The sequence below is a fragment of the Salmonella sp. NW1250 genome, assembly GCF_051812965.1.
Lineage (GTDB): Bacteria > Pseudomonadota > Gammaproteobacteria > Enterobacterales > Enterobacteriaceae > Salmonella > Salmonella enterica.
In genome coordinates this window covers 57,672-171,995 of the sequence record NZ_JAMNDD010000007.1, presented here as the reverse complement: position 1 = coordinate 171,995, position 114,324 = coordinate 57,672, and the positions used below count along the sequence as shown (strand labels likewise).

General features: G+C 53.1%; 115 protein-coding genes and 5 pseudogenes (1 of these 120 cut by a window edge). 83 read left to right on the top strand and 37 right to left on the bottom strand.

Annotated features, from left to right (window positions below):
* Positions 1–155: 155 nt before the first annotated feature.
* The 4 genes from lpxO to NBA72_RS14235 all read right to left on the bottom strand — a co-directional run bounded on the left by lpxO (position 156) and on the right by NBA72_RS14235 (position 2,806).
* Positions 156–1,064, bottom strand: a complete 909-nt coding sequence (gene lpxO / locus NBA72_RS14250) for a lipid A hydroxylase LpxO (RefSeq protein ID WP_000457035.1) — start codon at positions 1,062–1,064, stop codon at positions 156–158.
* A 257-nt stretch (positions 1,065–1,321) separates the two neighbouring features.
* Positions 1,322–1,756 (bottom strand): aminoalkylphosphonate N-acetyltransferase, encoded by a 435-nt coding sequence (gene phnO / locus NBA72_RS14245; protein ID WP_001549776.1) that lies wholly within the window; start codon positions 1,754–1,756, stop codon positions 1,322–1,324.
* 151 nt (positions 1,757–1,907) lie between these two features.
* Positions 1,908–2,351 (bottom strand): VOC family metalloprotein YjdN, encoded by a 444-nt coding sequence (gene yjdN, locus NBA72_RS14240; RefSeq protein WP_001131301.1) that lies wholly within the window; start codon positions 2,349–2,351, stop codon positions 1,908–1,910.
* A gap of 119 nt (positions 2,352–2,470) precedes the next feature.
* Positions 2,471–2,806, bottom strand: coding sequence for a zinc ribbon domain-containing protein YjdM (locus tag NBA72_RS14235; RefSeq protein WP_000056482.1), 336 nt, complete (start codon positions 2,804–2,806; stop codon positions 2,471–2,473).
* Between the two features lie 467 nt (positions 2,807–3,273).
* On the opposite strand from NBA72_RS14235, the gene proP reads away from it, so the two are divergent.
* Together proP and pmrR are read left to right on the top strand one after the other, a co-directional pair.
* On the top strand, positions 3,274–4,776 hold the full coding sequence (gene proP / locus NBA72_RS14230; protein ID WP_000919710.1) for a glycine betaine/L-proline transporter ProP: 1,503 nt from the start codon (positions 3,274–3,276) through the stop codon (positions 4,774–4,776).
* Positions 4,777–4,845: 69 nt separating this feature from the next.
* Positions 4,846–4,935 (top strand): LpxT activity modulator PmrR, encoded by a 90-nt coding sequence (pmrR, locus tag NBA72_RS14225; RefSeq protein ID WP_000844399.1) that lies wholly within the window; start codon positions 4,846–4,848, stop codon positions 4,933–4,935.
* A 7-nt stretch (positions 4,936–4,942) separates the two neighbouring features.
* Here the strand turns inward: pmrR and pmrB are convergent, their stop codons facing one another.
* From pmrB to melR, 7 genes are all read right to left on the bottom strand, one after another.
* Positions 4,943–6,013: a two-component system sensor histidine kinase PmrB gene (gene pmrB / locus NBA72_RS14220; protein ID WP_001212189.1), complete on the bottom strand. Its 1,071-nt coding sequence runs from the start codon at positions 6,011–6,013 to the stop codon at positions 4,943–4,945.
* A 9-nt stretch (positions 6,014–6,022) separates the two neighbouring features.
* Complete coding sequence (pmrA, locus tag NBA72_RS14215) at positions 6,023–6,691, bottom strand: two-component system response regulator PmrA (protein ID WP_000697899.1); 669 nt, start codon at positions 6,689–6,691, stop codon at positions 6,023–6,025.
* Positions 6,688–8,331 (bottom strand): phosphoethanolamine transferase EptA, encoded by a 1,644-nt coding sequence (eptA, locus tag NBA72_RS14210; protein ID WP_000919294.1) that lies wholly within the window; start codon positions 8,329–8,331, stop codon positions 6,688–6,690. Before eptA ends, pmrA begins: the two co-directional genes overlap by 4 nt.
* Positions 8,332–8,464: 133 nt before the next feature.
* A complete protein-coding gene (gene adiC, locus NBA72_RS14205) occupies positions 8,465–9,802 on the bottom strand; it encodes an arginine/agmatine antiporter (protein ID WP_000093130.1) in 1,338 nt (445 codons plus the stop codon).
* Positions 9,803–9,941: 139 nt separating this feature from the next.
* A complete protein-coding gene (locus tag NBA72_RS14200; protein WP_001217083.1) occupies positions 9,942–10,703 on the bottom strand; it encodes an AraC family transcriptional regulator in 762 nt (253 codons plus the stop codon).
* 297 nt (positions 10,704–11,000) lie between these two features.
* A complete protein-coding gene (adiA, locus tag NBA72_RS14195; protein WP_001538051.1) occupies positions 11,001–13,268 on the bottom strand; it encodes an arginine decarboxylase in 2,268 nt (755 codons plus the stop codon).
* A gap of 232 nt (positions 13,269–13,500) precedes the next feature.
* Positions 13,501–14,433: a transcriptional regulator MelR gene (melR, locus tag NBA72_RS14190; RefSeq protein WP_000106992.1), complete on the bottom strand. Its 933-nt coding sequence runs from the start codon at positions 14,431–14,433 to the stop codon at positions 13,501–13,503.
* Between the two features lie 268 nt (positions 14,434–14,701).
* Between melR and melA the strand changes: the two genes are divergently transcribed.
* Together melA and melB are read left to right on the top strand one after the other, a co-directional pair.
* Positions 14,702–16,057 (top strand): alpha-galactosidase, encoded by a 1,356-nt coding sequence (gene melA, locus NBA72_RS14185; protein WP_001728428.1) that lies wholly within the window; start codon positions 14,702–14,704, stop codon positions 16,055–16,057.
* Positions 16,058–16,140: 83 nt separating this feature from the next.
* Complete coding sequence (melB, locus tag NBA72_RS14180; protein WP_000028070.1) at positions 16,141–17,571, top strand: melibiose:sodium transporter MelB; 1,431 nt, start codon at positions 16,141–16,143, stop codon at positions 17,569–17,571.
* Between the two features lie 97 nt (positions 17,572–17,668).
* Here melB and fumA read toward each other — a convergent pair whose 3' ends face one another.
* From fumA to NBA72_RS14155, 5 genes are all read right to left on the bottom strand, one after another.
* Entirely contained in the window at positions 17,669–19,315 is a 1,647-nt protein-coding gene (gene fumA, locus NBA72_RS14175) for a class I fumarate hydratase FumA (RefSeq protein ID WP_000037190.1), read from the bottom strand.
* Positions 19,316–19,410: 95 nt separating this feature from the next.
* Positions 19,411–20,751 carry an anaerobic C4-dicarboxylate transporter DcuB gene (dcuB, locus tag NBA72_RS14170; RefSeq protein ID WP_000899149.1) on the bottom strand — a complete coding sequence of 447 codons (1,341 nt, stop codon included), beginning with the start codon at positions 20,749–20,751 and terminating at the stop codon, positions 19,411–19,413.
* 146 nt (positions 20,752–20,897) lie between these two features.
* Positions 20,898–21,164, bottom strand: coding sequence for a hypothetical protein (locus NBA72_RS14165; RefSeq protein ID WP_012512896.1), 267 nt, complete (start codon positions 21,162–21,164; stop codon positions 20,898–20,900).
* 316 nt (positions 21,165–21,480) lie between these two features.
* Positions 21,481–22,200 (bottom strand): two-component system response regulator DcuR, encoded by a 720-nt coding sequence (gene dcuR, locus NBA72_RS14160; RefSeq protein ID WP_000611307.1) that lies wholly within the window; start codon positions 22,198–22,200, stop codon positions 21,481–21,483.
* Entirely contained in the window at positions 22,197–23,828 is a 1,632-nt protein-coding gene (locus tag NBA72_RS14155; protein ID WP_023165893.1) for a sensor histidine kinase, read from the bottom strand. The genes dcuR and NBA72_RS14155 overlap by 4 nt, the downstream gene beginning before the upstream one ends.
* Positions 23,829–24,202: 374 nt before the next feature.
* Between NBA72_RS14155 and NBA72_RS14150 the strand changes: the two genes are divergently transcribed.
* The 4 genes from NBA72_RS14150 to NBA72_RS14135 all read left to right on the top strand — a co-directional run bounded on the left by NBA72_RS14150 (position 24,203) and on the right by NBA72_RS14135 (position 28,706).
* Complete coding sequence (locus NBA72_RS14150; RefSeq protein ID WP_042949300.1) at positions 24,203–26,632, top strand: DMSO/selenate family reductase complex A subunit; 2,430 nt, start codon at positions 24,203–24,205, stop codon at positions 26,630–26,632.
* A 13-nt stretch (positions 26,633–26,645) separates the two neighbouring features.
* Complete coding sequence (locus NBA72_RS14145; RefSeq protein WP_042949299.1) at positions 26,646–27,272, top strand: DMSO/selenate family reductase complex B subunit; 627 nt, start codon at positions 26,646–26,648, stop codon at positions 27,270–27,272.
* Positions 27,265–28,038, top strand: coding sequence for a dimethyl sulfoxide reductase anchor subunit family protein (locus NBA72_RS14140; protein ID WP_042949297.1), 774 nt, complete (start codon positions 27,265–27,267; stop codon positions 28,036–28,038). Before NBA72_RS14145 ends, NBA72_RS14140 begins: the two co-directional genes overlap by 8 nt.
* Before the next feature lie 74 nt (positions 28,039–28,112).
* Positions 28,113–28,706, top strand: coding sequence for a TorD/DmsD family molecular chaperone (locus NBA72_RS14135; protein ID WP_042949295.1), 594 nt, complete (start codon positions 28,113–28,115; stop codon positions 28,704–28,706).
* 84 nt (positions 28,707–28,790) lie between these two features.
* On the opposite strand, the gene NBA72_RS14130 is transcribed toward NBA72_RS14135, so the two are convergent.
* Entirely contained in the window at positions 28,791–30,191 is a 1,401-nt protein-coding gene (locus NBA72_RS14130; RefSeq protein ID WP_042949293.1) for a CBM96 family carbohydrate-binding protein, read from the bottom strand.
* Positions 30,192–30,494: 303 nt separating this feature from the next.
* On the opposite strand from NBA72_RS14130, the gene NBA72_RS14125 reads away from it, so the two are divergent.
* Entirely contained in the window at positions 30,495–31,400 is a 906-nt protein-coding gene (locus NBA72_RS14125; protein WP_042949292.1) for an SdiA-regulated domain-containing protein, read from the top strand.
* A gap of 294 nt (positions 31,401–31,694) precedes the next feature.
* On the opposite strand, the gene NBA72_RS14120 is transcribed toward NBA72_RS14125, so the two are convergent.
* The 5 genes and pseudogenes from NBA72_RS14120 to NBA72_RS14100 all read right to left on the bottom strand — a co-directional run bounded on the left by NBA72_RS14120 (position 31,695) and on the right by NBA72_RS14100 (position 33,848).
* Positions 31,695–31,964 (bottom strand): hypothetical protein, encoded by a 270-nt coding sequence (locus NBA72_RS14120; RefSeq protein WP_071785883.1) that lies wholly within the window; start codon positions 31,962–31,964, stop codon positions 31,695–31,697.
* Positions 31,965–31,971: 7 nt separating this feature from the next.
* On the bottom strand, positions 31,972–32,178 hold the full coding sequence (locus NBA72_RS14115; protein ID WP_077917569.1) for a hypothetical protein: 207 nt from the start codon (positions 32,176–32,178) through the stop codon (positions 31,972–31,974).
* Between the two features lie 22 nt (positions 32,179–32,200).
* A complete protein-coding gene (gene rtsB, locus NBA72_RS14110; RefSeq protein ID WP_001269916.1) occupies positions 32,201–32,488 on the bottom strand; it encodes a transcriptional regulator RtsB in 288 nt (95 codons plus the stop codon).
* The gene (locus NBA72_RS14105) at positions 32,485–33,360 is read right to left on the bottom strand and encodes an AraC family transcriptional regulator (protein ID WP_042949289.1); all 876 of its coding nucleotides are present in this window, start codon (positions 33,358–33,360) and stop codon (positions 32,485–32,487) included. The genes rtsB and NBA72_RS14105 overlap by 4 nt, the downstream gene beginning before the upstream one ends.
* Positions 33,361–33,625: 265 nt before the next feature.
* Positions 33,626–33,848 (bottom strand): annotated as a pseudogene (locus NBA72_RS14100) (hypothetical protein).
* A 316-nt stretch (positions 33,849–34,164) separates the two neighbouring features.
* Between NBA72_RS14100 and NBA72_RS14095 the strand changes: the two are divergent.
* From NBA72_RS14095 to NBA72_RS14085, 3 genes and pseudogenes are all read left to right on the top strand, one after another.
* A complete protein-coding gene (locus NBA72_RS14095; protein WP_001110453.1) occupies positions 34,165–34,458 on the top strand; it encodes a DUF1778 domain-containing protein in 294 nt (97 codons plus the stop codon).
* Positions 34,455–34,946, top strand: a complete 492-nt coding sequence (locus tag NBA72_RS14090) for a GNAT family N-acetyltransferase (protein ID WP_023255089.1) — start codon at positions 34,455–34,457, stop codon at positions 34,944–34,946. The genes NBA72_RS14095 and NBA72_RS14090 overlap by 4 nt, the downstream gene beginning before the upstream one ends.
* Before the next feature lie 214 nt (positions 34,947–35,160).
* A pseudogene (locus NBA72_RS14085) lies at positions 35,161–35,409 on the top strand (IS481 family transposase); the annotation flags it as partial.
* Between the two features lie 244 nt (positions 35,410–35,653).
* Here NBA72_RS14085 and NBA72_RS14080 read toward each other — a convergent pair.
* Positions 35,654–35,911 carry a hypothetical protein gene (locus NBA72_RS14080; protein WP_001112996.1) on the bottom strand — a complete coding sequence of 86 codons (258 nt, stop codon included), beginning with the start codon at positions 35,909–35,911 and terminating at the stop codon, positions 35,654–35,656.
* A gap of 586 nt (positions 35,912–36,497) precedes the next feature.
* Between NBA72_RS14080 and NBA72_RS14075 the strand changes: the two genes are divergently transcribed.
* The 11 genes from NBA72_RS14075 (at position 36,498) to NBA72_RS14025 (ending at position 46,397) form a co-directional block, all read left to right on the top strand.
* Complete coding sequence (locus tag NBA72_RS14075; RefSeq protein WP_042949285.1) at positions 36,498–36,788, top strand: PapB/FocB family fimbrial expression transcriptional regulator; 291 nt, start codon at positions 36,498–36,500, stop codon at positions 36,786–36,788.
* 34 nt (positions 36,789–36,822) lie between these two features.
* Entirely contained in the window at positions 36,823–37,362 is a 540-nt protein-coding gene (locus NBA72_RS14070; RefSeq protein WP_000721295.1) for a fimbrial protein, read from the top strand.
* Positions 37,363–37,407: 45 nt separating this feature from the next.
* Positions 37,408–39,810, top strand: coding sequence for a F4 (K88) fimbrial usher FaeD (gene faeD / locus NBA72_RS14065; RefSeq protein ID WP_371062389.1), 2,403 nt, complete (start codon positions 37,408–37,410; stop codon positions 39,808–39,810).
* Between the two features lie 22 nt (positions 39,811–39,832).
* The gene (locus NBA72_RS14060; protein ID WP_042949406.1) at positions 39,833–40,618 is read left to right on the top strand and encodes a fimbria/pilus periplasmic chaperone; all 786 of its coding nucleotides are present in this window, start codon (positions 39,833–39,835) and stop codon (positions 40,616–40,618) included.
* A gap of 35 nt (positions 40,619–40,653) precedes the next feature.
* A complete protein-coding gene (locus tag NBA72_RS14055) occupies positions 40,654–41,145 on the top strand; it encodes a DUF5462 family protein (RefSeq protein ID WP_023253738.1) in 492 nt (163 codons plus the stop codon).
* Between the two features lie 222 nt (positions 41,146–41,367).
* On the top strand, positions 41,368–42,150 hold the full coding sequence (locus tag NBA72_RS14050; protein WP_042949280.1) for a hypothetical protein: 783 nt from the start codon (positions 41,368–41,370) through the stop codon (positions 42,148–42,150).
* A 233-nt stretch (positions 42,151–42,383) separates the two neighbouring features.
* A complete protein-coding gene (locus NBA72_RS14045) occupies positions 42,384–43,181 on the top strand; it encodes a fimbrial protein (RefSeq protein WP_042949278.1) in 798 nt (265 codons plus the stop codon).
* Positions 43,182–43,208: 27 nt separating this feature from the next.
* Positions 43,209–43,973 carry a fimbrial protein gene (locus NBA72_RS14040; RefSeq protein WP_042949276.1) on the top strand — a complete coding sequence of 255 codons (765 nt, stop codon included), beginning with the start codon at positions 43,209–43,211 and terminating at the stop codon, positions 43,971–43,973.
* A 421-nt stretch (positions 43,974–44,394) separates the two neighbouring features.
* Complete coding sequence (locus tag NBA72_RS14035) at positions 44,395–44,979, top strand: hypothetical protein (RefSeq protein WP_042949273.1); 585 nt, start codon at positions 44,395–44,397, stop codon at positions 44,977–44,979.
* A 72-nt stretch (positions 44,980–45,051) separates the two neighbouring features.
* Positions 45,052–45,264, top strand: coding sequence for a FaeA/PapI family transcriptional regulator (locus NBA72_RS14030; RefSeq protein WP_000063793.1), 213 nt, complete (start codon positions 45,052–45,054; stop codon positions 45,262–45,264).
* A gap of 284 nt (positions 45,265–45,548) precedes the next feature.
* The gene (locus NBA72_RS14025; RefSeq protein WP_042949271.1) at positions 45,549–46,397 is read left to right on the top strand and encodes an SdiA-regulated domain-containing protein; all 849 of its coding nucleotides are present in this window, start codon (positions 45,549–45,551) and stop codon (positions 46,395–46,397) included.
* Positions 46,398–46,528: 131 nt separating this feature from the next.
* On the opposite strand, the gene NBA72_RS14020 is transcribed toward NBA72_RS14025, so the two are convergent.
* A complete protein-coding gene (locus tag NBA72_RS14020) occupies positions 46,529–47,281 on the bottom strand; it encodes a non-specific acid phosphatase (RefSeq protein ID WP_042949268.1) in 753 nt (250 codons plus the stop codon).
* A gap of 556 nt (positions 47,282–47,837) precedes the next feature.
* Here NBA72_RS14020 and NBA72_RS14015 point away from each other — a divergent pair.
* From NBA72_RS14015 to NBA72_RS13905, 23 genes and pseudogenes are all read left to right on the top strand, one after another.
* Positions 47,838–47,912, top strand: a pseudogene (locus NBA72_RS14015) (helix-turn-helix domain-containing protein); the annotation flags it as partial.
* A gap of 220 nt (positions 47,913–48,132) precedes the next feature.
* A complete protein-coding gene (locus tag NBA72_RS14010) occupies positions 48,133–49,008 on the top strand; it encodes a ParA family protein (RefSeq protein ID WP_006777717.1) in 876 nt (291 codons plus the stop codon).
* Positions 49,001–50,371 carry an SPI-7-type island replicative DNA helicase gene (gene dnaB-PI, locus NBA72_RS14005; protein ID WP_006777718.1) on the top strand — a complete coding sequence of 457 codons (1,371 nt, stop codon included), beginning with the start codon at positions 49,001–49,003 and terminating at the stop codon, positions 50,369–50,371. Before NBA72_RS14010 ends, dnaB-PI begins: the two co-directional genes overlap by 8 nt.
* Positions 50,368–52,062, top strand: a complete 1,695-nt coding sequence (locus NBA72_RS14000; RefSeq protein ID WP_042949265.1) for a ParB family protein — start codon at positions 50,368–50,370, stop codon at positions 52,060–52,062. Before dnaB-PI ends, NBA72_RS14000 begins: the two co-directional genes overlap by 4 nt.
* Positions 52,055–52,765: a DUF2786 domain-containing protein gene (locus tag NBA72_RS13995; protein ID WP_006777721.1), complete on the top strand. Its 711-nt coding sequence runs from the start codon at positions 52,055–52,057 to the stop codon at positions 52,763–52,765. The genes NBA72_RS14000 and NBA72_RS13995 overlap by 8 nt, the downstream gene beginning before the upstream one ends.
* A 6-nt stretch (positions 52,766–52,771) precedes the next feature.
* Positions 52,772–53,362 carry a DUF2857 domain-containing protein gene (locus NBA72_RS13990; protein WP_006777722.1) on the top strand — a complete coding sequence of 197 codons (591 nt, stop codon included), beginning with the start codon at positions 52,772–52,774 and terminating at the stop codon, positions 53,360–53,362.
* A complete protein-coding gene (locus tag NBA72_RS13985) occupies positions 53,359–53,607 on the top strand; it encodes a ParE family toxin-like protein (RefSeq protein WP_004115572.1) in 249 nt (82 codons plus the stop codon). The genes NBA72_RS13990 and NBA72_RS13985 overlap by 4 nt, the downstream gene beginning before the upstream one ends.
* Positions 53,608–53,706: 99 nt before the next feature.
* On the top strand, positions 53,707–54,945 hold the full coding sequence (locus NBA72_RS13980; RefSeq protein ID WP_006777723.1) for an STY4528 family pathogenicity island replication protein: 1,239 nt from the start codon (positions 53,707–53,709) through the stop codon (positions 54,943–54,945).
* 416 nt (positions 54,946–55,361) lie between these two features.
* Positions 55,362–56,075 (top strand): PFL_4669 family integrating conjugative element protein, encoded by a 714-nt coding sequence (locus tag NBA72_RS13975; RefSeq protein WP_010615557.1) that lies wholly within the window; start codon positions 55,362–55,364, stop codon positions 56,073–56,075.
* Between the two features lies 1 nt (position 56,076).
* Positions 56,077–56,631, top strand: coding sequence for a hypothetical protein (locus NBA72_RS13970; protein ID WP_006777724.1), 555 nt, complete (start codon positions 56,077–56,079; stop codon positions 56,629–56,631).
* 15 nt (positions 56,632–56,646) lie between these two features.
* Positions 56,647–58,668, top strand: coding sequence for a DNA topoisomerase III (locus NBA72_RS13965; protein WP_006777725.1), 2,022 nt, complete (start codon positions 56,647–56,649; stop codon positions 58,666–58,668).
* Between the two features lie 637 nt (positions 58,669–59,305).
* Positions 59,306–59,776: an STY4534 family ICE replication protein gene (locus NBA72_RS13960; RefSeq protein ID WP_006785950.1), complete on the top strand. Its 471-nt coding sequence runs from the start codon at positions 59,306–59,308 to the stop codon at positions 59,774–59,776.
* A gap of 60 nt (positions 59,777–59,836) precedes the next feature.
* A complete protein-coding gene (locus NBA72_RS13955) occupies positions 59,837–60,373 on the top strand; it encodes a single-stranded DNA-binding protein (protein WP_006785953.1) in 537 nt (178 codons plus the stop codon).
* Between the two features lie 133 nt (positions 60,374–60,506).
* The gene (locus tag NBA72_RS13950; protein ID WP_006785955.1) at positions 60,507–60,944 is read left to right on the top strand and encodes a DUF29 domain-containing protein; all 438 of its coding nucleotides are present in this window, start codon (positions 60,507–60,509) and stop codon (positions 60,942–60,944) included.
* A 138-nt stretch (positions 60,945–61,082) separates the two neighbouring features.
* A complete protein-coding gene (locus NBA72_RS13945) occupies positions 61,083–61,748 on the top strand; it encodes a PilL N-terminal domain-containing protein (RefSeq protein ID WP_006785957.1) in 666 nt (221 codons plus the stop codon).
* Positions 61,745–62,503 carry a hypothetical protein gene (locus NBA72_RS13940; protein WP_020899224.1) on the top strand — a complete coding sequence of 253 codons (759 nt, stop codon included), beginning with the start codon at positions 61,745–61,747 and terminating at the stop codon, positions 62,501–62,503. The genes NBA72_RS13945 and NBA72_RS13940 overlap by 4 nt, the downstream gene beginning before the upstream one ends.
* An 11-nt stretch (positions 62,504–62,514) precedes the next feature.
* Positions 62,515–63,237: a TIGR03759 family integrating conjugative element protein gene (locus NBA72_RS13935; RefSeq protein ID WP_006785960.1), complete on the top strand. Its 723-nt coding sequence runs from the start codon at positions 62,515–62,517 to the stop codon at positions 63,235–63,237.
* Positions 63,216–63,851 (top strand): transglycosylase SLT domain-containing protein, encoded by a 636-nt coding sequence (locus tag NBA72_RS13930; protein ID WP_006785961.1) that lies wholly within the window; start codon positions 63,216–63,218, stop codon positions 63,849–63,851. The genes NBA72_RS13935 and NBA72_RS13930 overlap by 22 nt, the downstream gene beginning before the upstream one ends.
* Positions 63,852–63,856: 5 nt before the next feature.
* A complete protein-coding gene (locus NBA72_RS13925) occupies positions 63,857–64,390 on the top strand; it encodes an integrating conjugative element protein (protein ID WP_006785962.1) in 534 nt (177 codons plus the stop codon).
* Positions 64,390–64,962 (top strand): restriction endonuclease, encoded by a 573-nt coding sequence (locus NBA72_RS13920; protein ID WP_006785963.1) that lies wholly within the window; start codon positions 64,390–64,392, stop codon positions 64,960–64,962. Before NBA72_RS13925 ends, NBA72_RS13920 begins: the two co-directional genes overlap by 1 nt.
* 10 nt (positions 64,963–64,972) lie before the next feature.
* Positions 64,973–65,461 (top strand): hypothetical protein, encoded by a 489-nt coding sequence (locus NBA72_RS13915; protein WP_006785964.1) that lies wholly within the window; start codon positions 64,973–64,975, stop codon positions 65,459–65,461.
* Entirely contained in the window at positions 65,454–67,553 is a 2,100-nt protein-coding gene (traD, locus tag NBA72_RS13910; protein WP_439004999.1) for a type IV conjugative transfer system coupling protein TraD, read from the top strand. The genes NBA72_RS13915 and traD overlap by 8 nt, the downstream gene beginning before the upstream one ends.
* Positions 67,546–68,304, top strand: coding sequence for a TIGR03747 family integrating conjugative element membrane protein (locus tag NBA72_RS13905; protein ID WP_006785966.1), 759 nt, complete (start codon positions 67,546–67,548; stop codon positions 68,302–68,304). The genes traD and NBA72_RS13905 overlap by 8 nt, the downstream gene beginning before the upstream one ends.
* A gap of 90 nt (positions 68,305–68,394) precedes the next feature.
* On the opposite strand, the gene NBA72_RS13900 is transcribed toward NBA72_RS13905, so the two are convergent.
* On the bottom strand, positions 68,395–68,742 hold the full coding sequence (locus NBA72_RS13900; protein WP_016808262.1) for an FxLYD domain-containing protein: 348 nt from the start codon (positions 68,740–68,742) through the stop codon (positions 68,395–68,397).
* A 184-nt stretch (positions 68,743–68,926) separates the two neighbouring features.
* Between NBA72_RS13900 and NBA72_RS13895 the strand changes: the two genes are divergently transcribed.
* The 11 genes from NBA72_RS13895 to NBA72_RS13845 are packed head-to-tail and all read left to right on the top strand — an operon-like array spanning position 68,927 to position 77,423.
* Positions 68,927–69,274, top strand: a complete 348-nt coding sequence (locus tag NBA72_RS13895) for an RAQPRD family integrative conjugative element protein (protein WP_006785967.1) — start codon at positions 68,927–68,929, stop codon at positions 69,272–69,274.
* Positions 69,274–69,516, top strand: coding sequence for a TIGR03758 family integrating conjugative element protein (locus NBA72_RS13890; protein ID WP_003029734.1), 243 nt, complete (start codon positions 69,274–69,276; stop codon positions 69,514–69,516). The genes NBA72_RS13895 and NBA72_RS13890 overlap by 1 nt, the downstream gene beginning before the upstream one ends.
* 35 nt (positions 69,517–69,551) lie before the next feature.
* Complete coding sequence (locus NBA72_RS13885) at positions 69,552–69,938, top strand: TIGR03745 family integrating conjugative element membrane protein (protein WP_006785968.1); 387 nt, start codon at positions 69,552–69,554, stop codon at positions 69,936–69,938.
* Between the two features lie 12 nt (positions 69,939–69,950).
* Complete coding sequence (locus NBA72_RS13880; protein ID WP_004115534.1) at positions 69,951–70,307, top strand: TIGR03750 family conjugal transfer protein; 357 nt, start codon at positions 69,951–69,953, stop codon at positions 70,305–70,307.
* The gene (locus tag NBA72_RS13875; RefSeq protein ID WP_004115533.1) at positions 70,304–70,963 is read left to right on the top strand and encodes a PFL_4703 family integrating conjugative element protein; all 660 of its coding nucleotides are present in this window, start codon (positions 70,304–70,306) and stop codon (positions 70,961–70,963) included. The genes NBA72_RS13880 and NBA72_RS13875 overlap by 4 nt, the downstream gene beginning before the upstream one ends.
* On the top strand, positions 70,963–71,913 hold the full coding sequence (locus NBA72_RS13870; RefSeq protein ID WP_006785972.1) for a TIGR03749 family integrating conjugative element protein: 951 nt from the start codon (positions 70,963–70,965) through the stop codon (positions 71,911–71,913). The genes NBA72_RS13875 and NBA72_RS13870 overlap by 1 nt, the downstream gene beginning before the upstream one ends.
* Complete coding sequence (locus NBA72_RS13865) at positions 71,903–73,402, top strand: TIGR03752 family integrating conjugative element protein (RefSeq protein ID WP_006785974.1); 1,500 nt, start codon at positions 71,903–71,905, stop codon at positions 73,400–73,402. Before NBA72_RS13870 ends, NBA72_RS13865 begins: the two co-directional genes overlap by 11 nt.
* Positions 73,386–73,781 (top strand): hypothetical protein, encoded by a 396-nt coding sequence (locus NBA72_RS13860; RefSeq protein ID WP_020899223.1) that lies wholly within the window; start codon positions 73,386–73,388, stop codon positions 73,779–73,781. Before NBA72_RS13865 ends, NBA72_RS13860 begins: the two co-directional genes overlap by 17 nt.
* Positions 73,781–74,191, top strand: a complete 411-nt coding sequence (locus NBA72_RS13855) for a TIGR03751 family conjugal transfer lipoprotein (RefSeq protein ID WP_006785978.1) — start codon at positions 73,781–73,783, stop codon at positions 74,189–74,191. The genes NBA72_RS13860 and NBA72_RS13855 overlap by 1 nt, the downstream gene beginning before the upstream one ends.
* A complete protein-coding gene (locus NBA72_RS13850) occupies positions 74,191–77,049 on the top strand; it encodes a conjugative transfer ATPase (protein WP_023202704.1) in 2,859 nt (952 codons plus the stop codon). Before NBA72_RS13855 ends, NBA72_RS13850 begins: the two co-directional genes overlap by 1 nt.
* Positions 77,046–77,423, top strand: a complete 378-nt coding sequence (locus NBA72_RS13845; RefSeq protein WP_004115528.1) for a hypothetical protein — start codon at positions 77,046–77,048, stop codon at positions 77,421–77,423. The genes NBA72_RS13850 and NBA72_RS13845 overlap by 4 nt, the downstream gene beginning before the upstream one ends.
* Positions 77,424–77,535: 112 nt before the next feature.
* On the opposite strand, the gene NBA72_RS13840 is transcribed toward NBA72_RS13845, so the two are convergent.
* A complete protein-coding gene (locus tag NBA72_RS13840) occupies positions 77,536–78,087 on the bottom strand; it encodes a hypothetical protein (RefSeq protein WP_223201571.1) in 552 nt (183 codons plus the stop codon).
* Between the two features lie 336 nt (positions 78,088–78,423).
* Here NBA72_RS13840 and NBA72_RS13835 point away from each other — a divergent pair, with 336 nt between their 5' ends.
* The 9 genes and pseudogenes from NBA72_RS13835 to NBA72_RS13795 all read left to right on the top strand — a co-directional run bounded on the left by NBA72_RS13835 (position 78,424) and on the right by NBA72_RS13795 (position 87,701).
* On the top strand, positions 78,424–78,822 hold the full coding sequence (locus tag NBA72_RS13835; RefSeq protein WP_006785980.1) for a TIGR03757 family integrating conjugative element protein: 399 nt from the start codon (positions 78,424–78,426) through the stop codon (positions 78,820–78,822).
* Complete coding sequence (locus NBA72_RS13830) at positions 78,819–79,811, top strand: TIGR03756 family integrating conjugative element protein (protein WP_020899220.1); 993 nt, start codon at positions 78,819–78,821, stop codon at positions 79,809–79,811. The genes NBA72_RS13835 and NBA72_RS13830 overlap by 4 nt, the downstream gene beginning before the upstream one ends.
* Complete coding sequence (locus tag NBA72_RS13825; protein WP_020899219.1) at positions 79,811–81,286, top strand: integrating conjugative element protein; 1,476 nt, start codon at positions 79,811–79,813, stop codon at positions 81,284–81,286. The genes NBA72_RS13830 and NBA72_RS13825 overlap by 1 nt, the downstream gene beginning before the upstream one ends.
* Before the next feature lie 10 nt (positions 81,287–81,296).
* Entirely contained in the window at positions 81,297–81,635 is a 339-nt protein-coding gene (locus tag NBA72_RS13820; RefSeq protein WP_020899218.1) for a hypothetical protein, read from the top strand.
* Between the two features lie 2 nt (positions 81,636–81,637).
* Positions 81,638–83,158 carry a conjugal transfer protein TraG N-terminal domain-containing protein gene (locus NBA72_RS13815; RefSeq protein ID WP_006785984.1) on the top strand — a complete coding sequence of 507 codons (1,521 nt, stop codon included), beginning with the start codon at positions 81,638–81,640 and terminating at the stop codon, positions 83,156–83,158.
* Between the two features lie 686 nt (positions 83,159–83,844).
* Positions 83,845–84,282 (top strand): translesion error-prone DNA polymerase V autoproteolytic subunit, encoded by a 438-nt coding sequence (gene umuD / locus NBA72_RS13810; RefSeq protein ID WP_029376740.1) that lies wholly within the window; start codon positions 83,845–83,847, stop codon positions 84,280–84,282.
* A gap of 2 nt (positions 84,283–84,284) precedes the next feature.
* A pseudogene (locus NBA72_RS13805) lies at positions 84,285–84,512 on the top strand (DNA polymerase V subunit UmuC); the annotation flags it as partial.
* Between the two features lie 85 nt (positions 84,513–84,597).
* Entirely contained in the window at positions 84,598–85,575 is a 978-nt protein-coding gene (locus tag NBA72_RS13800; protein ID WP_023202702.1) for a tyrosine-type recombinase/integrase, read from the top strand.
* Positions 85,575–87,701: a tyrosine-type recombinase/integrase gene (locus NBA72_RS13795; protein WP_006785987.1), complete on the top strand. Its 2,127-nt coding sequence runs from the start codon at positions 85,575–85,577 to the stop codon at positions 87,699–87,701. Before NBA72_RS13800 ends, NBA72_RS13795 begins: the two co-directional genes overlap by 1 nt.
* A 129-nt stretch (positions 87,702–87,830) precedes the next feature.
* Here NBA72_RS13795 and NBA72_RS13790 read toward each other — a convergent pair whose 3' ends face one another.
* Both NBA72_RS13790 and NBA72_RS13785 read right to left on the bottom strand, forming a co-directional pair.
* Complete coding sequence (locus tag NBA72_RS13790; RefSeq protein ID WP_006785988.1) at positions 87,831–88,130, bottom strand: DUF305 domain-containing protein; 300 nt, start codon at positions 88,128–88,130, stop codon at positions 87,831–87,833.
* Positions 88,131–88,207: 77 nt separating this feature from the next.
* Positions 88,208–90,658, bottom strand: coding sequence for a heavy metal translocating P-type ATPase (locus NBA72_RS13785; RefSeq protein WP_006785989.1), 2,451 nt, complete (start codon positions 90,656–90,658; stop codon positions 88,208–88,210).
* Between the two features lie 259 nt (positions 90,659–90,917).
* On the opposite strand from NBA72_RS13785, the gene cadR reads away from it, so the two are divergent.
* From cadR to arsC, 4 genes are all read left to right on the top strand, one after another.
* Positions 90,918–91,376: a Cd(II)/Pb(II)-responsive transcriptional regulator gene (cadR, locus tag NBA72_RS13780; protein ID WP_006785990.1), complete on the top strand. Its 459-nt coding sequence runs from the start codon at positions 90,918–90,920 to the stop codon at positions 91,374–91,376.
* A 262-nt stretch (positions 91,377–91,638) separates the two neighbouring features.
* A complete protein-coding gene (locus tag NBA72_RS13775) occupies positions 91,639–91,992 on the top strand; it encodes a metalloregulator ArsR/SmtB family transcription factor (RefSeq protein WP_006785991.1) in 354 nt (117 codons plus the stop codon).
* Between the two features lie 96 nt (positions 91,993–92,088).
* Positions 92,089–93,372: an arsenic transporter gene (locus tag NBA72_RS13770; RefSeq protein ID WP_006785992.1), complete on the top strand. Its 1,284-nt coding sequence runs from the start codon at positions 92,089–92,091 to the stop codon at positions 93,370–93,372.
* Between the two features lie 49 nt (positions 93,373–93,421).
* Positions 93,422–93,850 carry a glutaredoxin-dependent arsenate reductase gene (gene arsC / locus NBA72_RS13765; RefSeq protein ID WP_006785993.1) on the top strand — a complete coding sequence of 143 codons (429 nt, stop codon included), beginning with the start codon at positions 93,422–93,424 and terminating at the stop codon, positions 93,848–93,850.
* Between the two features lie 56 nt (positions 93,851–93,906).
* On the opposite strand, the gene arsH is transcribed toward arsC, so the two are convergent.
* From arsH to NBA72_RS13745, 4 genes are read right to left on the bottom strand one after another with little or no spacing between them, the layout of a single operon-like run.
* Positions 93,907–94,629 (bottom strand): arsenical resistance protein ArsH, encoded by a 723-nt coding sequence (gene arsH / locus NBA72_RS13760; protein WP_042949249.1) that lies wholly within the window; start codon positions 94,627–94,629, stop codon positions 93,907–93,909.
* The gene (locus tag NBA72_RS13755) at positions 94,626–94,961 is read right to left on the bottom strand and encodes an ArsR/SmtB family transcription factor (protein ID WP_006785996.1); all 336 of its coding nucleotides are present in this window, start codon (positions 94,959–94,961) and stop codon (positions 94,626–94,628) included. The genes arsH and NBA72_RS13755 overlap by 4 nt, the downstream gene beginning before the upstream one ends.
* A 48-nt stretch (positions 94,962–95,009) precedes the next feature.
* Complete coding sequence (locus NBA72_RS13750) at positions 95,010–96,242, bottom strand: MFS transporter (protein WP_023202698.1); 1,233 nt, start codon at positions 96,240–96,242, stop codon at positions 95,010–95,012.
* Positions 96,239–96,766 carry a GNAT family N-acetyltransferase gene (locus NBA72_RS13745; RefSeq protein ID WP_020899215.1) on the bottom strand — a complete coding sequence of 176 codons (528 nt, stop codon included), beginning with the start codon at positions 96,764–96,766 and terminating at the stop codon, positions 96,239–96,241. The genes NBA72_RS13750 and NBA72_RS13745 overlap by 4 nt, the downstream gene beginning before the upstream one ends.
* 98 nt (positions 96,767–96,864) lie before the next feature.
* On the opposite strand from NBA72_RS13745, the gene NBA72_RS13740 reads away from it, so the two are divergent.
* The 7 genes from NBA72_RS13740 (at position 96,865) to NBA72_RS13710 (ending at position 104,086) form a co-directional block, all read left to right on the top strand.
* Positions 96,865–97,764, top strand: coding sequence for a LysR family transcriptional regulator (locus NBA72_RS13740; protein WP_006786000.1), 900 nt, complete (start codon positions 96,865–96,867; stop codon positions 97,762–97,764).
* A gap of 193 nt (positions 97,765–97,957) precedes the next feature.
* A complete protein-coding gene (gene umuD, locus NBA72_RS13735; RefSeq protein ID WP_006786002.1) occupies positions 97,958–98,398 on the top strand; it encodes a translesion error-prone DNA polymerase V autoproteolytic subunit in 441 nt (146 codons plus the stop codon).
* Between the two features lie 41 nt (positions 98,399–98,439).
* Positions 98,440–99,714, top strand: coding sequence for a translesion error-prone DNA polymerase V subunit UmuC (gene umuC / locus NBA72_RS13730; protein WP_023202697.1), 1,275 nt, complete (start codon positions 98,440–98,442; stop codon positions 99,712–99,714).
* 25 nt (positions 99,715–99,739) lie between these two features.
* On the top strand, positions 99,740–100,798 hold the full coding sequence (gene umuC / locus NBA72_RS13725) for a translesion error-prone DNA polymerase V subunit UmuC (RefSeq protein ID WP_308302662.1): 1,059 nt from the start codon (positions 99,740–99,742) through the stop codon (positions 100,796–100,798).
* Positions 100,799–100,950: 152 nt separating this feature from the next.
* Entirely contained in the window at positions 100,951–101,496 is a 546-nt protein-coding gene (locus NBA72_RS13720) for a hypothetical protein (RefSeq protein ID WP_020899213.1), read from the top strand.
* 60 nt (positions 101,497–101,556) lie between these two features.
* Entirely contained in the window at positions 101,557–102,255 is a 699-nt protein-coding gene (locus NBA72_RS13715) for a hypothetical protein (protein WP_020899212.1), read from the top strand.
* A 931-nt stretch (positions 102,256–103,186) separates the two neighbouring features.
* Complete coding sequence (locus NBA72_RS13710) at positions 103,187–104,086, top strand: integrase domain-containing protein (RefSeq protein WP_006786007.1); 900 nt, start codon at positions 103,187–103,189, stop codon at positions 104,084–104,086.
* Positions 104,087–104,154: 68 nt separating this feature from the next.
* On the opposite strand, the gene NBA72_RS13705 is transcribed toward NBA72_RS13710, so the two are convergent.
* A complete protein-coding gene (locus NBA72_RS13705) occupies positions 104,155–104,772 on the bottom strand; it encodes a recombinase family protein (RefSeq protein ID WP_020899211.1) in 618 nt (205 codons plus the stop codon).
* 404 nt (positions 104,773–105,176) lie between these two features.
* On the opposite strand from NBA72_RS13705, the gene NBA72_RS13700 reads away from it, so the two are divergent.
* Positions 105,177–106,324, top strand: a protein-coding gene (locus tag NBA72_RS13700; RefSeq protein ID WP_087464944.1) for an IS3 family transposase whose coding sequence is annotated in 2 segments (ribosomal slippage) — positions 105,177–105,426 and positions 105,426–106,324 — 1,149 coding nt in all. Because the reading frame shifts where the segments join, the coding sequence is not laid out codon by codon here.
* A gap of 12 nt (positions 106,325–106,336) precedes the next feature.
* Positions 106,337–107,020, top strand: a pseudogene (locus tag NBA72_RS13695) (TOPRIM nucleotidyl transferase/hydrolase domain-containing protein); the annotation flags it as partial.
* Positions 107,021–107,186: 166 nt separating this feature from the next.
* Here NBA72_RS13695 and copM read toward each other — a convergent pair.
* From copM to silR, 4 genes are all read right to left on the bottom strand, one after another.
* Positions 107,187–107,537, bottom strand: coding sequence for a CopM family metallochaperone (copM, locus tag NBA72_RS13690; protein ID WP_006785879.1), 351 nt, complete (start codon positions 107,535–107,537; stop codon positions 107,187–107,189).
* Positions 107,538–107,685: 148 nt separating this feature from the next.
* On the bottom strand, positions 107,686–108,117 hold the full coding sequence (gene silE, locus NBA72_RS13685; RefSeq protein ID WP_042949243.1) for a silver-binding protein SilE: 432 nt from the start codon (positions 108,115–108,117) through the stop codon (positions 107,686–107,688).
* Positions 108,118–108,366: 249 nt separating this feature from the next.
* The gene (silS, locus tag NBA72_RS13680) at positions 108,367–109,842 is read right to left on the bottom strand and encodes a copper/silver sensor histidine kinase SilS (RefSeq protein ID WP_042949241.1); all 1,476 of its coding nucleotides are present in this window, start codon (positions 109,840–109,842) and stop codon (positions 108,367–108,369) included.
* Positions 109,835–110,515 carry a copper/silver response regulator transcription factor SilR gene (gene silR / locus NBA72_RS13675; protein WP_000697968.1) on the bottom strand — a complete coding sequence of 227 codons (681 nt, stop codon included), beginning with the start codon at positions 110,513–110,515 and terminating at the stop codon, positions 109,835–109,837. The genes silS and silR overlap by 8 nt, the downstream gene beginning before the upstream one ends.
* 189 nt (positions 110,516–110,704) lie before the next feature.
* Between silR and silC the strand changes: the two genes are divergently transcribed.
* The 4 genes from silC to silA form a co-directional block, all read left to right on the top strand.
* Complete coding sequence (silC, locus tag NBA72_RS13670) at positions 110,705–112,090, top strand: Cu(+)/Ag(+) efflux RND transporter outer membrane channel SilC (RefSeq protein ID WP_042949238.1); 1,386 nt, start codon at positions 110,705–110,707, stop codon at positions 112,088–112,090.
* A gap of 28 nt (positions 112,091–112,118) precedes the next feature.
* The gene (gene cusF, locus NBA72_RS13665; protein ID WP_001246153.1) at positions 112,119–112,472 is read left to right on the top strand and encodes a cation efflux system protein CusF; all 354 of its coding nucleotides are present in this window, start codon (positions 112,119–112,121) and stop codon (positions 112,470–112,472) included.
* Positions 112,473–112,585: 113 nt separating this feature from the next.
* Positions 112,586–113,878, top strand: a complete 1,293-nt coding sequence (gene silB, locus NBA72_RS13660; protein WP_001485328.1) for a Cu(+)/Ag(+) efflux RND transporter periplasmic adaptor subunit SilB — start codon at positions 112,586–112,588, stop codon at positions 113,876–113,878.
* A 10-nt stretch (positions 113,879–113,888) separates the two neighbouring features.
* A protein-coding gene (silA, locus tag NBA72_RS13655; RefSeq protein ID WP_000574021.1) for a Cu(+)/Ag(+) efflux RND transporter permease subunit SilA crosses the window boundary here: on the top strand, positions 113,889–114,324 show its start. 2,711 nt of this gene lie beyond the right edge of the window; the window shows 436 of its 3,147 coding nt (coding positions 1–436); its start codon is at positions 113,889–113,891; the stop codon falls past the right edge of the window.

Sequence of the window (114,324 nt, the reverse complement as noted above, 5' to 3'; positions counted from 1 at the left end):
AGCGCAGGCCAGATAGGGCGGAGCCGCCATCCGGCAATCTGCTCTGCCTGAAGTGGAAATTATCCGGATGGATGGACTCAAGGCCAGGGAACGCTTTGAGACTAACGCCAGGATAGAACAGGCCGCGGCAGGCAGTTTCATACCGCGGCCCGGCTTCAGAGGAGGCTGAAAAGGATTATCGCGGCAAAAATAGCGGCAATAACGAGATATTTCAGCGCGTAATAGAGAGTGCGGTTTTTCTTTTTCAGCCGTTGCCCGGCATCGCGTGCTGCATGAACGTATTTAAAGATGCGATTAATCGCACCGGTGCGATCGTTCTCGTCGTTTGGCGAACTGGCGGCGGACATCAACGATGCGCCGACCCAGTGGTTTACGCTCTGCGCCCAGCGCCATTTCATTGGGCGCTCAATATCGCAAAAGAGGATAATACGCGTCTGCTCAGTTTTATTTTCCGCCCAATGAACGTAGGTTTCGTCGAAGATGACGGCTTCGCCGTCGCGCCAGCTATGGCGCTGTCGATCAACTTCAATAAAACAGCGGTCGTCATTCGGTGTGCTTAATCCAAGATGGTAACGTACTGAACCGGCATAGGGGTCGCGATGTTTTCCCAGATAGGCCCCGGGAGGCAACTCGGCGAACATCGCCGCTTTAATAGAGGGGATGCTGTTGACCAGCTTTGTCGTTATCGGGCATAACGTTTCCGCCGACGGGTGGGCATCGGAATACCATTTAAGGTAAAACCGTTTCCAGCCGCGCTTGAAAAAGGTGTTGAATCCGGCGTCGTTATTGGACTGCGCGGCTTTTATGTGATGCTGAAGCCGTAGCGCCTCTTCACGAATCACCTGCCAGTTTTCCGTCAGCTTCTGCAGCTCTGGAAATGCCGTGGTATCAAAGTACGGCTGCTTTGCCGGTAACGTTGAGAAGCGAGTCATGAACATATTGATCGGCGCCATAAACGTCGAGTGGTCAAAGAGCTGACGGGAAAGCTTTTGTTTTTCCACACCGCGTGAATGCGCATAAATGACGCTGATAATAAAAATACCGATAATGATTGCTGCGAACATAACGTCACTGTCCTTCTAAGAAAACCTCATCCCGGGATTTTCAGGCAACCCTCCCGGTGATGCCAAAGAGAAAAGTGTAGTTCGTTGACAATAAATTTACATTTCCACAACTTAAAAGGGCCGTTTTTGCTAAAGAAGCGAGTCAGCCCGTTTAACCTTTATCCAGGCTTGCCGACAGTAGAATTGAGATGGCTCCGCTACTTCACCCGGTGACGGCTGATTACGTTATGCCTTATCTCCTGATGACGGCTGCCCGATCACAATGCTTTCGTAAACCGAAAATGACTTTGCTTGTAACCTTCGCGAAGATAAAAACGGTGTGCATCGCGGCGTTTAATATTTGTGGAAAGCTCCGTTAGCTCGGCGCCCGCCTGACGTGCTTCTTCTTCTGCCCAGGCCAGAAGCTGACTGCCAACTTTTTGTCCCCGCATCTGCGGTAATACCACCAGCTCCTGAATTTCGCCAATCCAGTTGGCATGATGGAGATGAAACTGCATATGCAGGCTGATCATGCCGACTACCTCTCCGTTGCGCAGCGCTAAACGATAATGAACGTTGGGGTCCAGTAAATTAGCGGCGAATCCATCCCTGAAAGCCTGATAATCAAGCTCATTTTTAAGTAACTCACAGATAAGCGCGTAAACAGAATCGGTATCCTCTGTTGTCGCGTGGCGTAATTCACAGACTGGCATAATGTCCTCCCGACGCTTCATCAGGATCAACCATCTTTCGCCAGACTGTAGCAAACTACCGTCATTATTTATTCTATGGCAGTTAAACGGCGGATAACGTGCAGCCAAAGATCACTCTGATGGCAAGGGGGAGGGCGAGCCTCCCGGGGAGTTAGGTGGCAGGCTGATGTTTAACCACGTTAATCATCCACGGCACACCGAAACGATCGCTGACCTTGCCGAAACCCTGCGCCCAGAAGGTCTCCTGCCAGTCCATTTCGATTTGCCCTTGTGCGGCAAGGTTATCAAACCAGCGCTTCCCTTCTGCTACATCCTGGGTATCAAGCACCAGCGTAAAGCCGGAATAATGCGCCGTTCCCGACGCGCTGGCATCACTCATCATGATATCGCTGCCCGCAATACGCATGTTGGCGTGGGCGATAGCAGTATCGGGAAAGCGCATTCCTGACGGGCAGCCCTCTTCGTTATCCGCCGCCGAGGGGGGCATTTCACCGAAGCTGAGTTTATAAAGCAGTTCTGCGCCTAACGTTTGTTGATAATACGCGATGGCGTCGGCACAGTTGCCGGCAAAAGAGAGATAGGGACTTAACGGCATGATGGTTACCTCAGATAAGAGATGCTCGTTAAGTGTAGTTCGAAATTGGCACAATATTGTCGGTGGCAGGGCCGCTCAGGCCCGGTAAGCGAGGCGCTACCGGGCAATGACACGGTAAATCAGTTCTTTTTCACGAACTCGGATTTCAGTTTCATCGGGCCAAAACCATCGATTTTGCAGTCGATGTTATGGTCGCCTTCAACCAGACGAATGTTCTTCACTTTGGTGCCGATTTTCAGCATGGAAGAGCTGCCTTTTACTTTCAGATCTTTCACGATGGTGACGCTATCGCCGTCCGCCAGCAGGTTGCCGTTGGCGTCTTTGACAATCAGCTCATCGCTCTCCTGAGCGGGTTCCGCATCGTTCCATTCGTGAGCGCATTCCGGGCAGATGAACATGCCGTTATCTTCGTAGGTATATTCGGAGTTACATTGCGGGCAGTGGGGTAATGACATGTTGGTATCCTCAAAAAGTCAGCGGGGGCAAACGCGCCCAAAAATGGCAGATCGCCGAAAAAGGCCGCAATTATACACAAAATCCTTAGCGTTGTCGGGACTATTGCCGCTTTTATAAAAGGGGCTGCGCCACGCCAGTCAGCAATGGTTTACACTCGAATAACCGCTTTTTTACTGTCACCACAGCGCATTAGGGCGTCCTTGTTTACACCTTTTGACCGAATTGACATATATGTGTGAAGTTGATCACATATTTAAACCCTGTTAGGGTAAAAAGGTCATTAACTGCCCATTCAGGCGTCAACAGGTTCGGTTGTACAGTCCGTAACCGGACAGTGTAAGTAAACCTGCTACGCTTGTATGAGGGATAGCGTTCGCGCCCCTCCCTCCGCTCGACGGCGACGCTGGCGCGGTATGCCAGTGCCCGCCGTATATAGCGCTACAGGGCTTAGCCTATGAGGACAGCTATGCTGAAAAGGAAAAAAATAAAACCGATTACACTGGGCGATGTGACCATCATTGATGACGGTAAACTTCGCAAAGCGATTACCGCCGCCTCGCTGGGCAACGCGATGGAGTGGTTTGATTTTGGTGTTTATGGATTTGTTGCCTACGCGTTGGGTAAAGTCTTTTTCCCCGGCGCCGATCCCAGCGTTCAAATGATTGCCGCGCTGGCCACGTTTTCCGTTCCCTTCCTGATTCGTCCGCTCGGCGGGTTATTCTTTGGTATGCTCGGCGATAAATACGGGCGCCAGAAGATCCTGGCGATCACGATTGTGATTATGTCGATCAGTACCTTCTGTATCGGGTTAATCCCCTCTTACGCGACGATCGGTATCTGGGCGCCAATACTGTTGTTGCTGTGTAAAATGGCGCAGGGCTTCTCGGTTGGCGGGGAATATACCGGCGCGTCGATCTTTGTCGCGGAATATTCGCCGGATCGTAAACGCGGATTTATGGGAAGCTGGCTGGATTTTGGTTCCATCGCCGGGTTCGTGCTGGGCGCGGGCGTGGTGGTCTTAATCTCGACGATTGTCGGCGAGGAGAATTTCCTGGAGTGGGGCTGGCGTATTCCGTTCTTTATCGCCTTGCCATTGGGAATTATTGGTCTCTACTTACGCCATGCGCTGGAAGAGACGCCAGCGTTTCAGCAGCACGTGGATAAACTGGAGCAGGGCGACCGCGAAGGGTTGCAGGATGGGCCGAAAGTCTCCTTTAAAGAGATTGCCACTAAACACTGGCGTAGCCTGTTGTCATGTATCGGTCTGGTGATTGCCACCAACGTGACCTACTACATGCTACTCACCTACATGCCGAGCTACCTGTCGCATAACCTGCACTATTCTGAAGATCACGGCGTGTTGATTATCATCGCCATTATGATCGGGATGCTGTTTGTGCAGCCGGTGATGGGGCTGCTGAGCGACCGTTTCGGTCGACGTCCATTTGTGATTATGGGCAGCATTGCGCTGTTTGCGCTGGCGATCCCGGCCTTCATCCTGATTAACAGTAACGTTATTGGCCTGATTTTTGCCGGTTTGTTGATGCTGGCGGTGATTCTGAACTGCTTTACCGGGGTGATGGCCTCGACATTGCCGGCGATGTTTCCGACGCATATTCGTTACAGCGCGCTGGCGGCGGCTTTTAATATCTCTGTATTGATTGCCGGTCTGACGCCAACGCTGGCGGCCTGGCTGGTGGAAAGCTCGCAGGATCTGATGATGCCGGCGTATTATTTGATGGTCATCGCGGTGATCGGCTTGATTACCGGTATTTCCATGAAAGAGACGGCCAATCGTCCGCTAAAAGGCGCAACGCCAGCGGCGTCGGACATCCAGGAAGCGAAGGAAATTCTGGGTGAGCATTACGATAATATTGAGCAGAAAATCGACGACATCGATCAGGAAATTGCGGAGCTGCAGGTCAAACGTTCGCGTCTGGTACAGCAACATCCGCGTATCGATGAATAAATTTCGCGCTTAAGGTTCGCTTAATCTCTCGCGGGCATACTCTCCTCCATACCTTTGGAGGAGAGCGTCATGAAAAGCTATATTTATAAAAGTTTGACGACCCTGTGTAGTGTGCTGATTGTCAGCAGTTTTATCTATGTGTGGGTCACGACGTATTAAACGCCTGTTATGCCTTTTTCAACAGCACCCAGGCACGGGTGCCTGTTCTTTCCGTACGGTTTTGCAGGAAAAACTGTCCCTGATGTAGCTGGGTGATGCGGCTGACGATACTCAGCCCCAGGCCAATTCCGCCATAACGGCTGTCCATCCGCACGAACGCTTCGCTTAGCTTCCCGCATTTGCTTTCATCAATACCCGGCCCCTCGTCTTCGACCGCCATAATAGCGTCGGGGTCGGCGCTAATGTGGATAGTGATATGGGTTCCTTCAGGGCTATAGCGATGCGCGTTTTCCACCAGATTTCGCAGCAGCATACGCAGTAACGTCGCGTCACCGCGCACCACCACGTCCGCCGCGCTTTCCGGCAGCAACAGAGTTTGCTGGCGCGTTTCCAGCATGGTGTTCAGCTCATCGTAGGAGGGGAGGATCACATCTTCCAGCAGTTTTACTTCCTGATAATTCCCGGAAGAGAATGACTGGCCCACGCGCGCCAGTTGCAGAAGCTGGGAGACGCTATCCATCATCTGGTCAAGACGGGCGATAAGCGGCGCGACATCAACATTGTGGGTTTTTGACAATAATTCCAGGTGCAAACGCACCCCCGACAGCGGCGTGCGTAGCTCATGGGCCACATCGGCGGTAAAAAGGCGTTCATTGTCGAGCGTGGTGGTCAAACGCGTAACCAGTTGATTGATCGCCGAGACGACGGACTCAATCTCAAGCGTGGAGCTGTGAATGGCGATCGGCGCCAGATTATCCGCCGTCCGCGCTTCCAGCTCTTTTTGCAGTTCGGCGAGCGGACGGGTAATACGCCGTACCGCCTGGTAACAAATTAGCAGCGTCAGGCTAACCATAAATACGCCGGGGACGATCAGGCTGGCGACCGCCTCGCGAATTTCGTGCATGATATGGCGATCGTTGTTGCGATTATCCCGCAGCGCCTGCTCGAACAATTGGATTTGCTCAGTGCTTTCATGCCATAACCAGAAGGTACTGATTAACTGGAACACCAGCAGAATAAGACCAATTGTCAGCATTAAACGCTGGCGAAGGGTCATCGCTCTTCGCTGAAAACGCATCAGGCTCACTTAGCTTTCCTCAGTGGCAACCAGCATGTAGCCAAACCCGCGAACCGTGCGAATGCGCGACTTGCCGACTTTGTCGCGCAAATTATGTATATGCACTTCCAGAGTGTTGGTCGAGGGTTCGTTATCCCAGTTGTAGATATCGTTATAAAGAATTTCCCGGTGCACCGGACTGCCTGCCTTGAGCATCAACCGTGAGAGCAACGCGTACTCCTTAGGCGTCAGGGTCAGTTCCTGTCCATCCCTCCATGCCTGATGGCGGCCTATATTGAGCGTCAGATTGCCAACCGTCAGTTCACTTTCACCCTGATTATTATGGCGGCGCAGCAGCGCGCGGATGCGGGCGTGCAACTCCTCCAGGGCGAAGGGTTTAACCAGATAATCATCTGCGCCGACATCCAGCCCGGTAATGCGGTCATTGAGCGTATCGCGGGCGGTCAGAATGAGTACCGGCAGGGTGTATTTTTTCTGTCGGATTCGCGTCAGGAAATGCAGGCCATCCTCATCGGGCAGCCCTAAATCCAGCACCATCAGACTGTAATGACCAGACTCCAGACTATGCTCGGCGGCACGCGCTGTCGAAACGCCATCACACGCATAGCCTTCGGTTTGCGCGGCGAGTATTAACCCCTGTAATAATAGCGTGTCGTCTTCAACAATCAGTATCTTCATTCGCTTAGTCTCCTGCACGGTTGCAGAATATCATCTGCGGCCTGGTAATACGTCGTTTGTACGCCGGTTAATCCCAGCATGGTTGAGAAAAGATTGTCCTGTGAATAATCCAGCGTGCTCGCCCGTTTTTGCAGGCAGGCCTGATCCACCTGATAACGCTGTTGATAATCTTTAGAAAGCCAAATGAGCATCGGGACATGTTTTTGCGTATCCGGCGCAATGGAATACGGCAGACCGTGTAAATAAACGCCATTTTCACCCAATGATTCGCCGTGATCGGAAAGATAGACCAGGCTGGTGGTGAATTTATCCTGATGAGATTTCAGCAGGTTAATGGCTTTATCTACAATATAGTCCACGTACAGCACGGTATTATCATAGGTGTTGATCAACTGCTGTTGGGAACAGTTCTGAATTTCGTTAGTGTCACAGGTTGGGGTAAATTTTTTAAACTGCGGTGGATAACGGTTGTAATAGGTTGGGCCGTGGCTGCCGATGGTATGTAATACAATAACGCCATCGCCTTTCAAATGGTCGATATAGTCTTCCAGACCGTGAAATAACACTTCATCGTAGCACTCGCCGTCGATACATTGTCCGGGCAGGTTTAGCTCGGTGACATTTTGATGCGGAACGCGATCGCATGCGCCTTTACAGCCGCCGTCATTATCATTCCACAGTACGTTAATCCCCGCGCGCTGGATAATATCCAGCAGCCCTTCCTGGTGATGCGCCAGCTCTTCGTCATAATGTTTGCGCGGCATATCAGAAAACATGCAGGGAACGGAGATCGCGGTCGCCGTACCGCAAGAGGTGGTATGCGGGAAATAGATCACATCGTCTTTCGCCAGCCGCGGATTGGTGTCGCGCGGATAGCCGCCAAGAGAGAAATCATCGCCGCGCGAGGTTTCGCCAACGATGAGAATCGTCAGGTTTTTGCGATCGCCTTTCAGCATTAATGGATTGCGATGGGCATCCTCGCCAATGCGTACCAGCGGCAAATTCGCCAGCCGTTGATGCGAATACCATGACCAACTGGCGACAATACTGTTCGATGGGCTTAACGCTTTGATCAACTGTTTATTATTTCGAAATAGCGAGGCGTAATCTTTATAGAAAAAGGCGGCGACCAGAATAACTAATAAAATAGAGATCAGGACGCTGACCAGGCGGTAAAGCCCGCTACGTAAGCGCGGCGTCGCCGGACGGATTTTGACCCAGAAGGCAATCACGGCTGCCAGAACGCCGCTTAATCCCAGAGTCAGCACCATTTGCGGCGTCATCAGCGCAAAGGTTTCCGCGGGCGTGGTATCCATCATATTGGCGATCATGGAGCGATCGATGATGATGCCGTAAGTCAAAATAAAATACTGCGCGGCAGCGCCGACCAGAATAAAAACGCAGGCCAGCAGTCGGTTTAGCCAAATAAATGAGGCCAGCGTCAGCACACTATTGACCACGCTAAACGCGACGACCGGCATGGAAATAAACACCAGCACATTGCGTAGCGAGTTTAACGGTAGGTCTTGTAGTACCTGCTTGTAGAACGCAATGTTCAGGCAGACGGCAATATAAAAGGAAAAAAGCAGAAGCCAGGCGATTTGCCCAAGAACAGGTCTTTTAAGAAAGCGCTTTAACATGTTGATGCGTCCATCGATTCGGTGACGCTAATCGTGACAAAGTAAAATTAAGTGAACCTTAAGAACTTAATGTTGGAGGTGGCCGGATAACCTGCGCTATCCGGCCTGTTGCGATAACATTAACTACACGTGGTCAATCCTGTTTAACCGGCGCATCCAGCGGATACGGGTTTTTGTGAATGCGGTTGTAGTTCAACGCATACAGCGCGGTGATCACCATCAACGTGACAAACGACCACATCACTTCTTTGGCGCCGGAACCGATGACCGCCCAGATGCAATACACAAACGCGACGAAGGTAATCAGCAGATACAGCGGGCGCGCTTTACCAAAGTGGCCGTGGCCCAACAGCAACAGCGCGGCACAGGTGTAAAGATAAGGCACCAGGGTGAAGATAACCGACACGGAGGAGACCAGACCAAACTCTTTCGCGGCGTTCGGCGACATACTGCTGAACTGGAAGATAGTCATCAGCACGCCGACGATAAGCAACCCAGCCACTGGCGTACCGGCTTTATTAACCCGCGCGAAGATCGGCGGGAAGAGACCATCGTCCGCCGCCGCTTTTGCGGTTTGACCGGCAAGCAGCGTCCAGCCGCCGAGAGAGCCCAGGCAACCTGCTGCCGCACAGAAGGAAACAATAGCCCCTGCGGTATCGCCCAGCGCCATACGCGCCGCGTCACCGAAAGGCGATGCCGACACACGCAGCGCCGCGTTGGGGATCATCCCCATAATCGCCGTTGTGGAGAGCACATAGCAGACGGCGGCGATCAGTACCCCGCCGATGGTGGCGATAGGCACGTTGCGTTTCGGGTTTTTGACCACCCCGGCCGCAACGGAGGCGCTTTCTACCCCGATGAATGACCACAGCGTAACGTTCAACGTGCTTTGAATCGCCCCGAAAGTATTCATGCCGCTCACGTTCCAGGCCGCCATATAGGTTTCGCCTTTAAACCAGAACCAGCCGAAGACCGCAATCCCTACGATAGGCACCAGCGCCAGTACGGTGGCGACGGCCTGTACGCGGGTAATCATTTTCGGCCCGACGATGTTCAGCAGAACAAAAATCCACAGCACCGCGACGCAGGTAAGCGTTAATACCAGCGGATCTTTCAGAATCGGGAAGAAATAGCTCAGATAGCCGACGCCGATAACGACCATCGCGATATTACCGATCCAGCATGCCAGCCAGTACAGCACGTTAGTTTGATAGCCCAAAAACGGCCCGAAGCAGCGGCGTGCGTAGGCATAAGAACCGCCGGGACTGGGATCTAAGGACGACATTTTGGCATAAACCATCGACAGCGCCAGGGCGCCGATGATAGTGACCAGCCATCCGTAGATTGCAATCCCGCCAGTGGCCGCCAGGTTGGCAGGGAGTAAGAATACCCCTGAACCCATAATATTCCCCGATACCATTAAGGTGACGGGGATTAGGCCCACTTTGTGAGCATCAGCATCCGAAGACATAATTTGGACTCCTGAAAAGGTGACTTCGTTACGATAAATTACGTCGTATCATACCCCCTCAGAATGCCGCTGAATTATGTCGGAGACGGGTTATCGCCAATGCTGCTATTATCGTGTCTTATCGTTGAGTGTAGAAAAATTAGGCAGCCGATCGTTCCCGATGTTGGCTAACATAATGCAGGGGGGTCATACCATAAAACTCTTTAAACACGGAAATAAAGTACGATGTGCTGTTATACCCACACAGCTGTGAGACTTGAGAGATATTCTTTCCGTCCATTAATAATTGGTTTACGGCATAACGCATTCGGCAGGTCGTGATTATTTGGCTATAACTGGTATTCTCGTTTTTGAGCTTTTTCTTTAACAAGCTTGGACTCAGGCACAGGCAACTGGCAACGGCGCTCAGATTCCAGTCTTTATGAATATCGCTCTGAATGATGTGGTAAACGCTGTCACTGATGCGGCTGCGCAGCATGTGCATTAACAAAGAAATAAATTTTTTGTGGTCAAGAAAGCGGGATAAAACGGTGAAAAGGAGCGCACGGGTACGTTCACTAACAATTTCATCCGGTGTTTCCATCGCGCTGTAGCGGGCGGCGACCCTGAAGATATCCGGCGTCAGACAGTTGGCGGTCAATAAGGGATCGGCGTTGCGTTGCCAGACGGGAAGGTGTGAGAGATCTTTATTCAGGAATTGTAAATAGTCTTTAATATTATTGCGACTAACTTGTATTACTAGCACGCTATTTAATGATGAAATGTCAATAACGTTATTTTCACAAGCCAGAATGGCCATATAATTCGCTTTTAAACTGATTGGCTCCTTACCATTTACTCGTAACCATGTATCTTTTTCGGTTAATAACACTATGCAAGGCTCGTTGCTGCAAATCCTCATACCCGAACTCCTGGAATATGAACATAAAAGACCGGATCTCGCCAAACGGGAGAGATAACGGGGACTGAGTCAATTGTGTGATGAATTGAAACTGCACTAAAATAACTTTCCTGAATAATATTACAATATTTGTACGATGAATTAGGGTGTACAAAAAGTTGTACGCGAGTGGCAACTTGTCATTTTTGTATAAAAAAAGCGCGGGATGGGGCCCGCGCAAAAAGGTATGACAGTATTATTGTTTTGCAGCAATACTCAGGGAATACATGCCATCCTCAAAAAAAAGACTCTTTGTGATTAGGCTTTCACGCACATAACGTGATATACGCCATCAATAATTTCCGTGCCTTCGGTTTCATGCTCAAAGCCAGGGAAGTGATGATCCCAGGATTGCAGTGAGCGTAAGTAACCCACCTGCGGACTGTTTTCATCGCCAAAGTTTTCGCCGGAGAGCAGCATCGGGATGCCTGGCGGGTAAGGAATAACGGAGTTCGCCGCAATGCGACCCGGTAGATTTTCAATCGCCACCATTTCAATATTGTCGTTCACGATCGCGTTGTAGGCGTCGCGCGGGGTAATCTCCGCAACCGGCAGGGTGGAATAGGCGGCGTTGAGACGGGCGCCCGGGTTATTTTCACGTAGCCAGGCAAACATTTTATCGCCCAGGTCATGAATACCCATGTTCGCGTAAGTGTCAGGATAATCCTGCACCAGTTCCGGCATCACCTGCGCCAGCGGCGTATTCGCGTCGTAATGATGTTTGAAGGAGCACAGCGTGTTGATCAGCGTTCCCCATTTCCCGCGAGTTACCCCCATAGAGAACAGGAACATAATCTGAAAGTCGGTGGTGCGGGTCGGCACGATACCGTGGCGGCCAAGCCATGCTGTGACCAGCGCAGCAGGTACGCCGGATGCTTCCAGTTCGCCATCGTCGCCCATACCCGGCGCCAGGATACTGACTTTAATCGGGTCCAGCATACTCCAGTTATCCGGCAGGTCTTTAAAGCCGTGCCAGGTTTCTCCGGGGCGCATGACCCAGCAGTTCTGGTCGGTGGCCAGCAGTTTTGCCGGCGCGTCGGCGAAGTCATATGTTTTACCGGTTTGTGGATCGGTGACGACGTCTTTATTCCACGGCTTAAAGAACCAGTCGCCTTCATCGGTAAACTCTTTATAAAGACGCGCCATCGCCTGACGGAAATCAACCGCTTCGTCAATCACCTCTTGAGTCAGGGACAGACCGCTGTTACCGTCCATCATCGATACCGCCACATCGTTGGATGCGCAGATGGCATATAACGGAGAGGTGGTGGCATGCATCATATATGCCTGGTTGAAGCGGGAGAAATTCACCGCGCCACGGCCTTCACGGACGTGAATGTAGGAAGCTTGTGAAAGCGCATTCAGTAGTTTGTGCGTGGAGTGGGTGGCAAACACGGTCGGACCGTTATGGTCGCCTGGCTCGCCGCGCATCGCGTAGTGATCGCAATAAATCGGGTTGAAGCGCGCATAGCCGTACCATGCTTCGTCGAAGTGAATGCGATCGCTGGTTTTTGCCAGCAGATCCTGCGCCTCTTTGGCGTTATAGCATACGCCGTCATAGGTACAGTTGGTCACTACGCTGTAAGACGGTTTCTGTCCGGCTTTAGTTTTGGTCAGTGGGCTGGCGCTGATTTTTTTCTGCAAGGTTTCAGGCTGCATTTCCTGCGGGTAGATTGGCCCGATAATGCCGTAACGGTTACGGCTTGGCACCATATATACCGGTTTGGCCCCAGTGAGGATCAGCCCCTGCTCGATGGATTTATGGCAGTTACGATCCAGTACAACGACATCATTATCCGTCATACAGGCCTGCATAATAGTACGGTTAGAACCGGAGGTCCCGACAACCACGGACCAGGAGCGGTCAGCACCGAATACGCGGGCGGCGTTTTTCTCGCTTTCGCCAAACGCGCCGGTATGGTCGAGGAGTGAACCGAGCGTGGTACGCTCAATCCCCATATCGCTGCGGAACAGGTTTTCGCCATAATAATCGTGATAAAAGCGACCGGCAGGCGTTTTAGTGAAACCGACGCCGCCCTGGTGTCCCGGCGCCGCCCATGAATATTCATGAATGTCGCTGTATTTCATCAACGCGTTAAACAGCGGCGGTAACAGTTGCTGACGATACCGGGTCATGGCGGCAACGGCGCGTCCGGCGATAAAGTCAGCGGTGTCTTCCAGAATCCAGGCGAATTCATCGACAAGCTCCAGCAGGTCGCGGTCCAGCGATGCCGTCGCTTTTTCCCTGTCGCCTAACAGGAAAACGGGCACGTTTTGCTGACGCTCGTGAAGCTTACCGATCAATTGCCTGACGCTCAGGTGCTCATCCGGTTGTTCCATTTGGTAGCTAAACATCAGACAGTCAATGGCTTCGTTCGCGGACAAGATGGCATAGCCGTCATCGAAGGATGTCGATTTAATGACGGTAACATTTTGTTGGCTCAAGGCATCCGCCAGACGCTCAACCGCGTTGCCAACCCAGGTGTCCTGATGCAGAAACTCACTTTCAACAATTAATACTTTCATCATCTTTTACCCGGTTGTGGAGGCCGTGCAATTTACGCCTTGCCGACCCGCCGTATGAATGTGACGTGGGCAAGTATTACCCCGTCAAATAGGGGGTGTAAAGTGATGGAATAATGGTCAGTTATTGTTATTATTGTTTAATAAACAATGGGTTAATTATGGATAGCGAGCGATTTCACCCGCCGTTTATCGACAGGTGAATTATTTTTTTGGCTGATAGTGGTATCCGGCTTTAGCCGGGCATCGTCTGGCGTCGTTGCTGGCTAAGCTTGCGGTATTGTTGCGGCGACATACCGACAAATTTGCTAAAAGTACTGTAAAAACGGCTGCTGGATCGGAACCCGGCAGTCAGAGCGACATCGAGGATCGTTTTGTCAGTATCGCTCAATAAGGCACGTACGTGATTGATGCGCATCGCCGTGATGTACTGCTTCATCGTCAATTGCATAACCCGCTGGAATATTCCCATCGCGTAATTAGCATTGAGTTTGACATGCTCCGCGACGTCGTTAATGGTGAGCGCCTGATCGTAGTTATCGGCAATAAATCCCAGCATCTGGCTTACGTAAAACTGCGCATGGCGTGAGACGCTATTCTTGTGGGTGCGTGATGTTTTATTGAGCAAAATGGGTTGCCAGCCGGAAAGGCTAAAGCGTTTAAGCATCAGGCCGATTTCATCGATCGCCAACTGGCGAATTTGCTCATTCGGGCTGCTTGTTTCCTGCTGCCAGCGCAACACTTCAAAGGTGCTAAGCTGCTGGGTCGCCAGTGATTTAACCACCATCCCGTGCGTGACATGGTTGATAAGATCGCGATCCAGCGGCCAGGAGAGAAACAGGTGCATCGGCAAACTGAAAATCGCCATCTGGCGGCAGTTGCCGGGGCGGGTAAGCTGGTGTGGCGTACAGGCCCAAAACAGGGTGATATGCCCCTGCTTTATCTGCACGACTTCATTGTTGATTAAATACTCCACATCGCCGTCAAACGGAACATTCACTTCTACTTGCCCATGCCAGTGACTGCTGGCCATTCTGTGCGGCGGCCTCAGTTCAACGTCCAGTCGTTGATATTCGGAATAGAGCGACAGCGGGCTACGGGTTTGCTTTTCATCGCCGTTGCACATGTGCGGGTCGGGCGGGAGGAGGGATATTGCTTGCGTACTCATCGTCACTCCATTTCCTGAATTATCAGAATTATGCCCCTTTAGCCGGGAGGAAACCGGGAATCCGGACACAGAATCCGTCGATATTGTAGAGCGTAGCCTGACTATCAGGCCGAATACTCTGCTTTTTACGCCATTTTGTCCCAAAAACTCAGATCTTCCGCGCGCCAGCATACGATCTGAGTTTTCGGGAATGCTCATCGGGGAAGACGGAGGTTTTCACCGGGAACGCGTGCCACCATGAAGGTGTTCACTACTGTTCTGGAGAGTCATAATGACGGCACCCAAAATTACCTTTATCGGCGCAGGTTCTACGATTTTCGTCAAAAATATCCTCGGCGATGTGTTTCACCGCGAGGCGCTAAAATCAGCGCATGTCGCCCTGATGGATATTGACGAAACCCGGCTGGAAGAGTCGCACATTGTGGTACGGAAACTGATGGACTCAGCGGGCGCTTCTGGCCGGATTACCTGCCATACCCACCAGAAAGCGGCGCTACAGGATGCGGATTTCGTGGTGGTCGCCTTTCAGATTGGCGGCTATGAACCCTGCACTGTGACCGATTTTGAGGTTTGTAAGCGTCATGGCCTGGAACAGACGATCGCCGATACGCTGGGGCCGGGCGGCATTATGCGCGCGCTGCGGACTATCCCGCATCTGTGGCGGATTTGCGAAGACATGACGGAAGTCTGCCCGAAAGCCACCATGCTCAATTACGTCAACCCGATGGCGATGAACACCTGGGCGATGTATGCCCGTTATCCGCATATCAAACAGGTCGGCCTGTGCCATTCGGTACAGGGAACGGCGGAAGAACTGGCGCGTGACCTGAATATCGATCCCGCCTCGCTGCGCTACCGCTGCGCCGGCATTAACCACATGGCGTTTTACCTGGAACTGGAGCGCAAAACGGCTGACGGGACTTATGTCGATCTCTATCCTGAATTGCTGGCGGCCTATGACGCCGGACAGGCACCGAAGCCCAATATTCACGGCAATGAACGCTGCCAGAACATTGTGCGCTATGAGATGTTCAAAAAGTTGGGCTACTTCGTCACCGAGTCATCAGAGCATTTTGCCGAGTACACGCCGTGGTTTATTAAACCGGGACGCGAGGATCTGATTGCGCGCTACAAGGTGCCGCTGGATGAATATCCGAAACGCTGCGTAGAACAACTGGCAAACTGGCATAAAGAGCTGGAGGAGTATAAAACCGCCGAGCGTATCGACATCAAACCGTCCCGCGAGTACGCCAGCACCATTATGAACGCTCTGTGGACCGGCGAGCCGAGCGTGATTTACGGCAATGTGCGTAATGAGGGGCTGATTGATAACCTGCCGCAGGGAAGCTGCGTGGAAGTGGCTTGTCTGGTGGATGCCAACGGCATTCAACCGACGAAGGTGGGGACGATCCCTTCTCATCTGGCGGCGATGATGCAGACCAACATCAACGTGCAAACGCTGTTGACCGAAGCCATCCTCACGGAAAACCGCGATCGCGTGTATCACGCGGCGATGATGGACCCTCATACCGCAGCGGTGCTGGGTATCGAAGAAATCTATGCGTTGGTTGACGATCTGATCGCCGCGCATGGCGACTGGCTTCCGGCCTGGTTACGCCGTTAATCTCCAGCCACGCTGGACGGCAGATCCGGCGTTTAACCTCTACTAACAGAAGGCGGGCGCTGGTAACAGCGACCCGGTACCCTATGAGCATCTCTCTGACAACAAAGCTGAGTTACGGGTTCGGTGCGTTTGGTAAGGATTTCGCCATCGGCATTGTGTATATGTACCTGATGTATTACTACACCGATGTGGTGGGACTCTCGGTCGGCCTCGTCGGCACCCTCTTTCTGGTCGCGCGAATCTGGGATGCGATAAACGATCCCATCATGGGCTGGATTGTCAACGCCACGCGTTCGCGGTGGGGGAAATTTAAGCCGTGGATATTGATCGGCACCTTAACCAATTCGCTGGTGCTTTTCCTGCTGTTCAGCGCCCATCTTTTTGAGGGAACCGCGCAGGTTGTATTTGTCTGCGTAACTTACATCCTGTGGGGCATGACGTATACCATTATGGATATCCCATTTTGGTCGCTGGTGCCGACCATTACGCTTGATAAGCGAGAACGCGAACAACTGGTGCCGTTCCCGCGTTTCTTCGCCAGTCTGGCTGGCTTCGTCACTGCCGGTATAACGCTGCCGTTTGTGAACTACGTTGGCGGGGCGGATCGTGGGTTCGGCTTTCAGATGTTTACGCTGGTGCTGATTGCGTTCTTTATCGCCTCGACTATCGTGACATTACGCAACGTCCATGAGGTGTACTCCTCCGACAACGGTGTAACGGCGGGCCGCCCACATCTGACGTTAAAAACGATCGTTGGATTGATATACAAAAACGATCAGCTCTCTTGCCTGTTGGGAATGGCGCTGGCGTATAACATTGCCTCCAATATTATCAATGGCTTTGCGATCTACTACTTCACCTATGTGATTGGCGATGCCGATCTTTTTCCCTATTACCTTTCTTACGCCGGCGCGGCGAATCTGCTGACGCTGATTGTCTTCCCCCGGCTGGTGAAAATGTTATCGCGGCGGATATTGTGGGCGGGCGCCTCCGTGATGCCCGTTCTGAGTTGCGCAGGGCTCTTCGCGATGGCGTTGGCGGATGTCCATAATGCCGCTTTAATCGTGGCGGCGGGTATTTTCCTGAATATCGGGACCGCGCTCTTTTGGGTGCTTCAGGTAATCATGGTGGCGGATACGGTCGATTATGGGGAATTTAAGCTCAATATTCGCTGCGAGAGTATCGCTTATTCCGTACAGACGATGGTCGTGAAGGGCGGCTCGGCGTTTGCGGCGTTCTTTATCGCTCTGGTGCTGGGGCTGATTGGCTACACGCCGAACGTGGCGCAGTCTGCGCAAACCCTGCAGGGGATGCAGTTTATTATGATTGTCCTGCCGGTACTGTTTTTCATGATGACGTTGGTTCTCTACTTCCGCTACTACCGTTTGAATGGCGACATGCTGCGCAAGATTCAGATCCACCTGCTGGATAAATACCGGAAAACGCCGCCATTCGTCGAACAGCCGGATAGCCCGGCGATTTCTGTGGTAGCGACCAGCGATGTAAAAGCGTGAGCATGTTCTCTCGTGCAGGCCGGATAAGCCGGATAAGCGTAGCGCCATCCGGCAATTAACCGATAACGCGGCCCGGGAGAACGCCGGGCCTGCCAGGTTATTTCGCGCAGTTAGCGCACTGTTTGCTGACAATCTGCTGGAAGAAATCGTTGCCTTTGTCATCCACCAGGATAAAGGCCGGGAAATCTTCTACTTCAATTTTCCAGATAGCTTCCATGCCGAGTTCCGGATACTCGACGCACTCCAGATGCTTAATGCTCTGCTGTGCCAGTACCGCCGCCGGGCCGCCGATACTGCCCAAATAAAAGCCGCCATGTTTTTTACAGGCATCCGTGACCTGCTGACTACGGTTGCCTTTCGCCAGCATGATCATACTGCCGCCGTGGGATTGCAGTAGATCGACATAAGAGTCCATTCGGCCTGCGGTGGTGGGGCCTAATGAGCCAGATGGATAACCTGCCGGGGTTTTTGCCGGACCTGCGTAATAGATGGGATGGTCTTTAATATACTGCGGCAGGTCTTCGCCGGATTCAATACGCTCTTTTAGCTTCGCGTGGGCGATATCGCGACCTACGATAATGGTGCCCGTCAGCGACAGGCGAGTCGAGACCGGGTACTGCGATAGCTGGGCGAGGATCTCTTTCATCGGACGGTTAAGATCGACTTTCACCGCGTCGCCTTCGCCCGCCTGACGCAGCGCTGGCGGAATATACTGGCCCGGATTGTGTTCCAGTTTTTCGATCCAGATGCCTTCGCGGTTGATTTTCGCTTTGATGTTACGGTCGGCCGAGCAGGAGACGCCCATCCCCACCGGACAGGAAGCGCCGTGACGCGGCAGGCGAATTACGCGAATATCGTGGGCGAAATATTTCCCGCCGAACTGGGCGCCGAGGCCAAGTTTTTGCGCTTCTTCCAGCAGTTCCTGTTCCAGGTGGAGATCGCGGAATGCCTGGCCGTGCTCGTTACCTTCCGTCGGCAGCGCGTCGTAATAGTGGGTGCTGGCGAGCTTAACGGTTTTCAGCGTGCTTTCCGCCGAGGTGCCGCCAATGACAAAGGCGATATGGTATGGCGGACAGGCCGCGGTGCCCAGCGTGCGCATTTTCTCAACGAGGAAGTTTTTCAGCTTGCCTGGGGTGAGCAGCGCTTTGGTCTCCTGATAGAGATACGTTTTGTTTGCTGAACCGCCGCCTTTCGCCACGCAAAGGAACTTGTACTCGTCGCCATCGACGGCATAGAGATCGATTTGCGCTGGCAGGTTGCTGCCGGTATTGACCTCTTTGTACATATCCAGCGGCGCGTTCTGCGAGTAGCGCAGGTTATCTTCGATATAGGTATTAAACACGCCTTTGGAGAGCGCGGCTTCATCGCCGCCGCCCGTCCAGACGCGTTGGCCTTTTTTACCCATGATAATCGCCGTGCCGGTATCCTGGCAGGTCGGCAGAATGCCTTTGGCGGCGATCTCGGAGTTTCTCAGGAATTGCAACGCCACATATTTGTCGTTTTCGCTGGCTTCGGGGTCATGGAGAATGGCGGCGACTTGCTGCTGGTGTTCAGGACGGAGCATAAAAGACGCATCATGGAAGGCCTGCTGAGCCAGCAACGTTAACGCCTGCGGCTCAACGTTGAGGATAGATTCTCCGTTGAATTCACTGACGCTGACATAATCGGAGGTGAGCAGATAATACTCTGTTTTGTCCTCTCCCATCGGGAAAGGCGCCTGATAGATAAACTCTTTTTTCGACATGTGCTTCCAGCCTAATAGTAAGAAAATGTATTAAGAGCCTCATGGGCCAGACTCTAAGTCGCGCGCCGCGCATAACCGGGCGGCGCGCGCGGCCATTACAGGAATCCGTACATTGCGGCAAAGATCCAGCCAAAGACGCAGGAGACGCTCACGCCAATCAAACCCGGCAGAATGAAGCTGTGGTTAATGACGAAGCGGCCAATACGGGTTGTGCCGGAACGGTCAAACTGAATCGCCGCCAGATCGCTTGGGTAGGTCGGCAGGATATAGTAGCCATAACATGCCGGCGCAGAGGCCACGATATACGCCGGATCGACACCGATAGCCAGCGCGACGGGAACAATCGCCGCCAGCGCCGCGGCCTGGGAGTTAACAAACTTGGAGACCAGCAGCAGAACGATGGCATAGGCCCACGGATACTCTTTGACCATTTCGCCCAGCACGCCCTGAATTTCCGACATATGCGCGCCGAACATGGTTTCCGCCATCCAGGCGATCCCGTATACCGCGACAATCGCAATCATACCGGAACGAAAAACTTCGTTTTTTGAGATAGACGCAGGATTGGTTTTGGTCAGAATGATAATGAGCGCCCCGGTCAGCAGCATGAACATCTGAATGACCAGCACCATCGACAACGGTTTGCCGCCGAAGGTTGGACGTAAGTCGGAGTCCGCGCCCAGGAGAGCGACCACGGCAATCGCCGCCAGGAAGATCCACATCGCCAGCCAGTTGCTTTTCGGCAGTTTTTTATCCAGCAGCGTCGCGGTATCGCCGTACACGTACTGACGGTTTTCCGGTACGGAAATAAATTTCTGAAACGCTTCGTCTTTATCCAGATCTTTACCGCGGAACCAACTAAAAATACCGATTGCCAGGATACCGAGCAGGGTAGACGGGATGGTGATCGACAGCAGATCGAGGAACTCCAGATGTTTTCCGTCAAATGTCACGTTGCCCAGCATCGCTACCAGAGAAACCACGGCGACGGAAACCGGACTGGCGATGATGCCCATTTGCGCGCCGATAGAACTGGCCGCCATTGGACGTTCCGGACGGATATTATTCTTGATCGCCACGTCATAGATAATCGGCAAAATGGTGTAGACCACGTGGCCTGTCCCACACAGAATCGTCAGGGTACAGGTGACGAACGGCGCCACAATAGAGACGTATTTGGGGTTGCGGCGCAGCAGCTTTTCGGCAATCTGCAACATCACATCCAGCCCGCCTGACGCCTGCAACGTTGCCGACGCGGCGACTACCGCGATAATGACCAGCATTACGTCAACGGGCGGTTTACCTGGCTGGAGATGGAAAACAAACACCAGAATGACCAGACCAATACCGCCCAACAACCCGAGCGCGATCCCGCCCTTTCGGGCGCCATAAAACAGACATATTAATATTATGAGAAGCTGTATACTAAATAACATTTTTATTTATCCTCGCGATAAACCCAGTCAATTTTGATAAATGGATCACAGCCATCTTCTGATTTGTATGAATGAGCATCAGGAAATGGCGAATATTCAATGCGCCAGTGGCGACGATTAACGATTAAGCTTTTTACAGAGTTGCTTTAAGTAATTATTTTCTTGCGATAGTGATGTTCAGAGGGAAGCACCCTCTGGCGATGGGCAGGTGGAGTCAGCGAGAGCAGTAAATTATGATTTGTCTGTTTTAAAAACAGGCGTTTATTCTTTAATTTTTGTGTCTCGCCATCAGGTAAATCACGAGATAAAGCGAACAGAATGTGACTTATGTGATCATTGTCACGCCATTTTTTTAAATTATTAGTATGGCGTGTGGAGACGCGTATCTGCTCACCAATATACGTATTGTCCATAGGCGTAGCACAAGCTCCATTGCTACAAACATAATTTTATTTAAGTGTCAGGAAAATTCCGGACAAATCCCTTTTTTAATAAAAATACACACTCTCGGCATGGGATAATACTTAATTAACTTTTGTTAGCGTTTTGAAATTAAAAACAGCGCAGAGCGCTGTAATAATAGAAAATAACGTTAACAGGCCTGGAGTGAGTATATTTGATCTGACACAATTTCCCGGGTTTGTTATTAATGTGATAGCGTTTTTATTGGCATTGTTATAATAAATGTTACCAGGATATAACGTTTCGCGTCGGCTTTATGCGGTATCCTTACTGACAATATTGTTTCAGTAAAGAGTAATGTTCCGGCTGAACACGGTAGCGGTAAACCGGCCTGCCGGTCACGCCGTAATGAATACTGGTAAACAAGATATGGCAATTCACCAGCCAGATGAGATATTTACGGCAGGAGACGCGCGAGATATTCACTTCGTTGGCCAACTCGTCGGTAGAAAATTCCTGCTCCTGATGCGCATCAATCCACTGGCATAAGGTGCGTAGCGTTTGCTGCGTCAGCCCTTTTGGCAGCCGACGAGGCTCCTGCTCGCTGGATGAATTACCGTGAATGAGCAGGTCAAGCTCAGACTGTTCGTAATACTGGCGTTTTTCCATCGCCGTTTTCTTACGTAGCCAGCCGGTCAACGCTTCTTCAAAGCGCGTGGCCTGAAAAGGCTTGATCAGATAATCCACCACGCCGTAGTGAAGCGAATCTTTAATGGTGGCGGCGTCAGCGGCAGAAGAAATGACAATAACGTCGCTTTTGCAGCCTGCGCTGTGCAGGACAGGCAGCAGATCCAATCCGTTTTCCTGCTGCATGTAGATATCCAGCAGGATTAGGTCAATGTGATTTTCACTGTTGAAGATAAACTCTTTCGCTTTTTCCAGCGTCGAAGCGGTTCCACAACAATGAAAACCGGAGATTTGCGCGACATAGCGGCGATTTAACTCCGCGACCATCGCATCGTCATCGACAATTAATACATTGATCATAGGCTGGTCCTTTTTCCATCCCAGGGTAACTGTACAAAAAATTGTGTGAAGATCCCAGGCTCGGACTCCACGGAAATTACGCCGCCAAGCGCTTCAACCTGCTGTTTAACCAGCGCTAAACCGACGCCGCGTTCGGCGCCTTTCGACGAGACGCCTTTTTCAAAAATCGCCTCGATGCGCTCAGGTTCGATACCCGGACCGTCATCGCTCACTTCGCAATGCAGCCAGCCATGACGGTAGTGTAACGAGACGCTGATTTCGCCGCCGGATTCCTGGCTCAACGCTTCCAGCGCGTTTTCAATCAAATTACCCAGCGCCGTAATCAGCACCGTAACCTGATCTTCATTGTTATTATCCGGTAACTGGCTGTCGCTGCTTATCACCAGGCTGTGCCCGAAATCAGAGGCGCGAGTAATCTTACTGAGCAAAAAGCCAGCGATAATCGGCGACTTTATTTTACCCAGCAGCAAACCGATCTCTTCCTGATAGTTATTGGCCGTCTTGATAATATACGCTTCAAGCTGCTTATAACTCTTCAGGTGCAATAATCCCAGAATCACATGTAATTTGTTCATGAATTCGTGGGATCGTTCACGGAGCGCATCCGCGTAGTTCACCATCCCGTCCAACCGCTGCATCAGTTGGCGAACTTCTGTTTTATCCCTGAAGGTGGATATCGCGCCGATAATTTCGCCGTTGCTGCGCACCGGAACGGTATTCACCAGCAGCAGGCGGCCTTTGACAATGATCTCTTCATCGCGGCGCGGCGTACCGTCACGCAACACTTCGCTAATGTCCACCACCTGCGACCAGGCATGACTCAGGGTGGATAATCTGGCGTCATCCTGCGTTTTTCGGTAATCGAGCAGCGCCTGCGCCGCATGGTTAATCAACGTGACTTCGCCGCTACCATCCACGGCGATAACGCCCTCTTTGATTGACTGCAGCATCGCCTGGCGTTGTTCAAACAGGGTTGAGATCTCATAGGGTTCGAGGCCAAACAGGATACGTTTTAGCACCTTGACCAGCGCATACGTGCCTAATAACCCCACCAGAGCGCCGAACAGAATGGACCAGATAATACTGCCGCGGCTATTGTTGATCTGCTGCGTAACGTGACTGAGTTCCAGGCCAATCGCTACCACGCCGATCTGCCGGTGGCGTTCATCATAAACCGGTGTGAAAACGCGCAGCGCTTTGGCAAGAAAGCCGCGATTAATGGCAACGTTTTCCTTTCCCTGCAGCGCGAGCAGAATGTCATCGCCTTTGAACGGTTGACCGATTCGCTGCGTTTCTGGGTGCGAATAACGGATGCCCTGCATGTTGGTCACCACAATAAACAAAAAGCCATTATGCTGGCTCACCGCTTCGGCGAGCGTCTGAATGCCGCTTTCCGCAGGCGGTTTTTTCAGCCCCTCGCGAACTGCCGGAGAGTCCGCCAGCGAGCGAGCCACCGCCAGCGCTTTATCTGCCAGCGCGTCGCGCGTCATGCTGCTGATTTGCGAAAAATAGATCAGATGGACCACAACGAGCACCGAAAACAAAACGGCGCTGACCATCAGAATGACGGTAGTGCCGAGTTTCATGGGGCGTTTGCGTAACGCCCGGCATGGCAGGGAGTGTTTCATAGTGGACCTGAGCGGACGAATCGTAAGGTTATTATCCCTGATGAGGCGTCTAATTCAAAGGCATAGGCGATGTTGCTCCAGTGTTGAAAAGCCCGTCTGGTCTTGCAGGGGGCGCTACCTGCTCATGTCGACTGGCAAACGTCATGTCGTTAATTAATATCGCCGGATACCGTGATGGGTAATTTATTTTCATCAGAATTGCATAAAATAATTTTTCATTAATTTTTATAATAACGTATGCGGTATCACATTTTATTTTTACTGACGTTCAGAATGCGTTTGATCACAATCAATCAGCACAAATATTTAATCTATTATGATTAGTTTTCATTACATATTATTAATAATTATGGAAGCAATGTGAGAAATAAAAAATGGAAATAAAAAAATGGCTGAACACAACCATAACCCGACGTGATGCTATTGTCGCTACTGCAAAAGTAGGGGCGGCGGTGACGCTAAGCCAGGCGATTACGCTGCCTTTTGCTACCACTGCCCAGGCGCAGGATACCCCGATACCGAAGGATGCCAACGGCGAAACCGTCAGGCACAGCGCCTGTCTGGTCAACTGTGGCAGTCGATGCCCGCTTAAGGTTATCGTGAAAAATGATCGCATTGTGCGTATTGAGCCGGAAGACGCGAAAGATGACGCGGTATTCGGCGAGCATCAGATTCGTCCCTGCCTGCGTGGGCGTTCCAGTCGCTGGCGGGTCTATAGCCCGGATCGCATTAAGTATCCGATGAAAAGAGTGGGAAAACGCGGTGAAGGAAAATTTAAACGTATTTCATGGGATGAGGCCACGGCCTTTATTGCGGCGGAATTAACGCGTGTTAGCGAACAATATGGCCGGGAAGCTATTTATTATAATTATCAATCCGGGGCATATTATCATACGCAGGGATCGCCCGCATGGAAGCGATTGTTAAATCTCACCGGCGGCTATTTAAATTACCATAATACCTACTCGACCGCGCAAATCGCGACGGCAACGCCCTATATGCATGGTACCTATGTCGGTAGCCATTTTACGCAGATCGCGCATTCCGATCTGGTGGTGCTATTTGGCCTGAATCTCTCAGAAACGCGGATGTCCGGCGGCGGTCAGGTTGAAGAGCTGCGCCGGGCGCTGGAGACCTCGAAAGCCCGAGTCATTATTATCGATCCGCGCTATACCGATTCGGTGATTACCGAACACGCCGAATGGCTACCGATTCGCCCAACCACGGACGCCGCGCTAGTCGCCGGCATAGCGCATACGCTGATTACCGAACAGCTTCTCGACGAGGCGCTGGTAAACCGCTATTGCGTCGGTTATGACCGTAGCACCTTGCCGGACACGGCTGCGCCTAACGCCAGCTATAAAGACTATGTTCTTGGCACGGGCGATGACGGTATCGCGAAAACCCCGGAATGGGCGGCGGATATCACCGGAATTCCGGCAACGCGTATTCGCCAACTGGCGCGCGAAATCGCCTCGGCGCGCGCCTGCTATATTTGCCAGGGCTGGGGGCCGCAGCGTCATGCCAACGGCGAACAAACCGTGCGTGCTATTCAGACGCTGCCAGCGTTAACAGGCCACTTCGGGCGGCCCGGCACCAACAATGGCAACTGGCCTTACGGTACGCCGTATGGCGTGCCATTGTTGCCTGTCGGTAAGAATCCGATCACAACCTCTATTCCTTGCTATCTGTGGACGGACGCCATTCAGCATCCGGAGAAAATGACCGCGACGACAATGGGGGTGAAAGGCGCGGACAGGCTAAAAACCGGGATTAAGCTGTTTTTCAACCAGGCCGGTAATACCTTGCTGAATCAGCACGGCGAAACGAACCGCACCCGACAAATTCTCGCGGATGAATCGCTGTGTGAAACCATTATCGTGATTGAAAACCATATGACGCCCAGCGCGATGTATGCGGATCTGCTGTTGCCGGAGACCAGCTATCTTGAGGCGGAAGACCTGGTGGACAGCTCCTATGCGGCGGGATCGCATAACTATATGATTGCGATTCAGAAAACCGTTAAACCGATGTGGGAAGTGCGCAGCACGTATGACATCTGCGCGGATATCGCCGGGCATCTTGGACTGCGCGAGCAATATACCGAGGGCCGAACTCAGGCGCAGTGGGCGGAGATGCACTATCAGCAGATCCGTGAAAAACGTCCATACCTGCCGGAGTGGAGCGTGGCGAAAGAGATGGGTGTGATTGACCAGCGTATCGCTACCGAGCAGCAGAGCCTTGCGTTTGCCGATTTCCGCGCCGACGCCGAGGCTAATCCACTCTCCACGCCGTCGGGCAAAATTGAAATTTACTCCCAGGCGCTGGCGGATCTGGCGCAAGCGTGGACGTTGCCAGAAGGCGAGCGAATTCCCGCATTGCCGGAATTTTGTCCGGCGAAAGAGTCGCATCTTAACAAAGCGCTGACGGCGAAGTATCCGTTGCAGTTAAGCGGCTTCCATACCAAAGGGCATACCCACTCGACCTACAGCAATGTGCTGATGCTGCATGAGGCGGTGCCGGATGAAGTCTGGATTAACCCGATTGACGCCAGCGCCCGCCAACTGAAGTCCGGCGAACGGGTTCATGTATTCAATGACCGCGGCGTGGTGGAGCTTCCCTGTAAAGTGACCCAGCGCATTTTACCCGGCGTGGCGGCGATGCCGCAGGGCGCGTGGACGCGGCTTGACGGCAACGGCGTTGATGTCGGCGGCTGTATCAATACGCTGACCAGCCACCATCCTTCGCCGCTGGCGAAAGGCAATCCGCAGCATACCAATCTGGTTGAAATTAAACGCGCTTAAGGAGTGATGTACGATGAAACAGTATGGCTTTTATGTTGACTCCTCGCGCTGTTCAGGCTGTAAAACCTGCCAGGTAAGCTGCAAGGATAATAAAGATCTGGATGTCGGTCCGAAACTGCGCCGCGTCTATGAATATGGCGGCGGAAGCTGGGTGAAAGAGGGGGAAAGCTGGCATCACGACACCTTTACCTACTACCTCTCTATTGCTTGTAACCATTGCGATGAGCCGGTATGTGTCTCCGGCTGTCCGACCGGGGCGATGCATAAACGCAAAGAAGATGGTCTGGTCGTGGTGGATGACAGCGTATGCGTCGGCTGTCGCTATTGTGAAATGCGTTGCCCCTACGGCGCGCCGCAGTTTGATACGCAGGCGAACGTGATGCGTAAATGCGACGGTTGTCTTGACCGACTGGAGAACAATCTGCGCCCTATCTGTGTGGATTCTTGCCCGCAGCGAGCGCTGGATTTCGGCCCTGTCGATGAATTACGGGCAAAATATGGCACGGAGAATCAAATCGCGCCGCTGCCTTCAACGTCGTTCACCCATCCTAACCTCATTATTAAACCGCATCCGAAAGCGAGACCCACGGGCGATACGGAAGGCGCAATCATGAACATTCGGGAGGTGCGCCATGCATGAGTTACCGCTGGTCTTTTTTACGGTCTTTACCCAGAGCGCGGTCGGCGCATTTATTCTGCTGCTGATTGGCGGCGCAATGGGGCTGGTCGCGCCGCGGCGCAAGGCTATTGGTCTGTTCTCGGTGATGTGCCTGTTTGGGCTGGGCGTCATTGTCGGCACCTTCCACGTCGGGCAACCGCTGCGTGCGCTGAATATGCTGCTGCGCGTCGGACATTCGCCGATGAGTAACGAGATTGTCCTGTCGGCGGCTTTTTCGGCGCTCGGCGGGCTGGGGGCGCTCGGTTTGTTGCTGAACCGGGCGACGCCGCTGTGTAACGCGTTGGTCTGGTTGGCGGCGATAGTCGGAGTTGTCTTCTTATACGCCGTTCCGCAGATTTACCAACTGCCGACGGTGGCGACCTGGCGTTCATCTTACACCACGGCAATGATGATATTGACGCCGTTGATTGGCGGCGGCGCGTTGGCGGCATTGTTTGGCGTGCGCCGTCTGGGGCTACTGGTCAGCGTATTGGCGATTTTGGTGAGCTTTTGTCTGCGCCCGGGCTATATGGCGACGCTGATGAGCGCCGATAGCGCTCTGACCGCTGCGCAACATAGCTGGTTTACCGCCCAGGCGATATTGCTGGCGGCGGGTGTGGTCGGGGTGGTGGTCTGCGCGCGCCTGAAATCGAGTGCTACGGTGCTGGCCATGACGGCAATGGTGGTTATCGCGGCGGAGTTGGCGGGTAGGATTGCGTTTTACAATCTGTGGACGCTGCCAATGTAGTTTTTGCCTGGCTTATGCCATGTAAGCCTGATCAGCGTAGCGTCATCAGGCGAGATATTTCAGGAGCTATTGCTATGCTTTCCCGTGCTGTTTTGCCGCGTATCCTCGGCGCACTGTTTTACTACTCCCCTGAGAGGCCGGAGGTGAGAGCGTTGTTCGATTGTTTGCCAACGTTGCCTGAGCTTTACCCCTGGCGCGATCGCGGACCTATTGAATCACTGTGTGCGTCATGGTCGCTACCGGATGATGATGCGCTTACATGGCAATTTTCTGTGTTGTTTGAAGGCCAGGGAAAGATGCCCGTCCCGCCCTGGGGATCGGTCTATCTGGAAAAAGATAATTTGCTGATGGGGGAAACCACCGCCGATTATCGAGCTTTTTTACAGTCGCAGGGAATGGTATTCACTGACCGTGAACGCGAGCCGGAAGATCAGTTTGGCCTGATGCTATTGGCCTGTAGCGATCTGCTGGCACGAGGCGACAACGTGGCGGCCAACCGGTTACTGGAGGCGCATCTGCTGCCCTGGGGGTTCCGCTATCTGGAATTGCTGCAACGCAATACCGTTAGCGCCTTCTATGCCCGGCTTGCCATCGTAGCGACCTGTTATCTGCAGGATGTTCAGCAGCAACAGGGACTACAGCCTGAGAATAAACGGTTGTTTTTCTGAGGTATTGGTCAGGTTTTGATGGCGTGCACATAATGCTTGTGTCGCCATCGTGCCCGCTGTTGTGTCAGCGGGCACAGTTTACTATTACAGCTCCGGCGTCTTTTTGAAACCGGTCAGCATCAGCACCAGGCTCTGTTTTGAGTCCGCTGGCGTGAAGTCGTAGTGATTTCCCTGACGGTCGCCGCCGATATACCAGGATATTTCCGTTTTCCCTTCCGCCAGCGCTTTGCGCACCGCTTTATCGACATCAACCATGCGATACTCATGTGAATGGTCCAGATATAACACGGCATCGGAACGGTAGTTGATCGCCGGTTTATTGTTCCAGGACACGGTACTGACGTGCCAGTCACTGCTGGTCGGGTAAAAGAAAATTTGATCGGCGCCGTTCGCTTCCGTTTTGCCGCCAAAAAGGCGAATACGGTATTTGAATAGCGAAGCGTCCATATTGGCAGGCAGGGGCGGGATCTTAAATTTCACCAGCGTGAGCGTTTCCGGGTGCTGCGTGCGTCCGCCATTTGTCCAGTCATCCTGTACGTACAAGGTATCGACGCTGGCATGAGGCTTGTCGTCTTCGCTGCTTACCCAGGTATTTTCTTCCGCTTTACTGTAGGCGTAAGGAACCGTAGTGCCGCAATCCAGTCCCTGATTCATACACAGATCCGTCATAAACTGCGCGCCATCTTCCGTCCAGCCATTCATAAAATCGGCATGGGCGGTATAAAGACTTCCCCAGCGCTCTTCCCGGGTTTCGCCATGCATTACCGGGTCCATCGACAATTCCACTTTGGACGTATCCAGCGAGGAGATCTGCGGGAGTACCCAGGCGATGTTCATATTAACCGTCGGGATTTTGACCGGATAGTCTGCGGAACATTTCCCGTGGTCGGCATAGATAGCGTTATTGTGGCTATGGGTCGGTTTCAGGTTGACGCCATCCCAACAGTTGGGGAAAGCGATCCCGATATTAAACTGGACGGCATCGCCCGCTTTACGCAGGCCGCATATTTCGCCTACCTTGTTGGTGTAACCTTTGCCGTTGGCACATAAAAAGGTGATTGCGGAACTGGGGCCAGTACCGTGATGATCGCCTGCCAGTAACTCCAGCCCGGCCGGGAATGGATGGAGCGGATATTGCGCTACATTTGTGGATTGATAATAGGTCTTTTGGTAGGCCGGATGTACGATTTCACCATCAGGTAATTTCATGGACGGCGCCCAGTAAGCGGAGCTGTCGGCTTTATTATCACAGGTGGTATCGGGTTGCGCGCGCAACGTCTGGTAGGTAGAGACCGCGTCGGTGTGGGTGTTGCCAAAAAAGTCATGCCACATCGCCTGATTCGCTTTACCAAACATCATAATCGCGTCATCGCCCAGCGTGTGGTGATAGCCGCACACGACATGTGCCTGAGGACCGGCATGGGCCGGGAATGCGCCAGCGGCAACGAGCGTAGCCAGGCTGACGGTAATAAGGTTGAGTTTCATTTTTTTGCTGCCCGGTTGAATAGAAGTGGGAGCAGCAATAGCAGATCAGATTGCGGTGTTACATCTCATTAATTATCACTTTTTGTCATTTGCTCTGCATACAGGGGCGAATTTGCAGACGTACTATTTAAATAATTAGCCGAAACTACCCTCCTCTTGATTATGTCAATTTACAAAAAGGGTACGTTAGTGATTAAAATCGGGCTTTTTGTGATAACCCTCACTATTTCATTTTGCCTATGCTAATGGCGCTCGCCATAACCGAATAACGATTCTATCGGACATCGGCTTTATTTTTAAGAAATGCGTTACGACATCTGTCGTGACGCGATCTGCTATGGATTTTTTATGAGATTACTAAAACGCGTTATTGTGGTTGTACTCTTGGGCGTGATTTTATTTATGGTCAGGGACGATATACGCTATGTTTATCAACTGATCCTCAAATATGGTGATAAACCCTCGGCGCTGGCACTGAGTAGCTATAAAGCGGTTATTCAGCAAAAACCAGTCGCAGGAGTTAAGAGTAACCTTTCAGGTTTGACCTACTCCGCCGAAGACAGGATGCTTTTCGCCGTTATTAATAATCCCCCTGAACTGGTCTGGTTAACGACAGAAGGGCAGCTGGTAGGGCGGATGCCGCTGCAGGGCATCCACGACCCGGAGTCTATTGCATGGAGTGGGGGTAACCAGTTCCAGATAGGCAGTGAGAAAGATGGCGCGGTCTATAAAACACAGGTGGATATTCAGCGCGGCACCATGCAGATAATCTCCATGGTGAAGCTTGAGGGCTATGACAAAGCAAAAAATAAAGGGCTGGAAGGTACGGCATGGGATGCGAAAAATGAGAGATTATATGCCGCCAAAGAAAGAAAACCCATAATGATCAAAGAAGTAGAGATGAGCAAAAATGGTATCACCAGAGCGTTGCCTTCTGCCATCACTGCAAGTGTGAGCGATGTCTCCGGACTTGAATACCATGCCCCAACGGATTCGCTGCTGGTGTTGTCGGACGAGTCAAAAATGATTCTGGAGGTCAGTTCCGAGTGGCGGGTGCGCGATCGATTGTTCCTGACGGCGGAGTGGTCAGGGCTCAGAGACGATATCCCCCAACCAGAAGGGATTGCCATGGATAATGAAAATAATTTGTATATTGTGAGTGAACCAAATCTGTTTTATAAATTTTCGTGTGATATACAGAATGACTAAAATCTATTTTTACTGTCACAGTATGCTAAAACAGAACAAGGTTATTAATACCATGATTTGACGATTGCTTGATTCGTTGATTCATTGTTGGGGATATTTATGTTTTACTTACCTCAGTAACGGATTACTTTGTGGTGTAGCGTAACGGTAATTGTCCTCCTCATATTTGCGGCAGCGTAGTCTGCCGCTTTTTTTTATAAATTAACTCTCCCTGTAATAATTAACAGACAATAAATATTACTCTGTTTTTTTCAGGAGGCCTTCGAAGAGACCTCGCAGGGTGATGTTTAGTTATCAGGCATAATATTCTTCATCAACACTTACCGAATGCCATGTCGCCTCGCTAAGCGAAATCATTTCATCTACGCCGGAACTCTTGTTAACCGGGTTTTCCGTCGGCGATGTGCCTGTAAATGTTTCACTGGCGGTATAGTCCGTATCGTTGACCGTGACCTTCACCTGAATATCCTGATGCGCCTCCACGACTCCCTTAAGGGTGACGGTGTTATCCAGACTGTTAACAGTCGATCCCAACGTTGGTTCGGCGGACGGTTGTGTATCAATAGTCAGCTTAATTGTTGCGTGAGTTTCTGAGGAGCCGATAAAGATTGATGTTAGTGATATTATCGCCTCCAGCGCCGATATCACTATTATCCTCCATGGAACGTACTGGCGGTGTAGAGTCTATCGTCAGCCAGCCGATAGACAGCGAAGAATTACCCATAGCGTTTGCGGAACGATCTCTGAAGATGATATCCAGAGTTGCCTTGCCTACCACTCTACCAACATTTTAGGAAAAATTACGTAATATCGACTGATATGTAAAACTCATTCAGCATCAAATGGATTAATTCAACATCAGTAGTAATATCCATTTTTTTATAGGCTGATCTCTTTTGTGTTGAAATCGTTTTTATATTTCGATCTAATAAATTTGAGCAACTTTTAACAGATAATCCTGCTGCCACGTAATAAATAACTTTTTTCTCGCTCAATGTTAGGTCGAATTTTTTAGCGAGCAACAGAATCCCATCTCTTATATTAATATGTTTTGCTTTGTTCTTATACTGCATTGTCAGATATCTCAATTAACATATTGATGACGAGAGGAAGATAAAAACGCTAAAAATTCCGATGGTGTAGTTTTGAAATGTTTTTTAAAAACGCATGTAAAATAAGAAGCACTATCATAACCACACATATAAGCCACTCGAGTAATATTATATTCACTATTGCGTAGAAGTTTTGTCGCTTTATTCATTCGCGCATTAAGGTAAACTTTGCTGAATGAGGTGTGCTCTTGTTTCAATTTCCTTTTTAATGTGGAGCAACTCATATAGAGTGAGTCAGAAATATCCTTGAGCGCCCATTTTCGACTTATGTCGCTTATAATAATATTATAGATGTTTTCGGCTAATGTATTTTGCGATAGTTCTCTGAAGAGAGCAAATGCTTCAGGTTCATAGATGAACTCTGAAAGGAGAAATCTTATTAAATATTCCTTTTTATCTTGGGATAATTTCTGGCTTTTATTTGAAGAGTGTAAGAGGTTGAATACTCTTGCTACGCCTGTTTCTATTGGCGCTAACAGATGTTTTGTCGCCGGCTTTGTTAATGGGGCCGAAAAGTCTGCATGTTCATACAGAAAAAAATTATAAGCATTTTTTATTGACGCTGAATCTAATTCAATTAAATTATAATTTAACTGTTCATGAGTCTCTTCCATAGTGATATGAATAGTTTGATCTTTAGCTAAAAATATTAACATTGGCCCTGATGCCGTAATATACTCCCCGGACGATGTCGTAATTGAAATTTTACCCGTGGTGAGCTTGATGAGTACGGACTGCAGTAAATTTAATCCCTGAAGTGATAAGGATTTCCTCTGCCAGTTTTGCGCTGATTGTAAACATTCAATGCTCCCCACCTGGACAGGTGAGGGATTAAATACTTTTAGCATGATAATTTCCTTTTATTAAATGTGCGTGTAAATCAAAAATTATTCTGAAAAATATTTCAAAAGAAAACTAATATATAGCTATATAATTATTTGAAAACTTAAGGTATCAGGTAGCGATCTTTTCATTTTCTATGGAAAATGCTATTTTATATTGCATTTCTACATATTATAGTATCGTTAAAAAACTATGTCGCGTATAAAAAAAAGATGGAAATTTACAAGAATTGGCTCATGTTATTATCAAATTATCTCTTTAAAATTTGAATTAAGTAATAATTGCCTTTAATCTTTTAGAGAATAGCTCTTTAATTTCATGGAGGTAGTTAGCATGAGGTATAAGATCTGATGTTAATTTGTGATAAGGTTTATCCTGGATGTAAATATTAACGCTCTCGGCCAGGAAAGGCATACAACGCGGTAAATATATACTGCGGCGGGTAGATGGCGTAGCGATATCCGGAAGTTTGAGGGGGAGGGGACGCATTCAATCGTATGGTTGGCTTTATGAAAAACGATGTAACACGTTAGTGAGGTTCTTACTGTGCGTATCCGTTAGGTTTATGCTTTCTGGATTGTATAATGTTGCGTGTTTTGGCGCGGCAGTATTGAATCTTTTGCTGCGTCGGCCCCGAGGAGGAATCCTCACAGCGAATGCCAGCGCACAGCCTGGTCCTGAATCTCTAAATGAGTAGAAAACCTTTCGGTTTGATACTCTGGTTCTATTCCTTCTAAATTTATCGTAATGACATCTGCGTTACGCGTGTTGTATACTTAATATCCACAGAAGTACAAGAGGACAACACTATGCCAGCCGCAAACAGTATGGCGATGAAACGCGAAACCCTGAACCTGCGCATCAAGCCCGCCGAGCGCGATCTTATCGATCGGGCGGCGAAAGCCAGAGGGAAAAACCGCACAGACTTTGTGCTGGAAGCTGCCCGCGCTGCCGCAGAGGAAGCGCTGATCGAACAACGCATCATTATGGCCGATCCACAGGCTTATCAGGAATTTCTGGCTCGTTTGGATCAAACACCTTCACCTAATGCCGCACTGCGTAAAACCATGCAGACCCCTGCGCCGTGGGAGCAGGAAAAATGATCTCCTCCCCTGAGCCGCTTCATGCCGGACATATTCTTACTCCGTTTTGCTGCGGTGTGGATTCTATGGATAACTGGCTGAAACAGCGGGCGATGAAAAATCAGACCACTGGTGCGTCCCGTACCTTTGTGTGTTGTGGCAGCGATTCGAACGTACTGGCCTATTACTCGCTGGCGTCCAGCGCGGTCACGACGAATACCGCCCCCGGTCGCTTTCGTCGCAATATGCCTGACCCGATTCCGATTGTGGTATTGGGGCGTCTGGCGGTGGATAAATCACTTCATGGGCAGGGCGTTGGTCGGGCGCTGGTACGCGACGCAGGGCTGCGGGTTATTCAAGTGGCGGAGACTATCGGCATTCGCGGGATGCTGGTTCACGCCCTGTCGGATGAAGCGCGGGAATTTTACCAGCGGGTGGGGTTTGTACCGTCGCCGATGGATCCGATGATGTTGATGGTGACGTTGGGGGATTTGGTGGAGAGTGTTTAAACTCCAGAACGTATCCATTAACCTCACAGACACTTCAAGTTACGGATGAACATTGCCCCTGAAATAAAAAATGAATTCAGTTTTGAACATTTTCCATCAAATTAAGTGGGTTTTCGTCGATATGCAGCGTCAAGTTGTACAAAAAATAGTTACGAAACACACCCTGGTCCTACGTTACTTATAAGAGTTATCGCTTGTTATTATGCAGCAGCGAGGTCAGCACAGAACCAGTAATGAGTTACGTAAACAGAGAGTCTTTATCTCCGGAAGCGGTGTCCGTTCTGTTTGGTTTCGCCATAACCTTGAGAACTTCAAAAAGCGCCTGAAAGCGCTGGAGCGTAGAGCCAGTGACGACGAGGCGTGTGGAGAAATCGAAACGGCGCATCCCGGTTATCTGGGGTCACAGGACATATTCTATGTTGGCAACCTGAAAGGCGTTGGGCGTATTTACCAGCAGACATTCTCGGCCAGACTGTGTGTTCTGTTCTTTTTGACGATCGGATGTCAGAAGATGATGGCTGCCGCCAGACTGACGATGTCTGTCCTGCTGCTCAATATCCCGTCCGGGGGCGTGATGATGCTGTCAGGTCTGCTGCCCGGTGGCCGCTGGTTTGCGCAACTTTGTGTCCTGCACCTGACCGTTATCGGAGCCGTGTTATATCTCCCCTGATCATTCCTTTCCTGTCGAAAATTACACTGTCTGTTGTTTAATTATGTATTAACCCGGAGAGACTCTTTAAGCTCCAGCAGTCAGGCATTGCGGGTTGTTTATCTGCTGACTGAACGTTTTCTCTGTGTGTAAACACCTTCCCTTCTTCCACCTGTTCCATGTTTAAGAATGGAACGGAGGTTATTTTATTACGGCAACCATGTCCGTTTTTTTTATTTATTTCCCTTTTTTTAATATCTGAACATAATTTAATGCTCTCCCAGCCTGTTTTCTGAACGTTGTTTTTATCCGGCATTAATGATTCTGTATTTTATATACCCTGTTCACCGGCCCCTTTAATTCCCGGTTACTGTTTTACGTTTTGTTGAAAAACAGGAAGATACTTGCGTGGTGAATAATATCCTGCGGTACTTGTTCGGGGCTGGGAAGCCTCTGTGTTTGCGGTCGATTCCGGCTTAACTATAAATCAACGTCTTTTTTAAATGCTGCGGGGTTGTTGTATATCCATTTGATTTAAATGTATTTTATATCGTGATGTTCAGTTTTATTACATAAAGTTCTGTCTTTTTCGTTATTATTTTCTGTTTTTGATTCTGGTTAATTAATTCTTTATTTTTTAATGGAGTGGAATGCATGGTGGACTGGTTATTTGGCGATCTTTTGTATTGGCTTAATGCTATTTTATGGTGTATTAATCTATTATTTGTTTGTTTTTTGGTTTTTAGTGTTACATATTGGCTTTGCTATGGATTAAAAGATCGTTAAAAATGGCCTTTTCAGCATTAATCTCTTAAATATAATAAGCGAAAAGATTAGTTATCTTCCCTTTACATGTTTTCCTTGCCGGGAAGGTTAAGGAAAAGTTAAGGAAGGAAGTTCCGTTGAAACTGAATAAAAAATCATTTTCCGGCGTCAGGATAGTGAGGGCCGGGGAACTCGAACCGGGGGCAGTGTCCGAAGAGCAGTTCTGGCTACTTGTTGATATATCCCCGATACACAGTGAAAAGATTATTCTGGCCCTGAAAGATTATTTCGTTTCCGGGTATTCCAAAAAGGTTGTGTGCGAACGCCACGGTATGAGTGGCGGATATCTCAGCACCAGTGTTAACCGGCTGAATTTTATCAGCAGGAATGTGCATAAACTGGCGGGTTATTACAGCCATCATGAATGATAAAGCAGACTGAACCGTCTGCTCCGGATTTGCGATGAAAAAAATAAAGATACTTTTCCTTCTGCTGCTGGCAGGGGGCGGGCTTTCTCACGCTTCCGTTCAGAAAACCCTGTTCAGTGCTGATGTGGTGGCCTCTGCCTGTCATGTGGTGGTGGATGCTGACGGTACCGGCAGCAGCCGTCTGACGTTCGGGACATACCGTAAGTCGTCCGCTGCACCCGTGCCGCCGCGTGATTTCACCGTGCGTCTGTATGAGACCGGCGCCACCGTTCAGGGCTGTTCGGCCTTTCTGGCCGGGCAGATCGCCACCCTGAATTTCGGCAACCCGGGCCAGCTGGACGGACAGGGTGTGGTCACCCGTGGCGCCGGCGACGGTATCCGTATCGATGTGCGGGCCGCGGATACGCAGGCGGACTTCCGGGGGCGCATCACGCAGGCAAATCATGAGGTGAAGTACCCGGTGGATTTTGCCGCGAAGGGGCAGTTCCGGTTTCGTGCGCAGCCGGTGTTTCCGGCGGACGTGAAGGCGGGTGAGTACAACGGCGCCCTGACCTTTGTGGTCACCTACCAGTAAGGAATGCTGATGAACGGGAATAACGTAAGACAGCCAGCCTGCCAGATGTCTTTTCACCATGCCGTGCTGGCATTTGCGATAGCGGTTGCCCTGGGCAGCGGTACCGCAAGTGCCGGAGAGAAACTGGACATGTCCTTTATTCAGGGCGGGGCGGGGATTAACCCTGAGGTCTGGGCGGCGCTGAACGGAGATTATGCGCCGGGGCGCTACCTGGTGGACCTGTCCCTGAACGGGAAGGATATCGGGAAGCGGATCCTGGACGTAACACCACAGGACAGCGAAGCGCTGTGTCTGTCAGAAGCGTGGCTGGCAAAGGCCGGGATTTATGTCAGCGCGGAGTACTTCCGTAAGGGATATGACGCCACGCGGCAGTGCTGGGTGCTGGCGAAAGCGCCGGCGGTGAAGGTGGACTTTGATGTCGCCACCCAGAGCCTGTCGCTGGCCATTCCGCAGAAAGGACTGGTGAAAATGCCGGAGAACGTGGAGTGGGACTACGGCACGGAGGCGTTCCGGATGAACTACAACGCGAACGCCAACAGCGGGCGGTACAACACGTCGGCGTTCGGCTCAGCAGACCTGAAGGCCAACATCGGTCGCTGGGTGGTGAGCTCGTCAGCCACGGCCAGCACCGGGGATGGCGGGAGTAACGAGGCCACGATAAACATGTTCACGGCCACCCGGGCCATCCGCTCCCTGAGTGCGGACCTGGCGGTCGGGAAGACCTCAACCGGTGACAGCCTGCTGGGCAGTACCGGCACGTACGGGGTGTCCCTGTCGCGGAACAACAGCATGAAGCCGGGCAGCTTGGGGTATACCCCGGTGTTCAGCGGCATTGCGAACGGTCCCTCAAGGGTGACCCTGACCCAGAACGGCAGGATGCTGTACTCGGGGATGATGCCGTCCGGGCCGTTCTCCGTCACGGATGTGCCGCTGTACAGCAGCGGGGACGTGACGATGACCGTCACCGGGGATGACGGGCGGGTGCAGACGCAGGTCTTCCCGCTGTCGGTAATGGCCGGGCAGCTGAGTCCGGGGCAGCACGAGTTCAGCGTGGCGGCCGGGATACCGGACGACGACAGCGACCTGGAGGGCGGGGTGTTTGCCGCGTCATACGGGTATGGTCTGGACGGGCTGACTCTGCGCACGGGAGGCGTGTTCAACCAGGACTGGCAGGGCGCCAGTGCCGGTGCGGTACTGGGACTCGGTTATCTGGGGGCGGTGTCTGCTGACGGCGCTTATGCCACGGCGAAGTACCGGGACGGCAGTCGCAGCGGGAACAAGGTGAAACTGGCCTGGAGCAAACAGCTGGCGCTGACGAACACCGGCCTGCGGGTGAGCTGGTCACATCAGAGTGAGGAATATGAGGACATGTCCTCCTTTGACCCGGCTGAAACATGGCTGCAGCAGAACCAGGGGCGCCGGACCCGGGATGAGTGGAATGCGGGCATCAGCCAGCCGGTGGGAGGGCTGTTCAGCCTGTCGGCGTCGGGATGGCAGCGGAGCTATTACCCGGCCTCCACGACCGGCAGTTACCGGTACGCTGATGACAACGGTAAGGAGACAGGAATTACCGGTACCCTGAGCACACAGATAAAAAGCGTCAGCCTGAATCTGGGCTGGTCCGGGTCCCGGAACATGAACGGGGAGAACACCTGGTCGGCCTCCGCGTCGGTGTCGGTGCCGTTCACCCTGTTTGAGCGGAAGTACAGCAGCAGTACCACGGTGAGCACCGGTAAAGATGGTGGCACCGGCGTCAGTACCGGTATCTCCGGGGCCCTGAACGACCGGTTCAGCTACGGTTTGGGCGGCGGCCGTGACAGTGACGGCGGTATCAGCAGTTACCTGAACGCCGCCTACAGCGGCGACCGGGCGAACCTGAACGGCACGGTGAACCACTCGTCCGGTTCGGGCACCAGTGGTTCGGTGTCAGCCAGCGGTTCGGTACTGGCGGTGCCGGCGGCGCGGGACATCATGTTCAGCCGGACCACCGGCGACACGGTGGCGGTGGTGAGCGTGAAGGACACGCCGGGGGTGAAGGTGATGTCCGGCAATGAAACGTCGGACAGTGACGGAAACCTGGTAGTACCGCTGAACAGCTATGACTGGAATACGGTGACCATAGATGCGGGCACGCTGCCGCTGGACACGGAGCTGTCCACGACCAGCCGGAAGGTGGTGCCGACGGACAGGGCGGTGGTGTGGATGCCGTTTGATGCTCTGAAGGTGCACCGTTACCTGCTGCAGGTGAGGATGCCGGACGGGGCCTTTGTGCCGGGCGGCACATGGGCACGGGACAGCAATAACACGCCGCTGGGCTTTGTGGCGAACAACGGCGTGCTGATGATTAACGCGGTGGACCGCCCCGGCGATATCACGCTGGGACAGTGCCGGATACCTGCGGCGAAACTGCAGGAGACGGCGAAACTACAGGAAATTACGTGCGAATAAGCATAACCGGACAATGATGACGATGAAACAGACCCAGAAAATGCGTTCTTTTTTCCGTAACAGAGTGACGAAGGCGCTGGGAATGACCCTGGCCCTGATGATGGCGAGCCAGAGTGCGCTGGCTTCCCTGGCGGCGGACCAGACCCGCTATATTTTTCGCGGCGACAAGGACGCGCTGACCATCACGGTGACCAACAATGACAAGGAGCGTACTTTCGGCGGCCAGGCGTGGGTGGACAATATTGTGGAGAAGGACACCCGCCCGACGTTTGTGGTGACGCCCTCTTTCTTTAAGGTGAAACCGCAGGGGCAGCAGACGCTGCGTATCATCATGGCCTCTGACCACCTGCCGAAGGATAAAGAGTCAGTGTACTGGCTGAACCTGCAGGATATTCCGCCGGCGCTGAAGGGCAGCGGGATTGCCATTGCCCTGCGCACGAAGCTGAAGCTGTTCTACCGGCCGGAGGCGCTGCTGAAGGACCGTAAGGGTGCCGAGGAAGGCATCAGCCTGCAGACCCGTCCGGACGGGCGGACGATGCTGGTCAACACCACGCCGTATATCTACGCCATCGGCAGCCTGCTGGATGCGAACGGTAAAAAGGTTGCGGTGGACAACGACACCGCCCAGAAACTGCTGATGTTTATGCCGGGGGATGAGGTGCAGGTGAAGGGGAATGTGGTGAAGGTGGATTCCCTGAACGATTACGGCGAGCTGCAGACCTGGACCATCAACCAGAAAAAAGCGGCGGCACCGGAGGCAAAGACGGTCCCGGAGACGAAAACAGCGGCCGGGGCAGGTAAAAAATAACCCTTTCCGGTCCTGCGGAATAAAGAGAAACCATGATGAAAAAAGCACTGATGGCGGTAGCCCTCTTCAGCGCCCTGCCGGTCCTGGCGGCGGATTACAGCGAGAAGACGCAGTACCTGGGCGTGGTGAACGGTCAGGTGGTGGGCAACAGCGTGGTGAAGGTGACGCGCACCCCGGCGGACCCGGTGCTATACCGGACGGAGAGCAACGGTCCGCTTCCGGAGACGCTGGTCATCCGCAATGCCGAAAGTCGTCCGGCATCCGGAAACATGGCGTATATCACGGTGAAACGGACCCTGGGAGACGGCCGGGACGCACGGCTCACGCTGAAGACCACCCTGATGGTGGACGGGCAGCGGGCGGCCCTCTCGGTCAGCCAGCGGGGAGAGGATGTGGTTATCACGGTGCCGGCGGCAACCCGGCAGGTGGAGCTGAGAAGTGACGCGCCGGCGGAGCTGGAGGTGCCGGCGAACTACCGGGGGAATGTGCAGGTGCCGGTGGAAGTGGAAGGAGTAAGCGTCAGTTAAAAAGAACGGCAGGGCACCACGAATTACCTGAGTGAATGACGCACAGTTATTTACGGCAATAACGTAAAGCCATTCTGTATTACAGGGATAAATATCTCAGTGATGCCACATAAATAAGGTGGCAGGGGATGGCTTTGCGGTAAGACCGGGTAACAGACGGAATTACTATTTAATAACAAAATAGTTCTTTAATTGTTTTATAAAACTGAAAGGAATAAATTCATGAAAAAAACACTGATTGCACTGGCAGTGGCTGCATCTGCAGTGGTATCCGGCTCGGCTATGGCATGGACCGCAGGTGGTAACGGTGGTGATCTGGTACTGGGCGGTACGTTGAGCCCAGTTCCAGATAAAAATAATCCATGGGAAGTAGAGCTTGGCTCAGCTAGCATGAACCAAACACTAAATGCTTCGTTTGAGAAGGGGGCATCTGTAGTAGATATCTTGGTTAAGGATTCTGTTCCTGTTCTTGGTATCCGGACTTCGGTGAAGGCTCCTTTCACGGGCGCTGCCAATATTACTCCACGAATTGAGTATGGGGCGGCAGTTGATCTTTCTGCTTTCGCAGATGATACAACAACCTTAACATTAGAAGTAAAAAATAACGCGGGTCAAAAGATCGGGAAAATGGTTGCTCCATTTAGTGTAGGGGCAGAGGCCTCATCTAAATCAGATACACAAGCAACTAAAAATTCTCTGATTGCCGTGAAGGAAGGAGATGCTTTCTTTGGCGGTTTGCCTTCAAACGCAGATATGGTAACAAATGGATGGGCTATAGCTGCTGCGATCTCAGATGAATATGTTGCAAACTATGACTCCCAGGGCGGCACAGTAGTACCTACTGGTGCACAATCTTTTGGTGATAATGCTTTATCATATTCTGGTTTCTATGGTGCAGGTATTCTGGGTGGTAAAACCGTTAAACTGACTTTCGATCAACCTCTTCAGAGTAGTGCGCCAATTGAATGGCGCGCATCCTTGCCGATTACGGTTTCTTATAACTAACCCGGCAGTTATCAGACATAAACAGAATATAGCTGTTGTCTGACTATTAACCCGGTGTTCTGCTTTACGGCCGCTCACCGGTAATAAACCCGGTATTCCGGTATATTTATTTCCTGCTTCTCTGTCAGCCAGGAAATGTCCGCGTACGCCGGTGCCGGGTTTATTCTTTTCAGCTTGTCTGAATGCTCGTTGTTTATTAATTATGACCAACGGATAAAACAGAGTGAATAACGATGAAAATAACGCATCATTATAAATCTATTATTTCCGCCCTGGCCGCGCTGGCCCTGTTTTATTCCGCAGCACCCCGGGCCGGAATTCTTGACGGCGGGGAAATACAGTTTCACGGTCTGGTCACTGACGAGGCCCCGAAATGGACCTGGCAGGTGGGCTCTCCTGACCAGACATGGGCGGTGGATACCGCTGATGCCCGTATAGAGAACGGACAACTGGTTTTTGATTTACGCGGCAAGGGCTCCCTGCCGTTTCTGGATGGCCATCTGTATGAGGTGGCAGAGCGCGGTGGTCCCGGCTTCACCCCTTTTATCTCCTTCAGCAGTAACGGGCAGCCGTTTTCCGTGACGGATGGCGGTAGCACGACGGCGCAGCACTTCCGCGCCTCTGTCCCGGTACGTAACCCGGAGAACGGTCACGTGGCGGGGCAGCTTTCTTTCACCCTTGACCAGGGAATGGCCGTCAGCGCCGGACACCAGGAAGACGGGGTGGTTCTGCCGGCAGGCATGTCGCTCGTAAACGGGCAGAGCGTGAGCGGTGTGCAGGCCGGCACCCTGCCGCAGTGGCTCAAAAGCCGTCTGCCTTCCCTGCTGATGCTGAACCGGGGCTTCGGTAACGGAATGAGCACGGCAGATAACGGTCAGGTTATCAGTCAGGGCGTGCTGGCTGACGGCCGGGTGAGCCGGCTGGCGGCGGCCTATGCGTCCGCCGTCTCGGATTTTGAGCTGCGCCTGTCGGCAGAAAACACGCCGGCGCAGTGGCAGGCCGGGCTGAGTGTGACGGTGACGGTCCAGTAAAGAACGGGCAGGGAGAGGAAGAACACAATGAAACGATTGACGCTTTTACTGCTGGCCGCCAGTCTGCTGCCGTCCTGTGTGCTGGCGTGGAACACGCCGGGGGAAGACTTCAGCGGAGAGCTGAAGCTGGGCGGGCCGGTGACCAGCACCCGTAATCCCTGGGTCTGGAAGGTCGGGGAAGGGAACACACAGATAAACACGAAAGCTGTCTCTGTCCTGCGCAGTGGGGAGCAGGTAATACCGGTTCCCCTGCCGGCCATGACGGTCCTGCTGGGAAAAACTATCCTGACCACCCCGGCCGGCCGGGAGGGGCTTGCGCCGCAGGTGATATACGGTAAGGGAACCGAGGGGGTTGCACTGGCGTGGACGGCGCCGGGTACGGCATCGGTGACACTGCCGGTGACGGGGGAGGGAAATGTCCGTACCGGGACATTAACCTTCCGGATGCAGGCGGCGGGTGTGCTGCGCCATGTCCTGGGGGACCGGGCGGAGTATGCCGGGCTGTATGGCGACCTGCAGGGCAACGGCTTGCCGCCACAGACGCAGGTGATGCCGGCAGGGCAGACGCCGGGTGTGCTGCAGACCCTGTTTGACAGTGAAGGCCCGGCCTGGCTCCGGGAGATGACGGTCAGCAGCGTGTCCGGGCTGAGCCGGTTCAGTGACGCCGCCCTGCGCCAGGTTGACGGGGTATACGGCGCACAGACGGTGGCGGACAGCGGTGAGCTGCGTTTTAAGGGGGCGGTACCGTCCCGCTGGCACACCTCCCTGGCGGTGAGTATTGAATACCGGTAAGGCTGCAGGCTCCCGATCACCCGTTCAGGGCCCCGCCGTTTTTGTGGGGCTGGAGCGGGCTGACGGCGTGTTTTTCTTTGTGAGTGTCCGGGATATCCGGCAGGTGCAGGAACATAACGGCCGGGTCAGGCTGGTATTCGGGGAAGGCACGACATTCATGACCAGAATGACGCTGTCTGAGTTTACCGCTGCCTTACATGAAGCCGGTGGCTGTTATGTGTCGGTTGTTGATGCAGGTACTGTGTTATGTCAACCATTCGCAGAGAAACCTGATGCCGGTAGTGAACTATTTCTGAGCAGGGATCGTAATGAAAATATCTGTACGTGTACTGGTCACGGTTTATCTGCTGGTTCTTGTGGGACTGGCAGCCATGCTGGCAGGGCTGATAAGCCCGGCGTTAAGTTAGCGGGGGCAGGATAAATGGAAAATGCCATGTCCCGCCGGAAACGCGTACTGTTGACGGGGAACTGTGAATATGAACTGCTGGGGCTGTCACATCTGCTTACCGGTATGGGGTATGCCGTGGTGCGACCGGAGATGTCACCTCCCGGGGCATATGACCTGGCCCTGGTGGCACTGAGTGCGGAGCCGCTGGCCGGCTGGGGGCGGCATCTGCAGGACATCAGAATGCTGCACGCGGCCAGTCCGGTTCCCATGGTTGTTCTGGTACCTTCGCGGCTGCAGGAAATGCGGCTCCTGAGAGGAACTGCGCAGGTTATCAGTGGCCGGGACAGCCTCCTCCGGCTGCGTGACATGCTGCGTCAGGCGCTTGAGGGAAGAGCCGGGCCGGAAAGCTCAGGTGAACTGACTGACTTGCGAAAGCGGACTTTGATATCCCTGTGTACGGCCATAAACAGGAATGCCTCACTGAAGGCGGCATCACGCAAGGATTATTACCTCCGGGCCTGCCTGGTGGAGTATGCAGGGGTGGAGAACCTGCATGTACTGTGCACGAGCGGCCTGTTACCCGGGGTGATTACAGATGAAACCGGACAACGGTTCTGATATGTGAAGACCCGGGGCAGGTATTTCAGCTTCCGGGACAGCATTGCTTCCCCGTAGTCACAGGAGAACAAAATGAGTAATGACGCTTGCGACAAAATTCTGTCTTTTATGCAGTCACAGGCAAACGGCAGGATAAATATACCGGTCAGGACCCGGAGTATTGCGGATGCGGCCGGGCTGACAATATACCAGGCCAGGGCTTATCTGGTTACGCTTGAGGACGCCGGCGTGGTGGAGAAAATGAATGCAGGTAAAGGCGTGTCCGGCCGATGGCGGCTGGTCTGACGGATATCCGGTAAAACAGGGGCAGGGAGAGAACAAGTGGCCGGAACAGATATTGCGGTAACTGACTGATGAACTTTCTGAAGGTGATTTATTACATCTGTATTTCTTTTGTCGTCATGATGTCACTGGTGTTTTTTGTATCGGTATTTCTGTTACTGAATATTGAATGAATATAATCCGGGGCTGCATGACAGGCCTTACGGGAATATGATTTTACTGCTGCCGGTCAGTACTCTGGTTTGTCATTGACTGCATGTAATGCGATGAACTGAATATCCGGAACCATGACTCTGAGACGTTTACTTAAACAAAAACCGGCACTGCTGGCTGGCGCTCTTCTGATGGTGGCCGGTGCGGCCACACTGTATTTTCCGGAAACCTGGTACCCGGAGGAAACGCAGTGGCAGCTTGCGACAGAAAAAGACATTCCCGGTATACAGGGCGGTCTCTCCGGCCTGACGTGGAACCCGGACAGCGGAACGCTGTTTGCCGTGACCGACCATCCGTCGTCGGTGGTGGAGCTGGACACGGACGGGAACGTGCTGCGGGTGATACCATCGGATGGCGACCATGATTTTGAGGCCATTGAGTACCTCGGCCGGAACCGCTATGTCCTGTCCCGGGAGCGGGAACGGATGCTCACCACCCACTACATTGGCAGGAACACGTCTATCCTGCCGCCGGCGTCATACATCCTGACCCTGGATGTGGACAGAAAAAGCGACAATGCCGGTTTTGAAGGCCTTGCCCGTGGACGGGGAGAGAATGCACTGATAGTGGCGCAGGAAAAGAAACCGCTTCGTTTTTTGGAAACGGACCACAGCCATGACTCTCTGTCGGTCAGTGATTCACTGACACACCGGTTGTCCCTGCCGTGGTTCCTGAAGGATATCGCCGGCCTGCATTACGACAGGAAAAACAGGCGGCTGTATGTGCTTTCCCATGAATCAGCCCTGGTAATGGTGTCAGACCCCGAGGGCGGCTGGAGGGTGATGCCGCTGCGCCGGGGACACAGTGGTCTGGAGCGGGACATTCCACAGGCGGAGGGGATAGCTTCTGATGGCCGGAATTCGCTGTGGATAGTCAGTGAGCCAGACCGGTTTTACCGCTTCAGCCGGACAACGATGTCATGACGGTCTGGACGGACTGCAAACGGGTGGTTTGCGAATCGGGGAAACCAAAGGCGTTCTCCACGCCCGGTCGCCCCTACGCAGTTGCACTTCCTTTCATTTGCTGTGGCCAGTTTGCGGGAAGACTTTCACCTTCAGTAATTAAGTTTGGGGTGATCTTCTTTACTCAATAAATTATTTTTGTCGTTCAGCTCCTCACGGACTTTTGCCAGTGACTTCTGAAAAGCCGGGATTGTTTGCAGTCTTGCAAACTCTACTGCTCCCACATAACGGCCAGCATCAACATCACTTTGCCAGTGAGCACCACATATCACTCTGCTTTGCCCGAACTCCCATCCTCGTCTGGCGAGCTCCTGCGCGCGTTCCGGTCTGGCTTGGGATAATACTAATGCCAGAAGTGTACCATAAGCAGTATGCCCGGAAGGGTAAGAGCCATCTTTTCGTAAAGTATTCTCATCTTCAGGACGGCAGGTGGAATGATTAAATAAGACAAAGGGGCGAGTACGCATATAATATTTTTTTGCCGAAGCAGTAGCGTAGTAGCCGCCCATTTTCAGAAGATTCTGTAACATATTCCAGGTTTCAGGCGTATCTTTGGGATTAATTTTAGCACCCACTACTGGCGAGAATATTCTGGCTATATTTTTCACGCTTACATCTGCATCCTCAGCAGCTTGTTTCCATCGCGGGGAACCCTTTATCGCATAGCCCTTAAAATAAGCCTCCTTATCATAGCGGAAAGCCGGATCATCATTACCTGGCGGTGGTGGTAAGTAGAACTGACTGTTCACTGATTCTTCAGGAGAATGAAAGGGTTGCACTGTTTCTGCTGATGTATATTTAGCTACGATCAGTGGTAGAAAAAATAGTAAATAACGACTTTTCATAAAGACTCACTCCGGATCAGACAATAATAAACAGATGTGATTCTATAATGATTTATTGAAATGGTTATTCAACATACAGGTAAAAAAGCAGGACGCTGTACTGGCATTATCCTCTACCCATACCGAACTGACTGCAGCGGACAACAGAACAATACTGGTACTTCCGGCTAACAGCATTTTGTTTAACTTTTCTCCCCGGTTGTTTTTTATCTGCGTGCCTGACTGACACGCATTAGGTTAAAATGTTTACGTAATAACAAACTATGAATAAGTATTTTAAACTATGTGCCCTGTTACCCCGACAACTACCACCAGTCATGATGTGCTGAGTATTAATTTATGATTATGAACAAGAGTCGTAAACAATATTTAAGAATAAAGAAACCGAAAAAGAAAAAATGCCAAAATTGGCGAAGGGATTATTGTTTTCAGTGATGAAAAAGTTCATGGCGGAGATATTGGATTCACTTGTCGGGGCTAGCGAACCGTCAGATGGAGTGATACGCGTTATTACTGGTAATAATCTCCCTGTAGCTAAGTAAGCTTTTGACCCAGGCCCAAAGATGAGCGGCTGATCGCCGAAGCGCTGGGCGTTGCGCCAGAGAAAATCTGGCCTTCTCGTTATAGCTAGTCAGACCAGAGATGGGGGCTACGGATTTCCATTCCCAGAAAAGCAAAAACCCAGCCATAGGCTGGGTTTTCTGAATAAGTGGTGCCCGGACTCGGAATCGAACCAAGGACACGGGGATTTTCAATCCCATTGCCGGAAAGTTAAATTTTTTGCCTTTGTGTTACAGAGATGTGAATAATCGCTAACGCATACATCCAAACCATTGTTTTGGATGTGCAAAATGACAATACTTCCCGTTATCTCTCCCAAAGGTGGAGAAGGCAAATCCACGTTTGCTGCTTACCTTGCCGGTTTTCTTGCCGATGCTGGCCTGAATACCCTTCTTGTGGATGCAGACTATTCCCAGCCCACAGCCAGCAGTATCTTCGCGCTGGAGCATGAATCCCCATTCGGTCTCTATGAATTGTTGATGCAGATGGTCAGTGACCATACGCAATGCATTTCGCAGACCGCCATAAAAAATCTCGATGTCATCTACTCAAACGACCCGGACGAACTGTTGCCGACCGCGATGCTCCACGCTGCAGATGGCCGTCTTCGCCTGCGTAACATACTTCAGCATCCTTTCTTTAACCGTTATGACGCCATTATTGTGGATTCTAAAGGCGCAACAGGCGTTATGACTGAGCTTTCCCTCCTGTCCTCTACCGGTAATGTGATGGGCGTTGTTAAACCCATCCTTCCGGATGTCCGTGAATTTATCCGCGGCTCCCTTCACATGCTTACCCGCCTGAAAACCTATGAAAATTACGGTATCCGCCTTCCTGATATTTCCATTCTCGTCAACTGTATCGAAAACACTCTGCTTGACCGTGAAGCAATGGACGGTCTTGCCGCCATCATTAACGAAAAACATTACGACGCCTCTGCGCTGGGCAACCGTGACGTTTATCGTTTACTCAATACCCGTATCGAGGCGCTGGATATTTTCAAACTGGGGCACGTCAAGCAGCAGCCCGTGCATCGTCTGGAATACAAAACACGCCGCAAAGGTCCGGCCGCAGCCGTCACCATGCACGACCTCGCGTGTGAACTGTTCCCTGAGTGGCAGAGCCATTTCAGTGACGTTCTGACCCGGGAGGTGCGTCATGTCTGAGATGATGATGCCCTGCTCTTATGAGGCTGAGCAGGCCGTACTGGGCGGACTGATGCTTGATAACGACCGGTGGGATGAGGTGATACTGCAAATCTCCCCGGAAGATTTGTTTTCCCGGCCGCACCGTATGGTCTTCCGCGTCATGGCCGAGCTGGCCGGAGAAGGGCTACCGCTCGATCTCATCACTATTACGGAACGGCTGGAGAACAAAGGCGACCTTGAACAGTGTGGCGGCTTTGCTTATCTGGCTGAAATGAGTAAAAACACGCCGTCTGCAGCCAATATCCTTGCTTACGCCGGCGTGGTGGCGGAGAAAAGCCGCCTGCGGCAGCTGATGACAGTGGGTAACAGTCTTCTTTCCGATGTGCAGGCCCCGAAAGCCAGCTCGGCCGGCATCCTTGAGTCGGCCGAAGGTAAGCTGTTTAACATTGCCGAACAGGGAGCCATGCAGCTCAACAGTGAGACCGGCGTTAACGAGGCGCTGGATAAACTGCTGACGCATCTGGAAAGTATGTCCGCCAGTGACGGCCTCACCGGCACACCGACCGGTTTCAGTGAACTGGACGCGATGACCTGTGGTCTCCAGCCCGGCGATCTGGCCCTGCTGGCCGCCCGTCCTTCCATGGGAAAAACGTCGCTGGCCATGGCCGCCTGCACCGCGGCCGTGGGCGCAAAACCTGACGATCACGTCTTTGTGTTCAGTCTTGAAATGCCCTCAGAGCAGCTGATGATGCGCCTGCTGGCGATGGAAGGCCGGGTGGAACTGTCCCGGCTTCGCAGCGGCAACATGGATGATGAAGACTGGGCTCGCGTGTCAGCGGCTACCGGTCGCATTATTGAATGGAAAAACCGTCTGATCATTGATGATACCAGCTACCAGACCCCGGCTACACTGCGCGCCCGCGCCCGTCGCTATGTCCGCAAATACGGCAGACCCTCTCTCATCATGCTGGACTATCTGCAGCTTGTCCGCTCCCCCGAGCAGGAAAACCGCACGCAGGAAATAGCGGAAATTTCCCGCTCGCTTAAGGCGCTCGGTAAAGAGCTGGGCTGTCCGGTACTGGCGCTTTCCCAGCTCAACCGCCTGGTGGAGCAGCGGGCCGATAAACGCCCTAATAATGGTGACCTGCGTGACTCTGGTGCGCTTGAGCAGGATGCAGACCTCATCATGTTTATTTACCGGGATGAGGTTTATAACCCCGGCACTCCTGATGCCGGGGTGGCTGAGATCATTGTCGGCAAGCAGCGGCAGGGGCCAACCGGCACGGTGAAAGTCAAATTTGACGGGCGTTATACCCTCTTTTCGGAGTTTCAGGAAGGCAGCTATGACTTCGGTTACCGCAGCGGGAGGAAACAGGCATGAGCCGTAAAAGTTCTAATGTGGGGGCTGCCATGCTGCAGCCCGGACGCCAGTCGCAGGCGGCCGGCAATATCAGCGTCATGCCGGCGGCTGAAATGCCCATGGTCCTGACGCTCGACCAGTTAAGCCCGAATCCTGATAATCCGCGAACATCACGCAATCCGCGTTATGACGATATCAAGGCTTCCATCCGTTCGCGCGGGCTGGACACCGTACCCAAAGTCACCCGTGACCCGGATGGTGAGCCCGATATGTACATCTTCAGCGACGGTGGTAATACACGTTATCAGATCCTGTCAGAACTGTGGCAGGAGACCGGAGAAGACCGTTTTTTCCGTGTCCATGTGTTGTTCAAGCCGTGGCCGGGACGGCTGCAGTGTGTTATCGGCCATCTGGCAGAGAATGAAGTGCGCGGGGAACTGAGTTTTATTGAAAAAGCGCAGGGGATCCACAAAGCCCGCTCTATATATGAAGAGCAGTTAGGAAAGCCAGTCTCTTTACGACAGTTGTCAGAGCTTCTGACCCGTGAAGGTCTGCCGGTACATAATTCAACTATCAGCCGTATGGAAGATGCACTGAAATATCTTTTTCCGTGGATCCCAGACCTGCTTGAGTCCGGGCTCGGCAGGCCTCAGATAACGGCGCTGCTGGCGCTCCGGCATGATGCTGAACGCGTGTGGGATGAGTTTTGCCTGATTTCAGACACAGGCGACAAATCCTTCAGCGACGTTTTTGGCCAGTGTTGTGGCCGTTTCAACTCACCGGAACTGTGGTCTCTTGAGATGTTTCGCGATGAATTAATTGGTGATTTACTGAATGCGCTGCCCCATCCGGAGCTGGATTATGACCGCTGGATGATGGAACTGGATCCTAAAGAACGTAACCGCAGACATCACTTCGGCGATCCAGAACCGGTGTCCATCCCTCCCGTAAACAGCCTCGTCACCGCTGACTCTGCAGGTCAGGCCACACCGGCGCAGAAGTCTGTTGAGGTCGCGCAGCCTTTCTCCAGTCCACGTCGTGAAATCTCAGGAGAGCCGGTAACGCCCGCCCCGGATAATACCCCACCTGAAAAACTGGATAAACAGCCCCCCCGGCATGAGGTTCAGCCAGATATGTACGGTGCCGCGCCGGTCATTTCAGGTGAGAGCGGGGATGTTAGCGGGCTGGTTACCCTCTCCGATGGGTACGGAGAAGAGAATGGTGGAGAAGAGGACAATGGGGAGGATGGCCTGCTTTCTCTTTTAACACCAGAACCTGAAGTTGTCCTGCAGGATGACGCGCCAGTGACTAATGACAGCATCTGGCATGTGCCGGCCCATCAGGACGATATCGAACACCTGCAGAATACCGCTTTTCGTCTGGCCTGGGAGCTGGGTGAGGTCCTTGGCTGCGAAGATGAAATTCTTCCGCAACGCGACAATGACATGTCTGCCGGTTACGTCGGGGCAGGTGAGGTGTGTTCTGAAGCCGCCGCATTTCTGCTGGGCCTGACCGGCGAAGCGCCTGCGCTGCATCCTGCGGCAGGAGTGTGTGGTCTGCCGGAGCTTTTCACCGGCGGCCCGGGTGAGGGGGAAGCACCTGCACTGACAGATGAAGATGCTCTGAAACTGCTGCGCCTGATGCGCGTTATGCGCCGTCTTCGGGAGCTGCAACGCGGTCTGACGTACGGGGAGGATAACAGTGATGAATAACTCACAGCGACAGTTGCGACTGCTGAATCTTGTCAGGAAACTGCTGAAGCTGGGCCGCAGCAACAGTAATGCCCATGAGGCAGGACTGGCCCTGCAGCGTGCCCAGAAGCTGATGGCCAGATACGGTATCAGCGAGCTTGACGCCAGTCTTACATCTGTGCGCGAGGCGTCTTCCCGCACGGCCCCTTCGGATGCTGAAAAAGTTCCGGAATGGATGGTGACCCTTGTCCGGGGCGTCTGTCATGCCTTTGGCTGCCGCGCTTATTACTCATGGCGTCAGACCTCTGCCGGGTATCGCCGTTCGGTAACCTTTTACGGATTCAGTGAAAAACCTGAGATAGCAGCCTATGCCTTTGATGTGCTGACGCGCCAGCTGAAAGATGCCACAAATTCTTATCTCAAAACCCAGAGTAAGCGGCTGAAACTGGCCACACGCCGGGCGAGAGCGGAGCAGTTCCGTGACGGCTGGGTATGTGGGGTGCGTGAGGTGATATCGGCAACTGACATCAGCAGCGAGGAGGAGCAGGTGATGAGCCACTGGCTGGAAAGCCGCAGTATGAAAACAGTCACAACCCGTGAACTGAAAGCCTGCCGCGGGGCGGATACAGCACGTTATCAGGGGTATGAAGCCGGACAAAATGCCCGTATTCATCATGGTGTCAGCGGCCGGGGTCCGGCAGCCATTGGTTACCGTCAGGATTAAGGGGGAATGATGAACAGTTTATCTCAGGCTGCCAACGGATTGCTGATGCAGCTGGTTATGGATCTCAGAAGTGGCTATCTGCGCCGCTGCGAATCGCTGGGACTGAACCGCGAGGAAATGCAGATGCTGCAGGGGCTCTCGCTCGAAGAGCTTCACTACCTTTCCGGCAGTGAGGTGTCGATCATCAGTGTGGGCATCAATCACGGCAATCTGGTGCGCATGCTGCAGCAGGCCCGGACGGAACAGAAACGACTCCAGCGTATCGATCGGGCGCTGGCGCTGGGCGGCTCCATTGAACTGATGGCCAATTACTTCGGGCTCTCCAGTACGGACGTGGCGGCCCGCCGTCGTATTGCCGGTATCGATGTCCGGCCGGGGCGCGGTAACGCACTGGGTGATGAGGAAAACGCCGCCCTGTGGCGTCAGTGGCAAAAGTCCGGCGTTGAAGATGCGGAAAGTGCTGACGGGCTGGACGTAATGATGCTGGCTGCAGAACAGATGAACGTCTCGCTGACGTCCGTCTGGCATGCCGTCCGCGGCTGGCACAAAACCCGGCAGCCTTCTCCGGCACGAACGCCGGTAAGGAAGACGGCATGAAATACAGGATGGTTGCGCCGGGCCTGCGGGCTCCCCATGGTACGCCGCCGCAATGCTGTCAGAAGGCGTTACGTCAGGTTCGCCGTTTCCGGCAGGGGGCGCGTAATTACACCCGGCTCGATGAGAAAGGCTGCGGTTACTACAAAATCGATCTCGGCCCGTTCTGGCGTTTGCTGAGTCGCAACGAAGGCCGGACATGGCTTCTTCTCAGCCACGAACGCTATAACAGCGCCATACGGAAATAGCAGCATGACAGCCTGTTTACCCTGCACCCGTACGCGGGTGCATTACTAAGCATACTGACAGTTCAGAACGGCCGTGATGGCGGCCGAAAAGGAAAAATAATGAGTCTGCCTGCAGAAAGCCTGATTGCTTATACGCTGGATAAAATGAATGCCCGCCTTGCGGCCAGACCCCGGCGGGATGATGGCAGGATACGTAACGGCCTGCTGTTTACCGGAAATGTGCATGATTCCATTCCCCGCCGGCTGTTGCTCGACACGCGGTTGTCACCACTGGACAAGATGGGCTGGATGATGATCCGGCTGTATGCACAAAATAATGAGGGGGCAGTTTTCCCCAGCTATGACGAACTGCAACTGCAGCTTGCCTCACCCGGAAAGGGGAAAGCCTCAAGGGAAACGGTAAGCCGCGTCCTGCTTATGCTACGAATAACCGGCTGGCTCAGCCTCTGTAAACGCGTGCGGGATGATAAAGGGCGGGTGCGGGGGAATATCTATGCTCAGCACGATGAGCCCCTGACGTTCAGCGATGCGGAAACGCTCGACCCCCGCTTCCTTGATACGGTGGCGGATGCCTGCCTGAGTAAAAACCGGACTATCAGCCAGACCGCCCGCGAAGTGCTCGACGATATAAAAAACGACCCCACCATGCGCCATTATCGCAGCCATCTTGCGCTGATCGAATCGCGTCTGGACCGCCCACAGACGCCCAGCCAGATGGCGAAACATCATCACCGAATACCCCGTCCCGCACCGGGTTCGGAAACCGAACTCAGTCATAAACGGCCAGGAATCATCGCTAAAAAACAGGGTTCGGATACCGAACTCAGCCCAGAAAGATACAACAATTCACTGAGTTCGGAATCCGTACTGCCAGTAAAAACAGGCAGTTATGACCGGGTTCGGAAACCGAACCATTACGTACGTAGTATCACACACAGTGTGAATAAAAATACGTACGTACCGGGTAAACCTGTGCTTCCCGACAGTTTGCATGAACTTGTGCCGGCAGAAGATATTGCCATGCTGACCGCCCAGCTGCAGGCGCTGCCTGAAGAACAGGCACAACTTGTGCTGCTCAGCCTGCAAAAGGTGATGGCACGCCAGCAGCTCAGCAACCCGGTTGGCTGGTTGCTGGCCGTAATGAAAAAGGCCCGTGAGGGCAGGTTATACGCGCCCCGTCAGGCTGATGATTCGCCTGAGAGTGCCGTGCAAAAAAATGCTCAGCGTCCTGAACAACAGCTGTGGAAGCCAGAACCACGTTCTTCTGTCCATCCTGTATCGGAAGAGAACATACGAAATTTGGTTAGAGATATTCGTAGAAAGCTAAACGATAGATAGCTACTTCTAGAACCGGAGGTTAAAAAACAACCACCGCTGCGAGTGGCAGCAGTGGTTAAAAAGCAATCGGTGCTGCGAGTGGTAGCAGTGGTTAAAAAGTAATCGGTGCTGCGAGTGGCAGCAGTGGTTAAAAAGCAAACAGTGCTGCGAGTGGCAGCGGCGGATAAAAAATGTACAGCACTGTATGGGTCTGGTTTGAGTAAAACATGAAAGGATTTTATCTTTTGATTTTTAAGCAGTTTGAGGTGTCATTCTATATAACTGACTACTTCAACGCCCTGAGCCAGCCCGCTATGAAGCCATATAAGTGAATTTCCGAGATTAGGGATCTGGTTTCTAGTTGTCCCCAAGCTCCTGCCTGAAGAGTATCACTGACTCAGGTCGAACCTGACCGGGATCTTACAGGAGATGATTTCATGACCACTGAAAATGAAACGCGAAGCGATAAACCGGGCGGACTCACATCCTCCCTGAAAATCGAGATCCACTCAAACTATGCTATCCGTCTCTGGGAAGGCCGCCCGCAGGCTCAGGCGAAGGAGGGTGTAAAGAAAGTTAAGCATGCCATCATGAGTATGCCCCAGGCTATTAAGCGCTCAGGAATTATTTATCAGGATTCCCTGGCAGATAACCCATGGGCAGATGAGGCGATGTTCAGGGTTGAAACGCTTTTGAATGAAGCTGGAGAACATATCAAAAGCCGGGTAGAAGAACTTGAGGTCATATTGAAATCAGTTCCCCCTGCTGTTTCATTTTCTGACATTGCCTCCTCGTCTCCACTTAATATAGGCGTATACAGTCGTTCTCCGCTGGGTTACAGATGTGTATGGGTACTCGTCGGATATGACCAGATGGCCCTTAAAGCATTCCAGGCGGCTCATTACGGTCTCATATCCCGCAACCGTCGCGATGAACTACTGAGCCATTGCGCTCACTTAATCAGAAAAGTATATGGTGTGCTACGCCTTTATCGAACCGTCAAGGTTAACCGTGCTGACATAGCAATCCAGACTAAAGAAGCACAACAGGCAATAGAAAAACTGGGCATGCCCGATACTGACATTCTTACTGGTAAGAAACGCTCTTCCTTTTCTCCACCTCTGAGAAAAGCCGTTCAGGAGGAGAAATAATATGATTCGCCCTGTGTTCCTCCTCACCTCCTTCTTTTTACTGAGCGGATGCGCAACAACGGACTGGGCTGCGATTAATAAACAGGTCAGCGATACCGCTGCGAACCTGACAAAAACGTTAGGCGGCAACGACAGCGGAGAAAGTGGCGGGATGCCGCTGATGAGCCCGGCGGGGCAACAGGCCATGCAGTCCGTCGATAAAACGTTCTCCGTGCCGGTCGATGTGGATACCGCGGCGGCCCGCCTGAAGCGCCATTACAAATTTATCTCCACACAGGAGCTTGAGGCACTGCGGCAGGCCGCAAATGACGGGGACTGGAAAGCGGCGGCAGAAGATGATGCGCATCCCGTCTGGGACGCCATGCCGGGCAGCTACTACAAAATGGGCTCCGACTGGAACGGACGTGATCACCTGGATATCGAAATCGAGAAAAACGGGTCCGGCAGCAGGCTCTATGTTGTCTATCGCTCATCATCATCACAGCGTCTGGCCGGGTCCGGCGTCACGAAGCTGATGAATGATGTCCGCGCTGTTGCGGCGGGTGAAAAACGCTGATGCGGGAGGCAACACATGCAACTCTTTCTGTGTGAAAAACCCTCCCAGGCAAAGGATATTGCCCGCGTGCTGGGTATCAGCAAGCGTGAGCAGGGATTTATCAGCGGCGGTAACATCGTTGTGACCTGGGCGGTCGGCCATTTACTCGAAACTGCCAGCCCTGAAGCCTATGGCGAGCAGTATGGCAGGCCATGGCGTGCCGATGTTCTGCCTGTGCTGCCTGAGGCCTGGAAAATGGTCGTTAAAGAGCAGACAAAATCGCAGTTCACCGTTATCAGTAAGCTGCTCAAAAAGGCGTCTGAAGTGGTCATCGCAACCGATGCCGACCGCGAGGGCGAGGTGATCGCTCGTGAGCTGATGGAATACTGCCGCTACAGTGGCGCGGTACGCCGGCTCTGGTTGTCAGCCCTGGATGAGGCCAGTGTGAAGGAAGCACTTAGCAGTATTCTTCCGGGGGAAAAAACAGCCCTGCTGTATGATGCCGGCAAGGGCAGGAGCCAGGCGGACTGGCTCATTGGCATGAACCTGACGCGTCTTTATACCCTTAAGGCCCGTGACTCAGGGGTGTCAGAAGTGCTGTCCGTCGGGCGGGTACAGACGCCGACGCTTGCTATGGTGGTTAACAGGGATAATGAAATCACATCCTTCGTGCCAAAGCCCTGGTGGCAGGTACATGCGCTTATTGAAAAAGAGGGCGTCCGGTTCCGGGCAGTCTGGGTGCCCGTTGAGCAGTACTGTGATGAGGAAAAGCGTTGCATCAATCCCCAGGCCGCCCGGGCGGTGGGGCAGTTGTGTCAGCAGCAGGGCAGGGCTGTGGTACTGGAGGTAACACAGAAGCGGGAAAAAACGGCGGCCCCCCTCTGTTTTGACCTGGGCACCCTTCAGCAGGTCTGCTCCCGAAAGTTCGGCATGGGCGCAAATGATGTGCTCGCCATTGCCCAATCCCTCTACGAAACCCACAAAGCGACCACCTACCCCCGGACAGATTGCGGTTTCCTTCCAACTTCGATGCAGCAGGAAATACCCGACGTTCTGGCGGCAGTGGCAAAATCCGATCCCGCTGTGGCCCCGGTACTGAATCAGCTGGACAGGAAGTTTGTCTCGCGTGTCTGGAATGACAAGAAAATCACCGCGCACCATGCCATCATTCCCACCCGACAGGCATTTGATTTGTCGCGCCTCAGCGCCGATGAGCTGAAGGTCTACCATCTGATTCGCCAGCATTATTTCGCCCAGTTCCTTCCGCTGCAGGAATCTGACGTGACGGAGGCGTCTTTCAATATCGGTGGTCAGCTGTTCCGTACACGCGGGAAAGTCGGTGTGGTGACGGGCTGGAAGTCATTGTTCCAGGCTGAAAAAGATGACGATGAAGAGGACGTCGACGGTGACAGTATGGCGCTGCCGGCGCTGGCAAAAGGGGATATTTGCGCTGTCACCGGTTCTGAGGTTAAAGATATGAAAACCAGTCCGCCTAAACCGTTCACGGAGGGGACGTTGATTGCTGCCATGAAGAACGCGGCCAGTTTCGTCAGTGACCCGAAGCTCAAGAAAGTGCTGCGTGATAACGCAGGTCTGGGCACAGAGGCGACGCGTGCGGCAGTACTCGAAACCCTCTTCAAACGACACTATCTGGAGAAAAAAGGGAAGCACATCCACTCAACGCAGATGGCCCGGGAGCTGATTGCGGCCCTGCCGGAAACGCTGACGAGCCCGGGCATGACCGCATTATGGGAGCAGGCACTGGATGATATTTCGCAGGGGAAAATGTCGCTTGCGGTCTTTATGCAAAAGCAGCTGCAGTGGACCCGTCACCTTGTCGAAAAAGGCCGCCAGGACAGTGTGAAAATCACCGCTCCCGTCACGCCCCCTTGTCCGTTATGCAAAGGGCCCACACGTAAACGCAAAGGTAAGAAAGGAGATTTTTGGGGTTGCGTGCGTTACCCAGACTGCAAAGGTATTATTAACACCAACGGGAAAAAGACCACAAAGCGCAAAAAAGCAGCATCAGGGACAAAAACAGAATCATCCGCACAGTGATGAGTTATTTCACTGTACAACCCCGGGCCGGGTTCTGCTAATGTGACTACGCTTCGATATGTACCCCTTTGCCGGAGGCAGCCAGCTTAACTTTAACGGGATTAATCTGGCAACCGGCACGACGGTCTGCCATCGCACATCTGGCAGGAACTGTAAGACGCATGCGCTCCGTGAAAATCGCGTCGGGAACGGATCCCCGGAGTAGTGAGATACATTAAGGTCTGGTACAGCCCCCACGGCGTTGCATATGCAGCGCCGTTTTCATTTCTGGTTTTATGGGTTGACACCAGGCTTGTTTGGTTTAAAAATCAACAGTGCTTACCGCTGTTTTTCACAGCCAGCTAAAGTTTCAGCAGTCTGAGAGAAACGCCTTAGGGTGACTGCCAGCTAACGTTTCACCGGTCTGAGAGAAACACCTTCGGGTGACCGGAAAATCCTCGCAGCCTGAGAGAGGATACCTTCGGGTGGTAAATCCGTTTAACCTCTGGAAACGGATATCACTGCACAGTGATTGAGGTCCTTTCAACATACCAGACTCTCAGGATTCAACCGATCCTGACCCCCGACGGGAAACCACTCCCGTCAGGGCAGATGGTTTCTCCGCCGTACCTTTTTTTACCTCCATGGAGAAAACATCATGTCTGCAAACAATACTTCTGCATCTGCAAAATCTGAGTACTTCAACCTGACTATCAAAGGCATCGGGTATCTCAGCAACATCCGCCAGGTTAACCATCAGAATGGCTCGTTCCTCAGCTGCGTAATAAATGCACTGAGTGGTCCGACTGATAATCCGGCCTACGTCCGTTTTGACATTTCTGTCGCAGGTAAAGAGGCAACCAGCCTTATCGCCCGCTGCCAGAAAGCCGTCGATGAAGACAAGAAAGTCCTGTTGGGCTTTAACCTGAGTAACCCGTCCACGGACATATTTACGCTGAACAAAGGCGACCATGCCGGCGAACAGCGCGTCAGTCTGAAAGCCCGCCTGATAAAGGTGGACTGGATCAAAATAGGCCAGGAAATGGTTTACAAGACTGAAAAATCTGACTCCGTGCCGCCGCAGAATGGCTCTGCCGCACAACAAAACTACGCAGAAAACTCATTCTGATGCGCACCTGACACACCCCGTTCGCGGGGTGTTTCTTTATTCCTTACAGGAGAAATGATTATGTCCTCACGCGGCGTTAACAAGGTTATCCTTGTCGGAAACCTCGGCCAGGATCCTGAAGTTCGTTATATTCCCAACGGCAGTGCAGTTGCCACCCTTTCTCTGGCCACGTCTGAGAGCTGGCGCGATAAGCAGTCCGGCGAACAGAAAGAAGTGACCGAATGGCACAGGGTGGTTATTTTCGGCAAGCTGGCAGAAATTGCGGGTGAATATCTGCGCAAAGGCTCCCAGGTTTACATCGAGGGTCAGCTGCGCACACGCAAATGGACCGATCAGGCCGGCCAGGAGAAATACACCACAGAGGTGGTGGTCAATATTGGTGGCACCATGCAGATGCTTGGCGGCCGCCAGTCCGGCAGCGGACAGAATACGTCTTCCCGGAATGACTGGGGGCAGCCTCAGCAACCTTCAGGACCGACTCACAGTGGCCAGGCCTCCGGCAGCAGTGCCGGTGCGCCACCGATGGACTTCGATGACGATATACCGTTCATTGGATTCGGGTATGACTGTTCCAGAGTGGCAATTCACGCCCTCTGAATTAATGGAGCTTTGACTGTTATGACTGTCTCTGACAAACTTCAGGAAGCAACTTTTTATGTTGCATCTTATGTTATCCCCGGAGCATATCTGTTCTGGCGGTTTCTTCACTTTTTGACTAACGGAGGCTTGTATGGGAGCACGTTACGATTCAGACGTTGTTGCCTGGGCCAGTGAACAGGCAGCTTTACTGCGTGCCGGAAAGCTCAGTCAGATTGATATTGAGAACATCGCCGAGGAGATTGAAGACGTGGGCAAAAGTGAAAAGCGTGAGCTGGCCAGCCGTATGGCTGTCTTACTGGCCCACCTTCTTAAATGGAAGTTTCAGCCAACCCATCGAGGTAAAAGCTGGGAGTTAACCATTAAAGGTCAGCGTGATTTGATTGTACGACGTCTGAACAAGACGCCGAGCCTGAAAAGCGCGTTTTCTGATCCTGAATGGCTTGCGGATGTGTGGTTTGACGCCCGCGCCGATGCTTCCAAAGAAACCGGCATAGGTCTGGATATCTTTCCTGAAGACAGCATCTGGACAACAGATACTATTCTCAGTAACGAGTTTTACCCGGACTGATTACTGTCTGTTTCACCGCAACGCCATCCTTTCGGGTGGCGTTTTTTTTCATCAACGGAAAATCAGTTGTTAATTGAGTGAAACCGGACCGATTCCGCACAGTGAGGGCTGTTTTATCACTGTACAGGAAAATTCCGGATGAAACGTAACACCTCTCACAACGTATTTTCACCAGGCAGGCTTGCCACTGTTCTTCCCCTGCTGCTCCTTGCGGGCTGTGTTTCCCAGCCGCAAAAGTTGCAACAGCGTGCGCCTGCCGACCCGACACCCGGCACCACCGTCACCCGCAACGTTCAGCCGGTCTCTCCGGACGAGTATGCGCGGACGCCGGAAGTGGTGCGCTACGATCGTTATCTGCTGGTCAGCACCGATCCGCAGGCGGCCCAGCGTGACCCTCTCTCCCAGATTATTGATATCCGTATCCCGTCATCCCTGCATCCTACCGTGGCGGATGCGCTGCGTTACGCCCTGCGCCAGTCCGGTTATTCCCTGTGCGCGACAGGCTCCGCCAACGGCGTGCTTTACCGCCAGGCATTGCCGGCGGTTCAGTACCAGCTGGGCCCGATGCGCCTGCGTACTGCCCTGCAGGTCCTGGCCGGTCCGGCCTGGCAGCTTGAGGTGGATGATGTACAGCGTGTGGTCTGCCACAGCCTGCGCGACGGCTACCAGCTGCCGGTCTCCCAGCTTCCGCCGCCGGTCAGCAGCTGGTCCACGCCTGCGCCGTCCGCCGTGTCACAACCGGCCATCAGCGCCCCTCAGTCAGTACCCGTTAAACCTGTCAGCGGAGGGTTTCTGAGAAAATGAGCGAACAGCAACCATTCCATACTGACCCCGCTCCGGCTCGTAAAAGATTCAGCTGGCGTCCCCGCTGCCGCCTCATCTGGGGCGCTGCCAGCGGTGTGGCGCTGGCCGGCATTCTGGCGCTGGGCTACACCGCCTTCAGTCTGGGCATATCGAACCTTGATGAACGCCTTGCACGCCTTGAATCTCAGGGCAGTACAGCGGCCACTGTTGAGACAGTCGCGGCCCTGCAGTCAGATGTGACCACGCTCAAAACCGGCCTGCAGGATACCCGGAAAAAACTTGGTGAGATGCAGCAGGAGCTGAGCGCTGCTGCGAAACAGGCCGGCAGCGACGACGCCGTGCGTCAGTCATTGCGAACCCTTCAGGACGCCCAGCAGGGGCTGGAAACCCGCCTGAGTGCGCTGACTGAGCAGCTGACAGCGCTGAAATCACAGCCGGCACCCGCACCCGCCGCACCTGTCGCCGCACCGGTCAAAAAAAACGCGCCTGCTGCAAAAAAGCCCCGTCCCGCTGACACACGTCGTGCTGCTCCGTCCCTTCGCGTGGCCCGCAATGCGCCTTTTGTGCTGACGGGCGTGGAGAAGCGGGGGGCAGAGTCCTGGGCTGCCATCGCGCCCCGGGGCTACAGCAGCCTGTCGCAGGTGGCCCTGGTCGGAGAGGGCGAAACCGTTGCCGGCTGGACGCTGGTCAGTGCCGGTTATGGTGAGGCGACGTTTCGGGTTAACGGCCGCCTGACCGTGCTCAGAGCAGAATAACGGAGCGAATGATGAAACTGAAACACACCTTTTTAGCCGCCATGCTGCTGAGTCCCCTGACCCTGGCCGCGACCACATCAGGACAGACGGATGTCAGCCGACAGGAATCAACACAACGGGCGGACTCCGCACAGCAAAACCTGCAGCAGCAGGCCGGTCAGTGGGGACTCAGTGCCGACGATTATCAGCGTTATCAGCAGCTGATGAAGGGACCCCGGGGTACCCAGTCGCCGGGTCTCGATCCGCTTTCCACCCTCGGTATCGAGGCGCAGACGCCGGCAGAGCGCCGTAAGTTTGCTGAAAAGTGGGTGAAGGAAGAGTTTGCCCGCACCCAGAAAGAGCTTGATTTCCAGCGTGAGGTGAACGCGGCCTGGCAGCGCCTGTATCCGGGCACACTGCCGGTCAATATGGGGAACGCCTCCGGCGTGGCGCACGACAGTGGCGGCCGGCTGGCACTGTTCGTCAGGTCAAAAGACTGCGCAACCTGCGACGCGAAACTGTCTGCCGTGCTGGCTGACAACCGGCCGGTGGACATCTATCTGGTCGACAGCCAGGGCAGTGATGATGCGCTTCGCAGCTGGGCGCGGGACCATCACATTCCCGTGGAAAAGGTCCGCAAGCGCCAGATCACGCTTAACCACGACGGCGGCCGGTGGATGCGCTTTGGTAACGGCCTGATGCCGGTTTTACTGCAGCAGGCGGGAGACGGTAAATGGGCAATCGCAGCATTCTGACCGGCGCGCTGGCGCTGGGCTTACTGATGGCGGCCGTCCCTGACGGCCATGCTGACCAGACGGTGCCGGAGGGTTACGTCCGCGTGGCCATGGCGCACGGCGTGCCCCCCGAAGCGCTTTACTCGGTATCACTGAGCGAGTCTTCGCGCAAACTTCCCCGCGGAATACGGCCATGGCCCTGGACCATCAATGTGGCAGGCAAAGGGTATCGCTATGAGACGCGCCTGCAGGCCTGGCAGGCGCTGCAGGTCTTTATGAAGCGTCACCCGCTTAAGCGCATCGATGTCGGTATTGCCCAGGTCAATCTGGGCTGGAACGGTCATCATTTTGCCTCGACGTGGGATGCGTTTGACCCTTACACCAACCTGAACGCCGCCGCCACCATTCTGCGTGAGTGCTGGGCGCGTAAGCCAGGCAGCTGGCTGGATGCGGCCGGCTGCTACCACCATCCCGCAGGTGGTCAGCCTGCTGCACGTTACCGCGCCATTGTGAGAGGGCATCTGGCAAAAATCAGCCCTGCACCCCGCATTTCTGCGCCGGCAGCTGAAGCGCCCCGCTCGGTTGCTGCGCTCACCCCCGATCCAGGCTTCGTCTGGACTGAACCCGGGAGATAACCCTGATGAAAACGCTGTCCTTACTGCTGTTTACCCTCCTTCCCCTGACCGGCCATGCTGAACTGAATGTGATTGCTGATCTGGGCGGTGAAGATGCTGCGCCGTATTTTGAGGCCGTTAATAAACAGCCCGGCATGCCCGGCGTCAGTGACGTACAGCCTTCACGCCAGCCGGACCACGGTGTTCCGCTGGCTGACGGGATGGCGGGTATGTTACCCGTTAACACACCTGAACTGAGCCCGGGGAATACAGCAGACCGGCCGCTGCAGTTGCCCGGCATTGGGGCGTTGTTTCTGATCGGGGATGATGCTCTGTCCCGTGAATGGCTGAAAGCCAATGCCGGCGCGCTGGCTGAACAGCATGCGGCCGGGATGATAGTCAACGTCACAGACATGGATACCGTGCGCGAGCTGCGCGAGCTGGCACCCGGTGTCAGCCTGGCCCCGGCTTCCGGCAGCGAACTGGCCCGTCGCCTGCAGATTGCGCATTATCCGGTACTCATCACCGATACCGGCCTGACGCAGCAGGTTAAGCCGTGATGAGCGCGCCAGATATCAACGGTCTGCTGATGGCGCACCCTTACGGGGCGGTCATACTGGTTGTCCTTTTCCTGGTGGTGATGGCCTTTCTGAACCTGCGTCGGCGGGAGAAAGCCAGCACCCGCCGTCACCGGCGATACCGGGCAACGGCGGGGCGGGTACTGGATAAACTGACCCGCCTGCCGGGAGACGGGCAGCGTCTGAGCTATCTGCGCAAAGTCAGTCCCTATGTCTTTGAAGAGCTGTTGCTCTCTGCCTTTGAACGCCAGGGGCTGACCGTGGTGCGCAATGCCTCCTACAGCGGTGACGGCGGCCTTGATGGTCAGGTCATCATTGACGGTGAGCACTGGCTTATCCAGGCCAAACGGTACAGTCGTGCTGTTTCCCCCGCACATGTTGAGGACTTCGACCGGCTTCTCCTGCAGTCCGGCCGCCGGGGGCTGTTTATCCACACGGGCCGTACCGGAAAAATGAGCCGCACCATTCGCACGGCGTCACCGCGTCTGCGCATCATCAGCGGGCAACGCCTGCTGGCCATTCTCGCCGGTCAGGACGTCCGGCAGTATCTCTGAGGAATCTTTTATGCACATCTTCCTGAACAGCCTGCGTTACGCGTTGTGGCTTGTGTTCTGTTTATTCCGTCATGCCGTTTTCGTGCCTGCCGCTTTCGGCGGTGTCTACCTGCTCGCCTGGCTTGTTTTCGGCCATCCGGTCAGTGACCTGAACGACCAGTTGCAGAAGGAGGCAACGGCATGGCGCACCGCGCCGCCCGGACATTACATGTGGGAGGAATGCCCGGCGCCTGATAATGCGGCTCCGCCTGATGCAAAGCCGGCAGCCTGTACCGTCACTGCCGTCTCCACAGAAACCGCGGCGAACAATTACCTGCTGTCATTGCGGGCTGTATGGATCATTTTTTTCATCCTGTCGAATGTTCTGTATGTGCTCTGGCGCTTACTGGCGGATGCCCTGCGTTACCACTCCCTTTCCTGCAGGGAAGCCGGTGCCGGGAGGGGAACGTATATCCGTATAGCCGACGGTAAAATTATAAAGGAGGCAGACGATGAGTAACCGTTACGTCATTGAGGCCCTGCTGCGTCCGGCCGTTGAGCTGAATACCGCCGTGGTATCGGGCATGGCGGCGTATGTCTGTGTGCAGGCACCCTGGGCTGTCGCTCTGGCTCCGTCTGTCAGCTATGTCACCGCAGCCGGGTTTGCGGCGCTGGCCGTCACCCGCACGCATCAGGGGATGAAGATTATTCGCTACCGCCGGAATCTCCGCCGCCTGCCGCGCTATGTCATGAGTACTAAACAGATCCCCGTCAGTCATCGTCGCCTGTTTCTAGGCCGGGGGTTCCGCTGGACGCAGAAACACACCCAGCGGCTGCAGGATACGTTGCGCCCTGAAGTGGCCCGTTACCTGCAGCCAAACCGCTTTTACCTGGGGGCGCGTCAGCTCGAAATGATGACAGAGCACCGTCTGCCCTGGCTGGGTAAGCTGCTGAGTGCCGATACGCCGCTGAACCCGGTGCGGCCATTACCACCGGTGGGCGGCAATCCGGCGCTGCACGGCATCGAGCCCGACGAAAAAGACGTCACCCTGGCTCTGGGGGAGCGCGTTGGCCATACGGTGGTGTACGGCACCACGCGCGTCGGGAAGACCCGGCTGGCAGAGCTGCTGGTCACCCAGGATATCCGGCGGGGTGAAGTCACCATCGTGTTTGATCCGAAAGGCGACGCAGACCTGATGAAACGCGTCTGGGCAGAGGCCCACCGGGCTGGACGCGGGGACAAGCTGTATATTTTTCATCTTGGCTGGCCTGAAATTTCAGCCCGTTATAATGCCGTCGGGCGTTTTGGTCGCGTGTCAGAGGTGGCGTCCCGCGTGGCCGGTCAGCTGTCGGGTGAGGGGAACAGCGCGGCATTTCGCGAATTTGCCTGGCGGTTCGTCAACATCATCGCCCGTGCGCTGGTCGCCCTGGGTGAGCGCCCTGACTACACGCTGATCATGCGCTACGTGAACAATATCGCCGATCTCTATATCCGCTATGCGGAAAAAATCATCCAGGCGCAGCTGCCGGCTCTGCAGACGCAGATTGAGAATAATCAGCAGGTGCTGGGAGAGGACGACGTGCCCCGTAACATGCAGGGTCAGCCGGATGCCTTACGTATCTGGGCCATTGAGGTTGCCCTGAGTTCAGAAGAGGGTAAAAAACTCTATGATCCCATCCTTGACGGGCTGCGGTCAGCGGTACGTTATGACCGTACTTACTTTGACAAAATCGTGGCGTCGCTGCTGCCGCTGCTGGAAAAACTGACCACCGGCAAGACCGCCGAGCTGCTGTTGCCGGATTATCAGGACATTGACGACACGCGGCCGATTTTTGACTGGGAACAGATCATCCGTAAAAAAGCCGTGGTGTATGTGGGGCTCGATGCGCTCAGTGACAGTGAAGTGGCGAGCGCGGTCGGTAACTCCATGTTCGCCGATCTGGTGAGTGTGGCCGGGCACATTTATAAACACGGTATCAATGCGGGCCTGCCGGGCGGGAAAGAAGGGAAGTCCCTGATTAACCTGCACTGCGATGAGTTTAACGAGCTGATGGGGTATGAGTTTATTCCTCTCATCAACAAAGGGGGCGGTGCCGGCATGCAGGTGACGGCCTATACCCAGACGTCTTCTGATATTGAGGCACGCATCGGGAATGCGGCCAAGACGGCCCAGGTACAGGGTAACTTTAACAACCTGATTATGCTGCGCGTCAGGGAGAACCGCACCGCCGAGTTGCTGACCACGCAGCTGCCGCAGGTGGAGATTTACACCAAAACGCTGGTCTCCGGGCACCAGGACACGGCGGATGTCAATGCAGACCAGGACTTCACCTCAAGCACCCAGGACCGCGTCGGGACGGTAAAAGTCCCACTACTGGAGCCGGCCGATATCGTGACGCTACCAAAAGGGCAGGCGTTTGCCCTGCTGGAAGGAGGGCAACTGTGGAAAATCCGCATGCCGCTGCCTGCCGGGGATGCTGATGATGTGCTGATGCCGGAAAGTATTGAGAAAATAGCGGAGGAGATGCGGCGCAGCTATCACAGCGGCGAATCCTGGTGGCGGGACGGCCCGGCCCTGAACGTGCCGGTCACAGGAGGGGCGAATGGCTGAGGTAAAACGTCCCCCACAGCAGCAGACGCTGCCGGAACGCAAGCACGGCATTCTGTATAATCTGCTCTGGGGCTGGCCATGGGCCCTGGTGGGCGTGGTGCTGTCCTCGCTGCTGCTGAGCCTGCTGATTGAATATATCGGCATCGCCTTCTTCTGGCCGGAAGCCGGGGCGGCGCACAGTGAAGCGGTCATGAACACCGAGCTGGGGTGGCTGTCCACAGAGTTCACCCGCAGCCTGCTGCTGTCTGAGCCATCGGTGACGGTTGTGCGCTGGGTTAGCACCGCGTATCAGTGGGCCTTTGTGGACAGTGGCTTCCTTGACTGGGTCCGGCAGCAGTATGCGCACCAGATGCACAGTGACAATGCAGTCACGCGGGAAATCAACAGCTGGAGCGGCTGGCTTGCCGGCTACCTGCGTGAATACCTGCTGGCCACGGTATGGATAAGCATTATCACACTGGTACGCGTCACCATCCTGGTGCTGTCCGTCCCGCTGTTTGTGCTGGTCGTGGTGGTGGCCCTGGTTGAGGGGCTGGGGCGGCGTGATCTGCGGCGTTACGGGGCGGGGTATGAAAGTTCTTTTGTCTATCACCATGCCAAGAAACTGGTCAAACCGGCAGCCGTGGTGCCCGCCATGCTGTACCTTTCCTGGCCCACTGCAGTCTACCCCAATCTGCTGTTGTTGCCGGCGGCTGTCCTGTTGGGTATCGCCGTGACCGTGACCACTGCCTCATTCAAGAAGTATCTTTAAATCAGGGCTGGACGGAGGCGTGCAAAACTTGTTTTGCGCGCCTGCCGTCAGCAGACAAGCCATGAAACCACTGTTACTGGCGCGTCAGTGTCAGTTATTAAATACCGTCAGTTCTGTCACTTTGAAGCTGTCTGGCTTGTTGGTTATGCTGTCGTAGGGTGCCTGTAGCTTCCATTGCTGACCCGGCTCCAGATTTTCAGCCATCGCTGCCGTATTTCCTATTACTGCCCCATTCTGAAGCAAGTTGAATTTGACAATTACAGTCTTCACAGGCCCACCTGACACGTTTGTTCCCGTGCCTTCAATTTGCTGCAAACCATTTGCTGCTGTGGCGAAATGCAGGTCTGAAAGTTGGACTTTGCCAGTACCGTCGGCCGCAAGAACAGGGCCGGTAATCAGTGCAGTGATTAACGTGGCCTTCAGAACAGTCTTCATCATTTTCATTTTCCCTCTGTTTACCGTTGAGTTTTCTTAATATCACAATGAACCTTTATTTACAGCTAAACCTGCCACCGGCACTGACCTGCAATTAATTTTGAAATTCCTGTTTAGGGTTTATCGCTGACCCGACGCTCCCTCTTCCGCATCCTGTCCGCACCCCTTAATCCTTCTGGAGGTGCGTATGAACTCAAATCGTCCGGCCATGCGGCGCAACCGTCGTGTCCCGGGCATCACTGGCCTGGTATTGCTGACCTTTCTGGCATCAGCTGCTGCACAGGCATCCGAGAAAGACGAGCTTGCGTCTGTTCAGCGTCAGCTGGACCAGGTTCAGGCGTCGCTTGAACGGGCCCGCGTGGCGGCTGCACAGGCCGACCCGGCTGACCGTGGCCGCTTTTTTTTTGATTACCGTCAGGCCACATCCGATCTCAACACCATCCGCAGCGGCATTGACCGCTATCTGGAGCCCTCCCGCGCGCAACCGCGTGACCCGTCTTATGTGGCCGGTAATTACCGGCGGGAGCGGCCCTGATGCCCATGACATCCGAACAAACGAACGCGTTTAAAGCCGGCTCCGGCAGTCTTGATGTGAACATCCTTCATCTGCTCTGCATCGGGGCACTGCTGGCATTTCTTTTTTTATGGGCCGCGTGGGCGCTGTCGGATGTCTGGACCGGCTGGAGTAACACCAAAGTGCGGGACGCGGCCCTGGGGCGTTTTGCCGTCCGCACCGTGCTGCTGTTGCTTGTGTGTATCTGGATGTTTGCCAGTTAACCCGATTATGAACGTTAAGTCAGGAGATGAATTCCATGCACCATTCTGAGTCTGTTGTTGCCCGCCTGCGCCGTCTCGCCAGTCGTACGCTGACCCGCGCCGGTACGCTTGCCCTCCTGGGCTGGCTCACCTGCAAACCGGCCTTTGCGGACTTGCCAAGCGTTGAAGCGCCTGAATCCGGAGGCGGAAGCGGGCTGTCCGGACAAATCAAGGGCTACCTGCAGGACGGCATTGTTATCGGGGGGCTGGTCGTGGCGGCCGTTGCCTTTATCAACGTTGCCATTGCCGCCCTGCACACCTTCACCGAAGTCCGCAATGAGAAAGCCACCTGGACCAAATTCGGGGCCATTGTGGTGGTGGGTGTGGTGCTGCTGGTTGCCGTTATCTGGCTGCTCGGCAAGTCTGCCGACATTCTGTTGTAGGAGCCTGCGACGATGCAGACCATTCGTTTTTTACCTGACCGTCTCAACAGTGAGCCCGTGGTATTTCGCGGGTTTACCACCCATGAGATGGGGCTGGCAGCCCTTGCCGGCGCGGGTGCGGGTCTGCTCCTGTCACTGCCGTTTATCCCGCTTGCCGGCTGGGTTGTCGTTCCCACCGGCCTGCTGGTCATGCCGCTGCTGCTCGTCTGGTTCGGCGGCCGCTGGATGGCCAGGCTCAAGCGCGGTAAGCCCGAGAACTGGCTCTGGCAGCGACTGGAGACGAAAAAACGCCGGCTGGGGATGGGCAATCCGAAACTGATTGTGGATGCCCGGGGCTGGTCAGTGAAACGTAACAGGAGAGCCTCATGAGCCGTTTTCGCCATGCGGTAAAAGACCGCGACCAGCATATTCAGACGCTGCGCATCGCCTGCGCCGTGCTTGCCTTTTTCCTTTTATTCACCTGTGCAGGCTGGATGCTGGCACCCAGCAAGCTGACCGTGCATAACCCGCCGGATTTACGTACCGGCAGCACGCGGCCCTGGTGGGAAGTGCCGCCCCCGACGGTCTACTCCTTTGCGTTCTACATTTTTCAGCAGCTCAATGCCTGGCCGAAAAACGGCGAGGTGGATTATTCCGCCAAAATCAATGCGCTGTCGCCGTATCTGACGCCGTCCTGTCAGGATTTCCTGAAAGCGGATGCAAAGAAACGCGGTGACGCCGGGGAGCTCACCGACCGCGTGCGCGTGGTGTATGAAGTGCCTGGTCGCGGTTACCAGTCACAGAGCGTGACCGTACAGGATCGCGATCACTGGATTGCCCGCCTGGACGTGGTGGCCGACGAATATTTCCATGCCGAGCCGGTCAAACGCGCCCTGGTACGTTACCCGCTTAAAGTGGTGCGCTGGGAAGGTGATGCGGAGCGCAACCCGTTCGGGCTGGCGCTGGACTGTTATGCCGGTGTGCCCCAGCGTCTGGAGGCGGCACCGCCTGCACCTAAACCGGAGAAGTCAGGAGTGTTTCAGTGATGAGTAAAAACCCCCACTACCGCGCCGGGCTGATGGCGCTGTCCTTCGCCCTGCTGCCCCTGGCAATGCTGGTATCACGTCCTGCCGGCGCAGATGAGCTGATGAAATGGGAGCGTATTCCGCTGCAGATCCCCCTGAAGGTGGGGCAGGAGCGGGTGGTCTTTGTGGACAAAAACGTCCGCGTCGGTTTTCCGCCGGCGCTTAACGGTAAACTCCGGGTGCAGAGCACCGGGGGAGCCGTCTACCTGAAAGCCGACAGCGCCTTTCCGCAGACGCGGGTGCAGCTGCAGGATGTGGAAAGCGGCGAGGTTCTGCTGTTTGATATCGCCGCCGGTGAAAAAGGGCCGACTGAGCCGGTGCGGCTGGTCTACAGCGGTGATGTCAGCACGCTGAGTCACGCCGGCGATGCGGCCGGTCAGCCAGGTGGTGCAGACCGGGCTGCTTCCGGATCAGGCTCATCTGCTCCCACCGGCAGCGATGATGGTACTCAGGCAAAGCGTAAAAAAATCCGCTACAGCGCCCCCATCCCGGTGCTGCTGACCCGATATGCCGCTCAGAGCCTTTATGCTCCGGCACGTACGGTCGAGGCGGTCCCGGGTATTCATCCGGTCAATCCTCATCTGCCCCGACGTGTCAGCACGCTGTATCCCTCTGAACCATTAACGGTCACGCCGCTGGCTGGCTGGGGTGTGGCAAACCGCAGCGTGGTGGCACTCAGGCTCACGAACACCGGCAGCCGTAAGGTCGTTCTGGATCCACGCTCGCTGCAGGGACAGTTTGTGTCCGCCACCTTCCAGCACCGCTGGGTCGGTCCGGCCGGCACGCCTGAAGACACCACCACGGTGTATGTGGTGACCGCCGGTCGTCCGGAGAGCGCATTCATTGCTGAGCCGTCTGCACTGCGTAAAGCGACCCGCACGGTAAAACAGGAGGCCCGCCATGCAGATTAAATCTAATGCCCTGGTGAAGTTTATCGTGCCGGCCGTGGTGATTGCCGGGCTGGCCGTGGGGCTCAAAAGCTGCAAAAACGAACCGGCAGAACAACCTCAGGCAAAACAAAGCGGCTCCCTGAAAAACCTCTCGCCGGATGAACTGAAGGCGCTGGGGGTGGAAGGCGACACGCCGGAGGACACCCTGCGCACGCTCATCGGCCGGCTGAACGATGTGCGTGACCGCCAGAAAACGCTGGATAAGCAGAACGCGGATTTGGTGAAAGAAAACGAACGGTTGCGCCGGCGCAATCAGGACGTTTCAGGACAGGTGAATGAGGCCGTTAATGGCCTGCGCGAGCAGTACGACAAGCGGCAGGCTCAGCTTCAGAACGAACAACTGAGCCTGACGGCGAAAATCCAGGAGCTGACTGACAAACTCAAAAAGCCTGACAGCGAGAAAAAAACGGCGGACAGCGATATCCCGCTGGGGCTGGGACTGGACGGCATGGGCAGCAGCACCGGGGGGAGCGCTTCTCAGGGCAGTGACGGCATGATGTGGGTCGCGCCGACGGACCAGAAAGAGACGGATCCGCGGGATGCGGCCAGCGGCAAAGCCTCACCTCAGTTCCCGACCTCTTTTCTGGGGGAAAATGAGCTGACCCGCCAGAAAGCCGCCTATGAGCAGAAAGTGAAGGGACGGACGAATGAAAAAGGGGCGGAAGAGAGCGCCGAGCCGGTTTACACGCTGCCGGAAAATTCCACGCTGGTCGGCAGCCGCGCCATGACGGCACTGCTTGGCCGGGTGCCCATCAACGGCACCGTGACCGATCCTTATCCGTTCAAGGTGCTTATCGGTAAGGATAACCTGACGGCGAACGGCATCGAGTTACCGGACGTCGAAGGGGCGATTGTTTCGGGGACGGCCAGCGGCGACTGGACGCTGTCCTGCGTGCGCGGGCAGGTTAACAGCGTCACCTTTGTTTTTTCCGACGGTACGGTGCGCACCCTCCCCAGACCCGACACCAGTAACAACGCCGGCGGGCAAAATAATAACGCTCAGGCTAAACAGGATACCGGCACCAGTGGCGGTATCGGTTGGATTTCGGATGAAAACGGGATCCCGTGCATTGGCGGCGAACGTAAGTCCAACGCCTCCACCTACCTGCCCACCATCTTTGGCCTGTCGGCTGCCGGTGCGGCGGGTGAAGCGATGAGCCAGGGGCAGTACACGACGCAGAACAACGTGAATGGCATTTCCGCCACCATGACCGGCGACGCCGGACAGGCGGCGCTGGGGAAAGCCATTTCCGGCGGCATGTCTGAAACCACCGACTGGATCAAACAGCGTTACGGGATGACGTTTGATGCCATTTATGTGCCGCCCGGTGCCCGTCTCGCCGTGCATATCACCCGTCAGCTGGCCATTGATTATGAAGATAAGGGCCGTAAGGTGCGCTACGACTTCACCCTGCCGGGTGGCGTCAGTGACAATGGCGGACTGGACTGAGTACACGGCCATGGCGGGACAGATAACGTTTTTCCCTCTTTCATCCGTGTGCTGGATGTTCAGCGACGGGGCAGGCTGGCATATTGACGTGATCCCTGCGTCTTCTGCGGTTCTGTTGCTGCGACCCGTCGCGCTGTTGCCTGCCGGCGCACCTTTACTGCGCTGGCGCAATGGCCAGCTTTTACTGGATATCGGCAGGTTCTCCCTGCCGCTCAGTGCCCGGGAGTGTGCCGTTTCGTGGCGCAGCCCGAAAATCCCGCGCCGGCTTTACTGCCCGCGTATGACATTACGGGAGCTGGGGCACCTGCTGAATGTCAGTGCGTTCGTTTTTATCTGCGGCGGTTACGATCCGGCCGCCTCACAAAGGAGATACCGGTAATGTACAGAACGGTTTTCATTCTGGCCCTGAGCTGTGTAATGCTCAGCGGCTGCTCAACCTCCAAAGAGGAAATGCTGCCGGCGGGCGATAACACCATGCTTGAACTGTGGAACGGGGCGGACGGTGGCGGCAGTACTTCCCGCCAGTCTGCGGCGGCCCGCGACACGCTGCGACGCCCGCTGACGGGCAGCGAAACGCAGGCGGACGCGCAGGCCGACCGCAGCTACAGCCGTACTCAGGAAAGCGAAATCACCCAGCAGTTTCCCCGGCTGCCCAACCCCGACATGGTGATGTACCTGTATCCCCATCTGGCAGACGGTAACACGCCGGTGCCGGGTTACAGCACTGTGTTCCCGTTCTACAGCCAGACGCAGTATGCCATGCCTGGCGAGCGCACGGAGGCCCTGTAATGCTTTCACTGTTTACGCGTAATAAATCCACCGACCGGCAGACGCCGGTTGATGACGGCCAGTCCGTTCAGGCAGATGAAACCCTGACCGCGGCCGTGAAGGGCCGGCAACCTCTGAAGCGCCCCGGGAAAATGACGCGCCAGGATGAGGAGAAGGTTTATCACGCCAATCCGTCCATCATTGACTTTTTGCCCTGGGCAGAATTTCTCGATGAAGAGCAGTGTCTCCTGCTTGATGACGGCGTGTCGGTGGGGGCCGTTTATGATGTGACACCGGTGGCGACCGAAGGGCGAACCGAAGAGCGCCTGGAGCAGATCCGGGACTCGGTTGAGGATGCACTTCAGGACAGCTTTGATGAACATGACGTGAATCCCTGGGTCGTGCAGTTCTTCTGCCAGGACGAGGACGACACTGACGCGTACCTGGACAGGCTGCGCGGGTATGTCAAACCACATGCACAGCGCACGGCGTTTACCGACGCCTGGCTGGGTGAAATGGAGCGCCATATCCGCAGTATCTCCCGGCCTGAGGGACTTTTTACTGACTCGCTGATTACCGGCCAGCCGTGGCGCGGGCAGCAGCGCCGCACCCGGATGGTTGTTTATCGCTGGCTTGGTAAAAGCCGGGATCCGATGCCGCCGGTGGCGATGCTCAATCAGGTGTGTGACCGGGTCGTTAATGCCCTGGGCGGGGCGGGGATCCGCTGCACCCGGCAGAACGGCCTGCAGGTGCATGGCTGGCTGCTGCGGCTGTTCAATCCGTCACCGGACTGGGTGGAGAAAACCACGCTCTATCGGCAGGCTGCTTACGCAGACCCGCGCGAGACACCTGAAGGCACCGTGCCGGTCAGCAATGATTTTGCCGAAACCCTGTGGTTCACGCCGCCGGTTTCAGACCCGGAAAACGGCGTGTGGTGGATTGACAACAAGCCGCACTGCGCGGTGGCGGTGGAAAAACTGCGTACACCGCCGGAGCCGGGCACCCTGACCGGCGAGAAAAGCCGGGGTGAAAAGAAAATTAATGCCCTGATGGATATGTTTCCGGAAGGGACCATGGTGTGCATGACCGTGGTGGTACAGCCCCAGGACCGGCTTGAAGAGCAGTTTAACCGGCTGTCGAAAAATGCGGTCGGTGAGAATACCGAGTCGGGCCGCGTCCGCCAGGATGTGAAGACGGTCAAAGAGTATCTGGGCAACCGGCACAAGCTGTACCGGGCGGGGATCACCTTCCTGCTGCGCGGCGACGACATGACCAGCCTGAAGCGCAAGCGGCTGGAGCTGTCCACCGTATTGCTAGGGGCCGGTCTGCAGCCGGTACGGCCGGAGTTTGAAGAAGGTCCGCTGAACAGCTGGCTGCGGGCGCTGCCGATGTGCTTTAACCCGGACAGCGACAAAAAACACTGGTATACCCGTCTGACATGGGTTCAGCACCTGGCAGGACTTTTGCCGGTAACCGGGCGGGAAACCGGCACGGGGCATCCCGGCTTCAGCTTTTTCAACCGCGGCGGGGATACCCTTACATTCGATCCGCTCAACAAGCTCGACCGCACCCAGAACGCGCATCTGCTGTTGTTCGGCCCGACCGGGGCGGGCAAGTCGGCCACGCTGTGTGCCGCGCTCTCCCAGCTGATGGCCGTCCATCGTCCGCGGCTGTTTATTGCGGAGGCCGGCAACTCGTTCGGCCTGCTGGCCGACTTCTTTGACAGCCTCGGGCTGACGGTGAATAAAATCAGCGTCAAACCCGGAAGCGGCGTCAGTCTGCCGCCGTTTGCTGATGCTCACAAACTGGTGGAAGAAGGCCTGGCCGCCCAGGCCGTGGATGAGAGCGACCTGCCTGATATCGACACGGACGACGATGGCGAGGATGACAAGCGTGACGTTCTCGGTGAAATGGAAATCTCCGCGCGCATGATGATCACCGGCGGCGACCCGAAAGAAGAGGCTGACCTTAAGCGTGCCGACAGGGCGATGATACGTGAGGCGCTGCTGATGGCGGCACATGCCACGTATAAGGAAGGGCGGCAGATGCTGCCGTCTGACCTGCAGAAGGCGCTGTACGACATTGCCTCTGACAACGATGAGGGCGTCATCAATGTCCGCAATGCTCAGCGCAAGGCGAAAGCGGCGGAAATGGCGGAATCCCTGGGCATGTTCACTCAGGCCGGGAGCTTTGAAGCGGAGCTGTTCAACCGCGAAGGGGAGCTGTGGCCGGAAGCGGACGTGACGCTGGTCGACCTGGGGCATCTGGCGCGTGAGGGTTACGAGGCGCAGATGGCCCTGACCATGGTCTCGATGACCAACATGATCAACAACATCGCGGAGCGTGACCAGTTCCTGGGCCGGGATATTGTCTTCACGGTGGATGAGGCGCATATCGTGACGGTCAACCCGCTGCTGTCGCCCTACATGACGAAGGTGGTCAAGATGTGGCGTAAGCTCGGTGCCTGGCTGTGGCTGGCCACCCAGAACCTTAAAGACTACCCGGATATTGCCGAAAAAATGCTGAACATGGCGGAATGGTGGATTTGTCTGACCATGCCCCCGGAGGAGGTCAAAGATATCAGCCGTTTCCGCGCGCTCACGCCGGAGCAGGAATCGGTGCTGCTTTCCGCCAGTAAACTGTCGGGGTGTTATACGGAAGGCGTGGTGCTGGCGAAACGGATCGAAGCGCTGTTTCGTGCCGTGCCGCCCAGTCTCTTCCTGGCACTGGGCATGACGGAAAAAGAAGAGAAAGCCGAACGCCGGGCGCTGATGAATGAATTTCACTGCAGCGAACTCGAGGCGGCAAAACGCGTCGCGCAGAATCTGGACCGTCTGCGCGGTCTGACGGATAAACAACAGGAGCCTGCCACGGTATGATGACACTGAAGTACCCTGAACCCGCCATTCATGAGCACAGTGGCGGTGCGCTTTTCACCCTGTCGCCTCAGGGGGAGCCCGGCGTGCTCCCGGCGACACATCAGCATCTGGTGAGGCTGCGGGCGATGCTCAGGCAGCGCCTGACCGGGCCGGTCAAAATGACGTGTCACCCGCACCGGGTGGGACTCAGCAGCAGCGTGGCCATCTATCTTGAGGGAAAGCTGAAGCAGGCGGTGAATATTCTTATCACCGTGACGGGACAGACGAGCTGGCCGCAGGAAGAGGAGTATGCGCATCCGCGCTGGTATATCACGGTGCCGGATTCGGCTGACCTGGTGTATCTGATGCTGTGGATTAACGGGCTTGACGTATAACTACAGACTTGCCTTCACCAGGGGCATGATTACAAAAAGAAAATAACAATATTGCATACCGGCCCTCAGGGCCGGTTTTTTGCTAAGTAACGTCATAAAATTGACTACGAGGTCAAGAAGATTTCCTTCGCATAACCTTCTTAACGCATTCACTTATAAATCCTTTTTGCTGATGGGAAATATCCATGAACATTGATTCACCTTCCATTTTGAAAGGTAAAACTCCTCCCTCGTATGCAAACCCTGTTTTGTTTAGAGGATAAAATAGCGCAATCCTATACTCTGCTTCATGAGAAAATATATTTGGTTTAAAAAAAACAAGTTCTTCAGGAGTGAAGCTGTCTGGTGCCGTTCCTGGATGATAATAGATCACATCTTTCCCTTTAATTTCAGTACCCGGGAATCTGTGGTCTAAAAGAGAAAGTCTTTCTTGGAGGAGATCAACGTCGAATGCGATGCAGATATCAGCTTTAAAAGCAGCATAGAGTTCTGGCTCATCTTGCCGATTACTCAAACATATACAATAACAATAACAATGACGAGGCGATAGCGTAAACATGGGATCTGCAGTCATATCGTCAGGGTTAAGGGTGCGCCCATTAATTTTTATAGCAACTTGATAACGATCCGGAGTGAAAATTTTTTCCATTTCATTATCGCGCATTTTTTCGTTTTCCATGCGTGAATAATGCGTCAGGTCACACAGTCGTATCGGAGCTTCGTCGCGGATAACGGGGCCAAGAATCTTCTCCTTTCCATACAGATACCTGATATTCATCATCACCTCTGGCAATTTAGTTGAATGATTACAGATTAGTACTTTATGCCGGGTTTAACCGTCTGTAGTTATATCATTAGCTAAATGGTTGTGATCATTTCCTACTGCAAAAGCTACAGATTCGCTGATTAATTTTTTTGTTCGGGTATAGAATTTAATGCGGCTTTTTTGAACGGCCACGGGCACGCTGTCAGGCGATTCAGTCTGACGGAGCCCCGATTCATGAAACTGACCTCACTTGTTTTCCTGCCGGCTCTGCTGCCGGCATCCGTACTGGCCGGCACGGTCGTCTTCACCGACAGTCAGCATCTGCCGGCAAATCTGCCGCCGGACGTGCCGGTGGTACTTCTTGATGGTCCTGACCAACTGCAGGCCGAGATGTTCGGGGAACTGCCTGCAGACCCGCAGCAGGCCGAAGCACAGGTCAGGCAGGTTATGGCATCATCTGCCTGGCAACAAAAACAGCTGCAGCTGAATGATTCCTATCGCCAGGTGGTCCGGGCCTGGGAACTGGGCATTAAAAAAGTGCCGGCCGTGGTGTTTGATGACCGCGATGTGGTGTACGGCACCACGGATGTTGACGTGGCCACTTCCCTGCGTAACCGGGGGGGTGGTCAGTGAATACAAAACCTTCCCGCATCAGAACCACAGTGTGCTCGCTGGCGGTTGCCACGGTACTGGGTACGGCAACCGCGCCGGCAGCTGTTGCAGCACTTAACACGGCGCAGATTATTGCCAGCGCCGTATCGCAAAACTGTATCAGCTGGCGTGTCAGTGGCATCTGTTACTGGCTGTTCTGCACCCCCTTTGGCTGCAAGGTGCGCACGTCGGTCAAAGTCACCCACTTCATTCCTCAGGCAGTCGTTTCGACCTATGTCGCGCCGGGCGGCAACCCGTGGCAGGAAATGGCGTTTGTCAGCCAGACCGCCGGCGGGCTGGAAAGTGCCGTGACCAGCGGGCTTTCCGGTGTTTCTGCCGGAGGAGCCAATCCGGCAGACATGAAAAATCCCGGCCAGCGCAAGTCCGCCGTGCGTTTCAAGTATGCCGATGCGATTGGCCACCCGGCCACCTCCCTGATTGGCGGCAGTATTCCGGGCTATTCCTGTGATACCGCAGCCACCCCGTTAATGCCTTACTTCCTGAGTACGCTGGATTCGGCGGCCTGGCGCACGGGCGTACCGGAGTCCCTGTATCCGGAAGCGCTTGTGCCCGGCCAGCGGGAAATCGGCAGTCAGGCAGCAGCCAATATGTGGGGCAACATCTATCCCCGTTCGGGGTTTATCAGCCAGACCGATGATGACAAAGCCTCTGCCGTGGTGGCGCAGCGTGTGGCAGACATTATCACCCGCGCCGGGCAGCCCCATGTTTATCAGGTGCTCCAGGGCAGCCATCATGACGGGTACTGGCCACCGGGCGAAGTCACGGAAAACACCGGCACGCGCAATCACAAATGGCAGCGGCTGGCTCCCCACATGACTCAGTCATGTGCCGTCTTCCCGGACGGGAGCTATACCGCCGCGAGCGATAACAATGAAGCCTTTGCGTTCTGGCAGCCCTACAGCTGCTGCAAAAAGCGCGGGCAGAAATTTTTGGGCAGCACTGATATCTGATGAGGAAAACCGTGAAAAAAACACCTTCATTTTCAGCCGTTCGCTTAAGCCTGCTGCTGACCGGCTCACTGCTGACTGTCCTCCCGGGCGCGCACGCGGCCGATGATGACAATACCATCCTGGGCATGTCCCTGCCGCAGGTGAACAACAGCGCCATCGGTTACGGCAAGTCCGTCGATGGTGCGGTGTCGGACAAACTGTTCTACACCCTCGGCGGCGGCTCGGTCATTTCCCAGCCGGCCACGCGCGGCAATATGCAGAAGCTGGGGCTGAATACCGGCTGGAGCAGTGACCTGATGTGCGGCAATTTTGATCTGAAAACCACAGTCGGCAACCAGCTCAACGGCGTCACATCAGGCTTTAAAAACCTGATGGGCGACGTGATTCAGGGGGCCACCGGCGCGGTGGCCAGTCTGCCGGCGATGGTCATTCAGCGGGCTAACCCCGGTCTGTATGACATGCTCACCAACGGCGTGCTTCAGGCCAATGTGTCATTCGACAAGGCGCAACTCAACTGCCAGAACATGGCGAAAAAAATGATGGACTTCAGCGACAGCAGTAACTGGACGCAGCAGGCCATGATGGATGAGTACAAATCCATCGTAAACAGCGGTGATGCTGACGCAGTTCGTGTTGATGACGCAGGTCGCAAGGCCAGCGGCGCGTCAGGTAGTAACTGGGTTGGCGGCCAAAAACGTGGGGGGGCGGGGCAGCCCGCGATACGTGTCACCCATGACCTTGTCGCTGCCGGCTACAACATGATGAACGGTCTGCCCGTCACGTCTGATTCGACCGTGGGCGAAAGCAGCTGTAACGGTGGCGCATGCTCTAAATTCGGCAGCGCGGAAGAGGCGGCGGCCATGACCGTGAAGGTGCTGGGCGATCGCTCGATGCGCACCTGTGCCAACGCGAGTGAATGTACCAGCGGTGATGCGGATGACCAGCCCGGTACGACCGTTGCCGGCACCGGTTTTGCCCCACTGCTGGAAGAGGCAACCAAAGCCAACGCTGAGCAGCTGGTCAGGCTCGTCAACGGTACGGAAAAGCCCACGGCCGCGAATCTGGCGAAGCTGAAAACTGGCGGACTGCCGGTGACGGCCGGCGTGATTAAAGCCCTGCAGCGTGATCCGGATAACGCGGCCCTAACCGCCCGCCTTGCAGGCGAACTGGCCATGTCTGACACGGTGGAAACGGCGCTGCTGATGCGTCGCATGATGGTTACCGGTATGTCGGAGCCGAATGCCGCTGCCCAGCCAAAGGCCATTGATACCGCCGGCCAGCGCATTGAGGCGCTGGATCGGGAAATCGCGGCGCTGAAAAACGAGATGGAGATGAAGCGCGAACTGTCACGTAATTCTGTGCTGACCATTATCGACAGGGAGAATCAGCGCGTCGAAACCAACCCGCAGACCCAGTCCGATGACAATACCGACAGTCGCTTCAACCAGATGGCAGCGCCGCAGTCGGCTGAATGAGGGAATAAGGATGCGTAATAAAACGACTGTCAGGAAAGTCTTGACCCGTGCCGGCTTCTTCCTCGCCTGTATGGCGCTGTTCATGGTGGTCTCACTGATGATGGCTGACACCGCCATGAAACATCCGACTGAAGCTGCTGCATTCCGGAGCTGGATGCAGTCGACGCGTTACGGCTGGCTGATGTGGCGACTGGCGCTGTATGCGCTTGTTGCCTGGGGCCTCTGGAAAATCCGGCATGCGCCGGGTTTTCGGGAGGCATACCGGCGGCCGCTGCTGCGCATCAGTGTGGTCAGTGTGCTTTTTATCGCGTTGTGTGAGTACGCGATGTTTACCGGTCCGGGAGCCTGACGATGACAACAAACAGCTATCTTGAGTATTTTCTCACGCTGCTCGGCTGGGTGATCAATAACGGCCTGTGGAATGTCCTGCTGAGCACCGGGCTTTTTGTCCTGCCGCTGGCGTTTAAGGTGGTGGGGATCTGGCTCAAAGTCCGTGAAGAGGGGGAGGATGAAGGCAACAAGGGGATGCTGTCGCTGCCTCGTATCGAGAACGCGCTGTATGCCGGATTCCTGGTGATGATTGCCTGCTGCGTACCGCTGATTAATGTCAGCCTCAGTACGATGCAGTACGACACAACCCGGGCAAAGAGCTGTGGTGTGTGGACGCCAAAAGCGCCGGATGAAAGCGGGTATGCCGGCGTGGTCACCAGTCTCAACGACCAGACGGCCGCAGCACCGGTGTGGTGGGTGCTGATTCATAAACTCTCGAAAGGGGTAACCCAGGCGGCCGTGGCGACCATTCCCTGCCGCCCTGACATGCGGCAGATCCGCTTTGAAGTGCAGCATACGCGTATCGACAACAAAGCGCTGGCGCAGGAACTGCAGGACTTCACCAACGACTGCTATTCGGTTGCGCTGTATCTGTGGAAGCAACAGGATCAGGGCCAGACAAAGGACAAAACTACGCTGCGTGATATCGAATGGATTGGCAGCAGTACATTCCTGAGCCGGTACTATCCTTCGTTGCAGTCCAAACTGCCCCGGGCTGCGTTCCCATGGTCTGACAGCCGGGACAGTGGCCGGCCCAATACCGGAAGAGGAGGCTATCCCACCTGCAGCGAGTGGTGGAGCAGTACGGACACAGGACTGAAAGCGCGGGTGAAAGATCAGGCCGACCCCGATATGTGGCTGCGTATCTCGGCCGCAATGAAAATGTCAGGCTTTAACGACAGTGACTATCAGGAAGCCGTCATCCGTCGTCTGGTAAGCCCGGAAAGCCTGACTGTCTCACAGAATGGTCACGTGTATGCCGGCTATGGCGGCAATGCCGATTTTACCCTGGATAATGCCGCGGCGCGCGTGGCCTCCATTGGCGGTACGGCCCTCGGCAGTCTGGCCGCGTTCCCGGCGTTCGATGCGATGCGACAGGCGCTGCCAATGGTGCAGGCCATCCTGCTGATGGCAATATATGTCATGCTGCCGCTGATCCTGGCATTTGCGGCCTACGAATTCAAAACCGTTATTACGCTGACCTTTGTGATGTTTGCTCTTAACTTCCTGACATTCTGGTGGGAACTGGCGCGCTGGCTCGACAGCTGGCTGTTAACCGCGTTGTACAGTTCGGATACACACAGTCGGTTCAATATGGCGGGACTGCAGAACAGCTCAGATGACCTTATTATGAATCTGGTTATGGGCACTATGTTTCTGGTACTTCCTGCTGTTTGGTTAGGGGCATTATCATGGGCAGGAGTTACCATCGGGAATGCTTTAAGCTCAGCATATCAGCAAGGAACAGCAAAAGCTGAAAGCTCTGGAGGTAAGTTGGGAGAGGCTGGAGCTAATGCTGTTGCAAATAAAGCTATGAAGTAAGCGTAAATTGTCACAAATGAGTAAGGGGGAGCCCTTACTCATCCTCGTTAACCATACGCCCTGCAGCGTCGTACCATCCCCATCCATGCTGGCCATCACGATATTTTCCATAACCTGGCTGCTCTTCCATAAAGTTCTCACATGGTGCATTTTCACTTTCGGAGAGATGTTTTCTATGAGGTGAGAGCACGGCACTAATGAGAAACAATGATCCAAAAGTGAGGATTACAAAACATGCAATGGGTATCATTGGGATATGCCCACACCAAGACGGTAGACGATGAGTAGCCGCCCACGACACACACCGTTTATCCCAGTTTAATAGAGTAGTTCTGGCTCGTTTCCATATACCCGCAAAACGGACGCCACGATTCCAGGCGCGTTTCTCTTGAGACTGATACATCACCCCCTCCGAATTACGTGAATTCTAAAGGGACTATAGCGGAATTTTTGTGCAATTACGAACATCCATGATACCTGACTGAGAACACTAATTAATTCTTTAAAACTCATCAGGTTACTTTTTTCCAAATAGTTACAGCTTGTCATCGTTGAAAATGCATTATTATACTGTATTTATAAACAGTATAATTTGAGGGGGGCGAGTTATGCCAATTCCTTTAGAACAGACGATGTGTTGGGATAAAAGTTCGCAGAAAAATTCAGCAAACACACCGGTTTTGATGATGGCGGCGATAGCCAGACTTACAGGTAGCAATCCATCACTGGCATGTGTTCCTTTGTTTGGCGATGGGGTTTCATGTGGTTTCCCTTCTCCCGCTCAGGATTATGTTGAAAAGCGTCTTTCCCTGGATGACCTTTGTATCCGCTATCCAGAAAGTACTTACCTGGTGCGAGCAGAAGGGGATTCGATGCGTAACGCCGGTATCAGAGATGGAGATTTATTAATAGTTGAATGTATTCGTGAGGCCAAGCACGGTGATATTGTCATTGCAGCTGTAAATGGAGAGTTTACCTGTAAACGACTGCAGTTGTTGCCTTCTCCAGCCCTGTTGCCAGCTAATCCCGCATATTCAGCTATACCCCTGACTGACGACATCGAAACCGTTGTCTTCGGTGTGGTACGCCATCTTGTGCATTCATTCAAGTTTAGGGGCGCTTAGCAGTGTTCGCCCTAGTCGATGTTAACTCATTTTACGCTTCCTGCGAGACAGTTTTCAGACCAGATCTCCGTGGCAAACCTGTGGTGGTGCTGTCTAATAACGATGGCTGCATAATAGCCCGTTCCTCAGCAGCAAAATCACTTGGGTTAAAAATGGGCGATCCCTGGTTCAAGGTTGGTCGTGAGGCTGAGAAAAAGGGTGTTGTAGCATTTTCAAGTAATTACAGCTTATAGTAAGTTAAATGGAATGCAACATCTTCGGTATAAACTTTAATCAGTTGTTATGAACTGAAAGGGGAAGGCCGTGAACACTTCCATGCATTCCGCATCTGCTCTTCTGCTGACTGAGCAGTGGCTTACAATTCTTTCGAATTTAGGAAGAGCCAGCGCAACTATTAAAGCCTATCGAAGTGCCCTGACGCATTTTTTTGCCTTCTGTGAAATACACGACATTGCTCCTGAAAGAGCTTCCTTTGAAGACATTGCAGGATATATCCGACCTCAGCTCCCTGATATGCCGTCGTCCGTTGCAAGCGCCACGCTCCAGTTGCGCCTTTCAGCTCTTCGTCTCTGGTATGACTTTCTGGTTTATCAGGATATTTGCAGTCTCAACCCGTTACCCCGTTCGGGTTTGCCTGGTGCCATTTATACCGGACGCGGCCTGATCCCACGTATCAACCGACTCCCCGTTATTCCCGATGACGGGGAGTGGCTCAGGTTCCTGAAACACGTTTCTGCAGCGCCTCTGCGTGACCGACTGATGCTTGCTCTGGCTTATTATGGGGCGCTCCGACGTACTGAAGTGACGGCTCTGAGGCTTGAGGACATTGACCTGGCTCATCGCCTGATACGCATCCGGGCAGAAACGACGAAAAACAGACGGGAAAGAATGGTCTGCTATAGCGCCGACGTTGCGCCGGTACTGGCAAACCATTTTCAAAAGCTACGGCTGGAAGGCTGGTCAGGCGGTGCTTTGTTCCGTTCCGTCTCTGACCGTAATTACGGCGCTCCTCTCTCTTTCTGGAGCTGGAGTAAAACCGTACGGAAATGGGCGGCAGAGACTGATCAGCCAGACATCACCACGCATACTTTTCGTCACCTCCGGCTGACGCATCTGGCACGGGCCGGATGGAAACTGCATGAACTGGCTACTTATGCAGGGCACAGGGACCCACGTACAACACAAATTTATATTCATCTGTCGGGAACGGATATGGCTGCCCGCATGGCTGCTGCCGTCGCTGAAACCGACCGTAAGATTGCAGGGCTTATCTTTCAGGCGGGAGCCGTGTGATGAAAGCAGAAACAGGAATTCATAAAATTTATGTCCCCTTCAGGCGTTCAGATTATCAGCTGAATAATGTGTTAAGCATTGAAGAGCTTGAGGCATTAAGCACAGGGCACAAACGTATCTCTGCTTTGAGCAAGCAAGGTCCGCTGTCATCTTTACTGCGGCCACTTCAGGATATTGCCGCCCGCAGCGGTACGAGTGACAGACTCGTCAGGATTATCATTCCTGTCGTGCTGGCGGAAATACACCGGACAAGGAAACCCTGCTGGCTGTGGGATTCGGAAAAGTGGCTGACGTTGTGCCTGCAGCACCGTTCCGGCAGGCCCCTTATTGCGGCATTTGCCTTCCATCTTGGCCCGTTTCCCTCACCGTTCGACCTGCCGCATCATGGTGCTCCGTCGTTGTACGCCTGTGCCATCTATGGCCGGGACATTTTCATTCAGGAACTCAACCGGCTGACTGATACGCTTGTCTCGCTGGGATACAAACGACAGAACCAGAAAAACGCCCTGTCAGCCCTGCTGGGCATACTGATGATGATGAACAATAATCCTGAGCTTGAAAGCTTCACAACTGAACTCCTGTGGCGCGCGCAGAATTATCACGATCGGGGAATCGCACGAACAGTAGGCAGAGTTTCACATGCGCTGGCCGCAATGGGCATCCTCAAAAGTGCCGTACGTATGCGCAATTACCGTGAGTGGCACGAAAAACCCACAGAAAATATTGCCACAGAGTGGGTAACGTGGTGCCGGCGCTGGAGAGAAACGTCGGTGCTTCGGCCCCGGTCCAGAGAGAGCCAGTACAGCTTTATCCTCCGCTGCGGTCTGTGGCTCGCCCGCGAGCATCCGGAAATTCGCTCGCCGTCCGACTGGACAATGGAGATCTGCGCCAGCTTCATTGCTGCAATCGGAAGAATGAAGGTTGATGAACTTTCACTGGGTACAGAACGTGGGGTGCGCCGCTCTCCACGTTCCGGAGAGCCCATGCTGCCAAATTCCCGTGCCGGTTTCGTGTATGCCGTTCGTCGTTTTATGTTTGACTACGAACTCTGGGAATGGGGACGTCTGAAATTCAGTCCGGCCCGCCATCTCTCCACACCTGATACACCGCTCTTTCGTCAGGGCGTCAATCCGCGTGTTATTGATGATCCTGTATGGCTGAAACTGGTCTGGGCAAGCCTGAATCTGCGTCAGGAAGATTTGCTCAGTGAAATTCACTACCCCCTCTCTATGCTGCAGGCTATGGCAGTCATCTGGACGCATGCAGGGCTGCGTCAGAATGAGCTGATGCGCCTGACCGCTGGCTGCATCATTCCACAATCGGAAGATATTAACCGGGACGACGGCAGTACCATTCCTGCCGGGACTCTTTGCTATCTGAACGTGCCGGCCGGCAAGACATCTAAAGCCTTTGTTAAGCCGGTTTCTGCAGTGGTGAAAAAGTATGTCGATATCTGGCTGGCAGAACGACCAGAAGAACAGGCAGCTCTGACGGATGAACGCACCGGTGAAAAAGTCCGTTTTCTGTTTCAGTACCGGGGCAAACCGGTGGGAAGAGACATAATAAACCGCACCGTTATTCCGGTTCTCTGTGCCCGGGCAGGAGTGCCTGAGGAAGACAGCCGGGGCCCCATTACCAGCCACAGGGGACGCGCATCGGCCGTAACTGCCCTGGCCAGTGTTCCTCAGGGCATGTCTTTATACGAGCTGATGCAGTGGTCAGGACACTCTTCGCCGCAATCCACCATGCATTATATTCGAATACGCCCGACGCAGCTTGCTGCCTCTTTTGTTAAAGCTGACCGGGTAGCGCACATGATAAGCGTGCTGATTGATCATGACCCCGCAGCAACCAGCCTCACGGGACCTGCGACATATTATGATCTGGGCGACTCTTTCTGTACTAATCCCTTCTGGAGCAGTTGCCCGCACCGTATGGCATGCATCGGATGTGATTTTAATCTGCCAAAGAGAAGTGCAAGAGGACTGTTACTGGAAAGTAAGGCATCGGTAAAACATTATCTTGAAGAAGTGCCACTGACGCCCGATGAGAAAGAAGTAATAGAAGGTGATGTGGAAAAACTGAACGCCGCTCTTATGAAAACAGATATCCCACGTATTCTGTAGCAGGCCCTGACCGGAATTCACTTTATGTGTGTGAAGGACGGCGTAGTAAGGAGCTGCTACGCCGTAACGAAAGTAATAAAAAAGAGCTTATTTACTGAGCCATACTTCCATCTGCCGTATTTCTTCTTTCTAGGCGCTGATAATGCTTTCAGCCATCTTCCGCATTGCCGGTGATTTACCATAACGGAGTTCCGTTTCGGCCATGGCAATGGCTCCTTTGTGATGTTCAATCATGCTCCTGGCAAATGCCCTGTCTGCATCCGGGTCCTGTACGGCCTTTATCATTCCTTCGTGCATATTATTCATGCCGTCCATATAGGCCTCAGAAGACGGTGACATTCCGGCATGGTTTCCGTGTACTGCCTGCGCAGCCGTTGCCGGAAACACGACTGCGAGCATCAGCAATAAAATCATGTTACGCGGTTTCATACTCTCTTCCTTTATCGGAGTGCAGATTAGCGGCTATTTTCAGGTGCCTGTCTTTACCGGAAGAGCAGCCAGACAGGTTACTTACGCAACAGGCGCAGACCGTTTGCCACGACAAGCAGGCTTGCCCCCACATCCGCGAATACGGCCATCCACATGGTCCCCATACCTGCAATGGTCAGGGCCAGGAACACTGCCTTGATCCCAATAGCCATAACGATATTCTGAACCAGAATGTTATACGTCTGCCGGGAGAGTCGGACAAAAGCCGGAATTTTACGCAAATCATCATCCATGAGGGCCACATCGGCAGTCTCGATGGCGGTATCCGTGCCCATTGCACCCATGGCAAAGCCGATATCGGCGCGGGCCAGCGCCGGTGCATCATTGATGCCGTCGCCCACCATGCCGGTCGTGCCCTGCGCCGTAAATGTTTCTACAGCACGCAGTTTATCTTCCGGCAGTTGATCCCCCCGCGCCTCATCGATACCAACCTGACCGGCAATGGCCTGCGCAGTGTGCGCATTGTCTCCGGTCAGCATGAGCGTTTTAACACCCAGACTATGCAACTGACTTATCGCCTCGCGGCTGCTTTCCTTCACCGTATCAGCCACCGCAAACAGCCCTAGCACCTGATGAGTGTCACAGAGCATGATGACCGTTTTACCCCCGGTCTCCAGTTCCGTTAGTGCAGCCCTGACCGCTTCCGGACAGCGCACCGTTTCTTCAGCCAGCCTCAGATTGCCCAGACTGTAGGTTTGACCGTTGATGACGCCGCGCACGCCGCGGCCTGGCAGAGCCTCAAAGTTTTCCACTTCATAACGCTGAATGCCATCTGATGCCGCCGATACAGCCTGCGAAACCGGATGATCGGAGTAACCTGCCAGGCTCACAGCCAGACTGCGCCCCTCATCTTCTGCCACCCCGGTATAGATAATCGCATCCGTCTGTACCGGCTTACCGTGCGTCAGGGTGCCGGTCTTGTCGAGCGCCAGCCACTTCAGCTTTCGGCCTTCTTCAAGATAAACGCCGCCCTTGATCAATATCCCCCGGCGGGCTGCTGCCGTCAGGCCACTGACAATGGTCACTGGCGTGGAAATGACCAGCGCACAGGGGCAGGCGATAACCAGCATCACCAGCGCCTTGTAAATCCACTCCTGCCAGCTTTCACCTGCAATCAGCGGTGGGAGAACGGCAACTGCGACGGCAATAGCAAACACCACAGGGGTATAAATTTGTGCAAAGCGATCAACAAAGCGCTGCGTAGGGGCTTTTGCCCCCTGCGCTTCCTCCACGGCATGAATGATACGCGCCAGCGTGGTATTTCCGGCAGCGGCCGTTACACGGTACTCAAAGCCACCGGAGCCGTTGACCGTCCCGGCGAAGACCGGGTCACCTTCCCCTTTATCCACCGGCAGACTTTCGCCGGTAATAGGTGCCTGATTAATGGCGGTCCTGCCCCGGACCACCGTGCCGTCGAGAGCGATACGCTCGCCCGGTTTTACCCTGACCACGCTGTTAAGGGATACAGACCTGGCCTCAGTTTCTTTCCAGGAGCCGTCCGGTTGCTGAACCGTGGCCGTTTCAGGCGTCAGCTTCATCAGAGAGCCGATGGCATTGCGGGCGCGATCAAGAGATTTCGCTTCAATCAGTTCCGCAATCGTGAACAGCACCATTACCATGGCGGCTTCAGGCCACTGTCCGAGCGCCAGCGCCCCGGTGACGGCAATACTCATCAGGGCGTTGATATTCAGGTTGCCGTTGCGAAGAGCAATCCAGCCTTTTTTGTACGTGGACAGGCCACAGGCCGCAACGGCAGCCAGAGCAAGAGCCGCTTCCAGCCATTCCGGCATGCCCGCCCAGTGCATGGCTTCGGCGGCGATTGCCGCCACACCGGCAAGCGCGAGCGGCCACCAGTGTTTTTTCTTTTCCTCAGTGACCGCGTGCCGGCCATTACTGTCAGGAAGTTCAGGTTCAAAGCCCAGAGAACGAATGGCGGCCAGAACCGGCTCCAGCGTATCCGGTGCGTGAACCACCGTCAGTACACGCTGCATAAGATTGAAATCCAGTTCCTTGACGGCTGACATGCCGTCCAGCTTTTTACGGATCATGCCCTCTTCAACCGGGCAGTCCATCTGCATGATCCTGATACTGGTACGCACCCCGTCAGCGGTCACCTGCTGCGTCTGCAGCTCACCGAATGTGACAGGGGCAGGCGAGCAGCAGGAACCGCCGGTATTTTCCGCCTCACGGCCTGAGCAGCAGCTGCCTTCAGGCTGCATTGCTTTATCAATCGGTTCCGGGTCAAAACCCAGCGAGCGCACCGCCTGCAGAACCGGTTCCAGCGCCTGCGGTGTATGGGTCACGGTAAGCACCCTCTGTATCAGATTGAATTCAAGATTGCTGACGGCAGGTAATTTTGCCAGTTTTTTTCGGAGGAGCGTCTCCTCCGTCGGGCAGTCCATCTGCATGATGCGCAGACGCGTCTGAACGTCATCGTTGCGGGGAAGCTCTGCAACCGGTTCGGACATCTGGCTCAGGCCGTCCGTTGAGCAGCAGCTCCCGGTGCTGCAACAGGCCGGTGTGGTCTGAGTCGTTTTTGGTGGCATTTTCCCTGAAGCCTCAGTCGGGGCAGTGGCGGTATTTTTAACAGACGCCTCCTCTCCGGTTGCGGCTGATCCACATTTTTTATTACTGCAGCAGTCACTCATTTTTTTATCCCGTTCATAACGTATACTGGCATTAAAGACCCTGATGTAACTACAGGGTCAAGCTCAGAAGAGGTGTGATATGAAAATTGGTGAACTGGCCCGCCAGGCGGGATGTCCTGTAGAGACGGTACGTTATTATGAGCGAGAGGGGCTTCTGCAGGCCGCATTGCGGGACCAGACTAATAACTACCGCCATTACGATAGCGCACATCTCGAAAGGCTTATGTTTATCCGGCGCTGCCGGGCGCTCGATATGACCCATGAAGAAATCCGGGTGTTGCTGCAGGCGCGCAGCCAGCCAGACGCAGACTGCGGTACGGTTAATGCCCTGATAAATGAACATCTGAACCACGTTCAGGCCCGTATTCGTGAACTAAATATGCTGGAAAAACAACTATTTGAGCTCCACAGCCACTGCAATGCCAACCGGGCAACACGGGACTGCGGTATTCTGCGCGAACTGGAGCAGGCAGAAGAGCCTGAGGATATCGTGCCGGTTATCACTGCAGGTCATCTGGCCGGAAGCCACTCTTACTGATGCTGCTTTCTGCCATAAGTAGAACGGTTCACTAAAGAAACAGGCTTTTTTTGTGATGTTACTTCGTCATGCCCGACCATTAAGGCAGCTGAAAGTGTGCTGCCGTTAAAATCTGTGTGATATCGTTTAACCGCTATTCCCTCATTAAGCTGTACTGAAAAGCCTGTAAGCACGTCAAAACATATATGAATTTATAAATATAAAGTTGACCTTTCGTCTGCAGCAGACGAGACTTGTTGCTGTCCGCCACGAAGGAGAAATTATGCCGTCACTGCTGCCCCTGCAACTTTTTAAGAATCTTTCTGACGAAACCCGGCTCAGCCTGGTGCTGTTGTTGCGCGAAAAAGGGGAGCTTTGCGTCTGCGAGCTTGTATCTATCCTGAAAGAAACACAGCCAAAAATATCGCGGCACCTGGCCCTGCTCAGAGAGAGTGGACTGCTTATCGACAGGCGCGACGGCAAGTGGATCCATTACCGGTTATCGCCACACATGCCTGCGTGGGCAGCAGCGGTCATTGAGCAGGCATATCTGTGTCAGCGGGATGAAATTCTTCATCTCAGTCAGCAGGCTGAGCGTGATAACGCAACCACCAACGGCAAAGCTGTCTGCATGTAAAAATTTTATCTAAACACATTCGATTAAACGCATATATTTACAGGGTACAGTTAGCAGCCCGCTTCAACGGGCAGTTATAATTAAGAAGGAGAGGGTATGTTTCTGGCGGGTGCGATTTTTATTCTGACGCTGGTACTGGTTATCTGGCAGCCGAAAGGACTCAGTATTGGCTGGAGTGCCGTTATCGGCGCCGCGCTGGCGCTGCTGACCGGCGTAGTACAAATCGGGGATATTCCGGTGGTCTGGCAGATTGTCTGGAACGCCACGGCCACGTTTATTGCGGTCATCATTATCAGCCTGCTGCTCGATGAGTCCGGCTTTTTTGAATGGGCCGCGCTGCACGTTTCCCGCTGGGGAGGCGGCAGGGGCCGGCTGCTGTTCACGTATATCGTTCTGCTGGGTGCGGCAGTGGCGGCGCTGTTTGCCAATGACGGAGCCGCGCTAATTCTGACGCCGATCGTTATCGCCATGCTGCTGGCGCTGGGCTTCAGCCCCGGGGCCACGCTGGCGTTTGTGATGGCGGCCGGGTTTATCGCCGATACCTCCAGCCTGCCGCTCATCGTGTCAAACCTGGTCAACATCGTCACGGCAGACTTCTTTAAACTGGGTTTCAGCGAGTATGCCTCGGTGATGGTGCCGGTGAATATCGCGTCCGTGGCCGCCACGCTGGTGATGCTGCACCTGTTTTTCCGCAGGGACATCCCGGACACTTACGACCTGGCGAAGCTGAAGGCGCCGCGTGAGGCCATTCGCGATGCGCGTACCTTTAAAACCGGCTGGATTGTTCTCATCCTGCTGCTGATCGGCTTCTTTGCCCTCGAACCACTCGGCGTGCCGGTCAGCCTTGTGGCCGCGGTGGCGGCGTTTATTCTCTGGCTGGTAGCCCGGAAAGGCAATGTGATTGATACCGGAAAGGTACTGAAAGGTGCGCCCTGGCAGATCGTTATCTTCTCGCTGGGCATGTACCTGGTGGTATACGGACTACGCAATGCCGGGCTAACTGATTACCTTTCTGCCGCCCTGAACCGGTTTGCCGAGCATGGCGTCTGGGGCGCAACGCTCGGCACCGGCTTTCTGACGGCGGCGCTTTCATCAGTCATGAACAACATGCCTACCGTGCTGGTTGGCGCGCTCTCCATTGACGGCAGCACCGCTCAGGGCGTGGTGAAGGAGGCGATGATTTACGCCAACATCATCGGCTGCGACCTCGGTCCGAAAATCACCCCTATCGGTAGCCTCGCTACCCTGCTGTGGCTGCACGTCCTGGCACAGAAAAACATAACCGTCAGCTGGGGCTACTACTTCCGCGTGGGCATCGTGATGACCCTGCCGGTACTGTTTGTGACGCTGGCTGCGCTGGCCCTGCGCCTGTCTGTTTAACCTTAACCCCGGAGCTGTGCCTGTGCAGCGCCTTTATGGAGTAACGCTCATGACTGACATTACCATTTATCACAATCCGGCCTGCGGGACGTCCCGCAATACCCTGGCGCTTATCCGCAACAGCGGCACCGAGCCCACGGTGATTCTGTATCTGGAAACACCGCCGTCGCGCGACGAGCTGAAAAAGCTGATTACGGACATGGACATTAGCGTGCGTGCCCTGCTGCGTAAAAATACCGATCCCTACGAGCAGCTCGGCCTGGCTGAAGACCGGTTCAGCGATGAAGAACTGCTCGATGCGATGCTGGCTCATCCGATCCTCATTAATCGTCCGGTGGTGGTGACGCCGCTGGGAACGAAGCTCTGCCGCCCCTCCGAAGTGGTTCTGGGCATACTGCCGGACCCGCAGAAGGGAGCGTTTACCAAAGAGGACGGCGAAGCAGTCATTGATGAGCAAGGGAATCGCGTCAGCCACTGATGTTTCCCTTGGCTGTGACAGGGAAAATGTGAAAAAGCCGGCAGATGCCGGCTTTTTTATATGCTGCGCTGGTTTACCCGCTCAGAGAGCTGCGCAGCACTCTCCTTCCTTTCGCTGTAGCGGTCGGTGAGATAACCATTACGACCGCGCGTCAGCAGGGTGAACTTCATCAGTTCCTCCATGACGTCCACTATGCGGTCATAATACGGAGAAGGCTTCATGCGGCCGTCCTCATCAAACTCGGCCCAGGCTTTTGCAACGGATGACTGGTTCGGGATAGTGATCATCCGCATCCAGCGCCCAAGAATACGCATCTGGTTTACGGCGTTGAAAGACTGTGAGCCTCCGCTGACCTGCATGACAGCAAGGGTTTTCCCCTGCGAGGGCCGGACCGCCCCGGACGTCAGCGGTATCCAGTCAATCTGCGTCTTCATGATGCCGGTCATGGCACCGTGACGCTCAGGAGAGCACCAGACCATCCCTTCAGACCAGAGCACTAGCTGGCGCAGCTCTGCGACCTTCGGATGCGTCTCAGGTACATCATCCGGCAGCGGCAGGCCGGACGGATTGAATAACTTCACCTCCGCGCCCATGGCCGTCAGCAGCCGTGCGGCCTCTTCCGTGGTGAGTCGGCTGTAAGAGCGCTCCCGAAGCGAACCGTAGAGCATCAGTATGCGGGGCGGATGCGCCACCTCTTCGGCCTTTAATTTCTCTTCCGAAAGGGGCGTATCCAGGAGTGTCAGATCGATATTGTTCAGGGCATCATTCACGTTATTCACAATGGAGTCTCTTTATGGGAAATCTCGGTAGACAGGCTGCAGCTACTGCCACCGGCGCAGCACTCTTCAGTGAGAAAAGCCATCAGCTGCTCAAGCTGCGCATAGCAAGGTCTGCAGAACAAGGTACGACTCTGCCGTTCCTGGCTTATGAGTCCAGCGGACATCAGCGCTGAAAGATGATGGCTGAGCGTGGAGGCAGGAATCTCAAGGTGCTTCTGCAGTTCGCCAACCGGCAGGCCTTCATGACCAGCCCTGACCAGCTCCCGGTATATGCGGAGACGTGTCGGGTGGCCCAGTTCTCGAAGTGCGTTTGCTGCGGTGTGTAAATCCATGCGGCCTCCTTTAACTATATTTCCAGAATAATAGAAATATGGAAGCCGTCAAACATTTTTTTCGTGAAGGGTAGATGCTCCATGGTCCCGGTTCTGCACAACAGAGCCAGAATGACGCTGCCAGAGGACCACAGAAATCGCCGTAATGATCAGGGTCAGGATGAAGGAAAAAAGCAGCGTGCCGGGTATACCGTAGCGCTCCAGCAGTATGGCATACGCAGACGGAGCCAGTGCCGCGAGAAAAAATGCCGGCGACATCAGTATTCCTGTTTTGCGGGCGTACTGCTGCGGATCAAACAGCACAAGAGGAAGTACGGCCTTCACGATCGTATTCAGTCCGTTTACGGCCCCATAGCCCAGAACGAAAAAGGCTGTAGCCACAGGAGTAATGCTGCCTGCAAGGCCGGTCAGAAAACAGAGGGGAAGCAGGATACCGGTTATAAGGTTCAGGCGTATCGCGGAGATTCGTGCACCTGAAACTACACCCAGCAGACGGGCACCTAACTGCCCCACTCCCCACAGCATGCCAGCCAGAGCAGGCACGCCATAAGAGGCCAGTATCCGGGGAAAATGTGTGGACACGCCGGTGGAGACAAAGCTTATCAACGCTATCAGAGTGGCATACCACAGGCCGCTGATGAGTGCTTTTGTGTCCTCTGATGTTGCTGTTGCGTCAGCCGAATGGCCGGATCGCCCTGTTACGGGAAGTTTTACCCGACTGCCTGCCGGAACGGCAGTTAAAAAAAACAGGCTCAGCAGGCCCGCACAGCCATAAATGATGACGGCATGCCGCCAGTCGGTGACGTGAAGAAGCGCTGCGCCAGCAGGCCAGAAAGCGGCCGACGCGAGACCGCCCAGCAGGGTGACCAGAGAGATTGCCTTGCGAGCCTCTGCGCCTGCGGTTTCCACAAGCATGGCAAAAGCGGCGTCATACAGAGCAAGCCGCATGCCCGCGCCTGTCAGGATCCAGACGGCATCCCACGCTAATGTTGAATAGGTAAACGCCATCAGAAAACACCCGATGGTTATAGCCAAAGTTCCCGCCATCATCAGGGTGCGTCCACCGGTACGGGCCATTACGGGACCGATAAGCGGTGAAACCAGCCCCATAACGAGCATGGCAACGCTCAGGCCGGAGAATGTCTCACCGGAAGACCAGCCTGTTTCCGCCATGATGGCGGCTCCGAAGACACCCGGCATGTAGAACGTAATACCCCAGTTGATAAGCTGCGTCATGCCGATGCAGAAAATGGTGCGGCCTGTCAGATATCCTTGTGTCATTCTGTACTTTCCGGAAGCGTAGCGTCGCCATGCCCGAGCGTACGCTGCAGGATAACCGTATCGAGCCAGCGCCCATGCTTGAATCCTACAGACCTGAGGGTGCCAGTGATGCTGAAGCCTGCAGCGCGGTGAAGAGCAAGGGAGGCAGTATTTTCACTGTTCCCCACCACCGCTACAAGTTGCCGAAAACCACGGGCTTCTGCCCATCCTACTGCACGGGATAGCAGCATTTTTCCAATGCCCCGCCCCTGATACGTGGCATCAACATATACAGAGTCTTCCAGAGTAAAGCGATAGGCGCACCGTTCCCGGTATAGAGACAAATAGCAGTATCCTCGAACAATTCCTCCGTCAACCGCCACCAACCAGGGCAGTCCTGCTGCATGTACCTTTTTCAGCCGGGCTGCCATTTCAGCCTCACCCGGCGGTTCGGTTTCAAAAGTGGCGGTGCCGTGTAATACGTGATAAGCATAAATCTGTTGTATAGCGGGAATATGTCGTTCATCTGCTTCGGTTATTTCCATCAGTACAGCTCCCTTTCAGATCAGAAACAGAGACTAACCCGGATGAATCATTTCAGACAGGCAGCAGGGCTTATCAGCGTTATGAGGAAAACTTTGGCATGGCAACACTGAACCTCGATCATCTGGCTACCTTCAGGCTGGTCATCAGCCGGGGCAGTTTCTCGGGGGCGGCAGAAGTACTTGGCTTGTCGCAACCGGCAGTGAGCCTGCAGATAAGACAGCTGGAGCAGACGCTTAAGGTCAGGCTTATTGAGCGAACCAGCCGGGGAGTAAGACCAACGACTGCCGGTTTGACTCTCGCTGAACACTGCATGAAAATTGATGCGGTGGTAAGCGGAGCGGTTGAAGCGGTTTCCCTGCATTCAGACGAAATAACCGGCACCGTTACTGTCGGCACAGGCGCAACAGCCTGTATCCATCTGCTACCTCACTTACTGCAGCAACTTCGACAGACCCATCCCCTGCTGAAGGTGGATGTACGCACAGGCAATACTTCAGATATTGTACGGGGAGTGGAGGAAAACCGTATAGATATTGGTCTGGTAACGCTGCCGGCAGCCGGTAAATGCCTGAGTGTCAGCCCGCTGGGTACGGATGAGTTTGTTGTAATCATGGAAAAGGACACCTCGGAGCAGAGTGCAAAACCGCTGTCTCCTGATACCCTTTTGCCACTGCCGCTGATTGTATTTGAACCCGGAAGTGCCACACGCGATCTGATTGACGGATGGTTCAGCGATGCAGGGCATACTGTCAGCCCGGTTATGGAGCTTGGCAGTATTGAAGCCATTAAAAGGATGGTTCGTTCCGGCCTGGGTTACAGCATCGTTCCCCGTATGTCCGTTGCAAGTCATGAAGAAAGGCAGGGTCTCAGTCTTTACTCAGTAACGCCATCGCTTCACCGGACTCTGGGGACAGTGATGCGGGAGGATCGGATTGTCAGCAGGGGCATAAGTGAAGTACTGAACAGACTAAGTAAGATCTTTCCTGAATCAAAATAAATTTTTAACATGCCCTGACACAGAAAGTCCTGATAGCTGCTTGTTTTACGAGCTGTCGTTCCGCTATAAATTCAAATAAATCAATAGTCCATTATTTTAATGATATTTGTGTCGCCCCACGCTTCTTGCTTCGTCCGTAAAGTCAGACAATACTACTGTAAATACGTACAGCATTTTGACAGGGATTTTTGCTATGTTTCACGCCTTTGAGTTGATGCACCCGGCGGATAATCCGCCGCCCAGCTACAGGCCCCTTTTCCTGGAACGCGTACCCTGCGGTTTTCCCTCTCCTTGCCAGGACTATGCGGAGCAGGAACTCGACTTAAACGAATATCTAATAGCCCACAGGGCAAGCACCTTTTTCCTGCGCGCACAGGGCAACAGCATGCAGGATATAGGACTTTACGACGGCGATCTGCTGATAGTCGATCGGGCACTCAGGCCTGAGCACGGCGACGTGGTTATCGCTGTACTGTACGGCGAATTTACGGTCAAGCGCCTTCTTATTACCCAGAAAGGGCCGGTATTGCAGCCGATGAATCCCGCCTATCCTGTTATTATCCCAGACCCGGATACCCTGGAAATTTTCGGCGTAGTGGCGCACTTCGTGCACACTCCGCGCCGGAGAAACTGATATGTGCGGGTTATCTACACACGGCGGAGATCATGATGTCCATGTTCGGCCTGGCTGACGTTAATTCATTCTATGCCAGCTGCGAGACGCTGTTCCGCCCGGACCTGCGTGGCAGACCTGTGCTAGTGCTCAGCAACAACGACGGATGCGTCATTGCACGCTCCGCTGGCGCAAAAGCGCTTGGCATCAAAATGGGTGCGCCATGGTTTGAGGTAAAAACACAGGATTATCCGGAAAAGGTGCACGTGTTCAGCTCCAATTACGCGCTTTATCACAGCCTCAGCCAGAGAGTAATGACCGCGCTTGAAGAGATAACGCCACGCGTCGAGCAGTACAGCATTGATGAGATGTTTCTGGATCTCACCGGTATTGACGGCTGTGAGAACTTCGAAACTTTTGGCCGTCGCCTGCGTGCGCATGTCTTTACCACAACGGGTCTCACCGTCGGTATCGGCATGGGGCCGACCAAAACACTGGCAAAATCGGCCCAGTGGGCGGGCAAGGAGTGGAAGCAGTTTCGCGGCGTACTGGCGCTTACGCCAGGTAATCCGAAACGTACTGAAACCCTGCTGGCTAACCAGCCCGTTGAGGAAATATGGGGCGTGGGACGGCGTATCGGTAAACGACTCAACCTTATGGGCATCGAAACTGCTCTGCAGCTATCACGCGCGCGTCCGAAGTTCATTCGCGATAACTTTTCCGTGGTGCTGGAGCGCACCGTACGCGAGCTGAACGGTGAATCATGTATTCCGCTCGAAGAGCTGCCACCGGCAAAACAGCAGATTGTCTGTAGCCGCAGCTTCGGCGAGCGAATTACCTCAAAAGTCGCTATGCAGCAGGCGCTGTGTCAGTACGCTGCGCGCGCAGCGGAAAAACTGCGCGGGGAACGTCAGTACTGTCGCAACATCGGTGTGTTTATCCGGACGTCGCCACACGCAAACGGTGAGGTTTTTTACGGGAACAGCGCTGGTGAGAAACTGACGCTGCCAACACAGGACACGCGTGACATTATTGAATCTGCGATGCGATCACTTGACCGTATCTGGCTTGAGGGTCGAAGGTACATGAAAGCAGGTATCATGCTTGATAACTTCACTCCAAACGGTGTAAGCCAGCTCAATCTGTTTGAAGATAACCAGCCGCGGGCCAATAGCGCACAGCTGATGAAGGTACTGGATGATATCAACCAGTCCGGAATGGGAAATGTATGGTTTGCGGGCCAGGGCATTAATACCGAATGGAAAATGAAACGTGAAATGCTAAGCCCTGCTTGGACCACGCGCTGGTCTGACATACCTAAAGCGCGCGTGCTTTGAGTCGGTTACTAATTAAGCTGTTGAAATTGTATTCCACATAAATGCTGATATGTCAGACAGAGTGATGACTATTTTGCAGTTACTGACTCCGCGTGTGGAAATTTACAGTATCGATGAAGCTTTTTGTGATCTTACGGGTATGCGTAATCTGTTATCGCTTGAGGTGTTTGGCCATCAGATACGTGATCAGATTAAGCGAAGAACACATCTGACTGTGGGAGTGGGAATAGGCCCTACAAAAACGCTCGCCAAACTGGCTCAGTATGCAAGTAAGCGCTGGCCCGCAACGCGAGGTGTGGTAGATCTCAGTGACAGACAGCGTCAGCGTAAGTTAATGGCTTTAGTACCAGTTGAGGAGGTCTGGGGTATAGGACGGCGGCTGGGTAAAAAATTACAGTTTATGGGCATTAACAATGCACTTCAGCTGGCTGAGCTGTCGCCTTCATTCATTCGTAAACAGTTCTCAGTAGTTGTTGAGCGCACGGTCAGAGAGCTGAACGGTATTCCTTGCCTCGGTTTAGAAGAATTTACTGCCCCAAAAGAACAAATCATATGCTCCCGATCTTTTGGAGAAAAACCGTCGGACGAAGTCAGCCTGCATCAGGCCATTTGCGCTCATGCTGAACGTGCAGCAGAAAAACTCCGTGCAGAGCATCAATTTTGTAAACGGGTAGCAGTTTTCATCAGTACCAGCCCTTTCTCAGAAAATGAGGTGTTTTATAAGAATCAGGCGGTAACAGAGCTTGCTGTACCCGCTCAGGATTCACGGGATATCATTAACGCGGCTATAAAGGCATTTGATACGATATTTGTACCAGGGCACCGTTATCATCGTGCTGGCGTGATGCTCACTGATTTCCGAAGCGCTGCCGTATCTCAATTGACCCTTTTTGATGACTTTCAGCCTCATCGTAACAGCGAAGAGCTGATGACATTAATAGACAGCATTAACCATTCAGGCAAAGGCTCTGTTTGGTTTGCAGGGCAAGGTATTAAAGATGCATCTATGGGCTGGAAGATGCGCAGAGAAAGGCTTTCCCCCGCCTTCACGACTAAGCTAAGTGATATAATTAAAGTGAAGTGAGCTTCCTTTTTACGCCCAGCCATTTGGTATACCTCATCATTGACTTTCATTATACAATACGGCAGGGTTTTACAGTCTGTTACAATGTGACGGAATAGTAAGTCGTACTAAAGCTGTTATTTTCACGGTAAAAATAGGGAGAAAAAAGGAATATGAAGGGTCTATATACTATTTTAATACTACCTGTTCTCGTAACAGCTTGTAGTATGAATGATATAGCAACTACAAACCAGAAAATCAGTGATGGTGCCTCAGGAATAATGAATTCCCTGAGAGGTAACTCCTCAGGAAATGATGAGCAGCGTATGAAAGTATCTCCTTCAGAAAAAAAAGAATCGACCTCTAAAAGTTATACTGTACCAGTAGATGTTGATACTGCAGCAGCAAGAATTAAAAGGAAGTTTAAGTTTATCTCTAATGATGAACTGAGATCAATTAGAGAAAAAAATAACGATGGCGAATGGACTGCCAGCGCAATTACCGATAGTAATCAGGAATGGGATGCGATGACTGGAAGTTATTATAAAATGGGCTCAGATTGGGGCGACTATGATGATCACCTAACTATTGAGCTAGAAAAAAATGGGTCAGGTAGTCGTATTCATATAACGTACAGTTCTTCTTCAAAGCAAAGACTCGCAAGTAGCGGCTTGCAGGATTTAATGCAAAATATTAAGAATGTAGCTGAAGGGAAGTAACTAATTATTAAGGGTGTGGATATTGCTATATCCGCACTCATAAATCTATAAGGAGTAAGTGTGTTTAATCTCTTGTCCTATTTCCATAATAAATATAAAGGCCGAATTATAGAGTGTGACGAAACTCTGGATTACAGAGCCAACTTTGAGCATGCATTAAAATTTACAAAAGGGCTGGGCTTTAATGAAGGTTCAATAACGGATTTGAAGGATGGTGAATTGGATTATCATAATATGATGGCAAAAGTGTGTCATGAAGCAGAAGTGGATAGCTTCTCTTTTTCAGCAGGGCAATGTCTCAAGTGGTGTCATTTCCTTCAGCCATATTTTGAATCCGCACTTGGCTGTAAAATTTGGACGACAGTCGGTCAATTATGGAAGGGAGATAAATGGCTTTATAATCCCACATATGATGAATTTGAAAAATGGTCCAACAAGGGATTTCAGCCCGAAGATTTTTCTGAGACGCCTGCTCTAAATCTTCATGCCTGGTATACAACAGATACTGGTCATTTGATTGATATTTCATATCTGAGTACTCTTTCAAATGTATTTCCTGATTGCCATGAATATACTGGAGGTGTGCTGGTAGGTAAGCCAAATGATATTTTTCCTGGCTATCAATACGTACCTATAGTCGTTGGGCAAGGTATAGTAGAAAAAATTCAAAGCAAATCTTTTATACCTTTTCTTGCTAATGACGTTGAGGATCTAATGTCTGTTGGAATGGTGATATATGCAGACCCTAACAATGAATAATATAAGAAAGTTGACGATCATCTGAGGCGTTGCTAACATCACCAGTGCATTAGAAGTCGCTACGGCGACCATCCAAAACCCCTGTAACCTGAGAGGGGTGCCTTCGGGCGGTTACCAGCTAATGCTTCAGCGGTCTGAGAGAAGCGCCTTCGGGTGACTGCCAGCTAATGTCCCACATACCTGAGAGGGACGCCTTATGGCGGTAAACCCGTTTAACCTTTGAAAACGGGGGCCACTAATGTGGATAAGGTCACCGACCAAAAACTGGCCGGCTAACGCCTCAATGATTCACATCTTCCTGATGTTGAATTGTCATTAAAGGAGCTGAATCAGGCTCTGATCTTTCACTACGTTATGATTCTTGCCAGGGATACGCCCTGAGTTTCGTACGACTTTTGCATCGACGGATAAGGCCATTTGGCACATTTGGCCGCTTACGGAGTTGCATTAGGAGCACGAAGCTGCGCGGCGTCACTTGTGAAGTGGCGAAGACACTACCAAGTGACGCGCGCAGCGCATAACGTCTCAACCCACGTACGACGTGGTTTTCAACGTTTTACTACCATCTGACCAACATGTAGTCCGTGTTAGTACGGTATTAAACTCACTTTTACATCAACGTAAGCACGACGGAAGGCCGTCTGAACGTTCAATTATCAGTAAGGAGGAAATCGACTCGGTATCGATGGCGACACTACGAACAGTAGTGTTGGAGGCAGCTTGACGTAAGTCAGCTCTGCATAAGCAGCAAACAGATCAGAGATCTGGGGTGCCTCGCAAGAACTCAACAATTCGCCGCCCCGATGCACAGATACCAGTTGAGACGCAGGAAGCGCAAAAGCAACCGTGTCGTCGGGGATGAATTACTGGGGTACAGATCCGTCCGCTTATTTACAAGCCGAGGGACGTGTATCCCTGTGGAGATATAGGAATGTCCAGATTCAGTAAACAGCTGTGCAAACAACTTGTCACACTTGCTCGTCAGGGAAGGGGAAGTTATAAAACTGTGGCTGACCGCTCAAGAATTGCAGAACGTTTTTCTGAACGTCTGTCTGAACTGAATATTCAGATTAGGGACGTAAAACATATCAAAACTTCCCATATTGAAAAATATATTGAGAGCAGGAAGGCAGACAGTTTGTCTCTCAGGACGTTACAGAATGAGATGTCTGCTATCCGCTCTGTTTTATTATCAGCAGGAAGAAATAAACTGGCCGATCCCAATCATACCAGCCTGAGTAATCAGGCCCTGGGAATTTCTGGTGCTAACCGGGATGGCACTAAACTTCCTATTACAGATGAAAAACTTAATGCGGTTGTGAATTTTGCGCTTAAAAAAGATGAAGGTGTTGCGCTCGCGGTACAACTTTCAAGATACCTTGGATTGAGAACAGAAGAAACCGTGCAGTCCGCAAAGTCGTTAAAAACATGGAAGCAGTCATTGATTAACAATAATGAGCGTGTCCGTGTTGTTTTCGGGACTAAAGGCGGGCGGCCGAGAGAAACAACAGTTTTCAATCGTGAAAAAGTTTTATCAATTCTTGATAAGGCAATTCATTATGTCAGTGAACATAACGGAAAACTGATTGATAAACCTTCTCTGCATACTGCAATAGATCGTTACCGAAATATTGTACGAGAGGCAGGGATGAATGGTAAAAATGCCCCGCATAGTTTGCGTTACGCTTATTCACGTGATGCTGTAAATCATCATATTAAAAATGGAATGAGCCGCGACGAAGCTGAAGCATTAGTATCGATGGATTTGGGGCATGGAGATGGCCGTGGTCGTTATATTAAACAAGTTTATTTTCGCGGTGAAACAGAATAAGTTGTTTCTTTACTGAATTTTCAGGACGTAGCGCCACAGCTCATTCAGGGCTGTGGCTTTTCTAAATTTCAATCCGTATCTTTACATGCTCGAATAACTGTCATGCGTGAAACGCCGGCGAGCCTTGCCGTTTCATTTATTGATTTTCCGTTTTTCTTGCGAAGCGTTCTAATTAACTCATGTTTTTCCTTATCTGCTAGCCTCCCCCTGTATTTCCCTTTTTCCTTGGCGGCTGTAATTCCTTCCATCTGCCTTCTGCGACGATCTTCATAATCTTTACGGGCGATAGCAGCTAACATGTCCAGCATCATATTATTCACTGCCCGGAGCATACTATGAGTAAAGTCATAAGCTGATGGTGTGGACAGGGCAATGTGACTTGTAGGCAAATCAAGGCTTATTATTGAAAGCGATTTCTCATTAATCATCTTTTTTAAAGATTCCCAGCCATTATCATCCAGGCGTGAAAGCCGATCTACTTGTTCTATAAGTATCGCATCCCCTGGCTCTGTATCCTGAAGCAGTCTCATCAGTTCCGGTCGGTGCAATGCTGCGCCTGAAGCATTTTCAACATACCAGCCAGCAATGCGATGATTGTGTTGTTGAGCAAAGTCCTTGAGCCTCGATTTTGCACGCAGTGCATCCTGTTCCTGAGTTGAAGCACGAAGATATCCAAATATAAACAAAGTTCCTCCGGAAGTAACATTAAAATAGTCACATTCCAATCGGTATCATTTAAGTGGTAACTTATTTATATTCTACCAATAAACTGGATAGTATTTAATAGGTATACCCATTTGATACCCAGGTTGACATAATCACTATTTGCTCTGAAAATAGACAGGCTTACTTGTTGCTACATGCAACCAGCTAATGCTCCGGCAGTCTGAGAGGAGCGCCTTCGGGTGACTAGCAGCTAACGTTTCACCGGTCTGAGAGAAACACCTTCGGGTGACCGGAAAATCCTCGCAGCCTGAGAGAGGATACCTTCGGGTGGTAAATCCGTTTAACCTCTGGAAACGGATATTGAATCGCCATGGGTTTAACAGACACCTCAGAGTCATTTAAGATGGCTTAAAGAGAGGTGCCCATGAGCGGTAAGCGTTATCCCGAAGAGTTTAAAACTGAAGCAGTCAAACAGGTTGTTGATCGCGGTTATTCTGTTGCCAGCGTTGCAACACGTCTCGATATCACCACCCACAGCCTTTATGCCTGGATAAAGAAGTACGGTCCGGATTCTTCCACTAATAAAGAACAGTCAGATGCTCAGGCCGAGATCCGCCGTCTCCAGAAAGAGCTGAAACGGGTTACCGACGAACGGGACATATTAAAAAAAGCTGCGGCGTACTTCGCAAAGCTGTCCGACTGAGGTACGCCTTTATCCGTGACAACTCCTGTTGCTGGCCTGTTCGCCTGCTCTGTCGGGTGCTGGATGTTCATCCCAGTGGTTTTTACGCCTGGCTTCAGCAGCCGCATTCACAACGCCATCAGGCAGACCTGAGACTGACAGGACAGATTAAACAGTTCTGGCTGGAATTGGGATGCGTCTATGGTTATCGCAAAATCCATCTGGATCTGCGTGACAGCGGGCAACAGTGCGGAGTAAACAGAGTCTGGAGACTGATGAAACGTGTCGGAATAAAGGCTCAGGTCGGATACCGAAGCCCGCGGGCACGTAAAGGCGAGGCCAGTATCGTGTCACCCAACAGGCTCCAGCGACAGTTCAATCCGGATGCTCCTGATGAGCGTTGGGTAACGGACATAACCTACATCAGGACCCACGAAGGCTGGCTGTATCTTGCCGTTGTTGTTGATCTGTTCTCACGCAAAATTATCGGCTGGTCCATGCAATCCCGGATGACAAAGGACATTGTCCTGAACGCACTGCTGATGGCTGTATGGCGGCGTAATCCCGAAAAACAGGTGCTGGTTCATTCGGATCAGGGCAGTCAGTACACAAGCCATGAGTGGCAGTCGTTCCTGAAATCACACGGCCTGGAGGGTAGCATGAGCCGTCGCGGTAACTGCCATGATAATGCGGTTGCAGAAAGTTTTTTCCAGTTGTTGAAACGTGAACGGATAAAGAAAAAGATCTACGGAACGCGAGAAGAAGCCCGCAGTGATATTTTTGATTACATCGAAATGTTTTATAACAGTAAGCGTCGGCATGGTTCTAGCGAACAGATGTCACCGACAGAATATGAAAAACAGTATTATCAACGGCTCGGAAGTGTCTAGATTATCCGTGGCGATTCAGTACGTTATGTCACCAGAAATGAGACAGGTGAACCCGTTGTAAAAATGCCGGATGACGATGTGCTGAAGGAAGCAACTGAAAGCCTGGGGGTGTTGCCAGAGACTGGTATGGAAAGGGCTAAAGGCATTGTTCTGGTAGAAGGAAAGTCGGATGTCACTTTCCTGAGGCATGCGGCCAGTTCATTTAAACAATCAGGTGTGCTGCCAGCCTCTCTTGAGGACGTGAAAATTGTGCCAGTCCTCATAGGAGGATGCGGGAGCGTCAAACACTGGGTTACCTTAAATCTGGCCAACGATCTGGGGCTTCCCTGGTGCGTATTTCTGGACTCCGATATTGGGGGAGACCCTGCACAGGTTCTGTCCATTCAGAAACGTAAAAAAGAAGTGGAGGAAGCCGGTAAGGTATTCTTCGCCACGCGCAAACGTGAAATAGAGAACTATCTCTGCCCGGATCTGATCGAAGAAATTACCGGTGTAGCAGTCACGTTTACGGACACCTGTGACGCTAAAAAAATAATCGGCCGGGCTGTGGGAATGAAACCCGATAATGTGCTTGATAAATTCTGGCCCCAGATGACAGCGGAAAGAATAATCTCAAGATCAACCTATCATGACGGAACGCAGGAAAGAATTGAACTGATTGAGATCCTGAGCGACATTATTTCCATGACGAGATAATGTGTTAAAATAATCGCAGCTGCATATATTCCGGTCCACAGCAAAGGACCGGAGTATAGAATATAAAAAACCCGAAATTAATCGGGTTTTAATTATTTAACGTTTAACAGGATCCCGTGCCCGGGAGTGATTTAAAATTACGCTTATCATGGCGTTTTTGCAATCTTTATTTTTGACTGCCAAGCCATTTATTCATCTGCTCGATTTCACCTTTCTGAGCTTTAATGATGTCCTGCGCAAGCTTTCTCATTTCGGGATCTTTTCCGTATTTAAGCTCGGTCTCAGCCATTGCTATTGCTCCTTCATGGTGTGCGATCATACCTTTTGCAAAGGCCTTATCGGGATCGGGCTCATTAACGGCGGCCATCATTTTTTCATGCATGTCTTTCATGCCAGCCATATATTCCTGTGACGATGCCGATGAGTGCATATCTGACATTTTCATTTCCGAATGTTCGGCAGAAATTGCTGGCAGGGATAACATTAATATAACAAAAAGGGTGTTTTTGATTTTCATTTAATAAATCCTTTTCAGGTAGGTACCGGTTAATTGTAGCTGAGTCATATAAAAAAGCCCCCTGATGGGGGCAAAAATGTCACAACATATCCGGTTAAGGAATAATCTATCAAGGAAAGGGTAAAAAGCACGGATACTACAGTCGCATTCAGCCTACATTGATCATGCGGCGGTGCGCTTCGGCCATGGCCTGATGTGGGCCGGACTGACCGTTATTCATGAATTCATGGGCAACCGCTGCTCTTTCATGCTCATCCATCGCCGCGTAAGACGTTGAAGGGACGGTCGTGGATACTGTGTTATTTCCCATCATCTTCTGATGACTTTCCACCATTTTCTGGTGCGCATCTGCCGATCCGTTCGTCATGGTTACATGAGCAATAATGGCCTGTTCATGCTGGTCCATACCGGTCATACGGGGAGCAGTCCCCTGGATCCCGACAGGAGCCGCAGCAGACTGCATCTGGTGAGCAGGGGCCTGTGCATTGTTGACGCGCTCATGGATATTCACGGTTTCAGTGGCCCAGGCCGAAGAAATTAAACCAAAGCCCAGCAAAGATGCTAATACGATATTTTTCATGATAACTCTCCATTTCTCAATTAATGATGTCCGGGGAAGTACAACCGGTGTTTTCAGTTTCATAACTTAAACAGGTTCGGCAGTTCTTATTTCTCCGGGAGATGGCTGGATATTCATTCCTGGCGTACTCTGACGCCGGGTATTGATGAAGCAATCCAGCCTTCCTGATAAGTTGCACTAATTATATCGAATGGCTTCTGTTTGCTGCATGACAGGCTAATGACATCTTTGTCATTTAAATCTTTATTCTCAGTGTTGGGGATCCGGAATCATTTTCTCCAGTCTGGGTACGGATAAAATAAAACGTGTCGAGCGTATATCCGATTCCATATGCACTCTTCCGTGATGTGCTTCCACGATTGACTTCACAATCGCAAGACCGATGCCGCTGCCTTCTCCTTTTCGTTGTCTGGACGGATCCACCCGATAAAAACGGTCAAACAGCCTTGATAAATGCTCTTCAGGGATTGGTTTCCCCGGATTTTCAATCACAAGGTCAAAAAAGCTCCCCTGTTTTCTTATTGAGACGGTGATTGCCTGTCCCTCAGGGGTATAACGCAGGGCATTGGATAACAGATTATTGATCGCTCTTCTAAACATTTGTGGATCTCCCTCGACCAGACAGGGCATCCCGTTAAATTTGAGCGTGATATTGCGTTCTTCGGCCCAGGCTTCGAAAAACTCGAAGACTTTCATGACTTCCGCTCTGAGGTCAAACATGACCCTGTCAGGTATCAGCTGATTATTATCTGCCTGTGCCAGGAACAGCATATCGCTGACCATTTTGGTCATCCGGTTATACTCTTCAAGACTGGAATAGAGGACATCCTCAAGTTCCCTCTGTGTTCGATCCTGACTCAGTGCGATTTCAGTCTGCGTCACCAGATTGGTGATGGGCGTTCTGATCTCATGCGCGATATCGGCAGAGAAATTGGCCTGGCGGGTAAAGACATCCTCAATCTTTCCAATCATATGATTGAACGAGATAACCAGTTGCTCCAGCTCAATGGGAACGCGTGTCGGTTCCAGTCGCGCATCAAGATTCTCGGAGGTGATGTTTTTAATGGCATTGCTGACATTACGAAGGGGCAGGTGCCCCTGACGGACAGCGATTCGAATGATCAGAACAATCAACAGGCTTATCACGACGGCAATCGCAATCAGGTTCTTTTTCAGCGCATCGAGGTAATGGAGATGGAAATTAATGGATAGGCCAGTCAGCATGACATAGTTCTGCTGTTTGCCCTGAAATATCGCCTGACCAGAGGAGGCGATAATCCTGTATGTTTCCATCTTCATTTCGGACCCGGTATCCATCGGTCCCGCAGGATCCTCCACCGTCCAGAGAAAGACATCCCGTGCGCGGCTGTGCTCGCTAAAATCTGCTGAATTCACTGCCGGGCGTAGTGCCGCCCCCTGAGCTGAGCTAAAGAGCACTTCACCCCTGGGATTGAGGAGCAAAAGGGCAACGTTGCGGTAGCTGGCAATTGATTCCTTTATTTTGCTTATTTTTTTATCATCCGGATCCACCGGGGACTGCAGTATACGGTTCAGTGTGGTGCTGATTTGTTGAAGATCGCTGACATCCTGCTCGGCAAAATGATTTTCAACAGAATGCAGCATAAACCAGGTGAAGGCGATAAAAGCCAGTATCGTGGACAGGCTGATAAAAAAGGTCAGCCGCAGAGCGAGTGAGAAAGGGCGTCTGGAAGGTTTGCTATGCATCCGGGACCTCCAGCATGTAGCCCACGCCCCGGACTGTCTGGATCAGCTTTGTCTCGTAATCGTTGTCTATTTTAGCGCGGAGTCGCTTTACTGCGACATCGATCGCATTAGTGTCGCTGTCAAAATTCATGTCCCAGACCTGAGAGGCAATCAGGGAGCGGGGAAGAACCTCTCCCTGATGGCGAATGAAGAATTCCAGCAGGCTGAACTCTTTACTGGTGAGCACAATGCGGTTTCCGGCGCGACTGACTTTTCTGGATACGAGATCAATCGAGAGGTCAGCCACCTTAAACTGGCTTTCCGTGATCATCGTGTTTCCCCGCCTCAGAAGGGTTCTCACCCGGGCGAGCAGTTCGGCAAACGCAAAGGGTTTAACCAGATAATCGTCCGCACCCAGTTCCAGTCCTTTGACCCTATGTTCGATCGTGCCGAGGGCTGTCAGCAGTAAGACCGGCATACCCTTTCCGGCAGTGCGCAGCATGCGGATGATATCCCAGCCGTTCACATCAGGTAGCATGATATCCAGAATGACTAAATCATACTCGGCTGTCATGGCGAGATGATATCCGGTAAGACCATTATCAGCGTGATCCACTACGAACCCTGCCTCTGTAAGCCCTTTGCTGAGATATTCACCTGTTTTAATTTCGTCTTCGACGATCAATATTTTCATCTTGCTCCCCGGCTGGCTGCTAATGTCATTCTATTGCGCCCACGATCGTTATCAACGGATTACAGCAAAAATGACAACATTGTCATTATCCTGTCACTCGGCAAACAGAGAGCGTTAGGTAAAGTACCCCTATCAATACTCTGGACTTCATTTGAACCATTTACCAGGTCTGCCTGGACGAGAAGCGTTATGTTCAAATTAAAATTACTCAGCATTAGCACGATATTCATCCTGGCAGGCTGCGTGTCGCTTGCGCCTGAATATCAGCGGCCCGCAGCACCGGTACCCCAGCAGTTTTCACTGTCCCATAACAGCCTGACGCCAGCGGTAAATGGCTATCAGGATACGGGCTGGCGTAACTTTTTTGTCGATCCCCAGGTTACCCGGTTGATCGGTGAAGCTCTGACTAATAACCGTGATTTGAGAATGGCTGCCCTGAAGGTTGAAGAGGCCCGAGTCCAGTTCAACGTCACGGATGCAGATCGTTACCCCCAGCTGAATGCCTCATCCGGGATAACATACAGCGGTGGTCTGAAAGGTGACAAGCCGACCACACAGGAGTACGACGCGAGACTGGAGCTCAGCTATGAGCTCGATTTTTTCGGCAAACTTAAGAACATGAGTGATGCTGACCGCCAGAACTACTTTGCCAGCGAAGAAGCCCGTCGGGCCGTACACATCCTGCTGGTCTCCAACGTTTCACAGAGCTATTTCAGCCAGCAACTGGCGTACGAACAACTCCGTATTGCGCGGGAAACGCTGAAAAATTATGAACAGTCCTATGCTTTCGTTGAGCAACAGCTCGTGACCGGGAGTACGAACGTTCTGGCACTTGAACAGGCGAGAGGACAAATCGAAAGTACCCGCGCCGAAATAGCCAAACGAGAAGGCGATCTGGCTCAGGCAAACAATGCCCTGCAACTGGTGCTGGGAACGTACCGCGCACTTCCGTCAGAAAAAGGGATGAAAGGCGGGGAGATCGCACCAGTAAAATTGCCACCAAATCTATCTTCACAAATTTTGCTGCAGCGACCGGATATTATGGAAGCGGAATATCAGCTGAAAGCGGCTGATGCCAATATTGGCGCAGCGCGAGCGGCCTTTTTCCCCTCCATTACCCTGACCAGTGGTCTTTCCGCAAGCAGTACGGAGCTGTCAAGCCTGTTTACGTCAGGAAGTGGAATGTGGAATTTTATCCCTAAAATTGAAATTCCTATTTTTAATGCTGGCAGGAATAAAGCCAATCTGAAGCTGGCTGAAATTCGCCAGCAACAATCGGTGGTTAATTACGAACAAAAAATTCAGTCAGCCTTTAAGGATGTTTCCGACACGCTTGCGCTGCGCGACAGCCTTAGCCAGCAACTTGAGTCACAGCAGCGTTATCTTGATTCACTTCAGATAACTCTCCAGCGTGCCAGAGGATTATATGCAAGTGGTGCTGTCAGTTACATCGAAGTGCTGGATGCAGAACGTTCCCTCTTCGCTACGCAGCAAACCATTCTCGATCTTACCTATTCCCGACAGGTTAACGAAATTAATCTGTTTACCGCGCTGGGTGGCGGTTGGGTAGAGTAAATTTATTTAATTAATCAGGAAATTAAAAATGCGTAATTCACTTAAAGCCGTTTTATTTGGTGCCTTCTCTGTCATGTTTTCTGCCGGTCTTCATGCTGAAACACATCAGCATGGCGATATGAATGCTGCCAGTGATGCTTCGGTACAGCAGGTTATCAAGGGCACCGGTGTCGTTAAAGACATTGATATGAATAGTAAAAAGATTACCATTTCGCACGAAGCAATCCCTGCTGTGGGCTGGCCTGCAATGACCATGCGCTTCACTTTTGTTAATGCAGACGACGCTATCAATGCCCTGAAAACCGGCAACCATGTCGATTTCTCGTTTATTCAGCAGGGCAATATCTCCTTACTCAAAAGCATTAACGTTACGCAATCCTGATTATCAGTCCGGAGCGAATACATCCAGTGCGCCTGAACATTCATTAAGGGATTACTGTGAATGAATGATCGGGCGCATATGCCAGGTGTTTTGATTTTTCAGCGAGAAATTGTATGGCTTCTTTAAAGATAAAATATGCTGCAATAATTATCAGCAGCCTCATAGCAGGAGGGCTGATATCGGTTACTGCCTGGCAGTATGTAAACTCATCACAAAAAACAGTACAAACCGAACAAAAGGCACCGGAGCGAAAGGTACTTTTCTGGTATGACCCGATGAAACCGGATACCAAATTTGATAAACCCGGAAAATCTCCCTTTATGGATATGGACCTGGTGCCAAAATATGCTGATGAAAGCGGCGATAAAAGCAGTGGCGGGATCCGTATCGATCCAACGCAGGTTCAGAATCTGGGATTAAAAACGCAAAAAGTCACGCGAGGAATGCTGAATTATTCTCAGACAATCCCGGCTAATGTCAGTTACAACGAGTATCAGTTTGTCATTGTGCAGGCGCGCTCTGACGGTTTCGTCGAAAAAGTGTATCCCCTGACGATTGGCGATCATGTGAAGAAAGGCACTCCGCTTATCGATATCACCATTCCTGAATGGGTTGAGGCACAAAGTGAGTTCCTGCTGTTATCCGGTACAGGCGGTACGTCAACCCAGATAAAAGGGGTTCTGGAGCGACTTCGTCTAGCTGGTATGCCGGAAGAGGATATTCAAAGGCTGCGTTCAACCCGCACAATCCAGACCCGTTTTACCATTAAAGCACCTATTGATGGTGTCATTACTGCGTTTGACCTGCGCACCGGAATGAATATTTCGAAAGATAAAGTAGTGGCTCAGATTCAGGGGATGGACCCGGTCTGGATCAGCGCTGCAGTGCCAGAATCTATCGCATATCTGCTGAAAGATACGTCGCAGTTTGAAATTTCGGTACCGGCTTATCCGGATAAAACATTCCATGTCGAAAAATGGAACATTCTTCCCAGCGTGGATCAGACAACCCGTACGCTTCAGGTCCGTCTCCAGGTTTCTAATAAGGATGAGTTTCTCAAGCCGGGCATGAATGCCTATCTGAAACTGAATACCAAGAGCCAGGAGATGCTGCTGATACCAAGCCAGGCCGTTATCGATACCGGCAAAGAACAGCGCGTGATTACTGTTGATGATGAAGGCAAGTTTGTGCCGAAACAGATCCACGTTCTGCATGAATCACAGCAACAGTCCGGCATTGGCTCCGGCCTGAATGAAGGCGATACCGTGGTGGTCAGTGGCCTGTTCCTCATTGACTCCGAAGCCAATATTACGGGCGCGCTGGAACGTATGCGCCACCCTGAAAAAACAGAAAACAGTATGCCAGCAATGTCTGAGCAGCCTGTAAATATGCATTCAGGGCACTGAGGAGACGACGATGATTGAATGGATTATCCGGCGCTCTGTCGCCAACCGTTTCCTGGTCATGATGGGCGCACTGTTTCTCAGCATCTGGGGCACATGGACGATAATTAACACGCCGGTCGATGCGCTGCCTGACCTGTCAGATGTGCAGGTCATTATTAAAACCAGCTATCCCGGACAGGCCCCGCAGATTGTAGAAAACCAGGTCACCTATCCGCTTACCACCACCATGCTGTCCGTACCTGGCGCAAAAACCGTGCGTGGCTTTTCACAGTTCGGTGATTCGTATGTGTATGTCATTTTTGAAGACGGCACCGATCTGTACTGGGCCCGTTCGCGCGTGCTGGAATACCTGAATCAGGTTCAGGGCAAACTGCCTGCGGGTGTGAGCTCTGAAATCGGCCCGGACGCCACGGGAGTGGGCTGGATATTTGAATATGCCCTTGTCG

Excerpts from the sequence above, each read along its gene's own strand:
- lpxO (WP_000457035.1), bottom strand. The coding sequence starts at position 1,064 with ATGTTCGCAGCAATCATTATCGGTATTTTTATTATCAGCGTCATTTAT.
- phnO (WP_001549776.1), bottom strand. The coding sequence starts at position 1,756 with ATGCCAGTCTGTGAATTACGCCACGCGACAACAGAGGATACCGATTCT.
- yjdN (WP_001131301.1), bottom strand. The coding sequence starts at position 2,351 with ATGCCGTTAAGTCCCTATCTCTCTTTTGCCGGCAACTGTGCCGACGCC.
- NBA72_RS14235 (WP_000056482.1), bottom strand. The coding sequence starts at position 2,806 with ATGTCATTACCCCACTGCCCGCAATGTAACTCCGAATATACCTACGAA.
- proP (WP_000919710.1), top strand. The coding sequence starts at position 3,274 with ATGCTGAAAAGGAAAAAAATAAAACCGATTACACTGGGCGATGTGACC.
- pmrR (WP_000844399.1), top strand. The coding sequence starts at position 4,846 with ATGAAAAGCTATATTTATAAAAGTTTGACGACCCTGTGTAGTGTGCTG.
- pmrB (WP_001212189.1), bottom strand. The coding sequence starts at position 6,013 with ATGCGTTTTCAGCGAAGAGCGATGACCCTTCGCCAGCGTTTAATGCTG.
- pmrA (WP_000697899.1), bottom strand. The coding sequence starts at position 6,691 with ATGAAGATACTGATTGTTGAAGACGACACGCTATTATTACAGGGGTTA.
- eptA (WP_000919294.1), bottom strand. The coding sequence starts at position 8,331 with ATGTTAAAGCGCTTTCTTAAAAGACCTGTTCTTGGGCAAATCGCCTGG.
- adiC (WP_000093130.1), bottom strand. The coding sequence starts at position 9,802 with ATGTCTTCGGATGCTGATGCTCACAAAGTGGGCCTAATCCCCGTCACC.
- NBA72_RS14200 (WP_001217083.1), bottom strand. The coding sequence starts at position 10,703 with ATGAGGATTTGCAGCAACGAGCCTTGCATAGTGTTATTAACCGAAAAA.
- adiA (WP_001538051.1), bottom strand. The coding sequence starts at position 13,268 with ATGAAAGTATTAATTGTTGAAAGTGAGTTTCTGCATCAGGACACCTGG.
- melR (WP_000106992.1), bottom strand. The coding sequence starts at position 14,433 with ATGAGTACGCAAGCAATATCCCTCCTCCCGCCCGACCCGCACATGTGC.
- melB (WP_000028070.1), top strand. The coding sequence starts at position 16,141 with ATGAGCATCTCTCTGACAACAAAGCTGAGTTACGGGTTCGGTGCGTTT.
- fumA (WP_000037190.1), bottom strand. The coding sequence starts at position 19,315 with ATGTCGAAAAAAGAGTTTATCTATCAGGCGCCTTTCCCGATGGGAGAG.
- dcuB (WP_000899149.1), bottom strand. The coding sequence starts at position 20,751 with ATGTTATTTAGTATACAGCTTCTCATAATATTAATATGTCTGTTTTAT.
- NBA72_RS14165 (WP_012512896.1), bottom strand. The coding sequence starts at position 21,164 with ATGGACAATACGTATATTGGTGAGCAGATACGCGTCTCCACACGCCAT.
- dcuR (WP_000611307.1), bottom strand. The coding sequence starts at position 22,200 with ATGATCAATGTATTAATTGTCGATGACGATGCGATGGTCGCGGAGTTA.
- NBA72_RS14155 (WP_023165893.1), bottom strand. The coding sequence starts at position 23,828 with ATGAAACACTCCCTGCCATGCCGGGCGTTACGCAAACGCCCCATGAAA.
- NBA72_RS14150 (WP_042949300.1), top strand. The coding sequence starts at position 24,203 with ATGGAAATAAAAAAATGGCTGAACACAACCATAACCCGACGTGATGCT.
- NBA72_RS14145 (WP_042949299.1), top strand. The coding sequence starts at position 26,646 with ATGAAACAGTATGGCTTTTATGTTGACTCCTCGCGCTGTTCAGGCTGT.
- NBA72_RS14140 (WP_042949297.1), top strand. The coding sequence starts at position 27,265 with ATGCATGAGTTACCGCTGGTCTTTTTTACGGTCTTTACCCAGAGCGCG.
- NBA72_RS14135 (WP_042949295.1), top strand. The coding sequence starts at position 28,113 with ATGCTTTCCCGTGCTGTTTTGCCGCGTATCCTCGGCGCACTGTTTTAC.
- NBA72_RS14130 (WP_042949293.1), bottom strand. The coding sequence starts at position 30,191 with ATGAAACTCAACCTTATTACCGTCAGCCTGGCTACGCTCGTTGCCGCT.
- NBA72_RS14125 (WP_042949292.1), top strand. The coding sequence starts at position 30,495 with ATGCGTTACGACATCTGTCGTGACGCGATCTGCTATGGATTTTTTATG.
- NBA72_RS14105 (WP_042949289.1), bottom strand. The coding sequence starts at position 33,360 with ATGCTAAAAGTATTTAATCCCTCACCTGTCCAGGTGGGGAGCATTGAA.
- NBA72_RS14095 (WP_001110453.1), top strand. The coding sequence starts at position 34,165 with ATGCCAGCCGCAAACAGTATGGCGATGAAACGCGAAACCCTGAACCTG.
- NBA72_RS14090 (WP_023255089.1), top strand. The coding sequence starts at position 34,455 with ATGATCTCCTCCCCTGAGCCGCTTCATGCCGGACATATTCTTACTCCG.
- NBA72_RS14080 (WP_001112996.1), bottom strand. The coding sequence starts at position 35,911 with ATGCCGGATAAAAACAACGTTCAGAAAACAGGCTGGGAGAGCATTAAA.
- NBA72_RS14070 (WP_000721295.1), top strand. The coding sequence starts at position 36,823 with ATGAAAAAAATAAAGATACTTTTCCTTCTGCTGCTGGCAGGGGGCGGG.
- faeD (WP_371062389.1), top strand. The coding sequence starts at position 37,408 with ATGTCTTTTCACCATGCCGTGCTGGCATTTGCGATAGCGGTTGCCCTG.
- NBA72_RS14060 (WP_042949406.1), top strand. The coding sequence starts at position 39,833 with ATGAAACAGACCCAGAAAATGCGTTCTTTTTTCCGTAACAGAGTGACG.
- NBA72_RS14055 (WP_023253738.1), top strand. The coding sequence starts at position 40,654 with ATGAAAAAAGCACTGATGGCGGTAGCCCTCTTCAGCGCCCTGCCGGTC.
- NBA72_RS14050 (WP_042949280.1), top strand. The coding sequence starts at position 41,368 with ATGAAAAAAACACTGATTGCACTGGCAGTGGCTGCATCTGCAGTGGTA.
- NBA72_RS14045 (WP_042949278.1), top strand. The coding sequence starts at position 42,384 with ATGAAAATAACGCATCATTATAAATCTATTATTTCCGCCCTGGCCGCG.
- NBA72_RS14040 (WP_042949276.1), top strand. The coding sequence starts at position 43,209 with ATGAAACGATTGACGCTTTTACTGCTGGCCGCCAGTCTGCTGCCGTCC.
- NBA72_RS14035 (WP_042949273.1), top strand. The coding sequence starts at position 44,395 with ATGGAAAATGCCATGTCCCGCCGGAAACGCGTACTGTTGACGGGGAAC.
- NBA72_RS14030 (WP_000063793.1), top strand. The coding sequence starts at position 45,052 with ATGAGTAATGACGCTTGCGACAAAATTCTGTCTTTTATGCAGTCACAG.
- NBA72_RS14025 (WP_042949271.1), top strand. The coding sequence starts at position 45,549 with ATGACTCTGAGACGTTTACTTAAACAAAAACCGGCACTGCTGGCTGGC.
- NBA72_RS14020 (WP_042949268.1), bottom strand. The coding sequence starts at position 47,281 with ATGAAAAGTCGTTATTTACTATTTTTTCTACCACTGATCGTAGCTAAA.
- NBA72_RS14010 (WP_006777717.1), top strand. The coding sequence starts at position 48,133 with ATGACAATACTTCCCGTTATCTCTCCCAAAGGTGGAGAAGGCAAATCC.
- dnaB-PI (WP_006777718.1), top strand. The coding sequence starts at position 49,001 with ATGTCTGAGATGATGATGCCCTGCTCTTATGAGGCTGAGCAGGCCGTA.
- NBA72_RS14000 (WP_042949265.1), top strand. The coding sequence starts at position 50,368 with ATGAGCCGTAAAAGTTCTAATGTGGGGGCTGCCATGCTGCAGCCCGGA.
- NBA72_RS13995 (WP_006777721.1), top strand. The coding sequence starts at position 52,055 with ATGAATAACTCACAGCGACAGTTGCGACTGCTGAATCTTGTCAGGAAA.
- NBA72_RS13990 (WP_006777722.1), top strand. The coding sequence starts at position 52,772 with ATGATGAACAGTTTATCTCAGGCTGCCAACGGATTGCTGATGCAGCTG.
- NBA72_RS13985 (WP_004115572.1), top strand. The coding sequence starts at position 53,359 with ATGAAATACAGGATGGTTGCGCCGGGCCTGCGGGCTCCCCATGGTACG.
- NBA72_RS13980 (WP_006777723.1), top strand. The coding sequence starts at position 53,707 with ATGAGTCTGCCTGCAGAAAGCCTGATTGCTTATACGCTGGATAAAATG.
- NBA72_RS13975 (WP_010615557.1), top strand. The coding sequence starts at position 55,362 with ATGACCACTGAAAATGAAACGCGAAGCGATAAACCGGGCGGACTCACA.
- NBA72_RS13970 (WP_006777724.1), top strand. The coding sequence starts at position 56,077 with ATGATTCGCCCTGTGTTCCTCCTCACCTCCTTCTTTTTACTGAGCGGA.
- NBA72_RS13965 (WP_006777725.1), top strand. The coding sequence starts at position 56,647 with ATGCAACTCTTTCTGTGTGAAAAACCCTCCCAGGCAAAGGATATTGCC.
- NBA72_RS13960 (WP_006785950.1), top strand. The coding sequence starts at position 59,306 with ATGTCTGCAAACAATACTTCTGCATCTGCAAAATCTGAGTACTTCAAC.
- NBA72_RS13955 (WP_006785953.1), top strand. The coding sequence starts at position 59,837 with ATGTCCTCACGCGGCGTTAACAAGGTTATCCTTGTCGGAAACCTCGGC.
- NBA72_RS13950 (WP_006785955.1), top strand. The coding sequence starts at position 60,507 with ATGGGAGCACGTTACGATTCAGACGTTGTTGCCTGGGCCAGTGAACAG.
- NBA72_RS13945 (WP_006785957.1), top strand. The coding sequence starts at position 61,083 with ATGAAACGTAACACCTCTCACAACGTATTTTCACCAGGCAGGCTTGCC.
- NBA72_RS13940 (WP_020899224.1), top strand. The coding sequence starts at position 61,745 with ATGAGCGAACAGCAACCATTCCATACTGACCCCGCTCCGGCTCGTAAA.
- NBA72_RS13935 (WP_006785960.1), top strand. The coding sequence starts at position 62,515 with ATGAAACTGAAACACACCTTTTTAGCCGCCATGCTGCTGAGTCCCCTG.
- NBA72_RS13930 (WP_006785961.1), top strand. The coding sequence starts at position 63,216 with ATGGGCAATCGCAGCATTCTGACCGGCGCGCTGGCGCTGGGCTTACTG.
- NBA72_RS13925 (WP_006785962.1), top strand. The coding sequence starts at position 63,857 with ATGAAAACGCTGTCCTTACTGCTGTTTACCCTCCTTCCCCTGACCGGC.
- NBA72_RS13920 (WP_006785963.1), top strand. The coding sequence starts at position 64,390 with ATGAGCGCGCCAGATATCAACGGTCTGCTGATGGCGCACCCTTACGGG.
- NBA72_RS13915 (WP_006785964.1), top strand. The coding sequence starts at position 64,973 with ATGCACATCTTCCTGAACAGCCTGCGTTACGCGTTGTGGCTTGTGTTC.
- traD (WP_439004999.1), top strand. The coding sequence starts at position 65,454 with ATGAGTAACCGTTACGTCATTGAGGCCCTGCTGCGTCCGGCCGTTGAG.
- NBA72_RS13905 (WP_006785966.1), top strand. The coding sequence starts at position 67,546 with ATGGCTGAGGTAAAACGTCCCCCACAGCAGCAGACGCTGCCGGAACGC.
- NBA72_RS13900 (WP_016808262.1), bottom strand. The coding sequence starts at position 68,742 with ATGATGAAGACTGTTCTGAAGGCCACGTTAATCACTGCACTGATTACC.
- NBA72_RS13895 (WP_006785967.1), top strand. The coding sequence starts at position 68,927 with ATGAACTCAAATCGTCCGGCCATGCGGCGCAACCGTCGTGTCCCGGGC.
- NBA72_RS13890 (WP_003029734.1), top strand. The coding sequence starts at position 69,274 with ATGCCCATGACATCCGAACAAACGAACGCGTTTAAAGCCGGCTCCGGC.
- NBA72_RS13885 (WP_006785968.1), top strand. The coding sequence starts at position 69,552 with ATGCACCATTCTGAGTCTGTTGTTGCCCGCCTGCGCCGTCTCGCCAGT.
- NBA72_RS13880 (WP_004115534.1), top strand. The coding sequence starts at position 69,951 with ATGCAGACCATTCGTTTTTTACCTGACCGTCTCAACAGTGAGCCCGTG.
- NBA72_RS13875 (WP_004115533.1), top strand. The coding sequence starts at position 70,304 with ATGAGCCGTTTTCGCCATGCGGTAAAAGACCGCGACCAGCATATTCAG.
- NBA72_RS13870 (WP_006785972.1), top strand. The coding sequence starts at position 70,963 with ATGAGTAAAAACCCCCACTACCGCGCCGGGCTGATGGCGCTGTCCTTC.
- NBA72_RS13865 (WP_006785974.1), top strand. The coding sequence starts at position 71,903 with ATGCAGATTAAATCTAATGCCCTGGTGAAGTTTATCGTGCCGGCCGTG.
- NBA72_RS13860 (WP_020899223.1), top strand. The coding sequence starts at position 73,386 with ATGGCGGACTGGACTGAGTACACGGCCATGGCGGGACAGATAACGTTT.
- NBA72_RS13855 (WP_006785978.1), top strand. The coding sequence starts at position 73,781 with ATGTACAGAACGGTTTTCATTCTGGCCCTGAGCTGTGTAATGCTCAGC.
- NBA72_RS13850 (WP_023202704.1), top strand. The coding sequence starts at position 74,191 with ATGCTTTCACTGTTTACGCGTAATAAATCCACCGACCGGCAGACGCCG.
- NBA72_RS13845 (WP_004115528.1), top strand. The coding sequence starts at position 77,046 with ATGATGACACTGAAGTACCCTGAACCCGCCATTCATGAGCACAGTGGC.
- NBA72_RS13840 (WP_223201571.1), bottom strand. The coding sequence starts at position 78,087 with ATGCGCGATAATGAAATGGAAAAAATTTTCACTCCGGATCGTTATCAA.
- NBA72_RS13835 (WP_006785980.1), top strand. The coding sequence starts at position 78,424 with ATGAAACTGACCTCACTTGTTTTCCTGCCGGCTCTGCTGCCGGCATCC.
- NBA72_RS13825 (WP_020899219.1), top strand. The coding sequence starts at position 79,811 with ATGAGGAAAACCGTGAAAAAAACACCTTCATTTTCAGCCGTTCGCTTA.
- NBA72_RS13820 (WP_020899218.1), top strand. The coding sequence starts at position 81,297 with ATGCGTAATAAAACGACTGTCAGGAAAGTCTTGACCCGTGCCGGCTTC.
- NBA72_RS13815 (WP_006785984.1), top strand. The coding sequence starts at position 81,638 with ATGACAACAAACAGCTATCTTGAGTATTTTCTCACGCTGCTCGGCTGG.
- umuD (WP_029376740.1), top strand. The coding sequence starts at position 83,845 with ATGGCGGCGATAGCCAGACTTACAGGTAGCAATCCATCACTGGCATGT.
- NBA72_RS13800 (WP_023202702.1), top strand. The coding sequence starts at position 84,598 with ATGCATTCCGCATCTGCTCTTCTGCTGACTGAGCAGTGGCTTACAATT.
- NBA72_RS13795 (WP_006785987.1), top strand. The coding sequence starts at position 85,575 with ATGAAAGCAGAAACAGGAATTCATAAAATTTATGTCCCCTTCAGGCGT.
- NBA72_RS13790 (WP_006785988.1), bottom strand. The coding sequence starts at position 88,130 with ATGAAACCGCGTAACATGATTTTATTGCTGATGCTCGCAGTCGTGTTT.
- NBA72_RS13785 (WP_006785989.1), bottom strand. The coding sequence starts at position 90,658 with ATGTCCGAACCGGTTGCAGAGCTTCCCCGCAACGATGACGTTCAGACG.
- cadR (WP_006785990.1), top strand. The coding sequence starts at position 90,918 with ATGAAAATTGGTGAACTGGCCCGCCAGGCGGGATGTCCTGTAGAGACG.
- NBA72_RS13775 (WP_006785991.1), top strand. The coding sequence starts at position 91,639 with ATGCCGTCACTGCTGCCCCTGCAACTTTTTAAGAATCTTTCTGACGAA.
- NBA72_RS13770 (WP_006785992.1), top strand. The coding sequence starts at position 92,089 with ATGTTTCTGGCGGGTGCGATTTTTATTCTGACGCTGGTACTGGTTATC.
- arsC (WP_006785993.1), top strand. The coding sequence starts at position 93,422 with ATGACTGACATTACCATTTATCACAATCCGGCCTGCGGGACGTCCCGC.
- NBA72_RS13755 (WP_006785996.1), bottom strand. The coding sequence starts at position 94,961 with ATGGATTTACACACCGCAGCAAACGCACTTCGAGAACTGGGCCACCCG.
- NBA72_RS13750 (WP_023202698.1), bottom strand. The coding sequence starts at position 96,242 with ATGACACAAGGATATCTGACAGGCCGCACCATTTTCTGCATCGGCATG.
- NBA72_RS13745 (WP_020899215.1), bottom strand. The coding sequence starts at position 96,766 with ATGGAAATAACCGAAGCAGATGAACGACATATTCCCGCTATACAACAG.
- NBA72_RS13740 (WP_006786000.1), top strand. The coding sequence starts at position 96,865 with ATGGCAACACTGAACCTCGATCATCTGGCTACCTTCAGGCTGGTCATC.
- umuD (WP_006786002.1), top strand. The coding sequence starts at position 97,958 with ATGTTTCACGCCTTTGAGTTGATGCACCCGGCGGATAATCCGCCGCCC.
- umuC (WP_023202697.1), top strand. The coding sequence starts at position 98,440 with ATGTTCGGCCTGGCTGACGTTAATTCATTCTATGCCAGCTGCGAGACG.
- NBA72_RS13720 (WP_020899213.1), top strand. The coding sequence starts at position 100,951 with ATGAAGGGTCTATATACTATTTTAATACTACCTGTTCTCGTAACAGCT.
- NBA72_RS13710 (WP_006786007.1), top strand. The coding sequence starts at position 103,187 with ATGTCCAGATTCAGTAAACAGCTGTGCAAACAACTTGTCACACTTGCT.
- copM (WP_006785879.1), bottom strand. The coding sequence starts at position 107,537 with ATGAAAATCAAAAACACCCTTTTTGTTATATTAATGTTATCCCTGCCA.
- silE (WP_042949243.1), bottom strand. The coding sequence starts at position 108,117 with ATGAAAAATATCGTATTAGCATCTTTGCTGGGCTTTGGTTTAATTTCT.
- silS (WP_042949241.1), bottom strand. The coding sequence starts at position 109,842 with ATGCATAGCAAACCTTCCAGACGCCCTTTCTCACTCGCTCTGCGGCTG.
- silR (WP_000697968.1), bottom strand. The coding sequence starts at position 110,515 with ATGAAAATATTGATCGTCGAAGACGAAATTAAAACAGGTGAATATCTC.
- silC (WP_042949238.1), top strand. The coding sequence starts at position 110,705 with ATGTTCAAATTAAAATTACTCAGCATTAGCACGATATTCATCCTGGCA.
- cusF (WP_001246153.1), top strand. The coding sequence starts at position 112,119 with ATGCGTAATTCACTTAAAGCCGTTTTATTTGGTGCCTTCTCTGTCATG.
- silB (WP_001485328.1), top strand. The coding sequence starts at position 112,586 with ATGGCTTCTTTAAAGATAAAATATGCTGCAATAATTATCAGCAGCCTC.